Source organism: Pseudomonas sp. LAIL14HWK12:I10 (assembly GCF_900184205.1).
Lineage (GTDB): Bacteria > Pseudomonadota > Gammaproteobacteria > Pseudomonadales > Pseudomonadaceae > Aquipseudomonas > Aquipseudomonas kermanshahensis.
On record NZ_FXWU01000008.1, the window covers coordinates 165,559 to 277,779 of the forward strand.

Consider the following 112,221-nt stretch of genomic DNA (forward strand, 5'->3'; position numbering starts at 1 on the left):
GGCTCGCGACCGCGTGCAGTGGGAGCGGGCCAACGCCCTGAGCAAGGCTATGACGCTCAACTACACCGTGCAGGGTTGGCGGCAGAGCACCGGCGAGCTGTGGCGGCACAACATGATTGTGCGGGTGATCGACCCGCTGATTGGTCTGGAGCGCGACATGCTCATCAGCGAAATCAGTTACGAGCTGGGCGAGTCGGGAACCCTGACGAAAATGACCGTGGCCCCGCCTGATGGCTTCCTGCCTGAGCCGAACGATGCCTACGAGAGCCGCAAGCTCAAGAAGGGCAAGAAAACCGACAACTTTGAATACCTCATTCCAGCGGACTACAAGCCATGAGAAACCCCTTGGCGAGCGTGCTGGCTCGCGGCGTGGTCGTGCTGGCCAACTCGGCGCGCAAGCTGCAGGCCCTGCAGCTGCGCATCACGGCCGGCGAGGTGAAAGACGACGTCGAGCACTTGGAACCCTACGGCCTCACTTCCTGCCCCTTGCCTGGAGCCGAAGCCCTGGTGGGCTTCATCAGTGATCGCAGTCACGGCGTGGTGATCATGGTGTCAGACCGGCGCTTTCGCCTGCAGGGCCTGCAACCCGGCGAAGTGGCGTTGTACACCGACCAAGGTGACAGCCTGGTGTTCAGGCGCGGCCGCGTGATCGAGGTCGACACCATGACGCTCAAGGTTAAGGCCGGCGAGTCGATCGATTTTGACACGCCGGTCATCCGTACTACCGGCCGCATCGAGTCGGCCGGGGATCAGGTGGCCGGCGGCATCAGCCAGATTGAGCACGTCCATGACAACGTTCTCAACGGCCAGGGCCGCACCAACAAGCCGGTAGGGGGTGCGCCATGACGCGCGAAGACCTGCTGCGCCGCTCGGTGACCATCAGCCTATTCACCTGGCGTCGGGCCGCTGCAGACGACCCCGTGGATGACGCTGACCTGCAGGGCTGGTGGGGCGACTGCGCGCCGACGGTGGTGGGCGATCAGATCGGCTCCCGGCTGTGGCTGTTGCGCCGCCGCACCATTACCCCGGACACCCTCAAGGACGCCCGCGACTACGCCGAAGAAGCGCTGCGCTGGATGACCGACGATGGAATCGTGACGGCCGTTACGGTCACGGTCGAGCGGCAAGGCATCGAGCGGGTCAACCTGCAGGTGGTGCTGACCGAGGCCAACGGCGAAACCTTGAAGCTGGCTTTTGAGGACACTTGGAGCTTGATCAATGCCGTATGAAATCCCCACCTTGCCTGCGCTGATCGCCCGCACCGAAGCCGATTTTGAGCGTAACGCCCCGGATGCCCTGCGCCGGTCTGATGCCAAGGTGGCAGCCCGTGCGCTGAGTGGTACGGCCTTTGAGCTGTATGGGTACCTGCGCTGGATTGCCCTGCAGTCGAGCCCGGCCACCTGTGGCGATGAGATGCTGCGGCGCTGGGCGCAGTGGCGTCTGGAAGGCGGCCCCAACGATGCCACGGCCGCCAAAGGCAGCGCGGTGGTCACCGGCTCCAACGGCGCGCTGGTGGACGTCGGGGTGGTGTACCAGTCCAGCGATGGGCGCCGGTATGCGGTGACTGAAACCGCCGTGATTGTCGGCGGGTCCGCCACCCTCAAGCTGGCAGCAGAGGCTGTTGGGGCCTCGGGCAACATCGAGGCCGGTAGCCTTACGGCCACCCGGCCGGTGCTGGGGGTCAACTCGACGGCCGTTATCAGCAACGGCGGCATTGTCGGCGGTACCGATCAGGAAGAAACCGAGCCGCTGCGCGCGCGGGTCCAGGCGGCCTTCAAGAACCCCAGCAAGGTCGGCAACGGTGACGACTTTGTGGAATGGGCCTTGGAGATTCCAGGTGTTACCCGGGCCTGGGCGCTGCCCCGCTGGATGGGGCCGGGCACCTTTGGCCTGGCCTTCGTGCGTGACGGCGATCCCGACTTCATCCCCACGCAAGCCCAGGTGGACGAAATGCAGGCGCATCTAGAGAAGAAGCGCCCTGTCACGGCCGAGGTGTACGCACTGGCGCCGGCCCGTCGCCCGATCAACTTCAACATGCGTCTGGTGCCGGACAGCACCGCCCTGCGCGAATCGGTCAGCGCTGCGCTGGCTGACCTGATTCTGGAAGAGGGCGGCCCCGGGCAGGTGCTGCGGATTTCCCACATCCGCGCGGCCATCAGCAACACCCCCGCCGAAGAAGACTACGTGATGAGCCAGCCGGCCAGCGATGTGATGTTGGCGGCCAATGAAGTCGGGGTGCTGGGGACGATGAGTTGGCTTAACACCCTTCTGCTGGAAGACGGCAAACAACTTGCGACCGAAGACGGCTTCGCTCTGCTCACGGAGTAACCATGGAAAACTACAAGCCGATCTCCGCATTGGACCCTGCCAATGAAAGTTCGGAGGATGACCTGTATCCGACGGTACAGGGCGCAGGCACCAAGAAGCAGACCTTGCGAGGGATGCGCCAAGCGATCATTTCGGCCTGGAGCACACCTATCCGGTCGCTGCTCGGTGCTCAATCTGAAAGCCAGATCAAGGGCTCGCTGGGCCTTTCCAAGATCGACAACACCTCGGATGCGGAAAAACCGGTCAGCACCCCGCAGCGGCAAGCCCTGGATTCCAAGGCCAGCGCAGAGGACATGACCAAGGCCCAACAGGCGGTGGATGTGCTGGGCCGCACCCGCGACGCGGTGTTTCGCAAATCGGTGTTCTTGGCGTTGCCGCAGCTGTTCCCCGACTACGTGTCGGCGTTTCAGTCGGTCGGCAGCCCCAGCCAGGGCTATATCTACCCTCAAGGCCACTGCTACGACGAACAAGGCCGGATCTACATCAAGTATGCCAACGGCAGCCGAGCGGTCATTGCCTGGTACGAGGCCAACGGCGCGTACGGTGGTTGGTTCCTGATCGCCCCAGGCGGTGAAAGCCTGGTGATCATTGCCGAAAACGGCGTTCGCCGGCTGTACAACAAGGCCGGCACGGATGGGCTGCATGCCTACGACATCAGCGTGCTGCCCACCAACGGCGCCACCGTGGCGGGGGTCAGCACCGGCCTGACCGGGGTTGGCCTGCAGTACGCCTATGACCGTGGCCGCTGGATCATCGAGCAGCTGCAGGTCGACATGGGCACGGAAGGTTCCCGCACCCGCTGGCTGGTGTACGACAAGAACTTTGTTCGGTGCAGTGAATTCTACGTTGCCAAGAACATTGTCGGCTGGCAGCTGCCGACCAACGCCCATTACAACTACGTGCCGAAATCTCAGGGCGTGGTGCTGCAGGGCGGCCGGGTGATATTCGGCCTGGGTGGCTCCTACATCCCTGAAACAGACGGGCCGGTCTCCATGCCGGTGGCTGCCGTGGGGGTGGCCGCCTGTGGGCTGGATGGCTCACTGCTGGAGTACGGCACGGTACGCGCTGATCAGCTGGTCAACCGACTGGCGGCCGAGGGGCATTACTGTGTGCGCATGGAGTCGGAAGGCCTGAGCCTGCGGCCGGACGGCACTATCAGCCACCTCTTGCTGACGGCGCGCCCGAGCAGCCCCGGCGCGGACACTGGCGGCATTTTGCTGGTCACCGAGTACGACCCGCAGGGTGCCAGCTATGCCGACATTAGCGAACCCTACACGCCGTTCAGCATGGACCGGGCACTGACGGGCATCTTCCCGCGCGGCCCTGACGGGCGGATGTACGACCCGTTCACCGGGGCGGTGTTTTCCACCCTGCAGCAAATCCTGCGTTACATGGCCGACCTGCAGATGCCACGGTTCACCTGGTACTCGTCGGCGGTCAGCATCGCGCCGATGGGGGTGATTGAGTTTCCAACGTCAAGCCGGGTCGAGGTGTTCAACCAGAACAACGAAGCCTTTCTAGTGGTGGTGTGGACGTCCGCCAAAGAATTCGCGCCGTACTGGGTGAACCTTAAGGTCAACTCCACCGAGCTGCTGGGCACCCGCAGCGCGTACCTGCGCAATGGCTTTGTGGCGAATGGCGATGTGTTCGGCCGTATCCTGACGCCGCACCGCGACAGCAGCCAGGCCGATATCCTGGTGCTGCAGCAGACCAGCACACAGGACGCCAACCTGGTGATCGTCGGCGGTGGTAGCACGGCGTTCACCGCCGCGACCCGCATCTGGTTCTACGCCGCGCTCAATGCCACGTCCAAAGTGGGCTTGAAGGTGGCCGAGATTTTCACCAACGGGCTCAACCCGGGCGAAGACAACGGCTTTGACCTGGGCGCCTTGCTCAAGCGCTGGCGAGAGGCGTTCATCACCAAGCTGACGCTGTTCGGCCCCATGCGTTTGGGCCAGTACACGGTGGCCACACTGCCGGACCCCAGCCTGACCCCGAACTACATCCTTGATGCGGATGACGGGTATACCGGGATTCGCTCCTATCGTTCTACCGGCACGGCGTGGGAGCTGATCAACGCCCCCGACGCGCAGTTGCGCGACCGGGCCACGCACACCGGGTCGCAAGCGATCAGCACGGTAATTGGCCTGCAGGGGGCTTTAGACGGCAAGCTGGCCAGCACCCAGCGCGGCGCGGCTAATGGCGTCGCCGCGCTGGATGCCACGGGCAAGGTGCCGGTAGCGCAGATGCCGCTGGATAACCTCATGCTTGGGGGCAGCCTGGGTGTCGGCGCCGCGCCCGTGGACCGATTCCTGGTCAACGTGCGTGGCACGCCCACTGCGCTGCCCGCTGCGGGTAGCCAGTACGGCGTGTTCTCGGCGGGCACCTACGGCCTGGCGGCGTTTAGCAGCGCCTTTGGCGGGGTAGTAAACCTGCCGGCGCAGGCGTCCCCTACGGTCGTCGCGCTGACGGCCAACTACACGTCGATCACGCCGGGGCTGGGGGCCAACGTGACCGTAACGGAGCATGACGGCTTCCGCGTCGACTCGGTTACCAGCACGACCATCACCATGGCCTGCTCGCTACGGCTCAACCAAGGGCTGCAGAGCGGTTACGAGCGCTGGAACGTGTACGCCGCCGGCAACGCGCCGAACTACCTGAACGGTGATCTGCGGATCGGCACCATCACACAAAGCGGCTCGGACAAGCTGACCGTTTCGGGGCCTGTGCGCCTGAGCGGTGCTTTGCGCATCGGCCAGTACACCGTCGCAACGATGCCTGACCCCGCGCTGTATCCCGGCTATCTGATCGAAGTCACAGATGCCCCCGGCGGCACCAAGACCTGCAAGTCGCACACGACGGCTTGGAAAATCCTCAACACCGACACAGTAGTGAGCTAACTATGCCTGAATTCAGCGAACAAACTTCCCTGTACGAAATCGTCGTGCGCGTCCAAGAGGACGGCAGCTATGGCGCCCATTACATGACCATTACCCGCTTCCGCCGCGACGGTGAAGTCTTCGGCGCCAAGGAAGGGCTGCCAACGCCTTTGGTTGCCGGCAATGCTGAGGCGTTCGCGCTGCTGGGCCAATACGTCGAATCGGCCGCCCTTGATACGTTGGCGGTCAATCAGGTGCTGCAGGCCCGCGTGATCGAGCTGGAGCAACAACAACAGGCCACCAGCGCCGAGCTGCAGCAAGCGCTGGAAGCCAACCAGGCACTGCAGGCCCGCGTGGCTGAGTTGGAACAGGCGCCGGCGCCGGTCGAAACGCCGCAACCGGAGACTGACCCAGCGGAAGTGCCAGACGGCACGGTGTGACCACCATGACGGTCGCACGCGAAGCGGACTACCTGCAGACGCTGCAGCAACTGCTGCCCCCTGGCCCGGCGTTCGACCTGGAGCAGCAGCCGGACTGGGCGCAGCTGCTGGCCGCGCTGGCTCCCGAGCTGGCCCGGGTCGACGGCGATGCCGAAGGCCTGCTGCTGGAATTCAACCCGGCCACCGCTACCGTGCTGTTGCCGGACTGGGAGGCCTACTTGGGCCTTCCCGATGCTTGCACGGTGTCGGGGTCGCAGACCCTGGAAGAGCGCCGGCAAGCGGTCATCGACAAGCTGACCGCGAGCGGCGCGCCGCAGCTGAGCTATTACCGGCGCTTGGCCACCCGGCTCGGCCTGGCCATCGAAATCGAAGAGTTTCGCCCGGCCCGGGTCGGGGTGGTGGCCACGGGCGATTTCCTCTACGGCGACGGCTGGCCGTGGTCGTGGGTCGCGTCGGCGCCGCTCGAGGCCTATGGCACCGCTGAGGCGGCGTCCCTGGATTGCCGGCTGCAGCTGGAGGCGCCCGAGTATACCGACGTGGTGATCGGCTACGGGCACGCCCAGGTCAAGGCGATTACCGCCCAGGTCGATGAGCTTTTCGACGCCATTCATTACGCGTTACCGGCCGCCTTGGCCGGGTTTGAGGGGATGTAGCATGCACAGGATTTCGAGTTGGACCGATCTGGTGTCGGCGGCCGGCGGGTTCCGTTACGGCAGCTTATCCGCTGGGGCGGCACCCACGCCGCTCAAGGCGGAGTGGCTGAACATGGTGCAGGAGGAAATCGCCAGCGTGGTGATCGGCGCCGGCATCGCCCTGGACAAGACCAAAACCGACCAGCTCAAGCAGGCAATCCAGAAGATGGTAGGCGACTACCTGCCGCTGTCGGGCGGTACCCTGGCGGGGTTGCTCAAGGCCACCAAAGGCGTGCGCACGGCCAAGGGATTGCCTGGCGGTAATGCCAGCGAGGTCGGCTATGCCTTTGACGATGATGGCGATACCGGCCTGTTCGCCACGGGCGGCACCGCTGAGAACGGCTCAGATGTGGTGCTGCTGGTCGACCGCCGCGAGGTGGCCCGCTTCACCGGCAATGGCCGCATGACCTTTGACGGGGGCAAAGAGCCGTACCACGCCGGCAACAAGCCGACGATGTTGGACGTGGTGTATCCGGTGGGGTCGGTCTACATGAACGCGAGCGTGGCCACCAGTCCCGCCAAGCTGTTCGGCTTCGGTACCTGGTTGGCCTTGGCGCCCGGCCGCATGCTGATTGGTGCCGGCACCGGCACCGACGCCCGGGGCGATGTGCGGGCCTTCTCGGTTGGCGGCTCGGGCGGCGAGTACAGCCATGTACTGAGCAGCGCCGAAATGCCGGTCCACGCCCATGCCATGCCGCAAGGCTCGGACGTTCCGTCCGGCACCACCGGCCCGGTGTACGCCTCGGGTGACGACGGCACGCGGGCGACCAAGCCGAACGACATACCCAACACCGGCGATGCCGGCGGCGGCCTGGCGCACAACAACTTGCCGCCTTACCTGACCGTGTATATGTGGAAACGATCCGCGTAGAGCCGGTTCGGCAAACAACCCGCTGAGGCGGGTTTTTTATTGCCTGGAGAAAAAGTATGACCGATGTTTCAGCGCTGGAAGCCTATGCCGGCCAGATGGGCGAGGCCGCTTCCCGCTCTAGAGCGGCGTCGCTCAAGCAACACACCTACGTGCACGGCAACGACCAGACCGACGTGGCCACCGAAAGCGGCCCGGTACCGAGTCTGGCCAAACAGGCGCGGCTGTCGGCCGAGGGCACTGCCGCCTTGCGCGGAGACTTGAAGGCACCCACCGGCGCCGGTGAAGTCGGCAGCGAATCCGGCTTGGGTGTTCAGGGTGATATCAAGCTGCTGCAGACCCTCAACATGCATTCAATGCAGCAGAAGAACAGCCGGCCCATGGAGCTGGTCGCGCACCGTGGCTTCATGACTCAGGCCCCGCAGAATACCGCGTTGGCCTTCTCGTCAGCGCTGAGCAGTGGCGCCGACGCGCTGGAGTGCGACGTGGCGGTCAGCGCCGACGGTGAGTACTACCTGTTTCACGACACGACCGTGGACAACCTGACCACGGGTACCGGCACGTTCACCACGCTGACGTCGGCCTACCTGGACAGCCTGGAAATGAAGGACGGGCAAGGTACGCGCTTCGCGCCGGTGCGGTTGTCGCGGTTCTCCGAGTACCTGGAAATCGCCCGCACGGCCGGCACGTTCATCTACCCGGAGTTCAAGCGTTATCGTAACACCGCCGACCTGGTGGGCATGGTGGCCATGATCGTGGCCGCGCAGATGGACAGTGCCTGCTGCATGTCTTCGTTCAACATGAACATTCTGCGGCAGACCCGCGCACTTAACCCCAACATGGAGCTGGGCCTGCTCGGCGTGTCCACCATCGTCGACGAGGTGAAAGGCTACATCGACCAGATGGTTGACCTGGGCAAACTGGTGTTGATCTGGGACTACGACGCCACGCTGGCCATCCCCGAGGCCGTCGCTTACGCCTTTTCCAAGGGCGTGGACTGGGGCGTGTACACCGTCGACCGGCAGAGCCAGCTGCCCGCAATCCGCAAACTCGGCATCCGCCGCATCATTTCCAACGTCTCGCTCAAGGTCAGCCAATGAACATCCCAAGCGATCTGAATACCTTCATCCCGTCGATGGTCGGGGTGGGTGGCACCTACTCGATCACGGACGGTGTCGGCCGGATCTACTCGCCGGCGAGCGTGTCGACCAAGTACGAAAAGAGCGTGTTGGTCGGGCCGGGTGTGAAGGTCGAAATGAAGCTGTTTGCGCGGGCGATCAGCGGTGTCGGCGGCGCGGTGGCCATCGACTACCTGCCGCTGGGGCGCGGTGGTGGCAGCGTTGACATTACTTCGCCCGAGTGGCGTGAATACGTGGTGAGCTTCACCACGCCGCTAAGTTCGCCGGAAAACCTGCGCGTGACGTTTGCCATCGGCAACTTTGCCGCCATGGGCGCCGGCACCTTTGAGTTCCACACCCCGCGTATCCGTATTGGCGACACCGACCTGGGCGCGCCCCGCATCTTGGCGCGTGGCCTGATCCTGCTAGATTCCGGGGTGCCCTCGCTGAATACCAACTATCAAGCCGACGGCATCAAGGCGTTGAGCTATGACGCCGCCACGGCCTCGCTGACCGTGAAGATGCGCGGCAACGACGGCGCCGGCATGCGCTTGCACCCGCTGATGATCGCGCAACTGACGGACGACAACACCACGCTCATTGGGCGCCGCCTGCATGCCCTGTGCGGCCGCTACAACCGCGACGACGGTACCGCCAAGGTGACCTTCGTGGACGGCGGCACCGGACAGCTCCAAGACATCAGCGGGCTTGGAAATATATACATGACATTTAGGGCTGAGATTTAGCCACTGTTGCGTTCCAGTACTGAGACTTTGTGATGCTGTCAGAGTTTGGTTTGTAGTAGGGCTCATTAAGAGTTAGATGTGGTCTTTCCCAAGCGACATCCTTTCGTACAACTCTTGCAGGTGTTCCAACTATAACGCAGTTATTAGGGAAGTCGCCTTTTACGATGCTGCCGAATCCAACCACTGAGCCTTCACCAATTTCTGTTCCGCCTAGGATCGCCGCCCGAGCGCCTAACCAAACATGGTTTCCAATGATGATTGGTTCGGGAAGGTTTATCCGATCTCCAGTTTTAATGCAGAAGATAGGATGGGCGTCATCACAGCGCACCTGCACGGATGATGCGATCATGCAGTCATTTCCAATAATTACAGAAGAATGCTCTGCAGTAGAAATGTAGGTGTTGTCTGTGCAAGTTACACCTTGTCCAATTGAAATCGCGCAGCTTTCGCCGATTCTGATGAAGCCCCTGAAAGTGCTCTTTCCTAGGAAGCAAGTGGCGTTATTGCAGTCAAAAGTAATAGTGAGGCTAGCGGTTCTGAAGCCTTCTTCCACTACTAGTTTGTTGTTTTGGCCCCGAAACGTGATGCTTACATTGCTTTCGATTGTTCCGGGGAATTCGATTTTGTTTCCGTTGCTGTCTTCGTAATTGCTGAGCTTCTTAATGCTAACTGCCACTTAAACCGCTCCATGGATTTGATCGGAAATCCTAAATTGTAGCGATTTACCAAGAAAAATGAAATGCCTCGCTAGCTGCATCAGCTGATGCGGACATCTGAATATGGGTATAGGTATGAAATCAATGGCTAAAATCTCTGCTTCCGATGTAGGCGGCTCCAGCGTCCTGCGCTTTCTGGATCTCATAGCCTTTTCAGAAGGCACCTCGACCATCAAAGGGAGCGATGACGGCTATAACGTGCTGTATGGCGGAGCCCTGTTTAGTGGATACACCGACCATCCGCGGCGCAAGCTGACCTTCCCAATCAACGGCAAGCAGGTAACCAGCACAGCCGCCGGTCGGTATCAGTTGCTTGAGCGCTACTGGGACGCGTACCGAGTCAGCCTTCGCCTGGCTGGCGGGTTCACGCCAGAAAATCAGGATCGCATAGCGCTGCAGCAGATCCGGGAGCGCCGGGCGCTGGACGACATAAAGGCCGGACGCATCCAACAGGCGATCGCCAAGTGCTCGAACATCTGGGCCAGCTTCCCGGGCAATACCTACGGCCAGAACCCGCATCGCCTGGACAAGCTGATCAATCACTGGGTTGAACTAGGCGCGAAACTAGCGTGAGCTGGCTTGGCGCTGTGCCGGCCTGGTGCTGCTGGCTGATCGCCTTGATACTGGTCGCTGGCGGCCAGCAGTACCGGGTGGTGGTGGCCGATGGCGCGACTGCCGACGCCATGGTGGAGGTTGCCAAGTCGGCCCAGGCTTTGGCCGACTACCGCCTTCAAGTTGCCGACCGCGATCGGCGCGCCGCGGCCCAGGCTAGAACAGAAGAGCAGCGCCGCCAATCCCTGGCGGACGAGGAGGGTGAGAGTGCACGACAGAAACTGGAACTGGCCCAGGGCCGCGCCGTTGCTGCTGAGTCTGCTGCTGGTGGGTTGCGCGGGGAAATCGCTAGACTGCGCGCCGGACGATCAGCAACCTGCGACACCATCGCTGTCCAGCAGCGCAAGGCAGGAGCCTCTGCCGTCGTGGTGCTCGGGGGATTGCTTGAAGAGGCTGACCGAATGGCGGGCGACCTCGCGACAGCGCTTGAGCGAAGTCGAATAGCTGGTCAGGCCTGTGAAGCAGTTTTCGACGGGATGAAGCCGCCGTAACCAGTGCCTATACTGTGCTTTCACCGACATGGAGCGCAGCAGTGGATAAGAGAACCTTCATAGGGATGGTTGAAGCCGGCGAACCACTGATCCAACAGGCCATGGATGCCCTGCGTGAGTATCATCAAGCCCAGGACCGGGGGGCGCCGCCAGAAGAAGTGGAGCGCCTGCATCAGCTTGCTGAGTCACTTTTTCAGCTTGTATCCGACTACCAGTTGCGTGTGGTGGCCAAGGCGCGCGGCAAGGATCTTCCGCCGCTCCACTGAGCTCATTCAGCTTTCAATTCGCAGTGAGGGCAATCTGGACGGCAGTCCCCGTCCTCATGCGTTAAAGCTTGTACTGAATGGTGTAGGACGCGTCGGTTCTTGGCTCTATCGTAATAGGGATGCCGAATAGCTTCCCTCGACAATCACTGACAATACAGCGATACACCGCACCCTGTTGAAGCTGGGACCATAAGCCTTGGTCGTGTATCGCGATTCCCAGCACATAGTTGTTCGGATCATCTCTGACCTGAGCAACGTGGTGGTCCAGGTCGCATCCGAATTCAGCAGTGGTAAATTCTGGATCATAGCCGATCAGCACGCCGTGCCTTTTCAGGTCGTCCCTAATGCGCTCAATCACGTCATCTGCTTCTTGTTTTAGCATTATCGTTATCTCGCGGTGCCTGTACTCATCAAAACTTTAGCTGACCCTGATGATTTTCGTCGTTTATCGGCGTAATCAACGACTCACCCTCATTCCTGACATTGCCCACCGCCTTGCCGACTGGATACCACCGGAACTCATCAGCCGGCGTGCAACCTTGTTCAACTATCTCCGCAGCTCGCTCTTGAGATGTAGTTGGGGCGATCCATTCCCGGGCGAGCTCAGGGGGTAACACCAAGGGCTTCCTGTCGTGGATGTCGATCAGTCCCTGATCCGCTGCTGCGGTGATGATCACAAACCCATCGCTCCCGTCCTGCTGGATGTCCAGATTCACCTCTGCAAGAGCAGCGAAATACAGCGGGGCGCCGTCATCGCTTGTGATGTAGAACGGCCGCTTCCGCTTCGGATCCGATAGGTCGGGAACCCACTCAAACCACCCGTTCGCCGGCGCTAAGGCTCTGCCATGTGGCCACAGGCTTTTGAAGAATTTTCCTCTTGAAACCGTTTCTGCCCGAGCATTGATCGGATCAGGACGTTTCCCCTTCGCCCAAAATGGCGACCATCCCCACTTGACCCGATCCACGCGCAGTCCACCATCTAGCTGGCGTATGACCTCGACGCGGGTAGACGGCGCCACGTTGTAGCGACTGATTGGCTCGTGGTCGTAGCCATTTATCACGACCAGGTCCAGCGATAGCTGGCGCAGGTAGTGATCCATTGACTCGTAGATCGAGTACCGTCCGCACATATCTACCTCTCGCCCGTCAGAATTTTTGCCGCCTAGGATTGACCGGGCGACCGATGCCGGATTTACTGTATATGCATACAGTTTGCATTGGACCTTCCATCATGACCATCACATTTCTGGGTACGCCCACTGGCGGTACCGAACCGCTACCGCTGTATTCGTTTCACGTCCCGGCCGGTTTCCCTTCGCCTGCTGCGGACCATTTGGAAGGTCATATTTCCCTTGATGAGCTATTCGACCTCCGCGCTCCCCATGTGTATCTGGTAAAAGTTGAAGGCGACAGCATGCAAGGCGCTGGCATCTACTCTGGCGACCTCGTCATCGTAGACCGCGGCCGTGAGGCAGAGCACGACGACATTGTCATTGCTGCCGTTAACAGCGAGCCGGTGTGCAAGCGTTTGCACCGACGCGACGGCGTGGTGATCCTCAAGTCGGAGAATCCGGCGTATCCGCCGCGGTACATCATGGAAGGCGATGATCTCGTCGTATGGGGCGTTGTGCGTTACAGCGTTCGTGATCATGCGCAGTGACCAGGTGTTTGCGCTTATCGACTGCAACTCGTTCTACGCGAGTTGCGAGCGCGTGTTTCGACCAGACCTGGCCAAGACCCCGATCGTCGTACTGAGCAACAACGATGGCTGCGTGATTGCCAGGTCATACGATGCAAAGCCTTTCGTGAAGATGGGCGAACCGTTTTTCCAGGCGAAGGACAAGCTACGCCGGCACGGCATCATGGCTTTCAGCAGTAATTACGCGCTGTACGGTGACATGAGCGAGCGCGTCATGACGCTGATTGAGTCGATGGTGCCTGCCACCGAGATCTACAGCATCGACGAGTGCTTCGCAGACCTATCGGGTATTCAGGAAAACCTGACCCAGTTCGGGCGAAAGCTGCGGTCTAGGATTCTCCAGTGCACCGGAATCCCCGTGGGTGTTGGCATTGCCGGCACCAAGACACTTGCGAAGCTAGCCAATCACACCGCCAAACGGCTGCAGGCACAAACCGGCGGAGTGGTGGATATCACCGATCCGTTCAAGCGCGACTGGGTGCTACGGAATACCGAAGTGAAGGAGGTGTGGGGCGTAGGCCGGCGGATGACCGCCCACCTTGAGGCGATGGGCATCCACACGGCGATGGATTTAGCCAAGGCAGATGCCTGGACACTGCGACAGAAATTCAGTGTGGTGGTCGAGAAAACTGCCCGAGAGCTGGCGGGTACGCCGTGCTTGGAGCTGGACGAGGCCGAGCCCCCGAAACAGGAAATCTGCTGCAGCCGGATGTTCGGGAAGCGTCTTACTGAGCTGGCGCCCATCAAGCAGGCAGTGGCCACGTACGTTGCCCGAGCAGCGGAAAAACTCCGGGCCCAGGGTTCAGTGTGCAAGCGCATGCGCGTCAGCATCCGCACCGGCATGTTCAACCCGGACGAGGCGCACCACGCTCAGGGGGCCCTGGTTGAGCTTCCATATCCCACCTGCGACACACTGCTGATGACCCGGTTGGCCACAGAAGCGATCGACCGTATCTTTAGGCCCGGGTTTCGGTACAGCAAGGCCGAGATACTGCTGATGGACCTGCGGCAACCAGGTGAATTTTCAGAGGACTTGTTTGCGCTTAAGCAATCGGTGGCATGTGACCGACTGATGCAGGTGATGGATGACATCAACCAGCGCTGGGGGAGGGGGACAATGCGGGCCGCCAGCGTGCCGGCGACGCCGGACTGGGGGATGAGGAGGGAGATGATGAGTCAATCCTACACGACGCGGATCGACCAGCTGTGGACGGTCAAATGTTGAGCCTGCCATCGGGGTGGCTGGCCGAGCTGAGTGACCAGCCTGCCTTGTTGACCGATCCCGATGGCAGGGCCGCGGTGCTCGTTGAACTAGCGATTTCAGCCCACCGACGCAGCGACATTGACGCAGACCAGTTGGCTGACATGCTGGAGTTCACCGAGGCGGCCAGGCTGTGGGCGCTGATCGAGCACGAGGAGGTTGTTTGAGCGCCTTGTGAGAACAACGGCTATGTGGAGAAAGCACAGGGTAGCCGGTGACAACTATCGACCCAATATAGACAGTGGGTGGCCGCTGGTTGCTTCGAAGCTATTCAATGAGCATCATCTGGGCTCGACAAGGAGACGTCCCCATGCCCACACCAGTGCTTCATCTCATGTCTGGCAAGATTGCATCCGGCAAATCAACTTTGGCAAAAAGTTTGGCTACCGAACTGTCGGCGCTTCTGCTAAGCGAGGATCATTGGCTCTCAAAGCTTTACCCAGACCAAATCAAGTCAGTAACCGATTACGTACGCTTCTCGCGTCAGATTAGAGATGTTGTGGGCCCGCTCGTCACTGATGTGTTGGGTGCCGGGGTGACAGTCGTCCTGGATTTCCCTGCCAACACTCTCCAGGATCGGCAATGGTTGCGGGGCCTGGCTGACGCGGCCGGGGTTGCCCATTGCGTTCACTATATCGAGGTACACGACGATGTCTGTCGAAGCCGATTGCATATTCGTAACCGCCGTGCCGACCATGAATTTGCTGCGACCGACGCAGAGTTTGATCTGATCACCAGCTACTTTCAGCCGCTCGATAAGGATGAGGGGCTCCAGATCGAAATTCATCGCATTTGACGAAGATATCTCCAGAAAAATTGGGTCGCCTAGAGTGTCCGGTCCTAGCCGATAGCAGGCATCGGTGAACGGCCGCAATGGGGCGATAGCTGCCTGTCGTTTGAGCCGCTACCAGCCGTTAGCGGCAGTGCCCCCGTCGACGACAGCTTCAGATAAACTAGAGGGACCCTACCTTCCTCGAAGGTCACCATTAACTGGCAGAGTACGAGGCTTGGCCATGCTTACTGATGTCTTCTTTCGCAGGTACGCGAATCGCCTAATGTTCGAAAGCGTCGGACAAAAGGAATCTGCACTCTTTGTTCAAGCGTACAGAATCGTCAACGAACAGATTTGGAGCTACTACGGCGCCACCCAGAAGGTGAATGAGAGTGTTAAGAGAATTTGGACTGATATTCACGACCGCCTAGCTATGGAGATCGGGGTCAAGGAACTGTCACCGAAATATTACTCCTATCAGACCGAGTATATGGGCAAACCTTACACGAAGTCGGGTTTTTACGAGATGAACTTTGTGGTCGAGCAGTGGCTTAACCTAAGGTTTTCAGAAGATCTGAACCCCGACATATTTGTAAAGCGACGCTTAAGCTTTGTCGAGTTAGCCTTTCGCAAGCGAGAGGAGCAAGTAGCTCAAGCGAATTCCGAGTTTCCACGACAACTGGCTGAAGCCAAAATGCAAGATAGTAAACCCCGGGGACCCATTACAATTCCTGGTTCGCGGATCAACAGCGTTCGAGCTATAAATCAGAGTCTGAATAGCATATTTGCCGACAATGTGAATGAGCTGAACGAGCGCTTTAAACAAGCTGGTATGCCTCTGCACTATCATAATGGTTACTTGCAGATTACTCAGGACGCCCAACTTCAGGAACAAGTAGAGCAGCCATTTTGGCTCTTGGTGCAGGACGCCCCATGGGCGAACGTCAGCATTGACATGGCTGAGGCGATTGATCTCAGAGACACCGGTGGCCGAGATCCATCGTTTTATGCTGCTAAGGCACTAGAAAGCACGATAAAAATAATTTGTGAGCTCAAGAATTGGACTATCGGTAATGAGAGAGGTGTATCTGACTTCTTGAATCATCTTGAGAGCAAGGCGAACGGAGCATTCATCGAGGGTTGGGAGCGGCAATCAATACAGCGGTTTTACAGCGACGTGCGAAACGACTTGGGACATGGACCTGGCTCGAAAGACATGCCCAATTTTACAACACAGCAGATAGATCAAACCATCGAGTTCTGCATGTCTTGGGTCAAGAGCCTGATCAAGCGGCTGTAGCTAGACACTTACGTAGCAGGCATGAGCAACTGAAATGTGATCTATATGGTATTTCCGTGGTAGGTACTACGCTTGTCTACATAGCTGTCTTTCAAGAGTGTTCGGCCGAACGGCTGCAACGGGTCGAAAGCGAACAGTCAGGGACAGCTACCAGGTGATACCAATTTTGATACCACTGATGGGGGAAGGAGGGGGGGCGGAAGGGCGTTTCGCCCAATAAAATCAACCTTTTAGAACCGCCAAACACCCCCAAAAAACTGCATGGTGATGTTGGCGGTAGAAATCAAGTGCTTGTCCTGCGGGGGTTCCAGAGGTGTATTTAGGCCCTCGTGTCAGTTTTGGGCCAATTTTGGGCCAATTCGACGCGGGGCGGCAGCTTCTCCAGCTCCCTCCAGTCCGAGGAGGAGCTGATCCATTTCGCGTAGGTAGAGAGCAACATCTCAACGCTATGGCCGAGCTGATTCGCGATGAACGCAGGGTTCATCCCAGGCATCAGGCACAGGGTTGCGTAGGTGTGGCGGGTGTCGTACTGACGGCGATCACGGATGTCCAGCGCTTGAGCGCTGATTTGAATGGGGGGATTGTAACACTTGCATCGCAGCTCCACAGCCCACCTTTGCTTGAATGGACCACGAAGGGCCTCGGGCGGGCGATATCACCAAAGGACCATGTGCGTTGTGCAATGCCTCTTGACGCACGCCGAAGCACAGCTTCACCTCTAGGGTAAGTGGAACGTGCGTTGCCCTTAGTGCCCGAGGTGAAGCTGTTTGTACCGGATCATAAAAGCGGGCTTACCCTCGGATCACCTTAAGGCGCGCCCGCCCAGCGTCCGTGATGGCGTTTTCGCCTTCATCGCTGATGCGGTAGCGACCGGACACTGACTGTGTAATGGTGAACCTCACCAGTCCGCTCTTGGACAAAGCCTCACCCACTTCAAAGCTCATTGCATGCTCTAAGTCGAAGATTTTTGTTTCTCCGATTTTATAGCGGGCAAACGCAATCAGCGCCGAATCTATCGCCGCTTGGTCTATCACCTCAACACGCATTTGACCTCCTGGTCTGAATCGCCCAGGTCCGTGGGCTTGCGGTTAACGGACCTGGAAGTTCGTAGAATGCGCAACGCTACTACGGAGACGGGCGTGTTAGTTACTGGCTTTGCGTCCATGCTGGATGGGTGGCCAGTCATGATCGTTAGTTTTAGTCTGCGTGCGGCGCTGCAGTGTCCGTTAACGACATCTCTTTTGGAAACACGTTGATAAACGCACTAATAGCAGGCTTGTCGTCATCATCAATATTGATCTTCGGTGTTTGCGACGATCGACTGATGTCCGTTGCAAAATTAGCGGCCCTCAGCGCACGTTCGATTTGCTGGCTTCCCGGGCTGTCATACAGCACTGCCTGAACGCCCGTGGCCTCTTTGGTGAGCATCAACTGCTTTATTTGTACCCGCACGCCCGCTTTGGTCAGGGCAACGGCGATCTGCTTGGAGAACGCCAACGCTTCGTCGTCGTTTCTGACGATATTGAGCAGTACGGTTGGGGCTACTTTGTCTTTGGCGAGCGCTGCCGCCAATGCCTGGAACGCGGCCTGTGCCTGCGCAGTCAGCTTTCTGGGCCGCAGGCGATGTTCAATGGCCTGGCGCTCTTTTTTTGCGGCGTCCAGTTGTGCCGTCAACGCCGCGTTCTGTTGCAGGAGCTCTTCGATTTTCAACTGGGACTGGGCGGCGGACTGGTTGGCTGTGGCGATCAGTTGGCTGGCCTCGGCCATGGACCTGTCTGACTCGCTACTTTGCACCTCGGACGTCAGGTGCGCCAGGATGACCGCGCAGGCCGAGACTAAGGCGGCAATGATGGCGGTTGTTGTAGCAATGCTGTGAATAAGGCTGGCGTTATCTGCTGAAATTTCTGGCATTAGCGTGCTCTTGAAATTTAGTTTCCATGATTTTGCGTTTTTGATTTCGCGGCAGATTGCCATAAATTCACCGTGCAAGCGACCTCTGGCGTCGACTGTCGGTGCTTGATTTGGCAAGACGTGATGGCCTGCGTGGGCAAACGAATAACGCTTTGTTTACAGGTGATTGCCAGTTGTCCGATTCAGCTCACATTTCGACTGAGTACAGTTGCGCGCCGTTTGCCTTTGGCTATGGTGGCTTTAGGTATACAACTAAAGTCGTAGGAGGGGCGACATGCGGATTCGCGGCGACGTTTTCTGGGGCTGGGCTGACCCAACGCTTCACCATCGGACTCACGACGAAACGTTAAGTGACGGCAGCTACATCGATGTCCAGGTGCGACTGTCGCGCACAGGCAATACGCAGATGTTCATCGGGGTTTATGCCCCCAGTGGCATGGCCATTCACGAAGAAGCATTCGATTCGCGTCCAGGCGAGTCGATGACCCGTGCCTTGGCGTGGGGCGTGGGCAGGGCGCGGCGGATAGCAAGCGATGCGATTCCCGTGACCGAACAGTTCGCCTGCGCTAAGTAGCGAGCTCTGAAGGTTGCCGTGGGTTGGGCGTGGGTCAGGTCTCATCCTTGATCTTTGCTGCGACGGACCTCAACTCACTGGCAACCCCATCGATGGACTTGATATGAGCGCGTACATCGATCTCGCTGTCTGAGGTCGCCCGCGCTTCCATGAACTTGGCGTGCCCGGTCATGGCTTTGCTGAGTTCATTCAGGTGGTCGGCGGTTTTGACGAGATCGGCTTTGATGGTATGAAGCGGTTCCATGAGCGTGAGTGCGTTCCTTGAAGTGTGCGTCTACAACCCTGTCCGGCTGTTCAGCGAAGCGTGCGTGACATCAGCCACTGCAGGTTGCCCCACGCCTCGAACTGCTCAATGACCGTCCAGCCACGCTTGGCATAGTAAGCTTGTTTATCATGGGTGTGCAGGTACAAAGTTTCGAGGCCGGCAGTGCGCGCATGGGTACATAGGCGCTCAATCAGGTGCTCGGCGATACCGGCTCCTCTGGCTGCCGGGTCAACGAACACGCAGGCAAGCCAAGGGCCGAGGTCCGGGCGGGAGGGCAGGTCTTGCGCTGCCAGGGCGGCGCCGCCCAACAACTGGCCTTGCTCCAGGGCAATCAGGCATTGCCACTGGCCATTGCCCTGGCCTTCTGCGAACTCCTGCTGCCATCGCGGAAGGTCGATGCCGTCGAACTCATACGTGAATTGCTGATGAATCCACTGAGCAAAGGCGTTGCAATGGTTCATGTGGTTCGCGAGCCAATCAAACTGAGGCATGGGCATCCTGCACGGTAGTACCTGTTCAGCGCATCATGACACAACCAGCAAGTGGACACGCAAGTGAAGCTTTTCATGCTAAGGCTGGTCAGTGTCCGACTTGCCGCCTTCGTTACTTTGCACCTGCAAGACTGAGCCTTTATCGTCCGTTGCCAACAAGGCACTTTGTGCATTGTCAGTGTGCAGTTCTGCATGCGCGATGTTTGCTACACCCCGAAAGATACCGCGGCTTTCTTCACCTGTTTTCACTGTGCTCAGGTTATCACTCTGGTAGAAAAAAAGCGTGCGAGTGGGTGGCATGTGGAGCGCTCCTTGTGGTGCTTCAAGATAGTGTGTATCCGCACGGCCACTCTCTACCCGCTTCACGGCTTTGGCTACTAGCAGAATTAACAGGTGCCCGCTTTAGTGAAGCTTCAATAGAATCTTCACTCATAAGCAAAATGCACCACGACCTTGGTTTATTGGAACCAAGTTGCAACGCTGGGTAGAATGCCCCGTATCCCTAATGGTCAATTGCAAATGCCTACATTTCGTATCTTTGTTTGCACCTTGTTGACTGCCAGCCTTGCCGGTTGCGCAACACCGGGTAACCCCACAGCCAGTAAGCTGACCTCCAAAACCCCGGCACAATATGCCGCCTGTGTAATGCCCAAGTGGCAAGCACTGGCGCCCCTAGCCAACCAGAAATCGATCGCCCACGGTTATCGATTGACCGCGCCAAGCGCAGTGGCCTCCGACGATGTCCTCGAGGTGGTTGAGTCGCGCGACGGCAGCCGCGCCACGTTCTACAAAGGCAGCTTCCTTTCGGGCGACAAACTACGCCATGCAGCAAGAGAGTGCCTGGAATAAGCTCAGTAACCTGAGCCGCCCAGCGGCCCCCTTGGCCGTAACCGACTGGCATTAATCGGGGCAGGGTCAGAAGGTGAGGCCGCAAGCATTTCACGCGACATTTGAGCGCACAGGGCTGCTGCAAGGCAGCCGTATGCGGCGCGCACCTGCTTCGGCGACTTCCCCTCAGCGTGCTTCGAGTTTTGTGTTCATCCGCTGGCATTGCACTTCTGCATCGGTCCTGTTCGGGTAACTGGGTTTGAGCCGCTCCTTCGCCAGGTTGTCGTAAATGTCGAACCCGCCGCATACGGTGGCTGCGTAGTACCGGCTACCGACGCGGAAAGACTCCTTTTCGATGGGTACCGCCGGAACGATAACGAATCTTGGTTGCATGTTTCGTGCCTCCCCAGGCAGAGACCTAAGTATTAGTCGGGCAGTTGGTAACCATCAAGCAGGCTCATGGGCAAGCGACGAATAGCCCGGTGCGTGACACCGCTTCCAGTACGCCCGTTCGTCGGTGCAATGGGGGCAAAGCGCCTGCCAGACCTGCAGGCGGGTGAACAACGACCGGGACTACGGGTCTGTAGAAACACTGCGCTTATGTGGAGAAGGGCGCTGTCATTACTTCCACTTTTGGACAGATTTAGACCCAGCAGTCGCTTTGTGTAAGGTTTTTGTAAAAGCGTCCGTTGTGCATACAAGGACCGGTATCGTGTTTTGTACTGTCCAGTCCAAAGTAGCAAACGATGAACACACTTCCGTCGCAGCCCAGTGCTGAACGCGGGGCGTTCTCCAGTTTCGAGGCGTGTCGCAATACCCAGCAAGGCCCCGTGGTGATTCTGGCCTCGGGTGCTTCAGCCAGGCATTTCCCGCTGGCTGATTTTGCCCACCTGCCCATCATTGCCATGAACGGTTCAGTCGCCATGACAGCAGAGCATGGCGTGAAACCGTTTTTCTACGTGTGCACCGACAAAAGCTTCGGCCTGCAGCAACCTGATCTGTTTGCCACCGCCCTGCGTGACAGCCAACGGCTCGCGCTGTGGCCAGAGCAATTCGAGGGTGCCGACATACCAGCTGCCAGCGAATGCTATGCCTTGCACAAGGCGCACACACCCGGCCTGCTCGACGGTGTGCGCGGGCACGGTGACAGTTGCGTCTGCAGCCGCGCACTGTGGAGCAAACGGGCTCGGTCGATCGCCTTCAGCAAAGACTTGTCGCAGGGTTTTTTCGATGCCCGCACAGTCGCCTACGTGGCGCTGCAACTGGCTTATCACCTGGGGTTCGAAGAGGTGTTGCTGGTGGGGGTCGACCTTGACCAGACGGTGGGGCGCTTCTACGAGACCGAAGAAGGGCAACATTCACCGTGCGGCCTGGACCAGCATTGGGACAGCCGCATCCTGCCGTCACTGACATTGATGGCGCGGCAAGTGGTCAATGATCATTTTCACGTCTACAACCTGTCGGCGGCGTCGCGCATCCCGGCCGAACTGATCCCCAAGGTCAACCTGTCAGAAGCCAGGCGGATTGCCGGCTGTGGGATTGGTTGAGCAAGAAAGCGGGTGCGTGTGGCCTTGCGTCTGCGTAGAGTGCGCTGACCATCTCGCACCCTGCAGGAGCCCCCAATGTCCAGCGCCTTCACCTTCATGCAATCCCCCGTTGGCACGCTGACGCTGGTCGCCCGCGGCGATCGGCTGGCAGCCGTGCTCTGGGAAGAGGAGCGGGAAAACCGCGTGCGGCTCGGTGAGCTCCACCGAGATGACCGGTGCCCAGTCCTGCTGGACACCGCCCGCCAGCTGGGCGAGTACTTTGCCGGCACGCGGCGACGCTTCGACCTGGCGTTGGATTTTGCCGGCACGCCGTTTCAGCGCGAGGTGTGGGCTGCATTGCTGACCATTCCTTTCGGTGAAACCCGCAGTTACGGCGACATTGCCCGGCAGATCGGCAACCCCAGCGCAGTCCGTGCAGTAGGCGCGGCCAATGGCCGTAACCCGATCTCCATCATTGCGCCGTGCCACCGGGTAATTGGTGCTTCAGGCAACCTCACCGGCTTTGCCGGAGGGCTTCAGGCGAAGCAATACCTGCTGGCGCTGGAAGGCAGAGAAAGCCTGGCATTGGCGCTCTGAGTCAGGCAAACCTAAAGGATCCAGCTGGCGACCAGGCAGGCCACCAGCGCCAGCGCTGATCCGGCCATCAAGGTGTACTGCCGGTGGGCCCGCCGTGCATGGGGCCGGACCTCTCGCAAGTATTCGCCAGGGGTGGGCGCACCCGGTCGATGGCGCAGGCCTTCGGCGATTTCGGCCAATTGACCCTGGATCAACAGCCCGACCAGGTAATGCGTGGATGCGTAGCTCGCCAGCGTCAACAACAGATACTTCACGCAGTCAGCACCCTCAGTGGCACAGCGGTCGCGCTGGAGTGGGTGGTATCCAGCAGAATCAGCCCTTCGCAGGTGTCATCCAGGCTGGCCAGCAGCCGACCCTGGCTATCCCAGGCCGCAGACCCACCTGCGCCGATGAACGTATCGGCAGGCCCCACGCAGTTGGCCAACAAGACGGTAAGGCCCAGCGTGCGAGCGACCTCCGGGTAATGCTCGTAGCCCTCACCAATGCCCTTGGCCGTTTTCGCCACACTGGCCAGGTACACTTGCGCGCCCTGTGCCCGCGCCTCGGCAGCATGTTCGATGAACATCGACTCGTAGCAGATGGCAGGCGCTACCCGGTGCTTGGCCACCTCGAGTACCAAGGGTTGATCGCCGGCGGCGAAGTAGGGCAGTTCATCGCCGTGCAGGCGCCGTTTGGCATACGCCTGGCGGGGCATGCCTGGGCTCAGGATCGGCATGCCGATGCGAATGCCGTCAGGCGTTGGCAAGGGCAGGCCCACGGCGACTGTGAGAGCATGCTGGTCGCACAGTGCCTGCAGTGGCTCCAGCCGTGGGGAGGATAACGGCAGGGCGAGCTGGCGGGCCAAGGTCGGCTCATAGCCGGTCAGTGACAGTTCAGGAAACACCACCAGCTCAGCACCCAGCGCCGCAGCCTGCTCGATGCAGTACAGGTGACGCGCAAGGTTGCCCTGAATATCGCCTTTGAGCGACGCCAGTTGCACGGCGCAGATCTTCATCAACAGCTCCTTCCCTGGTACGAGTCAAGGGCCGAGCATACGCCTGGCCGCAACACCTGTACCAGTGAAGGGTTTTTCAGGAAGCCGCGTGCGGTGCGAAGCGCTGGCGGAACCAGTCGTTCAGCATGGCCTTTTCGGCATACAGGCGGTCGCTGCTGCTGGTCACCCGCCCCGGGCGGCTGAGGTACATCTTGTCGCTGACCCGTTCCTGCGCTTGCTGGGCAGGTTTGCCGGGCTGGCTGAGGGTGTAGCTGAGGTCGATGGTCGGCCAGGTGATTTCGCGCATGAAGCGCACATCGTAGGCATTGCTGTGCCAAGGCTCGAAGCGCCCGGCCAGGTCGATGTCACGGATGTCGATAACCAGCTGCTGGTCTGCTTGCAAGTAACGCTGGCCGAGCTTCTGCAGGTACTCGGTCAGGGCCTTCATGACATAGGCATCGGCACCCCGTTCGTAGCCGGCACTGTCGAGGCTGGCATCGCGAAATTTTTCGGGATGGTCGAATCGCACCTCGACCTGCGCAGCCGGAGCACCTTGTGCCATGCTGTTCAATGACAGCGCCACGAGCACGGCACACACGAGGGCGGTACGCATGATGCACCTCCAAGGTGAAAGACGTGTCCCTTTATTCTACGCCTGCCATGACAGCACCCGCAGAGGAAGATTGTAATGAGTCGGTTTCGGCGGGTAGCCGCCAACCCCCTGGGTCGAGACCTGGCGGTGGGTGATATCCACGGGCACTTCGGGCGCCTTGTTCGGTGCCTGCAAGCGGTTGGGTTCAACCCCGCAGTGGACCGCCTGTTCAGCGTGGGTGACCTGGTCGACCGTGGGCCGCTCAGCCACGCGGCGCTGGCATGGCTAGACCTGCCCTGGTTTCATGCCGTGCAGGGTAACCATGAGGCGCTGGCGGTTAGCTACCTGCGCGGTGGCCGGCTCGACCTGGAGATGTACCACGCCGCCGGTGGTGGCTGGTTTCTTGAGCTGCCCAAGGCCGAGCAGCGGCGCTTTGTCGAACGCTTCGAGCAATTGCCGATCGGTATGGAAGTTGAAAGTGCAGCGGGCCTGATCGGTCTGTTGCATGCCGACAGCCCCTTCGCCGATTGGCCCGTGTTACGGAGCTGGTTGGAACTGGATGACGACCCCGAGGTACGCGAAGTCTGCCAATGGTCGCGGCGCCGGCTGAAGGAGGGCGACACCCGGCCTGTGCACGGCATCCGTGCCTTGTTGGTCGGGCATACACCCGTGCTGCAGGTCAAACAGCTGGGCAATGTCTGGCACCTGGACACCGGCGGCTGGGCCAGCGGCCATTTCAGCCTGCTCGACCTGGCGACCCTTGAGCTGGTCAGCCCCGCGCAAGGTGCACAAGCAACGCCCCGGCCAACACCATCAGCATGACCCCCGAAGCCCGCTCCAGCCAGGGCAAGGCGCGGGAGAAGCGCTGCAACACGCGCTGGTTGCCGATGGCCACGGCGACCAGCAGGTCCCAGAGCAGCACGATGCAGAACATCCAGCCCGCATACACCACCTTCCAGCCGACACTGCTGCTGGCGACCATGCTGGCGAGGCTGGCGTAGAACAGCGCGTTCTTGGGGTTGAAAATGCCCGACAAAAAGCCCATCGCCAGGCTGCGCCAACCACCTGGTACAGCGCCATTGCCGGCCACTGCGGCCAGGTTGGAATGCCCGGCGTAGCGCAAGAATTGTGCGCCGATGTACAAAAGGTAAGCCGCACCGGCCAGTTGCAAAGCAATGAACAACGTGCTGCCTTCGCGCAAAATCGACAGGCCGGTAAAGGCCATGGCGATGAAGGCGCCATTGGCCAACGCGATACCCAGGCACGCGCCGCTGGCGGTGCGCCAACCGCCACTGATGGAGGTGCGGGCAACCAGGAAAAAGTCCGGGCCGGGTGACAGCAGGGCTAGGAAGTGGGCGAGGGCGACGATCAGGAACTGCTCCATGGGCGAGACGACTCTGGCAGGTAAAGCCGCAGTCTGGCGTCGAGCCTGGAGCACGTATTGAAGATTATTGCGCGGGGCCTCAATGGCCTCGGTATTGCCCGGGCGTTACGCCCACGTGCGCCTTGAACACCCGCTGAAAGTGGCTTTGGTCGGCAAACCCAAGCTGATAGGCGACCTCTGCCAGCGCCAGGCCCTGGTTCAACAGAAGCCGACTGCGATTGACCCTGGCGTTGAGCAGGTAGGCATGGGGCGTCAGGCCGGTCGCTGCGCGAAACGCCCGAATCAGTTGATAACGCCCCAATCCCGCTTCCTGGGCCAGCAACGTCAGGCTCAGTTGCGCAGGGTCCTCAGCCTCGATCCGTTCGACCAGGCCACTGAGCAGGGTGGCGCCCAGCGCCGGTGCCGCCTCCAGCGTCGGGTGCGCGCAGAAGTCCTGGTCCCCCATGAAGGCAATCAGCGCCGCCTCTTTCTCGCCGTAGCTCGCACTGGAGAACAACAAGGCATTCAGCGCGCAGAACTGGCCGTACAAGGCGGGCACATGGCTGATACGTGCTGGCTCACCCGCCTGCGCACCGCGCAGCCCAGACTCCAGGCGCAGTTGCGACAGCCAGTCGGCATCCACGTGCAGCATCTGGTAGCTCCAGGCCTGGCCAGGCGCCGGGTTGCACGCATGCACACGCTTTGCCGGGACCATCACCAAGGTGCCGGGGGTCAGGCGTTGCTGACCACCGCTTGCGCCGGTAAACAGGCTGAAGCCGGCATCCACTGCACCCATGGAAAAGGTCGGATGGCTATGCGCCTTGTAGCAGGCGCGGCTATGGCAGGCGCGGCGGCTTTCGACGAAGGGCAGGGCAGTATCGCGCCAGACGCGGGCTTGTGAGCGGGGCATGAAAAGGGTCCTCGACAGGAGCAAAAGCTTACCAGTAGCAGGGGACCCGTACAGTTTTTTCGGCTGGCTGTAACTTGACCCTGTGCGCGTCTGCGGTCGAAATAAGCGCTTGATGTCAGAGGACAATAATAATGGATCTTGCCAGTTTGCTGCTGTTCATCCCCGCGTGCTTCGCCCTCAACATGGCGCCCGGGCCCAACAACCTGCTGTCGTTGCACAATGCCAGCCGCTACGGCCTGCGCACGGCCTGCGTGGCCGGTGGCGGGCGCATTGTCGCTTTCAGCGGCATGATTGCGCTGGCGGCCATGGGCCTGGCGGTGGTGCTGCATACCAGTGAATACCTGTTCCTCGCTATCAAGGTGATTGGTGCCGCCTACCTGTTCTACATTGCCTGGCAGTTGTGGCGGGCCCCTGTTGGTGAAGCCGTGGTGGCGGGTGATCACCCACGCGGCACCTGGCGCTTGGCGCGGCAAGAGTTCTGGGTGGCGGCGGGCAACCCGAAGGCGATCCTGATCTTCACGGCCTTCCTGCCGCAGTTCGTTTCGGTCGGTGGTGCTACCCCGGTCAGTGAGCAGTTCTTGTGGCTGGGGGTGCTGTTCCTGCTGCTGGAGTGGGCCGCCATCGCCATCTATGCGGGCCTTGGCGCCTATATGCAGCGCTGGTTCAGCCAGCCTGGGCCGCGTCGGATGTTCAACCGGGTCAGCGCCTCCTTGCTGGGCTGCGCTGGCCTCGGTCTGCTGGCAGCGCGCCGCTAGAACTGCCAGCGCACACCCAGGTTCACGCCGCTGGCTTCCTGCTGGCGGCTGTCCAGGTTGACGCTGTACTGCACGCCGCCGTGCAGGCTAAGCGCTTCACTCACTTGCGCGACCACACCGCTTTCAAGTTGCACCGAGGTGTAGCGGTAGTCGGTCTTGATCGTGTCGAGGTCATCGAACGTCAGCGTGTCGCGGCCACCGTCGCCGTGCCACAGGTTGACCTGCGCATAGGGTTGCAGCAGGCGTCCACGGGTGCCCGTGAAGGTGCCTTCAAGGCGCGCACCCAAGCGCGCGGTCAGTTCAACCTCGGCGTCATGGCTGACGCGCGAGGCGCTGTCTCGGGCGGTGTCCAGCGAGACCTTCTGGGCGATCAACTGGGCTTGTGGCTCCACGGCCCAGCGTTGCGACAGGACGATGGGGTAGCCGGACTCCAGTGACGCTGTCCAGGCATGGCCACTGATGTTCAGCTTGTCACCACGGTGCGAGCGCGCCCGGCCATCCAGGTCGGTGTACTGCAGCACGGCATCGAGGTACCCGCGCTGCGGCCCGACCAGTGTCCAGTAAGCGCCGACGCTGTCGCCATCGAGCTTCAGGTCACCGACGCTGCGGTCTTGTACGGCCAGGGCAAACCCTTTGACGTCGGCGTCCAGGCGACTGTGGCTGACATACACGCCGACCTGTTGGCGATAGCCGCTGTCATTGACCTTGGCATACACGTCCTGGCCGACCTTGAAGCCATACAGGTCACCGTCCAGGCTGGGGCTGACCGTGCCTGTCCATTGCTGGCGCAGCGTGCCGCCGTAGGCCTGGCCCCAACTGGCGGGGAGCCCGCCTTGGCCGGTAAGCAACTGCTGATCGCCCTGGCGCTGGTGAAAAGTACCCAAGGCTTGGCGGGCGATGATCGCGGCGCCTCTGGGGGCAGCGGCGTACACCGGGACCTCGGGGCGGTACAGCGCCAAGGGCTTGCCCTGCACGGGCGCAGGCAGTTCAGCTTGCCCGGGCGCCGCCGCAACCACAGGCGGGGTCGCTGCCGGTTCGATCACGGGTGGCTCGCCGGGCTGCGGTGCCGGCGCCGGAGCGGGCGGGGCGACTAAGGTTGAGCGCAGGTACCAGCTGTTTTCGCTGCCGGCCGTGATACCACCCTTGAACAGGCGATAGTCGTAGGCACCGACCGAAAGCGTCTGGGTCTGTACGAAAGCGTCGTTCCGGCTGACAGCGCCTTCGCGGGCTTCGACCACTTGGATACCGTTTTGTGTGGTCAGCGCGCCTGCGCCACCCAGGTTATTGACCAGCAGGCCAGTGCTGCCAGCGATAACCCCGCGGCTGACGACCAGGCGGTCGGAGGCCGCGCCATCCCCGGCCAGCACGCTGTTCACGCGCAGGGTGCCGTTGTTGCCGGTGTAATCGCCTTGAATGCTCAGGCGCCCCTGGGCATCGTTGCCCCGTGACAGGTCTATCGTGCCGGCGTTTTCGACCGACACCTTGTTCCCGTTCTGGATACTCACGATGCTGCCTTGGCGTGCGATCAGCGCGCTGCTCGCATCGATTGTGAAGCTGCCTGTACCGGTCGCGGGGAGGGTGTCGGTGCCTAGGTCGCCCAAGGTGAGGGTATCGTCAAGGGTGAATCGGCTGGCGTTGGTCAACGCCACGGATTCCCAGTTGGTGTACAACGCCCCGCGCGTCACCTGGCTGCGGTTGAACACCAGGGTGTCATTGCCAGCGCCGCCGTCGATGTTGATGTCCAAGCCCTTGGCATCGAGGCTGTCGATTGTCGCGGAGTCATCGCCAATACCCATATCGACCCGGCCGCCGATGCTGCCGCCGGACCACGTGAAGGTGTCGTTGCCAGCGCTGGCGAGCACATTCCCCTTGAGCTCGCCGCCGCTGATGGTGATGCGGTCCTGGCCGCCACTGGTGCTGATATTGCCGCCAATCGAGCCCCCGCGCAGCAGGATCGTGTCGTTGCCAAAGCCGCTTACCAAGTTGCCGTCAATCTTGGTTGCAACGGCGGTGTCCTGGGACATTTCGAAGTAGTTGTCAGCGAGCTTCAAGTAGACTCGGCCTATCTGGCCGCCCGAAAAGATTGCATGATCGCCATCCTCGAACGCACCGATAATGCGCCCGCCCGACATTGTGAAATTATCGAACCCTTGGCCCTGGTTCAGCGACTGGACCGTGCCCCCGCTCATGGTGAAGGTATCGACCTGTTGGGTTTGCGAGATCGCCCCCAGGCTGTCGCCCGGTATGACGGTCAGTGAATCAGGGTAGCCAAGCGTCGGCAGTACGAGCAGTGGCAACGCGGCAGGGGCAAGCAGGCGGTGATAACGCATCGGCAGGTCTCCGGGGCCTCAGAGGGGGACCACTACCTGACGCGGCGCTTAGGCGCACCACCTCGGTCCTGCCTGAGTTGTAGGGAAAGGCCTGACGTTGAACAACTGGCAATAATGCTAGGTGGCCTGTTGCCACCCTGACGCTGTCAGTCGCGGTAGAAGGTTTGCACCAGGTGGTAGCCGAACTTGCTCTTGATCGGTCCATGCACCACACGTAGCGGCTTTTTGAAGATGACCTGGTCGATGGCGCCGACCATCTGGCCGGGCCGTACCTCACCCAGATCACCGCCGCGCTTGCCCGACGGGCAGGTGGAAAACTTTTTCGCCAGCACGTCGAAGGCCTCGCCATTGGCGATGCGCTGCTTGAGCTTTTCGGCTTCGTCAGCGGTCTTGACCAGGATGTGGCGGGCTTGAGCTTTCATGGGACACCTGTGCTTCGGGGTAAAAAAAAGGGCGCCATTATGCCTCATTGTGCAGCGCGTTGTGGTCGCGAAACTGCTCCAGCGCCTCCGGGTTGGCCAGGGCGTCGGTGTTTTTCACCGGCAGGCCATGAACCACATCACGTACCGCCAGCTCCACCAGCTTGCCGCTGATGGTGCGCGGTATGTCGTTGACCTGGGCAATCACCGCAGGCACGTGGCGCGGCGTGGTGTACTGGCGTATCACCTGGCGAATGCGTTGGCGCAAGGCGTCATCCAGCTGCAGGCCGTCGCGCAGGCGCACGAACAGCACCACCCGTACATCGCCTTGCCAGTCCTGGCCGATGGCGACGCTTTCCAGCACTTCTTCGACCTTCTCCACCTGGCGGTAGATCTCTGCCGTGCCAATGCGAACCCCGCCAGGGTTGAGCACGGCATCGGAGCGGCCGTGGATGATCAGGCCACCGCTGGCGCGCTGCTCGGCATAGTCGCCCTGCGCCCAGCCCCCCGGAAACTGGCTGAAGTAGGCCGCGTGGTAGCGGCTGCCATCGGGGTCGTGCCAAAAGCCCAGCGGCATGGACGGAAACGGCTGCAGGCACACCAGTTCACCTTTTTCGTCATACACGCTCTGGCCTTGCGCGTTCCAGACCTCCACCGCCATGCCCAGCCCCTTGCACTGGATTTCGCCGCGATGCACCGGCAGCGTCGGGTTGCCCAGCACGAAGCAGGCAACGATGTCGGTGCCACCGGACATGGAGGCCAGGCATACATCGGCCTTGATCTTGCGGTAAACGTAATCGTAACTGTGCGGCGACAGTGGCGAGCCGGTCGACAGCAGCAGGCGCAAGCTGGTCAGGCGGTGCGTGGCGGCAGGCTCAAGGCCTTCCTGTTCGAGTGCAGCCAGGTACTTGGCGCTGGTGCCGAAGGCATGGATGCCCTCGGCATCGATCAAGTCCAGCAGCCGCGCTGGCCCGGGGTGGAAGGGCGAGCCGTCATACAGCACCAGTGTGGCACCTACAGCCAGGCCGCTGGCCAGCCAGTTCCACATCATCCAGCCGCAGGTGGTGTAGTAGAACAGCACATCATCGGCCTTGAGGTCATTGTGCAGGCCGTGTTCCTTGAGGTGCTGCAGCAGCACCCCACCGGCGCGGTGGACGATGCACTTGGGTACGCCGGTGGTGCCGCTGGAGTAGAGGATGCACAGCGGATGATCGAACGGCAGCGGGGTGAATCGAGGCATGCCCCCGGGCTGGAAAAAGCCCTCCCACAGGTCGACACGGGACGCGTGGAATTCGTCGGCGCGGGTCCCGCTGCGGGTATGGGGTACCACGATCAGTTGCTCAAGGCCTGGTAATTGGGCGCAGACCTGGTTGACCTTGTCGACCTGTTCGATGACCTTGCCGGCATAGTGGTAACCGGCGCAGACGATCAGCAATTTGGGGCTGATCTGGCCGAATCGGTCGATGATGCCGTGCACGCCGAACTCGGGTGAAGCGCTGGACCAGATTGCGCCGAGGCTGGCGCAGGCCAGCATGGCTACCAGGGTTTCCCAGGTGTTGGGCATGATGGCAGCGATGCGGTCGCCCGGTTTCACACCGCAGGCCTCGAACGCCCGTTGCAGCCCCGCGACCTCGGCGGCCAACTGCGCATGGCTCAGCACTCGGCGCTGGCCGTCTTCGCGTACGGCGATCAATGCCGGGCGGTCGTCGCGCCGGCGCAGCAGGTGTTCGGCGTAGTTCAGGGTGGCGCCGCTGAACCACTGGGCATCGGGCATTTGCGGGCCTTCGCGCAGCACGTGGCTCGGTGGTTGGTGCCAGTTAACGTGAAAGTACTCGGCAAGGCTTTGCCAGAAGGCTGAGCGCTGCTCGATGCTCCAGCGGTGCAGTGCCTGGTAGTCGTTTAATTCGAGGTTGTAGCGCAGGTTGACCCAGCGGCGAAACGCAACCATCCGGCTGGCCTCGATCTGCGCTGTGGAGGGGCTCCAGAGTACGTCGTTCATGGCGAACCTCCAGTGGTTGCGGGAGGGGGTAGGAGCAGCCTTGCGCTGCGAAGAGGCCAGTGAAAACACAGTAAATCTTCGCTGCTATTACTGGCCTCTTCGCGGCGCAAGGCTGCTCCTACCTATCAGCGTGATGCGAGCTTCTTATTCCACTTTAGCCTTCTGCACGTCTTGCGAGGCCGACCACACGCGGTAGCGCACTTCGACGTCCTTGGGCACATACACCACCACTGGCAACTTGCTGTTGTAGCGCAGCATGAAGCCTTCGCCGACCACCGGCACGAACGCATCGGTCTTCTTGCCATCCGGGCAGGCCATCAGGGTGCTCGCAGGGCCGCCGACCTTGTCCAGGCGGTAGTAGCTGTAGCCCCAGCCTTCGAGCGTGCGTTCTTCGAGGCTGCCCGCCAGGCGTTGGCGGTTGCAGTCGACCTTGAGCGTCTTGCCCGCGAGAATTTCCAGTTTATAGGCCGACTCGTCGGCCTGGGCCGGCAGGTGGATGACCTGCCGGGTGAAGCCTTTTTCCGCCTCGGGATAGGGCGCGACATCCTTCAAGCTGGCAGCCATCGCCGGGGCGGCGGCAGCCAGGGTCAAGGTCAGGATCGCAGACAGTGGGAGTGGGCGCATGTAGGCCTCCTTGCAGTTGAAAAGGGTGCAAGACCATTGCCAGGTCGTGGCCGGCCCTCACTGGGCCAGCCAGCCACCGTCGACATTCCAGGCGGCACCACGGACCTGGCTTGCGGCCTCGCTGCACAGAAATAGTACCAGCTCGCCCAGGTGCTCGGGGGTGACGAAGGCCAACGAAGGCTGCTTCTCGGCCAACAGGTCGTGTTGTGCCTGCTGCGGGTCTACACCCTTGGCGGCGCGGTCGTCGATCTGCTTTTGCACCAGCGGGGTCAGCACCCAGCCAGGGCAGATCGCGTTGCAAGTGACATTGCTGGCGGCCGTTTCCAGGCCCACGACCTTGGTCAGGCCCACCACGCCATGCTTGGCTGCCACGTAGGCGGCCTTGCCGGTCGAGCCGACCAGCCCGTGCACCGAAGCGATGTTGATGATCCGCCCCCAGTTGCGTGCGCGCATGCCGGGCAGGGCCAGGCGGCTGCCATGGAACACCGCCGACAGGTTGAGGGCGATGATCTTGTCCCAGCTCTCCACGGGAAACTGTTCGACCGGCGCCACGTGCTGGATACCGGCGTTGTTGACCAGAATGTCGACACCGCCGAATTCATGCTCGGCCACAGCGAACAGGGCCTCTATTTGCGCTATATCCGACAGGTCGGCGGGGTGGTGGACGGCCTTCACGCCATGGCTGGTAATGCTGGCGATGGCCGGCGCCGGGTCGCCAAAACCGTTGAGCAGGATGTTGGCCCCAGCGCGGGCCAGCACCTGGGCGATGCCAAGGCCGATACCGCTGGTGGAACCGGTGACGAGTGCAGTCTTGCCTTTGAGGGTCATGCGAATGCTCCCAGTGCAGGTTGTGGGTCTTTTTGTAGGAGCAGCCTTGTGCTGCGAAGAGGCCGGTGAAAGCAGCTAATATTTACAGGGTTTTCACTGGCCTCTTCGCAGCGCAAGGCTGCTCCTACAGGGGTCGTGCATTAACCATGTGGATCGAACGCTTCGCGCAGCGCATCGCCGATGAACACCAGCAGCGACAGAATCACCGCCAACGCGAAAAACGCAGTAAAGCCAAGCCAGGGCGCTTCCAGGTGCTGCTTACCCTGGGTCACCAGCTCGCCCAGCGAGGCGCTGCCGGCCGGCATGCCGAAGCCCAGGAAGTCCAGCGCAGTCAGGGTGGTAATGGCCCCGGTCAACATGAACGGCACATAGGTCAGCGTGGCATTCATGGCGTTGGGCAGAATGTGCCGCAACATCACCTGGCTGTCTGGCAGGCCCAGCGCCCGCGCGGCTTTGACGTATTCCAGGTTGCGCCCGCGCAAAAACTCGGCGCGCACCACATCGACCAGGGTCAGCCACGAAAACAGCGCCATGATCCCCAGCAACCACCAGAAATCAGGCTCGACGAAGCCGCTAAGGATGATCAACAGGTACAGCACCGGCAACCCCGACCAGACCTCCAGCAAGCGCTGCCCCAGCAGGTCGACCCAGCCGCCGTGGTAGCCCTGCAAGGCTCCGGCCGTTACGCCGATCAGCACGCTGACCAGGGTCAAGGCAAAGGCGAACAGCAGCGACACTCGGGTGCCGTACAGCACCCGGGCCAGCACATCGCGCCCCTGGTCGTCGGTGCCCAGCCAATTGCTGGTACTGGGTGGGCTGGGGGTGGGCACTTGCAGGTCGTAGTTAGGGGTGTCGGCACTGAAGGGGATGGGGGCGAACAGCATCCAGCCGCCCTGGGCCTCGATCAATTGGCGCACGTAGGCACTGCGGTAATCTGGCTGGAACGGCAATTGGCCGCCGAACTGCTGTTCGGTGTAACGCTTGAGCGCCGGGGTGTACAGCTCGCCCTTGTAACCCAGCAGCAAGGGCTTGTCGTTGGCCACCAGCTCTGCGCCCAGGCTCAGCAGCAATAGCGCTGCGAACAGCCACAGCGATACCCAGCCGAGGCGGTTGCGGCGAAAGCGTTGCAGGCGGCGCGACACGGGCGAGAGCATCAGTTGGCCCTCGTGTCGAAGTCGATGCGCGGGTCGAGCAGGGTGTAGCACACATCGCCGATCAGACGGATCAACAAACCCGCCAGGGTAAAGATGAACAGCGTGCCGAAGACCACCGGGTAGTCACGCGACACGGCGGCTTCGTAACTCATCCGGCCAAGGCCATCGAGGGAGAAGATTACTTCGATGAGCAGCGAACCTGCAAAAAACACCGTGATCAGTGCCTGGGGCAGCCCGGCCACCACCAGCAGCATGGCATTGCGCAACACGTGGCCGTACAGCACGCGCCGCTCGCTCAGCCCCTTGGCCCGGGCGGTGACCACGTACTGGCGGGAGATCTCGTCAAGGAATGCATTCTTGGTCAGCAGGGTCAGGGTGGCGAAGCCGCCGATCACCAGTGCGCCGACCGGCAGCACCAGGTGCCAGAAATAGTCGGCGACCTTGCCCAGCAGGCTGAGCTGGTCGAAGTTTTCCGACACCAGGCCGCGCACCGGGAACCAGTTCAGCGACGTGCCGCCGGCGAACAGCACGATCAGCAACAGGGCGAACAGGAACGAGGGCAGGGCGTAGCCGATCACGATCAGTGCGCTGCTCCAGGCATCGAAGCGGCTGCCATGGCGCACCGCCTTGCGGATGCCCAAGGGGATAGAAACCAGATAGGTGATGAGCGTGGCCCAGAAGCCGAGCGACAGGGTGACCGGGAGCTTGTCGAGGATCAGGTCTGTGACCTTGGCCCCACGAAAGAAGCTCTGGCCGAAGTCGAGGCGGGCGTACTGGCTGAGCATCAGCCAGAGCCGTTCGGGGGCTGATTTATCGAAACCGTATTGGTGTTTGATCGCCTCGATCAGCTTGGGGTCCAGGCCGCGGGTGGCCCGTGACTCGCCATGCGCCACCTCGGCCCGGGCGCCTGGTGCGCCGCCGCCGATACCCTGCAGCCGCGCCACCGCTTGCTCCACCGGGCCACCAGGCGCCGCCTGGACGATCGCGAAATTGACCAGCAGGATCGCCAGCAGCGTCGGAATGATCAGCAACAGGCGCCGCAGAATATAGGCCGTCATGGTGAGGCCTTCAGGCGTTCGGCCATCTGCGCGTTGGTCAGCGGGGTAGGGCTGACTTCCCACCAGGTGTCGAGGCCTTCGTCATAGGTGGCCTGAACCTTGGGCAAGCCAAAGCGGTTCCACCAGGCCGTGGAGCTGCCGGGCGGGTAGTAGTTGGGGATCCAGTAGTAGTTCCACTGCAGCACGCGGTCCAGGGCATGGGCATGGCGCAGCATGTCGGCTTGCGTGCTGGCGCGTACCAGGCCGTCGATCAGGCTGTCCACTGCAGGGTCCTGCAGCACCATCAGGTTGTTCGAGCCGGGGTCGTGGGCCGCTGCCGAACCGAAGTAGTTGTACAGCTCCGCCCCTGGCGACAGCGTGACCGGGTAGCCGGTCACGATCATGTCGTAGTCACGCGCCATCAGGCGGTTGACGTATTGGGCCGAGTCGACATTGCGAATGTTCAGGGTGACGCCGATCTGCGCCAGGTTGCGCTTCCACGGCAGCAGCAGGCGCTCCAGGCCGGCCTGGCCGTTGAGGAAGGTGAATTCCAATGGCTCGCCTTGGGCGTTGACCAGGCGGTCGCCCTCGGGGTGCCAGCCGGCTTGCTGCAACAAAGCCAACGCTTGCAGCTGTTGCGTGCGGACGATGCCCGTGCCATCGGTGACCGGGGCCGTGAACACGCGGTCGAAGACCTCATCCGGCACCTGGCCGCGCAACGGCTCCAGCAGTTCGAGTTCGCTGGCGTCGGGCAATGCGCGGGCGGCCAGTGGGGTGTTGGAAAACACGCTCTGCTGGCGGATGTAGAGGTTGCGCATCATCTGCCGGTTGCTCCACTCGTAGTCCCAGAGCATGCCCAGCGCCTGGCGCACGCGGCGGTCGCGAAACGGCGGCTTGTCCAGGTTGAACACATAACCTTGGGCAACCTGCGGTTTGGCCGGGCCCAGGTGCGCGCGCTGCAGGCGGCCGTCGTCCAGCTGCGCGCCGTTGTAGCCGAGGGTGTAGGCCGTGGCAGAAAACTCGCGGTTGTAATCGTAGCCACCCCCTTTTAGCACCTGCCGCGCCACTTCGGTGTCGCCGAAGTATTCGATGCGCAGCGTGTCGAAATTGTAGCGGCCACGGCTGACAGGGAGGTCTTTGGCCCACCAGGTTGGGTCACGTTCAAAGCTGATGCTGCGGCCATTGTCGATCTGGCCGATGCGGTAAGGGCCGCTGCCGACCGGTTTGTCGAAGCCGGCGCCGTTGGTGAAATCGCGTTGTTGCCAGTCATGCTCGGGCAGCACCGGCAGGCTGGCCAAGTCCAAGGGCAGGGTGCGGCCATGGGGTTGCCTGAAGTCGAAGCGCACGCGATGCGGGCCCTCTACGGTAACCCCTGCGACCTCGGCGAACTGGGTGCGGTACTTGAGGCTGCCTTTGCTCATCAGCAGCTCGAAGGTAAAGCGCACGTCTTCGGCGCGCACCGGCTTGCCGTCGGCGAAGGTGGCGCGGGGGTCGATCTCGAAGCGCAGCCAGGCATCGTCCGGGCCACGTTCCATGCGCCGGGCAATCAGGCCGTAGACGGTGTAGGGCTCATCGAATGAGCGCACGGCCAATGGCGCGTACAGCCAACCATCGACTTCGTTGACGCCGGTGCCTTTGTCGATGTACGGCAGAATATGGTCGAACTGGCCAATCTCCATGGCCGAGCGGCGCAATATGCCGCCCTTGGGGGCGTTGGGGTTGGTGTAGTCGAAATGGTGGAAGCTTTGGTTGTAGCGGGGGGCTTCGCCGTAGACAGTCAACGCATGGGTGGGTGCAGCGTGGGTGTTGGCGCAAAAGCACAGAAACAAAACCAGCCAGCCCAGGCGAAACAAGCCCTTGTAGGAGCAGCCTTGTGCTGCGAAGGCGTCAGCACGGTCAACGAAATTGCCCGGCCGGGCCACTTCACAGCGCAAGGCTGTTCCTACAGAGGCTGAGTCGTTCCAGAGGAACAACCTGGTATCAGTCCTGACGGCTGGTCACTTCCAGCAGGTGATAACCGAACTGGGTTTTCACCGGGCCCTGGACAACGTTCAGCGGCGCGCTGAAGACCACGGTATCGAACTCACGCACCATCTGGCCCGGGCCGAACGAGCCCAGGTCGCCGCCTTGGCGGCTGGATGGGCAGGTGGAATTGGCCTTGGCGACTTCGGCGAAATCGGCACCAGCTTCGATCTGGGCTTTCAGTTCGTTGCATTTGTCTTCGCTGCTGACCAGGATGTGGCGGGCGGTGGCACGTGCCATGGGTACTGCTCCTTAGGGTAAAAACGCAAGCCTAGCGCACTTGTTCGGGAAATGTCTCGCAAGGCTTGCTAGCGGCTTCCTACAGTTTTTGTGCCGCCTCGCGCAACAGGGTTTCAGTTGACGCCCAACCCAGGCAGCCATCGGTGATCGACACGCCGTACTTCAGTGCGCCTTTGCCTAGGGACTGGCAGCCATCGAACAGGTGGCCTTCGATCATCACGCCGACAATCGAACGGTCACCGGCCACGCGCTGTGCCAGCACGTCCTCGAATACCGCGGGCTGCTGCGCTGGGTCCTTGCCGCTGTTGGCATGGCTGCAATCGACCATGATCCGCGCCTGCAACCCCACCTTGGCCAACCCCTGCCGGGCCTGGGCGATGCTCGTGGCATCGTAGTTCGGGCCTTTATGGCCGCCGCGCAACACCAGGTGGGTGTCGGGGTTGCCCAGGGTCTCGATGATGGCCGGGTAGCCCTGCGCATCCATGCCGAAATGGCGGTGTGGGTGCGCGGCGCTGCGCATGGCGTCGCAGGCGATGCCGATCCCGCCGTCGGTGCCATTCTTGAAGCCCACAGGCAGTTCCAGGCCACTGACCATTTCACGGTGCACTTGCGACTCGGTGGTGCGAGCGCCGATGGCGGCCCAGCCCAGCAGGTCGTCGAAGTAGCCCGCGGCCATCGGCTGCAGCAGCTCGGTGGCAATGGGCAGGCCGCGCTCGATCATGTTCAGCATCAGGCCGCGCGACAGGGCGATACCGGCGTGCATGTCATCGCTGCCATCGAGGTGCGGGTCGTAGGCCAGGCCTTTCCAGCCCACCGTGGTGCGGGGTTTTTCGACGTAGGCGCGCATCACCAGCAGCAGCTTGTCATCCACTTCGCGGCTCAGCGCGGCTAGGCGGTCGGCGTATTCCAGGGCCGAGCGAGGGTCGTGAATCGAGCAGGGGCCTACAACTACCAACAGGCGTTCGTCGCGGCCTTCGAGAATGGCGCGGATGGCCTGGCGGTGGGCATGGACTTGCTGGGTGAGCTCAGCGGACAGCGGCATTTGCTGCTTGAGCAGGTGGGGGCTTGGCAGGCGCTGGCTGACGGTCGTATTGGCAGCTTGCGGTTGGTTCAGGGGCAGGGCGAGGTTCGAGGCTTGCATGGCGTTTTTCCCTGGGCGGACGGCGGGTTCTGGCCCGCGTCGTCGGCCCTATCGAGGTGTTCGACAGATCGTTGTAGGTGTGTTGGCTGCAGCGTTGCCACCCTTGAAGGACCGAACGGAGGCGGCAGGCTGGCCCGAACGGGATTGGCTAAATCGCCAGGCATAGGTGTTTGCGCAGTAATAAGTGGCGTAGTTCATGAATCTGTCCTCAAGGTAAATCGGTAATGTTCAAAGGCCTGAAAAGCAAAACCCCCGGTCGGGGAGCCGACCGGGGGTTTGAGTATTCTCATGTTCGGCGGCCCCTCGAAAGTGGGCGCCGTGTGGGTATCAGCGGCGCCTAGTGGCTAAACCAATACCCAAAATAAAAGCTGGCAGGGGCCTTGCGACCGGCAACGGCCAGCACAGGGCGCAGGGTGCGACCGGTGTGGTTGGCGTGATTGCAGGTGCGTTTCGGCATGTTGCTCTCCAGTGAATGAGCCCGAGCTTACTTCAGATCAGGCGCGGCGTTCAATGGGTAAATGCTGTGACGTTGATCATTGTCGGTAATGGGTGGCAATGACTCATTCAATGGCCGTAACGCCCCACCAGGGTTTGTGCGCCCAAGGCATGGTCTTGGAGCAACTGCAGCAGCCCGTTGCGGTCCAGGTCTGCTGGCAGGATGCCGGGTTCGAGGTCGGTTGCAATCAACGTCAGCGCGTAGTGGTGCGGGTTGTCCCCGGCGGGCGGGCATGGGCCACGGTAGCTGGCGGTGCCGCGGGAGTTGCGCCCCACCGTCACGGCAGGGCTGGTCAGCCCGGCCATGCCTTCTTTCAAGCCATCCAGGCCCGGGTCGATGTTGTAGGCGACCCAGTGCACCACCCCGAGGCCTTTGCCGCCATCGGGGTCGAACATCACCAGCGCCAGCGAGCGCGTACCGGCGGGCAGGTTGTCCCAGCTCAGTTGTGGGGTGCGTTCTTCGCCTGCGCCGCAGGCCGGGTCTGGCCCGACCTGTTGCAGGGCGATCACGCCACCGTCGGTGAAGGAGGAAGAACTGATCGACAGTGCGCCAGAGCCCGGCCCGGCGGCCAGTACGCTGAAAGGCAGCAGGGCAGCGAGCAGCCAGGGTTTGGCGTTCATGGCAACTCCTTGGCAGGGCAATGGAGCGCAGTGTAGTCCAGCCGAGCCTCAACGGCTGTCCTGGTCCTCAGCGGTGCCGCCATCGTAGCCGGCACCGGAACCTGTGGCTTCGCCGGTGCTGTTGGAGCCGCCACTGGCGCCGTCAGCGGCATCGGTGCCGGTGTTGCTGCTGTCGTTGTCCTGGCCGCTGCCGGGGCTGTTGACGCTGCTTCCGTCACCTGCGGTCTTGCCGCCAGACTGGTCGGTTTGTGGGCGGCTGTCGGTATTGGTGGGTTCGGTGGCAGCGAAGCTGGTGCCGGTGATGGCGCCCAGGGCCAAGGCCAGGCACAGCGAAAGGGGGCGAATGCGGATCATGATGAATCTCCTGTGCGGATGATCTGTCATTCGTTTGGCTGGAGCAGGGCGGCGCGGTGCCCTCTGGGCGACGGGTGGTCACCAGAGGCCAGGAGCACGCCTTTTCTGTGTAGGAGCAGCCTTGTGCTGCGAAGAGGCCGGTGACCACACAACAGATCTTCTCTGCTATCACTGGCCTCTTCGCAGCACAAGGCTGCTCCTACCGGGGTGGGGTTATCGGGTTTCGGCTTGCGCTGGCCGGTACCTTGCTGCGGCTCGAACGGCGAATGCTCAGGGCGCCTACCTCGGGTGGTCATCAGAGTCAAGGAACACGCGTTTTCTGTGTAGGAGCAGCCTTGTGCTGCGAAGAGGCCGGTGACCACACAACAGATCTTCGCTGTTATCACTGGCCTCTTCGCAGCACAAGGCTGCTCCTACCGAGGTGGGGTTATCGGGTTTCGGCTTGCGCTGCCCCTGTGCCTTGCACCGGCTCCAGCGGCGGATGCTCCTGCGCGGCATGCATCAGGTCTTCAGTCACTCGCAACTCGGCACCGGTGGGCGAGAAGGTGGTGGATGCCGCGAACGGCGCCGGGTGCTCGGCCGCCGGGCGCTTGCCTCGGCGCCACAGGAAGAAGCTGACCATGGCCAGGTTGACCACTGCAAAGGCCCAGAACAGCCCGGCCTCGCCAAACGACGTCATCATCGGCGAAATCGCCAGCGGCGCCAGCGCCGAACCCAGCGAGTTGATCAGCAGCAAGCCCTGGATCATCGGCACCAGCGCGTCGGACGGTGCACGGTCGGCAGCGTGGCTGACCGCTACCGGGTACAGGGCGAACACGCCGCCACCCAGCAGGAACAGCATTGCGGGCAGCAATGACGATTCAGACGGCAAGAACACCGTAATCAACGACAGCACCACGCACAGGCCGGCCAGGGCAATCAGCACATCCTGGCGGTCCTTGCGGTCGGACCAGCGCCCAACCGGGTACTGCAGCAGCATCGCACCCAGGATCACCCAGGCCATCATGCTGCCGACTTCGCCCACGTCCAGGCCAATACGTTGCAGGTACAGCGGCAGCAGCGCATAAATGCCGGCAATCGCCACCCCCGAACCGAAGCAGCCGACCAAACCCGACGGCGCGACTCCCAGCAGTTGGCGGGGCTTCAGCGGTTCGACCTGGTCCAGCAGTGGCGACACCCGCGGCAGGATCACGATCGGCAGCACCGACAGCGCCGCGAGCATACCCGCGAGCATGAATGGCGCGGTGTCGCCCAGGCGGGTAATTTCGCCAAGGCCTGCCTGGGCAATAACGCCGGCGCCGTAGAAGGCAATCATGTACAGCGCCAGCAGGCGGCCACGGATTTTCGCGTCGCCGGCCAGCAGCAACCAGCTCTCGATCACCAGGAACACGCCCACCGCAGCCCAGCCGTTGATCAGGCGCAGGATCGACCACCACGTGGTGTCGTAGAACAGCCCTTGCAACAGGATGGTCGCGGCGATCAGCGAGGCGAAGCTGGTGTAGGCGCGGATATGGCCGATGCGCAGGATCAGCCGGTCATTGAATATCGCGCCAAGGGTCAAGCCAATGAAGTAACTGGACGACACGATACCGATGGTGGTGGCTGATTCACCGGCCGCGCCCAGGCGCAGGGTGGTCAGGGAAGACATGAAACCGTTGCCCAGGGCAATGATGAACAGCCCGAGCAGGGGCGCCAGCGCCATGGCCAGCAAACGCGGAGACATACGTACCTCAAGTTGGATGAGCGGAATGAGCGCCTCTTCGGACGCGCACGCCAGCTGGGCCCGAAAGGGGGCCAAGAGGCTGCACGGATGTGCCTGGGCTGGATGCGACCTGGGCAAGACTCAACCGCTGGGCCGTAAGGGAGCTGGGCCGGGCGGGGTCGGTTGAGCCTATTTCACATGGGCGGTCATGTGTTCAGGCGCGGACTCTGTCATTGCTGCCGGTTGCCACCGTTCAAGGCGACGGGCGAAAAGGAACCGCGATTCTACGTGCTTGCAACCTTTTGCCCAAGGGGCATTGGCCTGCGACGAGACGCCGCAGGGCGTCGCGACGTACAGGCTTAATTCGCCCGTTTAATAATAATTTGTATAGAAAAATAACTTTAGTCGTATTGATTCATTGTTTTGGCGGCGGGCAGTGAGTATTTATTGATCTGGATCAATACAGGTACGTAATTAAATACCGTATCAGCCTGTTGATCGACAGAACTTATCAAGCAATCAAGCCGCTCAATTGGTCCCTGCGGCATCCTGCCACTACAATGGCGGGCGCGGCCCGCAAGGGGCGCCTTGATAAACGTGTGATGCCGCTGTCCATTTAGTAGTTGCAAAAGAAGTTGCGTTTTTATAACGCGCTGTAGATTTCTATTGCCCCTGGCTTGTGCCCGTCACCGAATTAGAACGACCAGCCGATAACACCCGTTGATAAGTAACGCCTGTGTGCCCGGTATTTAACCGGGCCGAGATGAGGAGATCCCATGGCACTTGGCAGACGACAATTTTTCAAACTGTGCACGGCCGGTGCGGCGGCAGCGACCACCGTGTCGCTGGGCTTTGCCCCGGCAGTGGCCAATGCCAGCCAGTCACGCCAATACAAGCTGTTGCGCGCCAAAGAGACCCGCAACAACTGCACCTACTGCTCGGTAGGCTGCGGCATCCTCATGTACAGCCTGGGCGACGGCGCGAAAAACGCCAAGGCACGCATCTTCCACATCGAAGGCGACCCGGACCACCCGGTCAGCCGAGGTTCGCTGTGCCCGAAAGGGGCAGGGTTGGTGGACTACATCCACAGCGAACAGCGCCTGCTGTACCCGGAGTACCGCGCGCCAGGCTCGGACACGTGGCAGCGGATTACCTGGGACCATGCCATCGAGCGCATCGCCCGCTTGATGAAGGCTGACCGCGATGCCAACTTCATCGAGAAAAACGCCAAGGGCGTTACCGTCAACCGTTGGCTGTCCACCGGCATGCTGTGTTCTTCGGCGGCCAGCAGCGAAACCGGCTCGCTCGACCAGCGCTTTACCCGCGCCCTGGGCATCCTCGGCACCGACAGCCAGGCGCGGGTCTGCCACGCCCCGACCGTGTCGGCGCTGGCGCCCACCTTTGGCCGTGGCGCCATGACCAACAACTGGGTGGACATCAAGAATGCCAACGTCGTACTGATCATGGGCGGCAACCCCGCCGAAGCGCACCCGGTGGGCTTCAAATGGGTGATCGAGGCGAAGATCCGCAACGGTGCCAAGGTGATCGTCGTCGACCCGCGCTTCAACCGCAGTGCTGCAGTGGCCGACCTGTATTCGCCCATTCGCGCAGGCTCCGACATCACCTTCCTGATGGGGGTGGTCAACTACCTGATCAGCCATGACCGTATCCAGCACGAGTACGTGCGCGCCTACACCAATGCCAGCCTGATCGTGCGCAGCGACTACAGTTTCGACGACGGCCTGTTCAGCGGCTACGACGCCAACACCCGGCGCTACGATCGCAGCTCGTGGGCCTATGAACTCGACGAGCAGGGCTTTGCCAAGCGTGACGTGACGCTCAGCCACCCGCGCTGCGTGTACAACCTGCTCAAGCAGCATGTCAGCCGCTACACGCCGGAGCGGGTCAGCGAGCTGTGCGGTACGCCAAAGGACGACTTCCTGCAGATTTGCGAAATCCTTGCCAGCACCAGCGCACCGGACAAGACCGCCACCTTCCTTTATGCCCTGGGCTGGACCCACCACACCACGGGCGCCCAGATGATCCGTGGCTCGGGCATGATCCAGCTGCTGCTGGGCAACATCGGCATGGCCGGTGGCGGCGTCAACGCCCTGCGCGGGCACTCCAACATCCAGGGCTACACCGACCTGGGGCTGTTGTCGCAACGCCTGCCGGGTTACATGAACCTGCCGTCCGACAACCAGACCACGGTCGAGACCTACCTGAAAGAAACCACGCCCAGCGCCCAGCTGCCCGGGCAGGTCAACTACTATCAGCACACGCCCAAATTTTTCATCAGCCTGATGAAGAGCCTGTGGGGCGGCAAGGCCACCCCTGAGAACAACTGGGGCTTCGACTGGTTGCCCAAGTGGGACGACAGCTACGACGTACTCAACTATTCCAACCGCATGTATGAAGGCAAGGTCAACGGCTACATTGCCCAGGGCTTCAACCCGATCGCGGCCTTCCCGGACAAGAACAAGGCCGCCGAGGCCTTGGCCAAGCTCAAGTTCCTGGTGATCATCGACCCGCTGGCGACCGAGACGTCGAGCTTCTGGCAGAACCACGGAGAGTCCAACGACGTCGACCCCGCGGCGATCCAGACCGAGGTCTTCCGCCTGCCTTCCAGCTGCTTTGCCGAGGAGAACGGCTCGATCGTCAACTCCAGCCGTTGGCTGCAATGGCACTGGGCCGGGGCGGCCCCGCCCGGTGAGGCCTGGCACGATGGCAAGATCCTCGGCCACCTGTTCATGAAGCTGCGCGAGCTGTACCGCGACGAGGGCGGCGTATGCCCCGAGCCTGTGTTGAACATGGCCTGGGACTACAAGAACCCCTACGATCCAGAGCCCGAAGAAGTCGCCAAAGAGTCCAACGGCTACGCCCTGGCGGACCTGCATGATGACAAGGGCAACCTGGTGCTGCGCAAAGGCCAGTTGCTGGACAACTTCGCCCAATTGCGCGATGACGGCAGCACCGCCTGCTTCAACTGGGTGTTCGCCGGCTCCTGGACCGAGGCCGGCAACCAGATGGCCCGCCGCGACAACGCTGACAGCGGCCTGGGCTGCACCCCAGGTTGGGCGTGGGCCTGGCCGCAGAATCGGCGCATTCTTTACAACCGTGCCTCGGCCGATCCGCAGGGCAACGCCTGGGACCCCAAGCGCCAGATCATTGCCTGGGATGGCAGCCGCTGGAGCGGCAGCGATGTCCCGGACTACCCGGTAACCGCCGCGCCAGGCAGCAACGTCAACCCGTTCATCATGCTGCCCGAAGGGGTAGGCCGGTTGTTCTCGGTTGGCGCCATGAACGATGGGCCGTTCCCTGAGCATTACGAACCGATCGAAAGCCCACTGGCGTCCAACCCGCTGCACCCCAATGTCAGCAAGAGCCCGACCGCACGCCTGTATGAAAGCGACCGTGCGCGGATGGGCAGCCGTGAGGAGTTCCCTTACGTGGCCACCACCTACTCGATCACCGAGTTGTTCCGCCACTGGACCAAGCATTCGCGGCTCAACGCGATCATCCAGCCCGAGCAGTTCATCGAGATCGGCGAAGTGCTGGCCAAGGAAAAAGGCATCGTCCAGGGCGACCTGGTGCGGGTCAGCACCAAGCGCGGCTACATCAAGGCCAAGGCGGTAGTGACCAAGCGTGTCCAGCGGCTAGAGGTCGCCGGCCAGATGGTCGACACCATCGGCATCCCGTGCCACTGGGGCTTCGAGGGTGCCACCCGCAAAGGCTTCCTGGCCAACACGCTGACCCCGGGGGTGGGTGACTCCAACACCAACACCCCGGAATACAAGGCGTTCCTGGTGAACGTGGAAAAGGCCTGACGGAGCGACGCACATGTCCCTGCAATCCCAAGACATCATTCGCCGTTCGGCGACCAACGCCTTCACCCCCGCGCCGCGTGCCCGCGATCACCAGGCCGAGGTGGCCAAGCTGATCGACGTCAGCATCTGCATCGGCTGCAAGGCCTGCCAAGTGGCCTGCAACGAATGGAACGACCTGCGTGACGAGGTAGGCCACAACGTCGGCGTGTACGACAACCCGGCCGACCTCACGCCAGACACCTGGACGCTGATGCGGTTTGACGAGCACCAGGACGAAAGCGGCAAGCTGGAATGGCTGATCCGCAAGGATGGCTGCATGCATTGCGCCGACCCGGGCTGCCTCAAGGCGTGCCCGCAACCGGGGGCGATCATCCAGTACGCCAACGGTATCGTCGATTTTCAGTCCGAGCATTGCATCGGCTGCGGCTACTGCGTGGCCGGTTGCCCGTTCGATGTACCGCGCATCAGCAAGAAGGACAACAAGGCTTACAAGTGCACGCTGTGCGTTGATCGGGTGAGCGTCGGCCAGGAACCGGCCTGCGTGAAAACCTGCCCGACCGGCGCGATCAATTTCGGCAGCAAGGCTGACATGCTGGTGCAGGCCGAAGAACGCGTGAGCGAACTGCAAGGCCGCGGCTTCGCCGGTGCCGGCATTTACGACCCGCAGGCCGTCGGTGGCACCCATGTGTTCTACGTGCTGCAACACGCCGACAAGCCGCAGCTGTACCACAAGCTCAACCCAGACCCGCGCATCAGCAGCGCGATCGAGGGCTGGAAAGGCTGGCTCAAACCGGTGGCCGCCGCGGCATTCTTCGCCACCCTGGCGGGCACGGTGTTCCACTACATCGGCGTTGGCCCTAACGAAGTCGAGGAAGACGACAAGGAGACCCTGGTATGAACAAGGACCGATTGATTCTGCGCACGCGCTTCATCGACCGGGCCAGCCACTGGTTCATGGTCATCTGCTTCTTCCTGGTGGCGATGTCGGGGCTGTCGTGGTTTTTCCCGTCGTTGAACTGGCTGAATGGCGTGTTTGGCACACCGCAGCTGGCGCGCATCCTTCACCCGTTTTTCGGGGTGGTGGTGTTCGTGGTGCTGATGTTCCTGTTCGTGCGCTTCGTCAGGTACAACCTGCCCGAGCGTGAAGACGGCATCTGGTTTCGCAACGTCAAGCGCGTGTTGGCAGGCGACCACAGCCAGCCGCTGCGCATCGGCAAATACAACGCCGGCCAGAAGATCCTGTTCTGGGGGATCATGGGCCTGATCACCTTGCTGATGCTCAGTGGCGTGATCATCTGGCGGCCGTGGTTTGCCGACTACTTCAGCATCTCGCTGATTCGGATTGCCTTGTTTGCCCATGCACTGGCAGGCATCTCGCTGATCCTGCTGATCATTGGCCATGCGTACCTGGCGTTCTGGGTGAAAGGTTCGATTCGCGGCATGATCACCGGCTATGTCTCACGCAGTTGGGCCAAGTCGCACCACGATCGCTGGTATCAGCAGATCAACAGCAAGAGCGAGAAGAAATGAGCAGCATCAAACTGACGGCGGTCGAGCAGCCTACCGGTGGCGTGGGCACCATCAGCGCCTTGTTGCTGCCGCAACTGGACCAGCACTTCGCCAAGCGCGGGGCGCGTTTGCGTCACTTGGCACAGGGGCATGAGCAAGCCGACTATCTGGAGTTCGCCGCCACCATCGCGCAGGCCCAGCAGCGTTTGCTCGATCGTTTTCCCGTGCCGGCCAACGTGCTTGAGGCTCTGACTGAGCGGCTGGGCGCTGAGGCGCCATTATCGACGCAGTTGCACTCAGGTTACTGGCAGCAAGTGCTCGAGCATCTGCTCGAGGACCTGCGCACTGACGCCAGCGACCCGGTATGCGCGGCCCTGGACAGGCTCGCCGCGCTGAGCGCCGATCAGCGCGAAGCCTGCGCCCAAGACTTGCTGCAGGGCCAATATGGCAAGGTGAACAGCGGCGAGGCGGTATTTTTGTGGGCCGCCCTGGGGCTGTACTTCGTGCAACTGGCTGCGGCCTTGCCGGCGCATGCGCATGCGGCGGTGGGCGAGCATCGCCAGTTCTGCCCAGTGTGCGCCAGTGCGCCGGTGGCCAGCGTCATCCTCACTGGCAAGCGTGCTGGGCTGCGCTACCTGCATTGCGGGTTGTGCGAGAGTCGCTGGCACATGGTGCGGGTCAAGTGCAGCAACTGCGAGCACACCGGTAAGCTGGACTATTGGTCGCTGGAGCGTCAGGACAGTGCGGTCAAGGCGGAAAGCTGCGGTGACTGCGAAAGCTACCTGAAGGCCTTCTATTACGAGCACGACCCGGCACTGGAGCCTGTCGCCGATGACTTGGCCTCCTTGCAGCTGGATGCCGAGCTTGAAGGGCAAGGCTTTGCCCGTAGCAGTATCAACCCATTTATGTTTCCGGGTTGAAGCAGCGTAGGACTGCGGCATACTGACGCCTTTCGCACACCAGGAAGGTAAGGCTCATGCTGGCATCGTTGTTCGCCGTTCTGGCACCTGTGTTCATCGTTGCCGGCATTGGTTTTGCCTGGGCCCGCAAAGGCTTGGACTACCCCACTGAGTTCATCGCCAGGCTGGTGATGACGGTCGGCACACCGTCGCTGGTACTGTCGACCTTGAGCCGCACGGAACTGGACCCAACGGCATTTACCAGCATGGCGCTGGCCTGCCTGTTGTGCACGTTGGGCATGGCCCTGGCAGGCCTGCTGGTCAGCCGTGCCTCGGGGCTACACTGGCGTGTGCTGCTGCCGGCGTTCATGTTCCCCAACACCGGCAACATGGGCCTGCCGATCAGCCTGTATGCCTTCGGCGAGCGCGGCCTGGCCCTGGCGGTGGCGTTTTTCCTGACCCTGTCGATCGTACAGTTCACGGTCGGCATGGCCATCTCCGGCACGGCAGCTTCGCTCAAGGCGCTGGTCCGCAACCCCGTTGTGATCAGCCTGGCGGGCGCGATGCCGATCATCTTTCTGGATTTCGAATTGCCGCGTTGGCTGGCCAACACGGTGAACCTGCTCGGTGGTATGACCATCCCGCTGATGCTACTGACCCTGGGCGTTTCGCTGGCCAGCATTCGCCTGCGCCATGTGGGCAGCGGCATGCTGCTGGGTGGTTTGCGTATCGGCCTGGGCGCGGCGGTGGGGTGGGCGGTTGGCGTGGCCTTGGGCATGGATACCCTGGAGCGTGCGGTACTGATGGTGCAATCGGCGATGCCGGTGGCGGTGTTCAATTACCTCATGGCCGTGCGCGCCAACCGCTCGCCGGAGCAGGTGGCGAACCTGGTGATGTGTTCAACGGTGCTGTCATTCGCCTGGTTGCCGATTGTGCTGGCGGGGTGGATGTAGCGTGCTGCCTTGTCATACGGGCTTTGTGTAGGAGCAGCCTTGCGCTGCGAAGAGGCCAGTAAAAGTAGCGAAGATCTACTGTGTTTTCACCGGCCTCTTCGCAGCACAAGGCTGCTCCTACACGGTATCTACTGCGCATCCCGGGTGTCGATGCTGACCATCTGGTGATGTTCAACGGTGTTGTCATTCGCCTGGCTGCTGTAGCGCGCTGCCTTGTCATACGGGCTTTGTGTAGGAGCAGCCTTGCGCTGCGAAGAGGTCAGTAAAAGCAGCGAAGATCTACTGTGTTTTCACCGGCCTCTTCGCAGCACAAGGCTGCTCCTACAGCGAAATCTACTGCGTGCCCCGGGTGTCGATGCTGACCATCTGGTGATGTTCAACGGTGTTGTCATTCGCCTGGCTGCTGTAGCGCGCTGCCATGTCATACGCGCTTTGTGTAGGAGCAGCCTTGCGCTGCGAAGAGGCCGGTAAAAGCTGCGCAGATCTACTGTGTTTTCACCGGCCTCTTCGCAGCACAAGGCTGCTCCTACAGCGAAATCTACTGCGTGCCCCGGGTGTCGATGCTGACCATCTGGTGATGTTCAACGGTGTTGTCATTCGCCTGGCTGCTGTAGCGCGCTGCCATGTCATACGGGCTTTGTGTAGGAGCAGCCTTGCGCTGCGAAGAGGCCGCTAAAAGCAGCGAAGATCTACTGTGTTTTCACCGGCCTCTTCGCAGCACAAGGCTGCTCCTACACGGTATCTACTGCGCATCCCGGGTGTCGATGCTGACCACCACCGACATCCCTGGCCGCAACCGCTTCGCCTCTGGCTGGTCGGCATCCACAGTGATGCGCACCGGGATCCGCTGGGCAATCTTGACGAAGTTGCCGGTGGCGTTGTCGGCCTGCAGCAGGGCGAATTCGGAGCCGGTGGCCGGCGAAATCTGCTGCACATGGCCGTACAGCTTCTGGTGGTTCAGCGCATCCACGGTGAAACTCACCGGCTGGCCGATGCGCACCGCGGCCATCTGGGTTTCCTTCATGTTGGCGATTACCCACAGGGTATCAGGCACCAGCGCCATCAGTTGCGCACCGGAATTCACGTAGGCCCCCAGGCGGGTGCCGATCTGCCCCAGCTGGCCATCGCGCGGGGCGGTCACGCGGGTGTTGTCGAGGTCGATACGGGCGAGCTCGACGGCGGCCTTGGCATTTTCCACCGAGGCCTGCAACGCGGCCCGGTTGACCACCACGGTTTCCCGGTCCTGCCGGGCGATTTCCAGGGCAGCCTTGGCCTGGGCCAGGCTGGCGACAGCAGCCGCCTGGCTGGCACGGGCAAGGTCCAGCTCGCGGCGCGACACCGAACCGTCGCTGACCAGCGCCTGGTTACGGCTGAGGTCGGCCTTGGCCTTGGCCCCCTGGGCCGTTGCATCGCCGATGGCCGCCTGGCGCTGGGCAATGGTGGCTTCGGCGCTGTTGCGTTGCTGCAGGTTATTGGCCAGTGCCGCCTGCTGCTGTTGCAACTGGGCGATGGCCTGGGCCAGGCGTTGCTTATAGATGCGGTCGTCCAGTTGCACCAGCAGGTCGCCTGCCTTGACGAACTGGAAGTCATGCACCGGCACATCGACGATGTAGCCACTCAGTTGCGGGCCGATGATCGTCACCTGGCCGCGCACCAGTGCGTTTTCAGTGCTCTCGATGGCACTGCCGAACGGCGGCAGGCGCCAGGCGTAGAGCACCAGCAGGATGCCGGCCAGGGCCACACAGGCAAAACTGATCGACGACAGGATGCGCATCCGGCGCGAGCGTACCGGGCTGGTCGGTTCACTGGGCGGCGGCGTGCCCTCTGGGGTTTCAGCAAGGGCAGTGGTGGTGGTCGTGCGGGTTTCGTCGGTCATCAGGTAGGCGCGCCGCGGCTAGAGTCAGGGGAGGTGGCCTTGCGGGCCGTGTACCAGAGCCAGGTGCTGCGGATGCAGATCCAGATCATGGTCAGGATAGCGATGCTGCCGATCAGCATGAACACATCGTTGTAGGCCATCACGTTGGCCTCGCGGGTGGCCGCACTGGCCAGCACGCGCATGCCGGCCTCGCTGCGCAGCGCGGGGTCGGCAAGGAGGCCGGCATAGCCGCCACCGCCGCTTTGCACCCGGGCGTTGACCAGGGGTTCGAGGTAGCTGAGGCGGTCCATCAGGTGGCTGGAATGGAATTTCTCGCGCCAGGTCTGGAAGGTGCCCAGCAGCGCCGCGCCAATCAGGCCTCCGAGGTTGTTGCAGATGCCGAACAGCACCGAAAAGCTCACCAGGTTGCGCGGGTTGGCGCGCACATGGCTGATGCCCAGGGCCATCGACGGGCCCAGGAAGAACGTGCTGCCGAAGGCCAGCAAGAACTGGCTCAGGTACATCTGCGCCGGGCGCGTGAGGTTGCTTGAACTGCTGTCCATGAACGCCCCGGTGGCCATCGCCAGCAGCGACACCAGCAACGGGATCACCAAGTGCTTGGGGTCGATGGTCAGGGCGCTGGTCGCCAGGCCCGCCACCGCACCCAACAACATGATCGCGTACAGCGTGCGCATCTGCTCGCTGCCCATGTTTAACACTTGCAGAAAACCGACCGCGCCGGTGGACTGCTCCGAGGTGACCATGCGGATCAGAATCACGCACAGGGCCAGGCGGATGATCGTGCCGCTGCCCAGCCAGCGGGTCATCAGCAGCGGGTTCTGGCGATTGTGCTCGATGGCCAGCCCACTGAATATCAGGCCAATCGACGCGGCCAGTGCCACACCGATCCAGGGCGTTTCCAGCCACCAGTCAATGCGCCCCAGCGACAGCGCGGCGCAGAGCAGGGCGGTGCCGCTGGCCATCAGGGTGAAGGTGAGAAAATCCAGTGGCTCGAAGGTCTTGAAGCGGTCGCCCGGTGGCAACTTGAGCATCAGCACGCAGCCCAGTGCGGCCAACGCCAAGCCGAGTTCGAACAGGTATAGCCCGCGCCATTCGGCGATCTGCAGCAAGTCTTCAGAGAACAGTCGCGCCAGCGGCAAGGCCAATTGCGAGGCGCCCAGGCCCAGCACCATAGCCTTGAGCCGCCACTGCGCGGGGAACGCCTGGATCATGTAGTACAGGCCCAGCGAGCTCAGCGCGGCGCCAACCATGCCATGGGCGGCGCGCACGGCAATTGCCGAGTTGAGGTCATTGACGAACAGGTGGCCAAAGGTGACCAGCGCATACAGCACCAGGAACACTTCGGTGAAGGCACGCAGGCCGAACTGCTGGCGAAACTTGACCAGCAGCAGGTTGATGGACACGTTGGTCATCACATAGGCGGCCGGCAGCCAGGCCATTTCGGCGGTGGTCGCCCCCAGCGCACCCTGCAGGAACACCAGGTTGGCTGTTACCAGCGCGTTGCCCAACCCACCGGTGATCGCCACCAACAGGCCCACCAGGCCAAAGGCCAGGCGTTTGGCGGGCGAGTGCAAAGGCGTGGACGGCGATCCGGGCAGGCTGGGTTTTTCGTGGGGGAGCCACTGGCGGGGGGCGTATTTGTCCATGGGCAGACTTTACGTGAGGGGCTGGGGCATTAACACCGTCTGGGCTCAAGTTTGCCGTGCGGCGTGCGTCAGTTTTGCAGAGTTTCCGGGCTATTGAAGTTGCTCAAACGCGGATCATCCTTGGCACACACCAGCGCTTGCACAGCCCCTTTCAGCAGGGCCTTCTGCAAGCTTCGCTCATTGGCCGCCCACGCCTGCTCCAGCACCGGCAACACCTTGCGCGGCAGCACACTGAACATCGGCTGCCAGTAGCCTGCCTGGCGCACCATCGCCGCACTGTCGCCGGCCACCGCCAGCCGCAGCAGGTCCTCGATCAACGGCCGATCAATCAGCGGTGCATCGCAGGCCAGCACCACCACCCATGCGTGCCGCGCCGCCGCCAGGCCTGCGATCACCCCGGCCAACGGCCCAGGGAAATCGGGGGCTGCATCGCCCACCAACTGGTCAGCATAGGCTCGATAGGCGTCCTGGTTGCGGTTGCAGGAAATGATCAGGTCATCGCTCAGCGGGCGTACCACGCGTTGCACATGCGCCACCAATGGCTCGCCTTGCCAGGCCAGCAAGCCCTTGTCGCGGCCGCCCATGCGCTGGCCGCGGCCACCGGCGAGGATGAGAATGGAACAGGGGGGCAGGGCAGCAGGCATGAAAAAGGGTTCCGGGCAGTCAATGCCAGGAACCCTCCCATGTCATGCGGTGCTTGTCCAGTCAGCGTGCGTCAAGCGCTGGAGTCGCCTCGGCTTTAGCGCCGCGACCGCGCCCGGCCAGGCGCATCACCACGACGAAGAACACCGGCACGAACACCACCGCCAGGGTGGCGCTGAGCATGCCGCCGATCACACCCGTGCCAATCGCTTGCTGGCTGGCCGAGCTGGCGCCGGTGGCGATCGCCAGGGGCACCACGCCGAGGATGAACGCCAGCGAGGTCATCACAATCGGCCGCAGACGCAGGCGGGCGGCTTGTACCGCGGCATCGACGGCATCGACACCCTGGTCCACCAAACTCTTGGCGAACTCGATGATGAGGATCGCGTTCTTGGCCGACAGGCCGATCAGGGTGATCAGGCCGACCTTGAAGAACACGTCATTGGGCATGCCCCGCAGGGTGACTGCCAGCACCGCACCGAGTACCCCAAGCGGCACCACCAGCAGCACGGCGGTGGGGATCGACCAGCTCTCGTACAGCGCAGCCAGGCACAGGAACACCACCAGCAGCGACAGCGCCATCAGGATCGGCGCCTGGCTGCCGGACAGCCGCTCCTGCAGCGACAGGCCGGTCCATTCCAGGCCTGCGCCGGCCGGCAGTTGCGCGACCAGGCGCTCGACTTCGGCCATGGCTTCACCCGAGCTGTAGCCCGCCGCCGGTTCACCGGAAATAGACACCGCCGGGTAACCGTTGTAGCGGGTCAGCTGCACTGGGCCGCTGACCCACTTCGCCTGGACGAAGGCCGCCAGCGGCACCATCTTGCCACTGCTGTTGCGCACATGGATTTTCAGCAAGTCTTCGACCTGGCTACGCTGGTCGCCTTCGGCCTGCACCACCACCCGTTGCATACGGCCCTGGTTGGGGAAGTCGTTGACGTAGCTGGAGCCGACGGCGGTATCCAGTACCGCGCCGATGTCGGCGAACGACACCCCCAGGGCATTGGCCTGGCGACGGTCGATTTCCAGTTGCACCTGCGGGCTTTCGGCCAGCGACGCTTCGCGCACGTTGGTCAGCACCTTGCTTTTGCCTGCACCCGCCAGCAACGCATCGCGGGCGGCCATCAGCGCGGTGTGGCCCATGCCGCCACGGTCCTGCAGACGGAACTCAAAACCGGTCGACTCGCCCAGGCCATCGATGGGTGGTGGCAGCACGGCGTAGGCCACGGCGTCCTTGAGCTGAGTGAAGGCCATAGTGGCGCGGTCGGCAATCGACTGGGCGCTGTCATCGGCACCGCGCTCGGACCAATCCTTGAGCGTGGTGAACGCCAGTGCCGCGTTCTGCCCACTGCCAGAGAAGCTGAAGCCGAGGATCAGCGTAGTGTTGCCGACACCGGGTTCCTCCGCATTGTGCGCTTCGATCTGCGCCGCCACCTGTTCGGTACGCATGCGGCTGGCGCCTGGCGGTAGTTGGATGTCGGTGATGGTGTAGCCCTGGTCTTCGGTGGGCAAGAACGCCGTGGGCAGTTGGCTGAAGCCATAGCCCAGCACGGCCAGCAGCACGCCGTACACCAGCAGGTAGCGACCGCTGCGCTTGAGCGCTTGCACCACCCAGCGCTGATAGCCGTTGCTCATGCTGTCGAAGCGTCGGTTGAACCAGCCGAAGAAGCCCTTGCGCTCGTGGTGCTCGCCTTTGCCCAACGGTTTGAGCAAAGTCGCGCACAGTGCTGGGGTCAGGCTGAGGGCGAGAAACGCCGAGAACAGGATCGACACCGCCATCGACACCGAGAACTGCTGGTAGATCACGCCCACCGACCCTTTCATGAAGGCCATCGGCAGGAACACGGCCACCAGCACCAGGGTAATGCCGACAATCGCCCCGCTGATCTGGCCCATGGCCTTGCGCGTGGCTTCCTTGGGCGGCAGGCCTTCTTCGGCCATGATCCGCTCGACGTTTTCTACCACCACGATGGCGTCGTCGACCAGAATGCCGATGGCCAGGACCATACCGAACAGGGTCAGCACGTTGACCGAGAAGCCCATGGCCAGCATCACGGCGAAGGTGCCCATCAGCGCCACCGGCACTACCAAGGTCGGGATCAGCGTGTAGCGCAGGTTCTGCAGGAACAGGAACATCACCGCGAACACCAGCAGCATGGCTTCGAACAGCGTGTTGATCACCTGCTGGATCGACACCTTGACGAAGGGCGAGGTGTCATACGGGATGTCGTATTTGACGCCTTCCGGGAAGTAGCGCGACAACTCCTGCATCTTGGCCCGCACCAGGTCGGCGGTTTCCATGGCGTTGGCGCCGGGGGCCAGCTGTACGCTGAACGCGGTCGCGGGCTTGCCGTTAAGGCGCGTACCGTACTGGTACTCCTGGGCACCGATCTCAACCCGGGCGACATCGCCGACGGTCACTGTAGACCCGTCCGCGTTGGCGCGCAGGACAATGGCCGCGAACTCCTCTGGCGTGCTCAGCTGGCCCTTGACCAGCACGTTGGCGGTGATTTCCTGGGTGCCGCGGGCGGGTAGGCCACCAATACTGCCAGGGGCGACCTGGGCGTTTTGCGCGGCAATGGCATCAGCCACATCGTTAGGCGTGAGGTTGAAACCGATCAGCTTGCTCGGGTCGATCCAGATCCGCATGGCACGCTCAGAACCATACAGCTGGGCCTTGCCGACGCCCTTCAGGCGGCGGATCTCGTTCATCACGTTGCGCGCGAGAATATCCGACAGGGCGGTTTCGTCGAGCTTGCCGTCCTCCGAAGTCAGGGTGGCCAGCAGCAGGAAGCCGGTGGACACCTTCTCCACCTGCAGGCCTTGCTGGGTCACGGGGCGAGGCAGGCGCGACTCGACCACCTTGAGGCGGTTCTGCACATCGACCTGAGCCAGGTCCGGGTGCGTGCCAGGTTCGAAGGTGGCGGTGATGGTGGCGCTGCCCAGGCTGCTTTGCGACTCGAAATACAGCAGATTGTCGGCGCCGTTGAGTTCCTGCTCGATCAGGCTGACCACGCTCTCGTCCATGGTCGCCGCTGAGGCGCCTGGGTACACGGCGTAGATTTCCACTTGCGGCGGGGCCACGTTGGGGTACTGGGCCACCGGCAATTGCGGAATGGCCAAGGCGCCAGCGAGCAGGATGAACAGCGCGACCACCCAGGCGAACACGGGGCGGTCAATGAAAAAGTGCGGCATCAATCAGCCCCTCACTGGCGGTTGTGCTGTGCGATCGGCGGCGCGCCGGGCGCTGTGCCCTGGCTCGCTTCGACCTGCACCTGGTCGCCGGCCTTGACGTGTTGCAGGCCTTCGATAACCACTTGTTCACCGGGCGCCAGGCCTTCGCTGACCACCCAGCGGTCGCCTTGGGCGCTGCCCAGCACGACCTGGCGGTCGCTGACGCGGGCCTGCGGGTCGACCACCAGCACTTTCGGCACACCGGCGCTGTCGCGCAGGATGGCGCGCTGCGGCACGCTGAGGCCTTTGGGCTGCACCGCTTGTTCCAGGCGCACGCGCACATAGCTGCCCGGCAGCAGGTCGAGGTCCGGGTTGGGGAACTCGCTGCGCAGGGTGATCTGGTTGGTGCTCGGGTCGACGCTGATGTCAGAGAACAGCAGCTTGCCGGGCAGCGGGTAGGCGCTGCCGTCGTCCTGAATCAGCGTGGCGCGAGCCTGGCCGTCGCCGACCTGTTGCAGCTCGCCGGCTCGCAGAGCACGGCGCAGGGCGTTGAGCTCGCGGGTCGACTGGGTGACGTCGGCATGAATTGGGTCCAGTTGCTGGATGGTGGCCAGGGGTGTGGTCTCGTTCTGCCCGACCAGTGCACCTTCGGTTACCAGCGCGCGGCCGATGCGCCCGGAAATGGGCGCGGTCACCGTGGCATAACCCAGGTTCAGGCGGGCCCGCTCCAGGGCAGCCTTGGCCTCGGCAACTTCGGCGTCAGCCTGCAGGAAGCTGGCCCGGGCATTGTCGTATTCCTGGCGGCTCACGGCCTTGTCGTCGACCAGCTCGCGGTAGCGTTGCTCTTGCAGGCGCGCTTGATACAAGTTGGCCTGGGCCTTGGCCAGGGTGGCGCGGGCGCTGTCGTGGTCGGCCTTGAACGGCGCCGGGTCGATGAGGAACAGCACGTCGCCTTGCTTGACGTCGCTACCCTCGCGGTAGACCCGCTTGAGCACCACGCCAGCTACACGTGCGCGCACCTCCGCAGTCCGCGGTGCCAGGATACGGCCGCTGAGTTCGCTGCTGATGGCCAGCGGCTGCAGTTGCAGGGTTTCGACGCGCACCTGCGGGGTGGGCTCTTTTTCGTCCTGCTCGGCGCTGTCGCCACAGCCGGTCAGGGATATGCTCAGAAACGCCAGAAGCGCCACGGGGCGCAGGCGAGGGGGGAGGCTAGTAGGCATACGGATCTTCCGATGATGACGCGGTGTATGCTACGGCAGGCGTTCCCTTGGTGGCTGTTAATACCTGTAGGGCGAGTGTGAAAAAGTGTGAAGAAGCGTCCTGCCTCGGCGTAGGATTCTATATCCTGCCTGGACTTCCTCTTGTGTCAAAGCGCTTATGCCAAACCTTTTATTGGTCGAAGACGACAGTGCCTTGTCCGAACTGATCGCCAGCTACCTGCAACGCAATGATTTCCATGTCCAGGTGATCGCCCGCGGCGACCACGTGCTGGACGCGTTTCGCCGGCAAAAGCCCGACCTGGTGATCCTCGACCTGATGCTGCCCGGCATCGATGGCCTGCAACTGTGCCGCTTGCTGCGCCAGGAATCGCAGAGCTTGCCGATCCTTATGCTGACCGCCCGTGACGACAGCCACGATCAGGTGCTGGGCCTGGAGATGGGCGCGGACGATTACGTGACCAAGCCCTGCGAGCCCCGTGTGCTGCTGGCCCGTGTGCGCACGTTGTTGCGCCGCAGCAGCGTCAATGAGCCACGCCTGGACAGCGATTTGATCCAGATCGGTGGCCTGCGCATCGACCTGGCCGAGCGCACCGTGAGCTGGCGCGGCGAAGAGGTGGAACTGTCCAGCGGCGAGTACAACTTGCTGGTGGTGCTGGCGCGCAACGCGGGCGAAGTGCTGAACCGCGACCGCATTCTGCAGCAACTGCGCGGCATCGAGTTCAACGGCACCGACCGTTCGGTGGACGTCGCCATCTCCAAGCTGCGCCGCAAGTTCGACGACAGTGCTGGCGAGGCGCGCAAGATCAAGACCGTGTGGGGCAAAGGCTACCTGTTCAGCCGTGTCGAGTGGGAGTGCTGACCGAGCATGCTGAAGATCCTGGTGCGCCTGTACCTGTTGATCATCGTCGCCTACGCCGGTGCGCTGCTGTTCATCCCTGACTCCATCGTCGGCCTGTTCCATGAACGCTTCATGGCGTACAACCTGGACCAGACCAAAGGCGTGCAGTCGCTGATCGTCCGCCAGTTCCACCAGGCCCCGCAACAGCAGTGGCCAGCGGTGGAGCGAGACCTGGCCAATGCCTTCGCACCGCTTGAGGTCAAGCTGCTGCGCATGGACCAGGCCGACCTCAGCGCGGATGAACAGGCCCGGCTGGAACATGGCTTGTACGCCGTGCGCATCGCAGACTGGGGTTATTACGAGACGGTGCTGGCACCGCTCGACAAGGACTGGCTGGTGCGCCTGCATGCGCCGCCTGATCCACTGGACATCAACGTGCTGTCCTGGGGCGTGACGGTGTTGATCGGTGCAGCCATGCTCGGCTGCCTGTTGCTGTGGGTGTGGCCGCACTGGCGCGACCTGGAGCGGCTCAAGGAAACCGCTCGACGCCTGGGTCAGGGGCAGATGGCAGAACGTACGCACATCTCGCCGCACTCGAACATCGGTGAGCTGGCCGGGGTGTTCGACACCATGGCCAGCGACCTGGAACGCCACGTCAACCAGCAGCGCGAGCTGCTCAATGCCGTGTCCCACGAGCTGCGTACCCCGCTGACCCGCCTTGACTTCGGCCTGGTGCTGTTGTTCGACGAAGTGCCGGCTGCCAGCCGCAAGCGGTTGTTGGAGCTGGTTGGCCATGTGCGTGAACTGGATGAACTGGTGCTGGAGCTGTTGTCCTACAGCCGTTTGTACAACGCCGACCAGGCGCGCGAGCGGGTCGAGGTATCGCTGCTGGAGCTGGTAGACAGCGTGCTGGGCAGTTTTGCCGAAGAGCTCGACAGCCGTGGCATCCAATGGGAAGTGCGGGCCGAGCGTGAACTGCCACGCTTTGTACTCGACCCCCGGTTGACCGCGCGGGCCGTGCAGAACCTGGTTCGCAACGCCATGCGATATTGCGACGAAAGCCTGCTGCTGAGGTTGCGGCTCGAGGATGACGGTGCCTGCCTGCTGACGGTCGAGGATGACGGGATTGGTATCCCGGTCGAGGAGCGTGAGCGGATTTTCCAGCCGTTCTACCGGTTGGACCGTAGCCGTGATCGCAATACCGGTGGGTTTGGCTTGGGGTTGGCAATCAGTCGACGCGCCATCGAAGGGCAGGGGGGCACACTGACGGTGGCGCAATCGGCGCTGGGTGGGGCGCAGTTCAGGATTCGTTTGCCGGCGGGTGGGTAGGTTGGCTGTGCCGGCCCGTTCCCACAGGAACGCACACTTTTGAAGTGAGGCGGCGAGCCTATGGGAGCGGGCTTGCCCGCGAAAGGCCTAGCCTGCTAGCTGCTGCTTTCGGCGAAACGACTCGTCCACAGCACGAACCAAACCTTGCCGCTAGCCTCACGCCCATGCGCCGCAGTGCCGGTTTGCCCGCGCGCATCGCACTGGTACTCTTGTGGGCCAAATCGTGTCGTTTGGCAGATCGTATTTCAGGGAGTTGAACATGCAAGGCAAGGCCCGCAAGATCGTCCAGGCCATTCTTTACGAAGCCATCGCCGTTGCCTGCGTGGCACCCGCGCTGGAACTGGCGTTTGGCGCCGGGATGGCTCAGTCGGCGGTGTTGTCCGTCCTGATGTCGGGGATCGCCATGAGCTGGAACATGGCATTCAACTGGGGTTTCGAGCGTTGGGAGGCGCGTCAGCCGCAACGCGAACGCACCTTCATGCGCCGGGTCTTGCATGCCTTGGGCTTTGAAGGCGGGCTGGTGGTGATTCTGCTGCCGCTGGTGGCGTGGTGGCTCGATGTCAGCCTGTGGGCGGCCTTCTTGACCAACCTGGCGCTGTTCGTGTTCTTCTTCGTGTATGCGTTCGTTTTCCAGTGGGGGTTCGACAAGGTGTTCGATGTGCCGCTTTCGGCGCAGCAGGCAAAGTGTTGACTTGCTGCCCTGCGGCGGGATAAGTTCCTACCCCATGAATACCTTCCCGCATGTGAACGCCATTATTATTACCGCCATTATCAGTTTGGCGGGCTAGCGCGTACGTGCACCTAACCCGCCCTGGAGGCGGGTTTTTACTCTCTGACTCCTGGGCAACGTGAAAATAGCCAAGGAGTCATCGATGACCAGCTTCAGCGCCAACCTGCGTACCCCTGTCACGCCACAGCAACTGCTGTCGGAACAGGTACGGCGTATTCTCGCCGCACCGGTGTACGACCTGGCCATCGAAACGCCGCTGCAGGCAGCGCCAGCACTGTCCGCCAGCCTGGGTAACCAGGTGTTGCTCAAGCGTGAAGACCTGCAACCCACCTTCTCATTCAAGATCCGCGGTGCCTACACCCGCCTGTCACGGCTGACGCCCGCCCAGCGCGAGCGCGGGGTGATCACCGCGTCCGCCGGCAACCATGCCCAAGGCGTGGCGCTGGCGGCTTCGCACCTGGGGCTGAAAGCCACCATCGTCATGCCAACCACCACGCCCTCGTTGAAAGTGGAGGGCGTGCGCTCGCGTGGTGGCCATGTGGTGCTGCACGGTGAGAGCTTCCCCCATGCACTGGCCCACGCCCTGCAATTGGCCGACAGCGAAGGTGCCACCTTCGTACCGCCGTTCGATGACCCAGACGTGATCGCCGGTCAAGGCACCGTGGCCATGGAGATCCTGCGCCAGCGCCCAGGTGCACTGGATGCGATCTTCGTCCCGGTGGGCGGTGGTGGGTTGGTGGCGGGCATTGCGGCCTACGTGAAATACCTGCGGCCCGAGGTCAAGGTGATCGGCGTCGAGCCGGAGGACTCCAATTGCCTGCAGGCGGCCTTGGCCGCGGGCGAGCGGGTGATCCTGCCGCAAGTCGGCACCTTTGCCGATGGCGTGGCGGTGGCGCAGGTCGGTGCTCACTGTTTTGAGCTGTGCCGGCACTTCGTCGATGAAGTGATCACCGTCAACAGCGACGAACTGTGCGCAGCAATCAAGGACATCTACGACGACACCCGCTCGATCACTGAACCTTCCGGTGCCCTGGCCGTGGCCGGCATCAAGAAATACGTGGCCCGCGAAGGCGTGCAGGGCCAAACCCTGGTGGCGATCGACTCCGGGGCCAACGTCAATTTCGACCGCCTGCGCCATGTGGCGGAGCGGGCCGAGCTGGGTGAACAGCGCGAGGCGATCATCGCCGTGACCATCCCTGAGCAGCCAGGTAGTTTCCGCGCATTTTGCCAGGCACTGGGTAAACGCCAGATCACCGAGTTCAACTACCGCTATTACCCGGGCAAGGAAGCGCGTTTGTTTGTCGGGGTGCAGACGCACCCGCTGCACGACCCTCGGGAAAACCTGCTGACCAACCTTGCCGAGCAGGGTTACAGCGTACTCGATCTGACCGACAACGAACTGGCCAAGCTGCATGTGCGCCACACTGTGGGTGGGCATGCTGCGCCGGGGGCGGATGAGCGTGTGCTGCGCTTCGAGTTCCCGGAGCGGCCAGGGGCGCTGTTGGGGTTCCTGGAGCGGTTGGGCAAACGCTGGAACATCAGCCTGTTCCATTACCGTAACCATGGTGCAGCGGAGGCGCGGGTATTTGCTGCGCTGGAAGTGCCAGGGGATGAGCTGGCGACGTTGCCGCAGACGCTGGATGAGATGGGCTACCGTTATTGGGATGAGACCGAAAACCCAGCATACAAGCTATTTCTGGGGTGACCTGTAGGAGCAGCCTTGCGCTGCGAAGAGGCCGGCGACAGCACCCTTGATCTTGGTTATGTTCACTGGCCTCTTCGCAGCGCAAGGCTGCTCCTACAGGTTGCGCGTAGCGCTGGGGTGCTTAGCGCTCACGCATAAAGAAGCCCGCCACATACTTGCGGAAGGTTTCCAGGCTCTTGAAGTCGGCATAGCGCTTGAAGTTCTCGGCATCCGGCTCCGGGCCAATTGGCTGCTCCAGTAGCGACACCGAAAGCACCCGGTCCTGATCCGAGGTCAGCACCAGCTCATCCATCACCTGCCCGCCGATCACCGGTCGACGCATCTGGACCTTCACGCCTTTGCTGGCCATCCAGTCGATCAGCGACACCAACGCCTTGAGTGGCTCACGCTCTTCATCGCGGTACACCGGGAACAGGTGGGCGCGTGACAGCACGGGCACGCTGGCGACATGGATCAGCTCGTAAAAGTGGCTGCCAGCACTAGCAGGCGAATACAGCGCCAACGCCAAGAGCGGCCCGGCTGCACGGCTGCCTCCCCAATACAGGTGGTGGCCCTGGAAGTCGAACCCGTCCTCGCTGCGGCTATTGAACAGCTTGCGCCCTTTGATCTGGTCGACGCAGTCCAGCATCAGGCCATGTCGACGATGATTGCCGAACACCGTCGCCTCGCGCAGGCGGGCCTTGAGCATCATCATGTGCTTCATGTCCAGCCGGGTTTCCAGGTAGTTGCTGGCCGGTACCCGCTCTAGCAGCGGGTAGCGGCTGGCGACGCTGCGCAGCTCGGCAAACTGCCCGGTGAGGTCTTTTTTCAGGTGGGTGGCGTAGAGGTTCAAGCCGCTGATCTCGATCCAGGTCAGCAGCAGCGACAACAGCCGTTGTTGTTCGCGCCGGTCAGTGCCCTCACTGCCACTGTTGTCCTGGGCCGGGCGAAAGTCACCGATCAGGCGCAATGGCGTATCAGGTGGCAGCCAGGCCGCAGGTGGGGCGGGGTCGTCTTCGCGTTCTGCAGCTTCACGCTCGTCCTTGGTGAACGGGCAGCCAGGCGCATGCTCGGCAGTGCCTGGGTTGTTTTTCAGGAACAGCGTGCCGGTGTTGCCGTTGAGGGTCACGTTCAGCACCGGCAGCGCGTCCTTGCGGCAGTCGCAGGCCAGCCATTGGTTGGCGTTACGCACCTTCATCAGCAACTGGTTGGCCTGCAGCAGGCGAGGGCCAGCGAGCGTGCCTGTGTTGAAACCGACCAGCAGCTCTTCTTCAGCGGGGGTCAGGCTGCGGACCTGCGCGGCGGTCTTATCGATGATTCGCATTAAGGGGCAGCTCCAAGCTACGAGCCTCAAGCTTCAAGCAAAGTTGAGCCGCTTTCAACCAGTTGAGTCATGTTTGCTAGCCTGGCTGGCGTTGCGGTGGATCTTCCTTTGGCCGGAGTGCCTCGCAACAAGCCAGTAGCAGTTCAGTGCCGCTTAGCTTCAGATTTGGGTACTGTCAATTCTACGAGTTGAAGATGAGCGGGTGACGCTTCAGCATGCGGCCTAAGCAAAGAAACTAATCGGAGACGTTTGCGAAGTTCCGATTGGACGATAAACGAACGCTATGAGGGGCGTATGGCCAAATGAAAAAAACAGCAATGCTTGCTTACGGGGGGCTTTGGCCATCTGTAAATCTTTTACAGGCTTACAACGGTGAACGCTCGGACCGGGTGACGGAACGTTATCCACTGGGCAACGGCTACCGAAACTACAGCCCTCAGATTATGCGGTTTACAAGCCCCGACGGGCTTAGCCCTTTTGGCAAAGGGGGGAGGAATGCATGCATACCGCCAGAAAGACCCAATGAACAGCGTTGATCCGTCGGGACACTTCATCGTGGCCTGTTCGCCTGTATCCGGTGAGGGCAAAAGGCCCTCCACCGGATGTTTCCCGCAGGCGCATCACAAGACAGAGGCGCGACCAATCAGAGCGGGTACAAAACGCGCCGCTCAGTGACCACTGAACATCTGCGCGGCGCGGGCGCGAATCTCGTCAGGGCTGAGGTCCTCCTTGTGGGTCGAGACGAACCAGATATTGCCGAACGGGTCCTTGAGGGTGCCGCTGCGGTCGCCATAGAACTGGTCCGTCACTTTGCGCAGCTGGGTGGCGCCGCATGCCAGGGCCTGGGCATAGACCTTGTCGCAGTCTTCGACATACAGGTGCAGGCCTACCGCCGCGCCCGGGAGTTTCTGGCTGGCGGTAAGGCCACCTTCCATGTCGCAGGGGTCGCCGAGCATCAGCGACGAATCGCCGATTTTCAATTCAGCATGCCCCACGCGACCGCCCGGGGCGTCGAGGCGGAACATCTCGACCGCGCCAAAGGCTTTCTTGTAGAACTCGATGGCCTTGGCGGCGTCGTTGATGCCCAAGTAGGGGGTGATGCTGTGCTGGCCTTCGGGGATGGGTTTGGCTGCCATGTTCGCTCTCCTTTGAAACGGGCGCCGGTTGGCGCCTTTTTGCTTAGAGTCGTTTGCACAGATGGAAAATCGACAGTGGCGCTAGACCGATTTTCTATAACGGCGGCCGTCAGAAGATGTAATCGGTGGTCAGGAAACTCGATTGGCGATTGCGGATGATCTCGCTGATCAGCGTCTTGTTGGCCTCCTGGAACTTGGTCGCCACCAACGTACGGATCGAGAACACGCGCAGGGCGTCATGCACCGACAAGGTACCTTCGGCACTGTTCTTGCGGCCGTTGAACGGGTAAGTATCTGGCCCGCGCTGGCACTGCGCGTTGATATTGATGCGGCCGACCTGGTTGGCAAAGGTGTCCACCAGGCTGCCGATGGTCGCTGGGTCGTTGCCGAACAGGCTCAGTTGCTGGCCGTAGTCGGAGTCGAGCACGTAGTCAATGACGGTTTCCAGGTCGCGATAGGGCACCACTGGCACCACTGGGCCGAACTGCTCCTCGTGGTACACGCGCATGTCATGGCTCACCGGGTACAGCAGGGCGGGGTAGAAGAACGAACCGCGGCTTTGCCCACCGCCCTCGTTGATGACCCGAGCGCCCTTGGCCGTGGCATCGGCCACCAGGCCATCGAGGTAGTCGACCTTGCCCGGTTCCGGCAGTGGTGTCAGCGCCACACCGGGTTCCCATGGCATGCCAGGTTTGAGCGTGGCGAGTTTGCGCTGGAATTTTTCCAGGAAGGCGTCGACTACGTCTTCGTGGACGAACAGTACTTTCAGCGCCGTGCAGCGCTGGCCGTTGAATGACAGGGCGCCCGTCACGGCCTCTTCGACCGCGTTGTCCAGGTCGACTTGGGGCAACACGATGCCGGGGTTCTTGGCGTCCAGGCCCAGGGCCGCGCGCAGGCGGTGCGGGCGCGGGTGTAGTTTTTTCAGGTCGCTGGCGGCCTTGTGGGTGCCGATGAAGGCGAACACATCGACCAGGCCGCTGGCCATCAGCGCGCTGACGGTTTCGCGGCCGCGGCCATAAATGACGTTGATCACCCCCGGTGGGAAGCTGTCGCGGAAGGCTTCGAGCAACGGGCGGATCAGCAATACGCCAAACTTGGCCGGCTTGAACACCACGGTGTTGCCCATGATCAGCGCCGGGATCAACGTGGTGAACGTTTCGTTCAGGGGGTAGTTGTAGGGCCCCATGCACAATGCCACGCCCAGGGGGGCACGGCGGATCTGGCCGAGGGTGCCCTGTTCGAGCTCGAAGCGGCTGGAGCGGCGGTCGAGGTCTTTGAGCGCATTGATGGTGTCGACGATGTAGTCGCAGGTGCGGTCGAACTCTTTTTCCGAGTCCTTGAGGTTCTTGCCAATCTCCCACATCAGCAACTTGACCACGGCCTGGCGCTGCTCGCGCATGCGCGCCAGGAAGCTTTCGACGTGCTGTATGCGTTCGGCAACGCGCATCGTCGGCCAGGCGCCACGGCCCTTGTCGTAGGCCTGCACGGCAGCGTCGAGCGCGGTGAGGGCGGTGTCGGCGTCAAGCAGCGGGGCACTGCCGAGAATGACCTGGCGCTCGCCGTCGGCTTCCTTCAGCCAGACCGGGCTGCGCACCGTGGCCAGAGGGCCGTCCCAGCGCCTGAGCTGGCCGTTCACCAAATAGTCGCGTTGTTCCAGGGGAGCTTCCAGGCGCCAGGTGTCGGGGATGTTCTCGGCGGTCGGGAAAAGTGAATCGAGCAGACGGTCCATGGGTACTGCACCTCACATATCTGAGCGGAGTTCGTGCCAGGTGAAACGCTTCAGCTTCGAGCATGCACCGGTCACAGGAAAAACACCAGTCTGGCTCAACATTGCCTGCACTGCGCCGATACAGAGCTAACCCGGTGCGTCAGCAGGCCTATGATCACTTCCATTCCCCCAAGCGACGATACACAGACGACCGCACTGCTGGCTTCGCCCTTGTTCTGGTTGGCGTTGGCCGCCATCGGCCTGCTCGGCCTCTGTGTCGTGCGGCTCAACGGCAAGCAGCGCCAACTGCAGCAGCATAACCACGAACTGCGCCGGTCACAGGCACAGTTCGAACGCCTGGCGCACTACGACACCATTACCGGGTTGCCCAACCGGGTGCTGTTCCAGCGGCAACTGGCCGAGGCCATCGACAAGGGGCATGGCCTGGCCGTGCTGATGCTCGATATCGACGGGTTCAAACAGGTCAATGACAGCCTTGGCCACGCGATGGGCGACCTGCTGCTGCAACAAGCCACCGCGCGCTTCCTGCAGGAGCTGGACCTGCACGACCGCGTCTGCCGCCTGGGCGGTGACGAGTTCGTGTTCATGCTCCAGGGCACACAGGGCCAGGTAACCCACCAGTTGCGCCATGTGCTGCGGTGCCTGCAGCGGCCGTTCGACCTCAAAGGTAACGCTGCATTGGTCACCGGCAGCATTGGCCTGGCCTGGTGCCCGCAGCATGGCGAGGATGTCGACAACCTGCTGCGTCACGCCGATACCGCCATGTACGCCGCCAAGGAAAGCGGGCGCAATACCTGGCGGGCGTATCACCCGGACATGACTGCGCGCTTGCAGCAACGCCTGGAATTGGAGCGCAACCTGCGGCGTGCGCTCAACAATGATGAATTCGAACTTTGGTACCAGCCCAAGGTGGACCTGTTCAGCGGCAAGCTGGAAGGTGTCGAGGCGCTGCTGCGCTGGCGCGACCCCCAAGCAGGCCTGGTGTCACCGGCCGAGTTCATCCCCTTGGCAGAGCGTACCGGGTTGATCATTCCCTTGGGCGAGCGCGTGCTGGAGCTGGCCTGTGCGCAGCTGGCAACCTGGCGTCGGGATGACTGCCTGCCCGGGCCGTTGGCGATCAATGTCGCGGCATTGCAGATCGAGCGCAGCGACTATGTATCGAGCCTGGCGATGGCCCTGGAGCGTCATGGCCTGGCCGCCAATCTGCTGGAGGTGGAGATTACTGAAAGCCTGTTGATGGAAAGCCAGCAGCAGGCCTGCGCGGTACTCGCGCAACTGCAGGCCATGGGCGTGGCCACTGCGGTGGATGACTTCGGCACCGGTTATTCGTCGCTGGCCTACCTGCGTGCGCTGCCTATCGACCACCTGAAGATCGACCGCGCGTTCATCAAGGACCTGCCCGCAGACGATGATGCGGTGGCCATTGCCCGTGCCATCATCGACCTGGGGCATGCCTTGGGTTATCGCATTACTGCCGAAGGCATCGAAACTCAGGAACAGTACGATTTTCTGCGCAATGCCGGCTGCGATCAGGGGCAGGGCTACCTGATGGGGCGGCCGATGCCGGCCGCCGAGTTGCAAAGCTGGATAGCGCGTAACCCGCGTAGGCAGCGCCTGTCACTTGGGTAACAGGCGCTTTTCGCCGCTCGCTACAGGGGAAGGCGGAACAGATTGTGCGGCGGGTGCATCAACCACTCCTGGCGTAGCACGGGGTCAGCATCGATGGCTGCCAGACGCCGCCAGAACTCCGCGCGGGCTTGTTGCGGGCGAGCTATGAAAAAATCGTTTTCAAGCAACGGCCTGAGGTCGCGACGGTACTGAAGTGGCAAGCGTTGCCACAGCGCAGCCTGTTCCGGTCCCGTCCCCTCGAAGAACTCTGCATAGTCCCCCTCACACACCAGCAAATCGACTTCATGGGCGACATTGTAAGCATCGACCTGGGCCAGCATGCCTTCGCTCAGCCACTCACTTTCCAGGCACAGGGCTTCGGCGGACGGGCCGGGGATGTTGAAACCTACCGGCAGCCGCTGGAACTGGTTGCCAGACAGGTCCAGGACGAGCGGTTCGGTAATGACGTCCAAGCCAAGGGGCAGCTCGGTCAGCCCACACTCGGACAGGAACAGGGTTTTCAGGTGTTCAAGCCCGTGCAGGTCTGGCGCCTCCAGCAGCGGGTTGCCCGACAGGTCCAACACGATAAGCCCGGCGCACTGGTTCAGGGTTACCTGGTTGCGGTTGTCCCAGGTGATGCGGTTGTTGTCCAGATCAAGCCAGGTCAATCGATCGGGGTTGGCCACACGGGGCAGGGCGTCGAAACGGCAATTGGACAGCAACAAGCGTTTCAATTTGGGAAAGCGCTCCAGGAGCTCTGCAGGGAGCTGGCTGAGTGCAGGGTTGCTGTGCAGCGATACGTGCTCCACATGGGTGAAGTCGTCCGGCAGAGCCAGGCTGGCCAGGTCCTGGTTTTCCAGTTCGAGGCCGGAGAGGTCGAGGCTGGCAATCCGGCCCCCGCCTGCGAGTGGCACGCTCGACAGACGCCGCCAGGCGTTGATGATTGGGCGGATCGCCCGCTGGCGTTGGTGCGGGCGTTGAGGGTCGGGGCGGGCCCATTCCTGCAGGTTGCGGCGCAAGGTATCCAGGCGTTGTTGCAGGTCGCGCAGCCTTTGTGTCGGTGAGCGAAGGTCATTGTCTTCAGGGTCGCTTCCGAGTACATCTTCGATTTCCGAATCAGTGGCATCGGGGTACAGGCGGCGATAGGCGCCGGCCAGTGAACCTGTGTGGCGCGGGTGCGGGGCTTGCGGGTCGAGTGGGCGACCTCCACGCAGTTGAACTGAGCGGGCGCGACGCCTGGCGCGAGGCCCCCACAGGCGCTGTGCAAGGTCATCTCGGTTGTCGTTGACCCAAGCCAGGACGCGCTGGCGTAACGTACGCCCATCGGCCTGGACAATCGCCAGCGCGTCGCGCTGGATGTGCGGCAGTGCCTGCTCCACAGCGCGGCACAGGTCCATGTCCCGCGTGGCGGGGGCAGGGCGCTGCCCCAGGTCAGCCTCATAGCCTTCTGCGCTTTTGATCACTCGGCAGGTACGGCCTGCTGAGTTGCTGCCGATATGTTCAAGCAGAGGGCCTTCGGGGCTCCCCGCACGTAGCTCCAGGCGAACATCGCGCGGCCAGTCGGGCAAGCCATCAAGGGCACTGAACAGCAGGCGTTCGCTACCGGCATCGGCCCGAGCGGGAACGAGCACGCCTTCCACGGCACGTACCAGCGGCAGTTCGCTGTGCGTGTGTTCAACCTGCTGACGCAGCCAGGCCGGTAACACCGCGTCGTTTTCCCAGGCGAGGGATTGCGCGGCGCTCAGGGGCGCCAGCAGACGCCTGGCGAGTACGGCCGACAGGCGAGGGTAGGCTTCCAGCAATCTGCGTGTTGCCGGTTCGATGGGCGCATCGCCGTTATACAACCGTTCGAACAGGTTGCCCGGCGCGTCGTTGCCCAGCGCAACCACCTTCGCTTGCGCGGCCATACGTTGCAGGGTGTCGAGCAGCAAAGCCGGTGGCGGCTGCCCTTCGAGGTGCACGCGGCGCAGGTACGCGGCATCGGTCCCACACATGCGGCCAGCCAGCTCAAGTTGTTCGGGTGTGAACGCTGCGTAGTTTTCCCCCAAGCGGCGAGCCAGTATTGCGAAGGACCACTGTGATGGCTGTTCATGGCTTGCGCGCCAGGCACCCTGTTGATTGTGCTCCAGAGGCGGCTGCCAAGCGTCCTGCGCGTGTGGGTGCACAAGCCGCCACTGCTGTGTCTGCGTGTCCAGGCGCTGTTCGTAGAGGTGGCCATCCATGCGAATGAAATACCGGCCATCGTGCAGGTACTGGCCTTGAGCATTGGCGTGCACGCTCTGCGGCAAGTCAAGGGGGCTGCGATAGGGTGTGAGGTCTGCCTGCCAGAGCCGGTAGCGGCCATCGGGCTTGCGAACTTCCTGCAGGCTCTCCAGCAGCGGGCTTTTGAACAACTTCGGCACCACGTGGCCAGCGACCACCAACCCGCCGATCAGGGCCAGGTTCAGGCCGACCGCCTCCAGGTGACGCAATGCCAGGTGGCGGTCACCCTGATGCCAGGCCTCATAGCCTTCGTACACTTCGCCAAGCAGTTGGCACGCTGTCACCGCCAGCATCAGCGTGCCCACGGCGGGGATGAAGAAGCCGGCCAGGTTGAGCGCGTCCATGCCGAGGTCTTCCCACGCTTGCAGGCGGTTTGCCCGCGCCGTGGCGTCGGCTTCGGCGGTCGGCACCGCCAGCTGGCGAGCTTCGCGCTTGAGGCGGTCAAGGTGCAGCGCCTGATAAAAAGCAAAAGGTTCCTCGGTGATTGCCAGCCGTGTGGGGCGCAAATCCGCCTCAGGGGCCCGCTGCCATGCCTTGTCGTTGTCAGAAGCGCCTGAGGCGTCAAGGTTTTGGTGCAGCAAGTCAAGAAAGTGTTGCTGCTGACCCTGCTCCACGTACGCCATGAACGCCTGCCGGTCGGTGGGTTCCAGCAGCAGGGCCGCCAGTGCCTCGTGTACAGCCTCAAGGTCGGCGCATTGACGCAGGGCCTGGTCGTGGCCTGGCAAATAGAGCAGCAGCCCGCTGATGCCGGTGTCGATCAGCATCACCTCATGCAAGGTGATACCGAACAGCGCCAGTTGCCAGCAAGGCATCTCGTTGCCCTGCAGAAACAGGTCGACCTGGTCGCGCGCGGTGCCGGTGAGCACATGACGCATGTAAGCCAGGTCGGCGGCCAGGCGCAGCCTATCCTTGTACACGGCGATCGCCTGTTCGCGTACGTGTGGCTTAGCGAAATGTTGCTGCAGATGGGCCTGGTATTGCTGCCCCAAATCGAGCGAACGGCACAGTGCGGCGAAGCCAGCGGGTGTGAGCGGCAGCCGCTCCACCTGGTAGCGCTCCGACACCAGCGGGAAGTGCGCTGGGGGTGTTTGCGGGCCCAGTACTGTGGTGCCCCGTACCTGAACGGGTGTGACCTGGATCGTGTGGCTTGGTGCAATGGCGCTCTGGGCGCTGAAGCGTTCGTCATCGGCAAAGTTCTGCAGCGCGGCCTGCAGCAGCGTGTCACGACGATGACTGTTCAGGTAACGCATGCCTGCCCAATGCCAGGTGCTTTCTACCCGAAGCAGTTCGGTGCCACGAAGCGGGGCGCTGCACCCGTGTTCGGCAAGGCGTGCCGTCAGCCGGGGCTCAGCGAACGCAGTGATTTGCTCAAGCCCCTCAAGGGCCCGGGCCAAGGTGCTTTGCGAGCGCAGCAGGCGCGACTGGCTACGCTGCACGGCCTGGCGAAGATCGGGGGCGGCGTTGGCAAACCAAGCCTGCGTGTAATAGGCCGGTAGTTGGCTTTGCCTCAAACTGTGCCATTGAGACGGGGCTATTGAGTGTGCCCAGGTGGGCAATTGTGTTTCCAGTAGCGTTTGATGCGGTTCGAGCGTTGAAAGGGTTGGCATGTCGATGCTCCTTTATGAGGAGAGAGCATCAAACGGTATTGGTTAATAACCAGGTGGTAACCCGGTATTGCCTGCAACTCAACAGGCGTCATGTGTTAGCGTCACACGATCATCAAAATAAAAAGCGTTTTTTGACGTCATAAAATAGATTGGCATGCTGTCAAAGTGCCGCTTGCCAAACCGTTGCCTGGCATCTTAAATTGTTACTGAATGTGAGAGTGAAGTTTCGATAGTAATCTTTTGTATATCAGTGCGTTGGGTGTGTTTATTACAGCTAATTATGATCTTGTTCTGATCTGCCCATAGACAACATCAAAGGACGTCGAAGAAGAATGAAACAGCACTTGGCAGCGGTGGCACGAAAACTCATCTCTCCTTCGACGCGCTACGAGATCAGGCTGCTTGCCAGCCAAGTCCGCGAAGTGCTTGGCCGAGCCTGTGTCTGGCGGTGGGAGGTCACCAGGTTCAGGCTGCAGCAGGAAAGCCCCTACGAAATCCTCTACATCGGGCGCAAGCAGCAGCGCGAGATGGCAAAGCTGCTGATTGGTGGCAAGGCTCCGGGCAACGCTCCGGTTGCCGGCAGCAGTGCAGAGCCAGACGCGTCGAACCATGTGGTGGTGGTGAGTGAAATGCCCACCACAGGGGCGTTGTCCGTGCCGCACTACCTGAGTGCCGTGGTACCACTGGGGCGAACGCTGGATGACATTACCGCCCGCTACGACAGCGAGCTGCGCCGTAGCATTCGCAAGAACCGGCCGCTTTATCAGATGAGGCAGACGCTGTCGGATGAAGAAATCGCAATGGCTGACAGCCAGTTACTGCGCCCCTATGCCACGGCCAGGCAGGGTATTCATGCTGCGCAGTTTCCCACGGATGATGTGTTCCGCATTGCCAAGAGCGTCGGGCGCCTGGACCTCATCACCTTGGGCGACGAAGTGATCGGTTGCCACCTGGGTTGTGAAGTCACGCGCGGTGGCAAGCGCTACTGGAGCACCCTGCGTTTTGGTTATAGCGAAGCGGTGTTTTCAGATGCGAAAAAACTGCGTGAGGTGAACTCCATCACCACCTTCATGGCGCTGGAGTGGGCGTTGCAACATGGCTTCGATTATTACGACATTGGCCTGTGCCTGGCGCGGCCGGATGACGGTTTGCTGAAGTGGAAAAGAAGGCGCGGTGGCGACATTGATTCGTTGGGCAACCACGCCTACCTGTTCGTGCGGCTACCCAAGACCGGGACGGCGAAATTTCTATGGGAAACGCCAATGTTCGCGGTTGAAGGCGACAAATTGACACTGCACCTGGGCTTGCCGGACGGGCCGAGCGATGAAGAGGTCGCCAGCCGGTACCACGAGATGGTCTTTGGCGGCCTGCACAAGATCTACCTCTATGGTGACCAACGTTCGGGCGAGTCGTTTATCGAGACCTTGCGCACGCGTTACGCCAATTTACAGTCGCCGCCGACGATGGAAAGGATCACATCCAACTGAGTCGTTCAAAGGCTTGTGACCACGCCACCCCGGGGAGCACTTCATGGGCAGCGATATCTCCAAATTCAGCGCACCGTCTGCCGGTAAACGGCATAAGTGGACCCTTGCCGCGTACAAATACATGGCGCGCAAGCGGCTCGCACGTAATTCTGCCATCGACCTGAAAAGCATCGCGTCAAAAAGCTGGGATATCGCGCCTGGTGAAACAACAGTTTCCCCGCCCGCCTTCTATTTGCCCAATCAGCTGGAGCGGGTGACGGGGTGGGAGGCAAAGCGCTTTTACCCCTACGTGCATCCCGCCCGCACGATGGAGGGTGGGCTCAGCGTGGCGCAGGGCCCTACACGAGGGTACCTGATTAAGGACGTGTGGTTGGTCGATGGCGCGCTCTACAAAGGCAAGGCCAGCCACTGGTTATCCTTGAAACCGAGCACCTTCCCGCGGGTTGTGGTGGAGCACGAGATCGAGCGCGCGGCCATCTACTGCACGCAAAATGGTAACTCCTGGTTTGGCACCTGGTTGATGGAAGACTGCGTCACCTATGCCCTGGCCTGCAACGAGGGCGTACCGGTGACCACTGCGCCCTCTGCGCGCTACCCACTGTTTACCCAGGCGCCGGCTTATGAAGACTGGCTGGGCATGAAGCCCCTTCGTTTGCGCAGTGCGTTTTTCCGTGAGCTGGTGCTGTTCGACGACCAGAGCAACAATCAAAGCCGCCACTTGCGCTACCGGGCCATGGGCGAAAAGCTGCTGTCGCATGTGCCCCACGAACCACACCCCGGTGTGTTCATATTGCGTGGTGGCGACGGCGACTTGCGCTTCCTGCGCAATGAAATGGCCGTAGCAGAGCACTTGCGCACGCACTGGGGCTTTCGCATTGTCGACCCGCTGAAAACCGACGTGCCGAGCATTATCGCGGCGTGCGCGGGCGCCAGAGTGGTGGCCGGGGTCGAAGGTAGCCAGCTGGTTCATGGCGTGAACGTGCTGCAGGCCGGCGGCTCAGTGTTGACGTTGCAGCCACCGAACCGTTTTGTCAGTTATTACAAATACCTGACAGACCGCGACCAGCAGCACTTTGGCTTTGTGGTGGGCATGCCGGAAGGCGATGGGTTCAGGATCGACATCGATGAGGTGGAGCGCACCCTGGATTTGATGCCGGTGTAGCTACCGGCCAAGCCTCAGGTAAACGCGCCAGATTTCGGTTCGGAAGGCCAACCATTAGCATTTGGTTTCTCGGCGATGAAACGCAAGTGCTTGCTTCCTTCACGTCTTCGATTGATCAGCAATCACGATAGCGCCAGCCGCCGGGGTCTCCTGTGCGGCTTCTATGGCAGAAAAGTTCGCTATATCAGCGCCTTACACTTAATTGACCATTACCTGGCAGTACCGAGAAATGCTTGCAGTTTATGTGTGACGGCATTTTGACGAAGCCACCCCTTGCTCATTGAATTTTATTATGGTGTCGGATCATTGACGTAGTGTCATTGTGCCCATAAGCTCAAATCAACAGCGAGGAAGTCTCCCGCTAAACCCACCAATAAATATTTTTATTATCCTCTTTATAGGAGGGGGTTATGCGCTCGACACTGTTCATTAAATCAATATTCTTGTTGGTGCTTTTAAGTGGCGCGGCGCGCGCTGCTGATTCGTATGTCAATCAAAACAGTGTCATTCCTGTCGCAACGGCAGGGTGGTTCTTCGCCTTTGCAGTCATCGGTTTTGTTGCCGTTGCCAATAGAAGAAAGATTTAAACGTTCTCGCGTGGCAAAGGTAATAGGGGGCTTTAACAGTTGATCAATTACGGGGCTTTTTTGGGCTGTCGGTAAATTGACGTCTGAGGTTTGTTGTTGATGGCTTCGCAGCCGCTGACAGCTTGTCAATTTTCCAACTGTTGCTATATTCCAGTGGCGACTCATCGCCATTAGCCGTAGGGTGTCGCAGCGGACGGGTCAGGCAGGGTGTCGAGGTGTCAAGGTACAGGGCCTCCAGGAAGGTTGAGGCCATCGCAGCAGGCAGTGCGGTTGCGAAGTGGAGCGAGAGTTGGTGTGCCGTTCTCATTCAGTGCTCTTTGTCAGGCCAGTAGGCCGGAGGGACCCTCATGGTACGTTCATTGTGTTCCGCTTTTTGCGTGCTGATGCTGTGGTCTGGTACCGGCAACGCGGTCGAAAATAGCGCAGCTTATCGGCTCAGCCCTGGCGATGTGGTGATGGTGTCCGTCTGGCAAGAGGAGAGCCTGCGTCAAGAAGCCACCGTGCTACCCGATGGCAGTATCACCTTCCCCTTGGCAGGGCGGATCGATGTCGCCGGCCTTGATGTCACGGCCGTTGAAAAACAGGTCGCTGCCAAACTCGAAAAATTTCTCCCCGACCCGAACGTCAGCGTTGTCGTCAAAAGCATCGCCGGCAACCTTGTGTACGTGCAGGGCAAAGTGATCAAGCCTGGGCCCGTACAAATGGCGGGGCCCACGGCCGTATTGCAGGCTTTGAGCATGTCGGGTGGTTTGGACAAATTCGCTGACGAAAGCGACATCAAGGTGGTTCGCGGCCAGGGGGCTTCCCAACGGATTCTGCCCGTGAGATATAAGGACCTGGTTTCCGGGCGTGACATGTCCACCAACATTCAACTTCAGGCTGGCGATACGCTGGTCGTTCCTTGATCTTGCCTTAATAAGAACACTTAATGCCTCTTCTTAGAACAACTAGCATTGCAACGGCAATCATGGTCTTGCCGTTTACGGACGCGGTCCAGGCAGCAAATTGGCAGTCATCGGTGGTGGTACCGACCTCGGTCGAATACGACAGCAACCCGTTGTTGCTGTCGTCTGAAGAAAAGGGTGTGACGCGCACCATCATTGCGCCCGACTACACCCTTGTCGGTACCTTCGACCGCGACGAATTACGGTTGGGTCTTGGCATGCACGTGTTGCGTTCTTCAGACACGGACATCGTCGACGACCGCGAAGACCCCAATGTAAGCCTGGGCTGGCAACGCGACACCGAGAAAGGGCGTTTTGGCCTGGTGGCTCAGTACAACGAAAGCTCTACGTTGTCCGGCATTGTCCAGGACACCGGTGTGGTAACCACCGACGGCACGCAGAAGCTGTATACGCTGGCAGGCAATTGGAGCAGCGCCATCACCGCGCGCAGTACGTTGTCCAACGAAACCAAGTACAGCCGAGCGCGATACGACATCAACACGCTGACCGGCTACAACGAGCTGGGCAACGTGACGACCTGGACCTACGCCTGGAACGAGCGGGCCGATGTGTATACCCGGTTTGGGGTGAGGCGCTATGAGCCCGAACAGGACCTTACTGCGACCGCCTCTAACAGCTACACCCCTGCAGTTGGGGTGAAGTATCAGTTCTCCGAGCGCCTGAGTGCCGATGCGCACGTTGGCGTCAACCAGGTGTCCGGCTCTGAAGGCGGTCGGCGTGGGGAGGGCGGGGCCTCGCTGCTGTATACCGGGGTGCGTTCCGACCTCAGCTTGAGTGCCGAACGCAGCACGGTCGCCAGCGCGGAGGGTGGTTTTGCCGAGCTCGACATGGTACGCGGTATCTACAGTTACGCGGTCAACGAGCTGACCCGCGTCGGCGCCGATGCCACCTGGCAAGACAGCAAAGGGCAAACCCCCAACACACTGCAAATGTACAGTGTCTGGGCCAGCCGGGAATTTTCGCCTTTTTGGGATCTGCGCCTATCGTTGATGTACAAGGAGCGGCGGCAGGACGATGCACCCACTGCGGACGCAACAATTGTTGGTTTGACGTTGACGTATAGGTACCCCGACCTCTGAACTTCAGCCTGGTGGCCTTTATGAAGTCTGACTACGAGCTTTCCCTTAAAGATTACATCGCCATCATCAAGGATAGGGCCCTGTTATTAGGGATCAGTATCGTAGTCATTCTTGCCGCGACCGTGGTGGTCGCGGTCAGCGTGCCACCGATCTATCAGTCCACCGGGACCATTCTGGTGGAGTCGCAACAGATCTCCCCCGAGCTGGTATCGGCGAACAACAACAGCTTTGCCGATGAGCGCATCGAGGTCATTCGCCAGCGCGTCATGACCCGCGAGAACCTGCTGCGGATCATCGACAAGTACAGCCTGTTCGCTGACAAGCGGCTCAGCGAAAGCGACAAGATCGACCAGATGCGCAATGCCATCGTGGTCGCTACCCTCAGCACGTTCGTAAGAGGGCGGGGTGAGGCCACGGTCGCATTCAATGTGTCCTTCGAGCACAAGCAAGCGCAGGTGGCCAAGGATGTCGCCAACGAACTGGTGACGCTGTTCCTCAACGAAAACCTCAAGCAGCGCACCGAGCGCGCCAACGAAACCACCGAATTCCTGACCCAGGAAGCCAACAAGCTGGGTGCCGAGCTTGCCAGCCTGGAAAACCAGCTGGCGGACTTCAAGCAAGCCCACGCCAATGCCTTGCCTGAGCACCAGTCGCTGCGCATGAGCATGCTGTCGCGTTCGGAGCTGGAGTTCAGGGAGGTCGACCGCGATTACAAGACCGCGCAAGAGGAACTGCGTTACCTGGAGCTTGAATTGTCGGCGGCCAATGCCGGCTTGACCACCAAGGCTGACGGTACCCGGCCGTCCAGTGTCGACCAGCCACAAGACCTGCCCAGCCTCAAGGCCGAGTACGCCCGGCTGCTGACCAAATACAAGGACGCGCACCCGGACGTGGTTGCGGTCAAGCGCAAGATCGATGCCCTGCAAGCCAGCGGCGGCGGCAGCAAGGCTGCGTCGTCGGTCAGCCTGGATGTGGCGCGGGTGCGTGCGCGGATTGGCGCGGCCCAGGAGCGCATCACCTCACTGGCGGAGCAAAAGCGTGAGCTGGTGAAGAAAATGGAAGGCTACGAGGCGGAGATTCTTGAAGCCCCGCAAGTGGAGCGTGGCCTGGTCACCTTGATGCGCGACCACGACAACGCGCGCAAGAAGTACGAAGAAATCCGTGCCAAGGAAATGGGCGCGAAAATTACCGAAAGCCTGGAACAGGAAAACAAGGCAGAGCGTTTTGTGCTGCTGGAGCCACCGCTGCTGCCCGAAAAGCCGATCAAACCCAACCGCAAGAAAATCGCCGCCCTGGGCCTGGTGCTGGCACCGGCAGGCGGTGGCGCGTTGGTGATGCTGTTGGAAATGCTCAATCAACGGGTACGGGGTGTAGGGGCGCTAGAGAGCGTGTTGGGCAAGCGTGTGCTGGTGACGGTGCCCTTCATCACCACCCAGGCGGAACTGGCAAAGCGTAAACGCTGGCGCAACCTGCTGATCCTGGCGGTGCTTGTGCTGATTGCTATGATGGTAGTGCTGGTGCACGTGTTCTACATGCCGTTGGATGTGTTGCTGTTCAAGGCTATGGCGCGGTTTGAATAGGGAAAGCAGTGATGGACAGGATCAAGCCGGTAGTTGGCAATGGTATTCATCAAGTTTCTCCAGGTGCTGCCCAGGCACCGCAAACCGCCCACGGGGCGGAGCCTCCAGAAGTGCCAGGGCAATTCGATTACGTGAAGACCAAGGTGGTGCCGTTGCGTGCGGAGCACCTTGAGCGCAATCGGATTGTCGCGTTCAACAAGAACTCGAACATGAGTGGGCCGATCGACCTGTTGCGCACGCAGGTGCTGCAGGCGATGGAGGAAAACGGCTGGCGTACCTTGGCCATCACCTCGCCAACACCCGAGGCGGGCAAGACGGTGCTGGCGATCAACCTGGCCATGAGTATCGCGCACCATACGACCAAGACGGCGCTGCTGGTGGACTTCGACCTGCGTCGCCCCAAGGTCGGCAGCAGCCTGGGCTTGCCGATGGAAAAGGCCCTCAACGAGTTGTTGTCTGACCAGGCCGGGCTCGAAGAGGTGTTGGTCAACCCCACGTTGCCGCGTTTTGTCGTGCTGCCGACGCGGGTGCCTATTCCGATGTCTACCGAAATGCTGTCCTCCCCCCGGGTGAACAACCTGATCAGCGACTTGCGCAGCCGCTATGAGTCGCGCATCTGCATCTTCGATTTGCCGCCGTTGTTGAGCTCAGACGATGCAATCACCGTGATGCCCAAGTTCGACTGTGTGTTGTTGGTCGTCGGCAACGGCATGAACAGCAAGCAAGAGATCGAGGAATGCCTGCACCACCTGGCGACGGTCAACCTGATTGGCACGGTGTTGAACAAGGCGGATGAGAAGCCGCGCACCTATTACTGACTATTCTCTATCGAGTGTAGGAGCAGCCTTGTGCTGCGAAGAGGCCTGTGAAAACATAGCGAATCTTCGCTGCTGTCACCGGCCTCTTCGCAGCACAAGGCTGCTCCTACACCCGATAGTGAATAGCCGCATGATTACGGCCGATGCCACGGGTACTGCAACTCCCACCCCCAGGCATGCGCCACGATCTGCTCCAGCGATGCATACGCTGGCCGCCAACCCAACACACTCATCGCTTTGCCTGCATCCGCCACCAACCTGGGCGGGTCACCCGCGCGGCGGGGGGCATCGAGTGTGAGTATCTGCCGGCCCGTCACTGTGCGGGCGGTATCGATCACTTGCTGCACTGAAAAGCCCAGGCCATTGCCCAGGTTGAACGCCGTGCTGGGGCCGCCAGCGACCAGGTAGTCGACCGCCAACGCATGTGCCGAAGCCAGGTCGGCGACATGCACATAATCACGAATACAGGTGCCATCGGCGGTGTCGTAATCCCGGCCAAACACCGTGACCGCCTCACGCCTGCCAGCGGCCGCCTGGAGGATCAACGGTATCAGGTGGGTTTCCGGCTCATGGCGCTCGCCCAGCTCCCCGTCAGGGTCAGCCCCTGCGGCGTTGAAGTAGCGCAGGCACACCGACTTCAGCCCGTAAGCACGGTCGAAGTCCTCGAGTATCTGCTCGACCATCCACTTGCTGAGCCCATAGGGGTTGATCGGTGCCTTGCCATGCGCCTCGTCGATGGGCACATACAGCGGGTTGCCGTAAACGGCAGCGCTGGAGGAAAACACCAGCCGCTTGATGCCCGCATTCACCATCGCCTGCAGCAATGTCAGGGTGGCCGCTACGTTGTTCTGGTAATACTTGCCAGGGGCGCAAACCGACTCGCCCACCTGAATGAACGATGCGAAGTGAAAAACCGCATCGAAGCGGCACTCGGCGAACAGCACATCCAGCGCCGGCTCGTCGGCAATGTCGAGCTTGGCCCATTGCACCCCAGACCCTGGCGACACAAGGTCCGCCACCACCACATCATGGCCCGCGGCCAGCAAGTGCTTGACCATGTGCGAACCGATATAACCTGCGCCACCGACAACCAGAAACTTCATCCGTGCCTCCTGGACTCTGCTGTTGTACAGACGCCGCGGGTCGTCCCTGAATCGAACAGGTGGGAGTATCAGCTACAGGTCTCTTGAGACTGTAGATGGCCAAATGCCCTATTTCAAGAACAGCCAGTTGGACATGTACTGGCCATCGAACGTGATCACATAGCGCCCGTTCTGGTACGCCACTGGCAATTCCTTGAGTTGCGCTTGTGCATCGCGCGCGAACAGTTTCAGGCCGGCCGCTGCCTTGATGGCCAGCGTGCCTTCGAAGGGCTCGACATTGAACGGTGTCTTGTCGTCGGCCTTGGGCACGGCCCGTGTGCCCAGTGAGATCAGCAGGCTGCGAGCCTGGCCCAGCGGTTTGGTATCCAGGCTCTGCACGACGACACTGGCATAAGGCGTCTTTGCCTGCACCTCGACCTGCCCAAGGTTGAGGGTTCGACCGCCCAGCCAGCCGGTCGCCGCCTGGGTCAGGGGGGTATCGATGGTGTAGAGGCCTTGTTGCCAGTTGCGCTTGAGCTCCCCGGTATCGGTTACCGACTCGGTGGCGTCAGGGGGCAGCAACGATTGGGCAGGGTCACGCAGCACTTGGGCATCGGCCGGGATGCTGCTGGGTTTCAGCCAGGGCAACTCCGGCGTCTGCGGCATGGCGATCTGCAGCCTGCCTTTTTCCATGGCGGTGCGCAGCAGCAGCGAGTTGCGCGGCGTGATGTCCTGGTTGAACAAGGTGGCGGGTGTTGGCGCGAAGACGTAACGGGTGGTGGCTTGCTGCACGTCCGCACGGCGATAGAGCAGGGCAGCCGCGGGGAGCGTGGCCAGCATGGCTGGGTCGTTGTACGCGTGCCAGTTGTCTGCCGTGCGCCAACCGCTGTTGAAGGCCTGCTGGCTGTAGGCATACTGCATCATGGCGTCCCAGCCTTGGTGGCTGGCCGTGCCCGCCACATACAGGGGCAGCGAATGGCGGTCGGGCAGGGGGAAGGGTTCAGCGTTCCATTCGGTGACCGTCAGGGGCAGGCCGACGACCTGGGCCGCGGCAATCCAGTTGATCATCCCGTCGCTGGTCAGCGGGTTCTTCTCGAGCTGGCCGATGGCGCCGTAGCTGTGCGCATCGATCACATCGCCCGAGGTCAGCGCGGGCAGCGCGCTCAGGCCATTGCCGCCCCAGGTGCTGGTGGTGGCAATGGGTACCCTGACGCCCAGCTTGCGCAGGTGCGCGATCATGTCGACATCGAATTGTCGCTCCAGATCATTCAGGAACAGCTTCGACGGGCCATGCTCCCAGGCGCGCCAGGTGCGGTCTTCAGACAGGTTATTGCGCTGGGCGAAGGCATCTGCCTGCTCCCGGTACCGCTTGGTATGTGCGGGGACTTTTTTGTCCGGCATCAGGGCGTTGCCGTAGTGCTGGGTGATGTCGTTCTCGTTGGTGATCAAAACCGCAGCAATGGCCGGGTCGTCTTTGTAGGCTAGGCCGGTGTAGGGGTTCACATGGGTCATGTACTGCTCAATAAAGCGTTTCATGGCCTTTTGAATGCTCTGGTTCACATAGGCGTAGCCTTTAAGGTCGACCCTGGGCTCGCCCTTGGCCAGCTCATCGAAATCTTCGATGTTGTCATTGGCGGTAAGGGCTCGCTGTACGTGCATGTCGAGCCAGACGTAGATGCCCTCGTCCTTGAGGCTTTTGACCCACAGGTCGATCTTGCGCAGCGACTCGGCATTGAGCTGCTGGGTATCGCGAATCAAGGTGCCGTCGCCAAACACGTTCGGGCTGACCCACGGGGAGTCGTGGTGGTGCAGCCGGACGAGGTTGAAGCCTAGTGCCGACAGGCGTTTGGCCTGTTTGATGATTTCCTCGTCTGGCGTCTTGAACAGCGAGTACGCAGACAGGTTGGTGCCCCAGAACCGCACGGGGGTGTTGTCCTCGAACGCCAGTTGCTCGCCGGAGGCCTTTACAAAGCCGCGCTTGCCTGCCGGTTTCTCGGGTGCGTTGAGAAAAGACAGGTCGACCGGCGAGGTTTGCCAGTCAAGCTGGTCGTCGGGCCACTGCGCGGGGTCTTGCAGGCCAAAGCGCTCGGTGGGGGTTGGGCCCAGCTCGATATCGCCCGTCACGTTCAACGTCGCCTTGATCTGCTGCTGGCCGGCGCTGATGGGGTCTTTGTAGAAGAACGCGCGGATCTCGGCATTGCTACCCGGTTCGAAGTACACCTTTGCCAGTGCAGGTTCGAAGCGCATCTCGATGCGCCTGCCTTGCGCATCCTTGCCCCAGGACCAGCCACGGTTGTCGGGCAACAGCACGGGCGCGCCCATCTCCCCATTGAACAGGGCCGGGTCGAACTGGAAAACGATGCCGCCGCCCATCACGTTGGTCTGCCTGCTGTGTGCGGTCAGGTCGAACGCCCAGGTCAAGGTTTGTGTTTGCGGCTTGCGGATATCCGCCGTCAGGTCGAAGTCCAACTGCTTGTTCTTGCCCTGCAGGGTGTAGCTGTAGGGCGCATTGACCTTCATGGCAGTGTAGAAGCCAGTCCAGCTCCAGTTAGCCGCCCAGAAGTCGAACTTGGCTTTCATCACCTGCCCGCCACCGCGTGTCACGCTGGGCAGGCCGTTTTGCTCTTCGACGCTAACGACCCACCCGGAGGCCCAGCCAGCCTGGGACATGACGGCCAGGCCAACGAACAGGGATACCCGCATGAAGGGGCGCAAGGGGAAACGGCTCATGGGCATCACCTGATTTGAAGGCCGGCAGCGGGAAGGTCGCTGGCCTGGCTGGAACGGAGCCTGCGCACCCGCTGTATGTAGGCCACCCCAAGCCCTGCGACCGACCAGTACACGGTGGGGATGATAGTGATGCTGCTGACGGTGAAGATGATCACCAGGATCCCCACCAGCGTCGCCAACAGCGCCCGGCCCAGTTGCCGTTGCTCGTCATCCTTGTCGGGGAACGCGCGCATGGCCTTGCGGATGCCCAGCAACACGGTGACGAAAAACGCCACGAACAGCGCGAGCCCGACCAACCCGACCCGCAGGGCCAGGCTGACGTAGGTGTTGACGATGTCGATAATGCCTTCCCCCTGAATCATCGACTGCATTTCAGGGGTGTTACGGAAGTCGAACGAACCGAACAAGGGGTTACGCTGGATCACGATCCAGGAGTTGTCGATCAAGCGTTCCCGGTAGGTGATGTTCTCTTTTTCGATATTGCCGATGAAAGGCAACAGGTCCAGCACCTTGTCGCCCCCAGGTAGCACAGTCAGCAGCGGCAGAGCCAGTACGCCGGCAAGGGCAAGCACAGTCAGGCGCTTGATGGCGCCTTTGCCCATGGCAATGAACACCACGACGATAACAACGGCGCCAATCCAGGGGCCGCGGGACAACGGCGCGAAAAGCCCGGCAGCCAGCAGCAGGGCGCCGAGCACCCGCTGCAGCTGGCTGCGCACATACCCCTGGACGAACAGGTACAGGCCGATGGCCACACTCATCACGTAGCCCAGTGCAATCGCCTGCCCGGTGGTGGCGCTGGCGCGCAATGAGCCGCCACGGCTCAGGTAGCCGGACATGCTCCACTGCACGCCCATGGCATCGATCAGGGCGTTGTACAGCAGCCAGTGGCGGACGAACTCGGCAACGCCGATCAGTGCCAGGACGAAGGATGCCAGCACGAATGCCAGCATGGCGTCCTTGAAATCGCTGATTTCCTTGAGCCCTCGGCTGGCGACGTAGTAGGGCAAGAATACATCGACATACAGGTAGAGCGCCTGGCGCAAGGTGTCGGTCAGGGTGGTTTCACGCAGGTACAGCACACTCATCAGCACCAGGCTGGCCGCCAGCAGCTTGTCGGGCCAGGTGCGGCCGAAGCGCAGGGTATCGCTTTGCCTGCTCAGGGCCAGCGCTGCCGGCAGCAGCACGCACAGCGTCAGCAGGCGAACATGGTTGAGGTCGACCAGGTAGTTGACCACGCCAAACCCAGGTATTTGCACCGAGGCCGGCGGAATCAGGAACAGCAACATGAAAAACAGCGCCATGGCATTGCGTTCGCGCCGCCCGGCGATGTACATGATCAGCCCGGCAGCGGCCACGTACACCCAGAAGCTGTGGGAGGCGAAGGCCACCAGCGTCAGGACGAACCACAGGTTACGCCGGCGCTTGAAGTCGCTGTAGGGGATGAGGTCTGTCGCCGGGCGGCGCGCCATGACAAAAACGACGCCTGCCAGAAACAGAATGACGATCAACGCACGAAAATGTTCAGGCATTGGCTAAGGACACCTTTCCCTTGGTGGGCACGGCTAGCATCATGGCTAATTGAAACTATAGTGACTTTTAGCCAATCAGTCAGAGATTGAAGTCATGCCGTCGATTGATGTGTCAGCCTCCGCGAGCCTGCGCAAGCGCGCACTGAAGGCCGGGTCATGGAACCTGGTGTCGCTGGTGGCGTCACAGGTCATGCGCCTGGGCGGCAACCTGATCATGGCCCGTTTGTTGCTGCCGGAAATGTTCGGTGTGATGGTCATCGCCACCACGGTTTCGGTACTTTTGCACTTGCTGTCCGATGTTGGCCTGCGCCAGAACATCATCCAGAGCCACCGGGGCGACGACCCCGAGTTTCTCAATACCGCCTGGACCGTCCAGATCATCCGCGGCTTCGTCCTGTTTGCCCTGACCTTGCTGCTGGCCGCCGCCTCCTGGTTCGCGCAGTTGGCCAACCTGTGGCCGGCGGACTCCACTTACGCCGCCCCCGAGCTGCCAATGGTACTGGCGGTGACCGGCCTTTCGGCCATCATCTGGGGATTCCAATCGACCAAGATAGATGTCGCCGTACGAACTTTCCAACAGAAGCGCGTGGTATTGGTGGACCTCGCCTCGCAAGTGGTCGGTTTGATCGCGATGCTGGTGATTGGTTATTTCACCCGGTCGATCTGGTCGCTGGTGATCGCCGGCCTAGTCAGTGCCCTGGCGGGCACCTTGCTGGGGCACCTGGCGCTGGAAGGGCCGAACAACCGCCTGCAGTGGGACCGAAGCGCGCTGACCGAGCTGATCGTGTTTGGCCGCTGGATACTGCTGTCGTCGATGGTCGGCGTACTGGCCATGTACGGTGACCGAATCTGGTTTGGTGCGAGCATGACAGCGGGGCAGTTGGGGGTGTACTCGATTGCCGTGCTGATCCTCGGGTCCGTGCAGACCGGGTTGCTGAAACTGGTGGGCTCGGTAGCGCTGCCCGCATTCAGCGAAGCCGCTCGGGAAGGTGACAAGGCACGCCTGAAGGCGCTGTACTACCGTTTCAGGTTGCTGGTCGACCTTGTGATGCTGTTTGCCTGCGGGGTGTTCCTGACCGCCAGCCCGTTGTTGATCGGCTGGATGTACGACGCGCGCTACACCGAGGCGGGTACGATTCTTGCGATTCTTTCGCTGTCGTTCTTCACGCTGCGCTATACCTTGGCACATCAGATATGGATTGCCCTGGGCCTGACGAAATACCAGGCCATGGACAACATCATCCGGCTAGTCTCGTTATGGGGGTTGTTGCCACTGCTGCTGGCCATTGGCGGTGTCGACTACGCAATCTGGGGGGTGGCCCTGCATACCTTCCCGACGCTGCTGTTGGTGGTCTACGTTAACTGCAAGCTGGATATCTTCAGTGTCAAACGCGAGTTGGTGGTACTGCCGATGGTGGCCGTGGGGGCACTCTGTGGGCTGTTGGCGACCCGTTTCTTCGAATGGCTGTGATGAGGCCAGAGGCGGGCGATGGTGCAATGTGGGGGCGGTCGAGTGACTGATTGTTAACACTTCATCGAGATAGGTCTGGGGATCATGGGGAAGCTTACGTTGTGTACTCCGCAGTTGGGTCGTAGGGGTTTTCTCCAGAGCTGTGTCCTGCTGGGCGTTGGCGGCGCGGTGTTTGGGGTGGCCGCAGACGTTGCACGCAAACCCGTCGAAAAACCCGGGTTCGTGGTGATCAACGGCTGGGTGTTGCCTTCTCAGTACTTCCGGAACGAGCCAGCATGATCAAGGACTATCAGCAGCAGAAAACGCTGCGTGACGACTATGATTTTTGCATCATCGGGGCCGGCCCCGCTGGCATTACCCTGGGCCTGCGGCTGGCAGCTGCGGGTTGGAACGTGCTGTTGGCCGAGGGCGGTGGGCGTGAATATTCGCCGCACTCGCAAGGGCTGTATAAGTGTGCCTCGACGGGGCTCGAACTGTACGCCGAGGAAACACGCCTGCGTTACCTGGGCGGCACGTCCAACCACTGGGCAGGGCGCTGCCGGCCGTTCACCCCTTCAGACTTCGCCGTGGCGCCACCCGGCGACTTGCCCGGCTGGCCGATCCCCTACTCGGAGATCGAGGGCTACCTGGCTGCGGCCATGGACATCGTCGATTTGCCGCCAGGCTCGGAGTTTCACGCGATGAACACCGGGCTTGCGGGTGATGACTTCGAACCCGACCGCTTCCTGCTGAGCCCCCCAACGCGCTTTGCGCAGAAGTACGCGACTGCACTGAACGAAACCCACGGGCTGGACGTATTCATCAATTGCAACTGCGTCGACCTGGAGTTCGACAAAGCGTCGGGCCATGTGGTGGCTGCGGTGGTGTCCGATTACGAACGTCATCGTCAGCGCGTGGTGGCCAGAAACTTCATCCTGGCGACGGGCGCCATCGAGAATGCCCGGCAGTTATTGAACAGTGAATCCCTGTTGGCCGCGGGTATCGTCAACAAGGAAGGGCTGACCGGGTGTTGCTTCATGGAGCACCTGAACATCGACATGGGCACGTTCATCCTGAAGTCGGACCAGGACACCCAGATGCGTCAGTACTACACCACCGACGCCTTTGTTGAGGAATACCAGGCCGGTAAAGGCAATATCACCGCTGCACTGCTCTCGGACGTGCAGACGTATGGCCGCACGGCCGAGGTCAAACACTTTCTGGAAAACCTTGCCTGTGACATGGGCGTTGCCGACAAGATCGCCTTGGTCGCCAAGTTCAGTTGCCCGGGCGACGGTGTGATCGGCACCATGATCGAGCAGTTTCCCAACCGGCAAAGCCGCATTTCATTGCTGAATGAGAAAGACGAGCTGGGGGTGGCCAAGGTCAACGTGCATTGGGCACTGAGCGAAAGTGACAGGCACACCATCAAGTGCATCGGCACCGAACTGGCCAAGCAATTTGCCGACATGGACTTGGGCTTCATCAAGCTCAACGACTTCGTCTATGACACATCGGTGCCGTTGAAGATGGCGCCACATGCCCATCACATGGGCACCACGCGCATGGCTGCGTCACCTGAGTTCGGTGTGGTCGACGCCAATTGCAAAGTGTTCGGTACCCAGAATCTCTATGTGGCGGGAAGCAGTATCTTTGCCAAGGGCGGCGCGTCCAACCCGACCATGCCGTTGTTGCAGTTTGCCGTCAGGTTGGCGGACCACCTCAATGAAAAGTTGAAATCGGCTACGGGTGCCGCGGTGTAACGCACGTTGTAAACGGGTTGAGTGCGAGGCGGTCAGCACCAAGAAGAATGAGACCGAAGTCGCCTCAGGGACAGTTCAGAATCGCTTTGATTGTGAGGCTCGCAGAATGAATGGATGGATACGGAGTGCACTGACGCGTTATGTCAACTCGACCGGGCGGGGAAGCTCGACGTACAAGAAGTTGTGTAATCCAACGGGGCGAGAGTGGGGGAGCTATCTAACCCGTTGGGGTAAGTTTCATTCGGTAGGGGCTAACTTTCATATGAACCCAGGGTGCAACGTGACCGACCCTGCGCTGGTGCGCATCGGTAACAACGTCGGCCTGTCGGATTGCACACTGATCGGCCACGACGGCGTGGTGGCATTGATCGAGCTCTGCTACGGGAAACACCTCGACTCGGTCGGCTATATCGACATCAAGGACAACTGCTTTATCGGCCATGGCGCGATTGTGATGCCCCGCGTGACCATCGGGCCCGATGCGATCGTCGCTGCCGGTGCGGTCGTCACCAAGGACGTGCTGCCGGGCACCGTGGTGGGTGGCAACCCGGCCAAATTCATCTGCACCACTGAAGCACTGATCAAGAGGGTGGAGGAGCGCTGCGAAAGTTACCCGTGGATAGAACTGGTCAAACAGCGCAAAGGTGCCTTTGACCCGACCGTGGAGCCTGCCCTTGCCGCGCAACGACGGCAGTACTTCTTCGGGGACGGTAGCAATGGATAGAAAACCCGTCGATGTGATGGTGGTCAATTTCAATACTGCGTCCTTGCTGCAGCCCATGTTCGATGCGCTGCGCCAGGCCGACAGCGAAAAGCTTGCCAGTTACCTGGTCGTCGACAATGCCTCGGTCGATGATTCTGTGGAACGCATGGCCAAGGTGTGCCCCGAGGCGCTGTTGCTGAGCAACAAGAAGAACGTCGGTTTCGGGCGCGCCAACAACCAACTGCTGGCGCACTTGAAGGGCAAATACGCACTGCTGCTGAATACCGATGCCTTCGTGGCGGCCGATTCACTGGCCAAGACCATCGAGTACATGGACAACCACCCCGAGTGCGGCGTGCTGGGCGTGCGCCTGGAGGGCCGCGATGGCGACCTGCAACCCAGTTGCCGCTACTTCCCGACACCCCTGAACGTGTTTGTCGGCCGTACCGGGCTTGGCCGTTTCTTCCCAGGCTTGAAAATGGTCGATGAGATGACCTGGGACCATGGCTCGGTACGTGAATGCGATTGGCTGCCCGGTTGTTTCTACCTGGTACGTCGCGAAGTGTTGGACCAGGTGGGCCTGTTCGATCCGCGCTACTTTCTCTATTACGAGGAGGTTGACCATTGCAAGCGGGTCAAGGAAGCGGGCTGGAAGGTCGTCTTCTATCCCCATACCACGGTGGTGCATATCGGCGGCGAAAGCTCCAAATCGGTCAGCGAACTGGAAGCGGCCAGCCGGCAGATTTCCAGCTACCAGATCGAAAGCGAACTGCTGTACTTCCGCAAGCACCACGGCGTTGCCGGGCTGGCGTTGCACATGCTGCTGGTGTGTGTGGGTGATCTGATACTGGCACTCAAGGCACTGTTGAAGGGGCGAGGCCGCGCGGCGATCCGGGCGTGCTGGCGGCACTGCCAGACTACCTGGTCGCTGTTGTTCAAGACACGGTTCGCAAGCCAACCCACACGGTAGGTGACGTCATGTTCGAGAATATCCGCGCCGACTTGCGTGCACACGGGGGTGATTGGGGCGCCCAGGGGTTTTGGGTATTGCTGGTGTATCGCTTCGGGCGCTGGCGCTATAGCGTGCGCCCGGCACTGCTGCGCAAACTGTTCTCCATCCTCTACAAGATCCTGTTCAAGTTCGTGCAGATCATCACGGGTGTTGAATTGCCCTGCGAGGTCGTGATCGGCCGCAACTTCGTCATCGACCATTTCGGCGGCATCGTAATCAGCGGTTATGCCCGCTTTGGCGATGACTGCCGGATTCGCAACGGCGTGGTGGTGGGGCTGAAGAATGTCAGCGAGCCGATTGCGCCGGTGTTCGGCAATAACGTCGATATTGGCACAGGGGCCAAGGTGCTGGGCAACATCCACATCGGCAACAACGTGGTCATCGGCGCCAACGCCGTGGTGCTGGTGGACGTGCCAGACAACGCGTTGGCGGTCGGCGTGCCTGCGACCATCAAGCTGCGCAACCCCACCGAGGCGGCGCAGTGCACGGTCGAGTGAGGCCCATGGACACAGGTATCGGCGTTGTAGTGATTGGACGCAACGAGGGCCTGCGCCTGGAGCGCTGCCTGCGCTCGTTGGCGCACGGTGCGGACCGGGTGGTGTACGTGGACTCAGGCTCCACCGACGGTTCCGTGCAGATGGCACAGGCCCAAGGGGTCGAGGTGCTGGCGCTCGACATGAGCCGGCCGTTTACCGCAGCCCGGGCCCGAAACGAGGGCTTCACCCGCCTGCAACGCCTGTTGCCGTCGATGCGCTACGTGCAGTTTGTCGACGGCGATTGCGAGGTGGATGCGGCCTGGCTGGGCAATGCCCAGGCCTTTCTTGATGCACGCCCAGACGTAGCGGTGGTGTGCGGGCGGCGCCGTGAGCGGTTCCCGCAACGCTCGGTGTACAACCTGCTGTGTGACCTGGAGTGGGACACGCCCATCGGGGAAGCCAAGGCCTGTGGGGGGGATGCGTTGATGCGCGTCGATGCCTTCACGCAAGTGAGCGGCTTTCGCCCGGACCTGATCGCCGGCGAAGAGCCGGAACTGTGCGTTCGCTTGCGCGCGAAGGGGTGGAAAATCTGGCGCCTGGCCGCTGAGATGACCTTGCACGACGCTGCCATGACGCGTTTCAGCCAGTGGTGGCGGCGCAGCTTGCGCGCCGGCCATGCCTATGCCGAGGGTGCCTTTTTGCACGGGCGAGCGCCAGAGCGCCATTGGTTGCGAGAGTCCCGCCGCGCTTGGCTCTGGGGCTTGGGCATCCCCCTGGCGATCGTGTTTGCCAGTGGCCTGCTGGGTGTGTGGGCGCTGCTGCTGTTGCTGATCTACCCGCTGCAAGCGGTGCGCCTGGCGCGTCGCGCTGGCAAGCCGACACGCGAGCGCTGGCTGCAGGCGGTGTTTTTGGTGCTCGGCAAATTCCCTGAAATGCTTGGGCAGGTAAAGTTCCTGATGAACAGGTTCTCTGCCGGCAAAGCCGTGCTGATCGAGTACAAATGAGATTCCTATGATTGCCAGATCGATAGTGAAAAGTGTGCTCACCCTGCAGCCCGGCTACTCGCTGCGGGCCTTGAACAACAAGGTCAAGCTGACGCGGCAGATCACTCGAGAGTGGCCCGCGCTGAAGGCCTTCATGCAGCGCATGTCGACAGCGCTAGGTGATGACCGATTTGCAAGGCTTGGGGTCGATTGCATTGGCGTCGTGCAGTGGCCTTACATCAGCAAGGGCTGGGAGGCGCAGGAGCGGCTCGGTGTGGTGGCGTCGCATTTTGAGGTGGTTGCCCGGCAGTTTCCCACGTTGCTGCTGCTCGGTCGCGACGAGCGCCTGACCCTGTGCGACCTGTCGGCCTATTCGAAGGGCTGCGCCCTGGTGCTGGACCGGCCGATTTGGTTCAAGCGCGAAGGGGAGCTGGTGCTGAACCTGTTCCAAGGGGATTTGCGCGTGGCATCGCTGGCGTTCAGCCTGTGCCGCCAGCACGGTGAGCTGTGCGTGTTCATCGGCGCCGTGCAGGGCATTCACAAAGGCATCGACAGCGAAACTTCGCTGAACATCTACCGTGACCTGACCAAGGACTTCGAGGGCCTGCGCCCGCGCAGCTTCCTGCTGGAGGCCTTCAAGTGCATCGCCAGAACGCTGGGGGTGGTGCGCATCTACGCAGTTGGCGATGCGCACCGGCATCATCGCCATCCTTACTTTGGCGCTGACAAGGCACACGACCTGGCCGCCCATTACGATGCCATCTGGCTGGAAAACGGCGCAACGCCTTCGGAGCGCGACGACTTCTTCAGCCTGCCGCTGGCCGCTGCCAAACGCGCCGCAGACGACATCGCGCCCAAGAAACGTGCGATGTACCGCCGCCGTCATGCCTTGCTGGATGAGGTATTCGCGCGCGTTGAAGCGGCTTTATCAGGCAGCGAGCCCGTCCATGGGCTACAAGGGATGAAGGGGGATGTGCTTGAACGTGCATCGGCAGGGAGCCCGCCGCCGGCGATCGACAGCCTGAAGTAACGGGTTGCAGTTGGTAAGGCTCATTACGCAGGCATTGATCTGGATTTATATGCGCATTGCTTACTTCATCAATCAGTACCCGAAAGTCAGCCATAGCTTCATTCGACGCGAAATTCTGGCGTTGGAGCGCCAGGGCATGGAGATCCAGCGCATTGCCTTGCGGGGTTGGGATGCCGAACTGCAGGATGACGAGGACATCGCCGAGCGGGGCAAGACCCGCTACGTGTTGCAGCACGGCCTGAAGGGGTTGTTGGCGCCCACGCTGCAGGTGCTGCGTGCCGAGCCACGACGCTTTTTCGCCACCCTGTGGTTGGCCCTGCGCCTGGGCCAGCGGGCGGACCGCGCCTGGCCCTATCACCTGGTGTACCTGGCCGAGGCCTGTCAGGTACTGCTCTGGTTGCAGGCCTTTGGCGCGAAGCATGTTCATGCGCATTTTGGCACCAACTCCACCGAGGTGGTGATGCTGGCCCATGCCCTTGGCGGGCCTGCCTACAGCTTTACCGTGCACGGGCCGGAAGAATTCGACAAACCACAGTTTCTGCACGTGGGCGAAAAAGTCCGGCGCGCCGCGTTTGTGGCGGCGGTCAGCTCGTATGGGCGCAGCCAGTTGTTCCGTTGGGTGGCGCACGAATACTGGGAGAAGGTGAAGGTCGTGCATTGCGGCCTGGAGCGCGACTTCCACGCGGTTGCCGCCGTTGCCGCACCCTCGGCGCCACGCCTGGTGTGCGTCGGGCGCCTGTGCGAGCAGAAGGGCCAACTGTTGCTGATCGAGGCGGCCCACCTGCTGGCCACCCAAGCCATTGCATTCGAGCTGGTGTTGGCGGGTGATGGCGAGATGCGCGAGCAGATCGAGGCCTTGGTCACTCGGTATGGTCTGCAGGCGCAGGTACGCATCACCGGCTGGATCAGCAGCGCCCAGGTGCGGGAGGAAATCCTCGCTGCCCGTGCGTTGGTGCTGCCGAGTTTCGCCGAAGGCCTGCCGGTGGTGATCATGGAGGCCATGGCATTGCGCCGGCCGGTGTTGACCACCTACGTGGCCGGCATCCCGGAGTTGGTGCGCCAGGGCGAAAACGGCTGGTTGTTCCCTGCTGGCACGGTAGAGGAGTTGGCTGCGGCAATGGCCGACTGCCTGTCGCAACCGGCCGACGTGTTGCAGCGCATGGGTGAAGCCGCTTACCAGCGGGTGCTGCAACGCCACGATATCGACACCGAGGCCGCCAAGCTGGCCCGCTACTTCAAGGCATCCGCATGATCAGCATCGTGGCGTGGTTATTGAGCCTGGTGGCGTTTTGCATCTTCGTGCCCGCGCTGGTGCTGTTTGCGCAGGTACTGCTGGCGTGCCTGCCGGTGCGATCACGACCTGGGGCGGATGGCAGGCGCCCGCGCGTGGCGGTGCTGGTGCCCGCGCACAACGAGGCCTTGATCATTCGGTCGACCCTGGCCAGTGTCGGCCCGCAATTGCTGGCGCATGACCGCTTGCTGGTGGTGGCGGACAACTGCACCGACGACACCGCGCAGTTGGCACGCAGCGCGGGCGCTGAGGTGGTGGAGCGCGACAACGATCTGTTGCGCGGCAAGGGTTATGCGCTGGACTTTGGTGTACGGCATCTGGCGCAGCGTCCACCCGAGGTGGTCATTATCGTTGACGCCGATTGCCAGGTGGGCGAGGGCGCCATTGACCTGCTAGCACGCCGTTGCCTCGAAACTTCACGGCCGGTGCAGGCGCTGTACCTGATGCGCGCGCCCGCCGGCGCGGGCCTGAAGGTGCAAATCGCGGAATTTGCCTGGCGGGTCAAGAACCTCGTTCGCCCGCGTGGTTGGGCACGCCTGGGCTTGCCCTGCCAGCTGATGGGCGCGGGTATGGCCTTCAGTTGGCGCGACCTGGTTGCGGTCGACCTGGCCAATGGGCACCTCGTCGAAGACTTGAAGCTTGGCCTGGACTTTTGCCGAATCGGCAAACCGCCGCTGTTTTGCCCGGATGCGCAGGTCACCAGCCAGTTTCCGCTTAGTCAGGAAGGCTTGAGCAGCCAGCGCACCCGCTGGGAGCATGGCCACCTGGGGGTGATCCTGGCCGAGGTGCCCAAGCTGCTGGTGAGCGCGGTCACTCGGCGTAACGCGCCCTTGCTGGCCATGACCCTGGACCTGCTGGTGCCGCCATTGGCGTTGCTGGTCATGGCCCTGGTAGGGGTTGCATGTGTTGCCTGGCTGGCCGCGCTGCTGTTCGGTATCACTGCACCTGCATGGGTCGCCACGGGTGCCCTGGTCATGCTGGGTGTTGCAGTTCTGCTGGCGTGGGGCCGGTTTTCTCGTGAATTGATCCCCTTTTCGGTCTTGCTTTACGCCCCGTTCTACGCCGCGAGGAAGATACCCCTGTACCTGGGGTTCTTGATCAAGCGACAGGTGGAGTGGGTGCGCTCGAAACGGGATGACAGCTAATGGGCGAATGGCAAAGCAGCTGGAAAGCGATTATCGGCAAACTTCAGACCGTGAGTGACCCTGCACACGAGCAGCGCTTGCTCGAGGCCCTGTGCCAACCTGAGGCGCCCACGGTGCTGGGTTTCGTCAACGCCCACGCCATGAACCTTGTCGCGGGCAATGCCAATTACTGCCAATCGCTGGCCTCGGCCGATGTGCTGCTGCGCGATGGTGCCGGCATGTCAATCCTGTATCGCCGCCTGGGGCTGGCTCCTGGGCTGAACATGAATGGCACGGATTTCATCCCCAAGCTGCTGGCGGCCTTCAAGGGGCGGCGGGTGGCATTCTGGGGCACTCAGGAGCCCTTCTTGAGCCGGGCCGTAGCGTGCAGTGAGGCGCGGTTTGGCGTGTTGCCGGTGTCGGTTCACGACGGGTTTGCTGAAATGGCCACCTACCTGGAGCTTGCGCGGGCAACGCAGCCAGAGCTGATCGTGCTGGGCATGGGGATGCCCAAGCAAGAAGCCGTTGCCGCTCGCCTGGCTGCCAGTGGGGGACCGTGCCTGATCGTGTGTGGCGGGGCGATTCTGGATTTTCTCGGCGGCAAGGTCAGCCGGGCACCGCAATGGCTACGGCGATTGGGCGGGGAGTGGGTCTACCGCTTGCTGAGGGAGCCCAGGCGCTTGTTCATGCGCTACGTGGTGGGCAACCCGCTGTTCCTGTTGCGCACCCTGTTGTGCACCAAGGCAATGACGCTCGAGGCCCGAAACACCCCAAGGCGCATCTGATGATTCTGCCACCTGAATCGTCTGAAACGGCCAAAAGCCAGGGCAGCGGTGATTCTGCCCGCTGCGTGGGCGGGCGACTGCTACAGTAATAGCAAGCGCCCAGGGGGGCGGCGAAGACCATTCAGTGTACAGGATCATATTTTAAAGGCTGGTATTGATTGACTGAATAAGCTGCCGGGCATTTGCTACGCGCTAATTAATGAGGTCTGAAATGGTTCTCGAACCCAGAAGCAGTCGTTCCTTACTTCAACGAAGAAGCAGCGTAAGTAACGCCATTCAGGCCGGCCTTGATGGGATTGCAGTCACCGGCGTCGCCTGGTACTTGATCTACGATCAGTTTGGTCACATTACTTCGGATTATGTGATCATGCTGCTCTTGTTGATTGGGGCGCTGGCCGTTATTTATGATCATTATGCGATCTATCGGACCAACGTTGGCTTGTCCATCAAGGCGTTCAGGTTATTCAAGGCCTGGTCAGCAACGTTTTGTTTTTTGGTGGTCATGGCGTTTTTGACCAAGCAGAGCGAAACGTATTCGCGGTTGTTGGTGGTGCAGCTGTTTGTCATTGGTTATGTCGTGCAGTTGTTTTTGCATTTTGCAGTGCGTGAACTGCAAAAACGGTTTACTGCGCACGCTCGGCTGGACAACGCACTGATTATTGGCGCCGGCGACCTGGCCAACTTCCTGCACCAGAAGATCAGCAACAACCCGTGGTTCGGTGAGCGTGTGCTGGGGTGTGTGCTGATAGACGATGTGGCTGAACAGGGCGCGCCTGATGCAAAGCAACGCCTGCCTGTGCTGGGCCACGTCGCTGACCTTGACGAGATCGTTGCCAAACATGCCATTCGCACGGTGTACTTGGTGACGCCATTAGGCGGCTCGGCGGTCATTAACGAAGTGTATTTGAAGTTGCTCGACAAGTGCATTGCAGTGAACTGGGTGCCGGATATCTTCTCGCTGCGTTTGATCAACCACAGCGTCCGCGAAATTGCCGGTATCCCGGTATTGACGTTGTCAGAAACGCCGTTGACCGGCATGAGCCTGTTCCTTAAAAACCTCGAAGATCGCGTGCTGGCAGCACTGATATTGCTGTGTGCATCGCCGGTGCTGTTGGCAGTGGCCATTGCAATCAAACTAGACAGTCGCGGCCCGGTATTTTTCAGGCAAGAACGCATGGGCTGGACCGGTGAATCGTTCCGCATCTGGAAGTTCCGCAGCATGCATGTTCACCAACCGGAAAACGGTGTGGTCAAACAGGCCCAGAAGAACGACCCGCGGCTGACCCGAGTAGGGGCTTTTATTCGCAAGACCAGCCTGGATGAACTGCCGCAGTTGTTCAATGTATTGACCGGCGAAATGTCGTTAGTGGGGCCGCGCCCGCATGCACTTCAGCACGACACGCTGTATTCGCAGGATATTGTCGACTACTTCGCGCGACACAACATCAAGCCCGGCATGACCGGCCTGGCACAGGTCAGGGGGTTCCGGGGTGAAACCAAGGACATCGAGCAGATGATCCAACGGGTCGACTCGGACATCGAGTACATCAACAACTGGTCCTTGTGGCTCGATTTCGTCATTTTGGTGCGCACGCTGAATGCTTTTACCGGCAAGCAGGCCTATTAGCCGGGGCCGACCAGCGGCCCCGTGGCAGGCACTCAACCCAACGGGTGCAATTCCCTGAACCCACGGGCCTCTTCCACCAGCCAGTCATGCACCGCGCGGGCACCCGGCTGGGTCAGCCCGCCCGGCGGGTAATGCACCACGTAGCGTTTGTGGTTGGCGATCGCCACGCCGAACGGCACGATCAGCGCCCCCCGTTCCAGTTCATCGTTGAGCAAGGTCCGCCGCGCGATTGCTACGCCAACCCCGGCAATCGCCGCTTCGATGGTCAGGTGGTTGCGGTTGAAGGTGTGGCCCCTGCGCACGTCCAGGCCACCTGCGCCAATGCCTTCCAGGTAGAACTCCCATTCAGCGTACTCCGAGGCCCCCCGCCAGGCGGTGATGTCGTGCAGCAGCGGGTAATGCGCCAGGTCAGCAGGCCCGTGCAGCGGCGGGCGACCGCGCAGCAGGGCGGGGGAACAGACGGGAAAGATCTGCTCGTCCAGCAATGGCGTCGACAGCATGCCAGGGTAACTGCCATCGTTCAGGTCGATGGCCAGGTCGAAGTCGCCCGGATGCAAGGCTTGCGCACTGTCTTCGGCCACCAGCCGCAACTCGATGTCCGGATACCGCTGTTGAAAGCGCGGCAGGCGCGGCGTCAACCATTTGGCCAGGAAGGAGGGGATCGAGCGCAGGCGCAGGGTGCCGCGGATCTCGCCGGCGTCCAGGCGCAGCAGCTCGGCCTCGATGCTGCCATAGGCCTCTGAGACTGTTTGCGCCAGGCGTTGGCCTTCAGCGCTCAGCTCAACCCCACGGGCGCGGCGCAGGAACACGCGATAGCCCAGCCGTTCTTCCAGCTGGCGCATTTGCTGGCTGACGGCGCCAGGGGTGATGTGCAGCTCTTCGGCGCAGCGGGTAAATGACAAATGCCGGGCCGCACAGGAGAACACATGCAACCAGACGAACATTTGGCCATTGAGTTGTCGTCGCATCGTTTAGTACCACTAAAGGCTTGCTTAGGAAGTTTCGTTGGTCATCCACGCGGGAGCAGGTCAGTATCGCTCAAGTTCGCAGTAGTGTTCAATTTCCCCAGAGAACCGCGCATTGGCGATTCTGCCCAACGCGGTCAGGCATTAGTATGGCTATCAGTGTTTTCGACCTCTTCAAAATCGGCATCGGCCCTTCCAGCTCTCACACCGTAGGCCCGATGCGTGCAGCGGCAACCTTTGCCCAGGCCCTGCGTGAGCGTGGCTTGCTGGCCCGGGTCTGCCGCGTCGAAGTGCGTCTGTATGGCTCGCTTTCGGCCACGGGAGTTGGCCACGCCACCGACCGTGCCTGCCTGCTTGGCCTGATGGGGCAGTGGCCCGACCGGATCGACCCGGCCACGATCGAGCCACGCATCGGCCAGGTGATGCAGGAGCAATGCCTGATGCTCGATGGCAGCCATCCCCTGGCATTCAATTACACCCGCGACATGCTGCTGCTTGAGCAAAGCCTGCCGTACCACCCGAACGCCATGAGCCTGGAAGCACTGGACGGGCAGGGCAGCCTGTTCAGCCAAACCTACTATTCGGTGGGCGGTGGTTTCATCGTCGAGCAGCAAGAAATCGATGCCCCCCAAGGCGAGGCGAATGCGGTCGAACAGCCGTATCCGTTTGCCAGTGCGGCTGAGCTGTTGGCGCTGTGCAAGGCGCACGGAATGGGCGTGGCGCAGCTGATGATGGCCAACGAATGCGTCTGGCGCCCGGAAGCCGAGGTACGCGAAGGCTTGATGCGCATCTGGGCGGCGATGCGTGAATGCGTCGACAATGGCCTGCGCAATGAGGGCATCCTGCCGGGCGGGCTCAAGGTCAAGCGCCGGGCTGCACGTTTGCACCGCAGCCTGCAGGAGTTGGGCAAACCAAACGTGATCGGCTCGACTCTGAGCGCCATGGAATGGGTCAACCTGTTTGCCCTGGCGGTCAACGAAGAAAACGCCGCTGGCGGGCGCATGGTGACAGCGCCCACCAACGGTGCGGCGGGGATCATCCCGGCCGTGCTGCACTACTACATGAAGTTCAACCCGGATGCCTGCGACGACGATGTGGTGAGGTTCCTGCTGGCGGCGGCCGCAGTCGGCATCCTGTGCAAGACCAACGCGTCGATCTCCGGTGCTGAAGTGGGTTGCCAGGGTGAAGTGGGCTCGGCGTGCTCGATGGCAGCCGCTGGCCTGGCCGAAGTGCTCGGTGCTACGCCGCCGCAACTGGAAAATGCCGCGGAAATCGCCCTGGAGCACAACCTGGGGCTGACCTGCGACCCGGTGGGTGGCCTGGTGCAGGTGCCGTGCATCGAGCGTAATGCGATTGCCGCGGTCAAGGCGATCAACGCGGTGCAAATGGCCCTGCGCGGTGATGGCGAGCATTTCATATCGCTCGATCAGGTTATCCGCACCCTGCGCGACACCGGTGCGGACATGCATTCCAACTACAAAGAAACCTCGCGCGGCGGCCTGGCCGTCGCCTTTGTCGAGTGCTGATTCGCAGCCCAAGGTTTATTCAGGGGCATTGACACGCTACCCGGCAGGAGCAGCCTTGTGCTGCGAAGAGGCCAGTGAACACATCATCAATCTTCGCTGCTGTCACTGGCCTCTTCGCAGCACAAGGCTGCTCCTACACGGTCAACGGCTCTTCTGTTTCAGTGTCAGGAAGCTCGCGCGCATGTCTTTGGCCCAGCCGTCGAGCACCGGTTTGACGTCATTGAGGGTGAGTTTCTGGGTGTCGTTCTCCAGCTCCTTACCCGCGCCCTTGCGCACTACCTGAGCGAGCACTTTCTGACTGGCACCGTCCAGGAAGGCCGCCTCTACGCCAACATCTACTTCCTGGTCACGGCCGCCCATGGCGGTATTGACGCCCGCCGAGATCAGCGCAATCGGGATGACCTCATAAGGCTTTAGGCCTTCGTTGCTGGTAGACACCGCGGTGATCGCCGGGCGTACCACGATGGTGCCTGGGCCGGGGGCTTTGGCCAGGGTCAGCACGCTGCCCAATTCACGTCGCATGGCTTCGTTGAAGTAACGGGTAATCTCCTGCAGCGTCTGCGCCGAAATGACCGCTGTCGGTTGCGGCTTGGGGTAGAACTGGCTGGGCTCGATGAACACCTGGGTGTATTGATTGACGTTGACCTTGGGGTCGATCCAGCGCATTACCGGCGCGCCGGATGGGCTCTCAGCGGGCTGCAAGCGGCTGTAGTCCTTCAGGAAACCGGAGTAGTCACTGGGGTCCACGCGGTTGCTGGAGCAGGCGGATACGGCAAGCAAGGCTGCGCACAACAAGGTGATGCGGGGCAATGATTTCATGATCGTGATGCATCCATGAGAGGTCGGCCAGAACAACGCTAGCAGGTGCAGGGCAGTTGGCCAGTGGGCAGTGTATTTCTTGGCGGTGTAGGCGGTAGGCTGCGATGGGTACGGCGGTGGATTTTTAGCGCCTTTGAGATCGAGCGCCGCCCGTGCGGCGCTCGATCTCAAAGGCGCAACAACCCTCAAGTCGAGCGCTACCCCAGCACCTCGCGCAACCGGTACCACAACATCCCCAACGCCAGCAGCGGTGAGCGCAATGCCTTGCCGCCCGGGAAGGTCAGGTGGGGTACCGCACTGAACACGTCCAGTCCTTGGCTGTGGCCCACGGCAATGCCCTCGGCCAGCAGCTTGGCTGTCCAGTGGGTCACGTTCAGCCCGTGCCCTGAATAGCCTTGGGCGTAGTAAACGTTAGGGTGCTGGTGCAGCCGCCCGACCTGCGGGAAGCGGTTGGCCGTGATGCCGATCATGCCGCCCCATTGGTAGTCGATGCGTACTTCGGCCAACTGCGGGAACACCTTGAGCACTTTCGGCCGCATGTACGCGGCGATGTCCTTGGGATCGCGCCCGGAATAGTGGCAGGCACCGCCGAACAGCAAACGACGGTCGGCAGTGAGGCGGTAGTAGTCCAGGCCGACCTTCTGGTCGCAAAGCGCCATGTTTTGGGGGATCAGGCTATTGGCGAGCGCCTCGGGCAGTGGCCGGGTGGCCACCACGTAACTGCCGGCCGGCAGCACCTTGCCGCTCAGGCGCGGCTCCAGTTCATCGAGGTGCGCGTTGCAGCCAAGCACCAGGCTCTGTGCCCTGACCTTGCCGCGGGCGGTATGCAGGGTCACGGTCGGGCCGTGCTCGATGCGTAGCACCGGGCTCTGCTCGAAAATGCGCACGCCAAGGGCTGCGGCCGCACGTGCTTCGCCCTGTACCAGGTCCAGTGGGTGCAGATGGCCCGAGCCCATGTCGACCAGGCCGCCGGCGTACTGGTCGCTGGCGACGATCTGGTGCATGTGCTCGGGGCTGACCAGGCGGGTTTCGTGGCGATAACCCAGCGCGGCCAGGTCCTCCTGTTCTGCCTTGAAGGCGGCAAACTGGGCGGGGGTGTTGGCCAGTTCGCAGAAGCCCCACCGCAGGTCGCAGGCAATGCCGTATTGCTCGATGCGCCTGGCCACCAACGCGACCGAATCGATGCCGGCCTGTTGCAGGTAGCGCACGCCGTCCTGGCCGACATAGCGGGCAAAACCACTGACGTCATGGCCGATACCGCGGATCAGTTGGCCGCCATTGCGCCCACTGGCACCCCAGCCGATCCGCCTGGCTTCCAGCACGATCACCGAAAGGCCGCGCTCGGCAAGCTCCAGTGCGGTATTGACCCCGGTCAGGCCACCGCCGACCACGCACACATCGGCGCTCAGTTCGCCGTCCAGGCTGGGGTAGGGCGCCGCGTCGCGTGCCGTGGCGGCGTAGTACGAAGCAGTGTGCAGGGTATCGAAAGGCATGGTGCGTTCTCGGCTCAACGGTTGGACTTGATCTTGCTCCAGGAGCGGGTCATCACGCGCATGATCTTGGGGCTTGGCGTGCTGGAGATGTACAGCTTGTCCAGCACTTGCTGGGGGGGATAGACCTCGGGGTTGTTCACCAGGGACGCATCCATGTAGGCCTGGGCGTCGGGGTTGGCGTTGGCATAGCCGACCGTGGCACTGACTTTGGCGATAACTTGAGGTTCGAGCAGGTAGTTGATGAACGCCAGTGCCTGGTCCGGGTTGCTGGCGTCCTTGGGGATGGCCAGCAGGTCGAACCACAGGTTGCTGCCTTCCTTGGGAATGCTGTAGGCAACCTTGACGCCGTTCTTGGCTTCCACTGCGCGGTTGGCAGCCTGGAACACGTCGCCGGAGTAGCCGAAGGCCACGCAGACATCGCCGTTGGCCAGGTCCGAGACATATTTGGAAGAATGGAAGTAGGTGATGTAGGGCCGCAGTTCGAGCAGGCGGGCTTCAGCCTTGGCATAGTCTTCGGGCTTTTCGCTGCGTGGGTCCATGCCCAGGTAGTTGAGAATGGCCGGGAACAGCTCGTCGGGCGAATCCATGAAGGCCACGCCACACTGCTTGAGTTTTTTCAGGTTCTCGGGCTCGAACAGCACCGCCCAGGAGTCGATGTGGTCCACGCCCAGCGCGGCCTTGACCTTGTCGACGTTGTAGCCGATGCCATTGGTGCCCCACAGGTAGGGCACCGCGTACTGGTTGCCGGGGTCGTTCTGCTCAAGCTGTTTGAGCAGTTTAGGGTCCAGGTGCTTCCAGTTGGGTAGCTTGCTGCGGTCCAGCGGCAAAAACGCTCCGGCCTGGGCCTGGCGGGCGAGGAAGTGGTTCGAGGGCACGACCACATCGTAGCCAGTGCGGCCGGCCAGCAGCTTGCCCTCCAGGGTTTCGTTGGAATCGAACACGTCATAGACCACCTTGATCCCACTGCTGGCCTGGAAGTCGGCCAGTGTCGTGTCACCGATGTAGTCGGTCCAGTTGTACACGCTGACGGTCGGAGCGGCCTGGGCAGCTGCGCCGAACAGTAAGGTGAATGCAGCGGGAACCAGGGATTGCAGATGACGCATGTCGACACCTCGTTGGTCTTGTTCTTGGGTTCGGTGTATCGGGGGCTGCGTTGCAGCCCTTTCGCGACGCAAGGCCGCCCCACAGGAAAGCGTGGCCTTGCGTCATCGCACGGGCAGTGCCCTTGGGTTTAAACGCTGAGCATCAGGAATTCACGTTCCCAGGAACTGATCACCCGTTTGTAGTTCTCGTGCTCGGCACGCTTGACCGCTACATAGCCTTGGACGAACTGCTTGCCCAAGTACTGCTGCACGGTTTCGCAGTCTTCCATGTGCTGCAGGGCATCCTCGATGGTGATGGGCAGGCGCAGGTTGCGTCGCTCATAAGCCCGGCCCTGCACCGGCGCACTCGGGTTGATCTTCTCGACCATGCCCAGGTAGCCACACAGCAGGCTGGCAGCAATGGCCAGGTAAGGGTTGGCATCGGCGCCCGGCAGGCGGTTTTCCACGCGCATTGCATCGGGGCTGGAGGTTGGCACACGCAGGCCGGCGGTGCGGTTTTCTTCACCCCACTCGACGTTGACCGGTGCTGACGTATCCGGCAAGAAGCGGCGGAACGAGTTGACGTTAGGTGCGAACATCGGCAGCAGCTTAGGGATGTACTTCTGCAGCCCGCCGATGTGGTGCAGGAACAGCTCGCTCATGCTGTCGTCTTCATTGGCGAACACCGGCTTGCCGGTCGCGATGTCGACCACGCTCTGGTGCAGGTGCATGGCACTGCCAGGTTCGTCAGTGATCGGCTTGGCCATGAAGGTGGCCGCCACGTTGTGCTTGAGCGCGGCTTCGCGCATGGTGCGCTTGAACACGGTGATCTGGTCGGCCAGGTCCAGGGCGTCGCCGTGGCGGAAGTTGATCTCCATCTGCGCCGGGCCGTCTTCATGGATCAGGGTGTCCAGGTCAAGGCCCTGCAGTTCGCACCAGTCATAGACGTCTTCGAACAGCGGGTCGAATTCGTTGGCGGCATCGATCGAAAACGACTGGCGACCGCTTTCTGCGCGGCCCGAGCGCCCCAGGGGTACCTGCAGCGGCAGGTCTGGGTCTTCGCAACGCTTGGTCAGGTAGAACTCCATCTCCGGTGCGACAATCGGCTGCCAGCCTTTGTCGGCGTACAGCTTCAGCACCTTCTTCAACACGTTGCGCGGCGACAGCTCGATCGGGTTGCCTTGCTTGTCGAAGGTGTCGTGAATCACGATCGCGGTCGGCTCGATTGCCCAGGGGATCTGGTACACCGCAGTCGGGTCAGGGCGGCAGACCATGTCGATGTCGGCGGCATCGAGCAGGCTGTAGTAGATGTCGTCGTCAACGTAGTCGCCGGTGACCGTCTGCAACAGCACGCTCTCGGGCAGACGCATGCCACGCTCGTGCAGGAATTTGGCGGTCGGTGCGATCTTGCCGCGGGCGATGCCGGTCAGGTCGCTGATCACGCATTCGACTTCGGTGATCCGGTGTTCTTTCAGCCACGTGGACAGCTGATCGAAGGGGGCGTTCATACAGACCTCTTGGTTGGGTTTTTGTGTGCGCGGCGGGAGCGGGTGGCTTCCCAGGTGACGCGCTGGAGACTATCTTGGTCGCAGCCCCCTGGGGCGATCTATCCACTTTCTCCGATAATCAATGCACCAAAAGAGTGCATACAGGACAATGCGTGACAACGCTCAACGCCTTGCAGGTTCAGGCTTTCCACACCACCGACGTCACCGAGCAGGTGCGTGCCACCCCTGGCTGGCAACAGCAATACCGGCAAATGTCGCCCGGGCATTTCAGCGGCGAACTGCGTTGCCTGGGGCTCGATGGCGTGGAGGTTTATGAAGAGCGGCTCAATACCCGTGTCGAGCAGTTCTTTCGCCCCCCCAGTGGATCGCTGGCGTTCTGTTTCGACCGCAGCGAAAACAGCCTGTACCTGCTCAACGAGCAGAGCCGCAATATCTGGATCACCCCGGAGAACTACGAAGAGGTGGCCGTGGTGTTCGACCAGGCGTTTCTGGCCCGTCATGGCCTGGATACGCAGCGCCTGGAAGGCTTGTTCATGGTGCCATTGGGCAGTGGCCAGAACGCCTTGTTCGGCAGTTGGCTGAGCGCCACCCTGACCCGTCTGGGCAACGCCGATTGCCCGCTGCAGGGGCAGGCGCTGGCGGAGCAGTTGCTGGAAGACTGCCTGTTCATCCTCGACAGTGCCTGCCAGCGGCTGGACAGCGGTGCGCTGGGCAGGCGCAGTGAAGAGCGCTCGATCATGCGGCGGGTCAGTGAATGGGCGGCGGATTGCCCCGAAGAAACCCTCAACCTGGTGGCACTGGCTGACGTGGCCGGCGTTTCGCTGCGCCAGTTGCAGCAGGCGTTCAAGGCCTTTACCGGTATGCCGCCGGGGACCTGGCTGCGGTTACGCCGGCTAAACGGTGCGCGACGGGACTTGTTGCGCGGTGGCGAGGTAACGGTAGCGGAAGTCGCCATGCGCTGGTCGTTCTGGCACCTGGGGCGGTTTTCCGAGAGTTACCGGCAGCTGTTCAAGGAGTTGCCAAGCGAGACCCTGAAGCGGGGCAGGGGCTGAGGGCCGGCAGCCAGCACATTGAACCCAGCACCCCCCACGGAAAGTTGCTATCGTGCCGACCTGTTTCCACCCGAGGTCCCGATGTTCTACCTGCCATTGCCCAGCGACCAAGCCGACCGCCTTGCCAGCGAACCCACCGCCAGCGATTTTTTCCCGACTGCCAGTTTGCTGGAGGCCGCAGCGGTGCTGTTCGTGCAAAACCTGCCACGCCAGCCCGCCACTGCAACGGCCGACGCTCAGGAGCGGCGCTTTGCCGAAATCGTGCGCATCGCCAACGAGGTCGAAACGGCCGCGCCGGGGCGCTTTCAAGGCCAGGTGGCGCAGCACTTCGACCGCGAGGCATTCGCCATGGGCCTTGGCATGCTGGGTGAGAATGGCATCGGTTTGCTGTCCGTCGAGGTCAAATACGACGTCGAGGACCTGCACGATGACCAAGGCCAGTGGAGTTTCCAATTTGCCGATACCTACCGCCAACAGGTCACGCCGCTGCACCCGGTCTATTTGCCATCGCTGGCCAGCGACCTGCTGCTGAGCGATCAACAAAACCGCCTGCTGCGCGAGTTTCTGTCAGGTGTTGACGAGTCGGTGGCGGTGCAAGGCTTTGCCGGCACCGGCAAGACGTTCCTGATCCACCAGTTCGCCCGTTTGCTCGACCCTCAGCGCACGCTGCTGCTGGCCTTGACCGAGGGCCAGTTGCGCGCGTTGCAGGCACGCGTCAAGGACGCCCAAGCCTACACCGCACTGACCTTCGGCCAACTGGCAGACGAGCTTCTCAACCGAGACCTCACCAGCAACGGTTGGCGCTTGCGTGATCCGTACCGCACCAAATTGTCCTGGCGCCCGCAGGAGGCGCAGGTGGTGAAGTGGCTGAATATCCCCGATATCGGCCCGCTCGCGGCCCGCGACGTGGTTGCCTTGTGCATCAAGGCCGTGCGCAGTTTCTGCCGCAGCGGCGATGCAGAGGTCCAGCTGCAGCATTTGCCCTGGGCCGGGCCGGGCACCTCGCCACTGGACCAGGAAGTGCTGCTGGAAAAGGCCCGGCTGTACTGGCAGGAGCTGATTCGTCCCTCAGCGCGGGAGATTCAACTGCCGGTGCGTGATTACCACCGGGTCAAACTGCTGTCGCTGACCGCTGACATGATCGACAGTCGGTACACCCACGTCATCGTCGACGAGGCCCACGAGCTGTCGGCACCGATGCTCGCCGTGCTGGACCGCAGCCCGCAGTCGATCATCACCCTGGGCGACGAGCTGCAGAACCTCAATGGCCTGAGCCCGCACCACGGTGGCTTCATCCGCCAGCGTTACATCGACCATTCGCTGCGCGCCGGGCCTGCCATGGATAACGTCCTCAACCCGCTGATCCAGGCGCACCCGGCCAAGATCCAGGCGGCATTCAGCGGCAGTGCCGAGCACTACACCCGGGTCAGTTTCTTCGACACGGTCACGGTGCCAGAGCAGCCCACGGCACTGATCGTCGATGACGAGTGGGGCCTGTTTGGCTGGTTCCAGCGCCTCACGCACCAAGGGGTGCCGTTCGTGTTGTTGAAGAGTGCGCGCAAGGATTTCGAGCTGTTCGTCGAAGATTGCATCGAGCTGTACCGCCACGGCACCCGGCCGCGTCACCCCATGCTGTTCCGCTACGCCAGCTGGCAAGCGCTGGAGCAGGACAAGGGCGACGACAAAGCCTTCGTGGCGGTCGCCAACATGCTGCGCAAGGGCTATACGCCAGAGCATTTCGCCAAGGCCAAGAGCCGTTATCGCTGGGACAAGGCGCCCAAGCTGTTCCTGGGGCGGGTGCGGGACGTGAAGAACATGGAATTCGCCCGGGTGATGGTGTCACCGGAGCTGATGGTCGCGCCCGTGGCGGCGGGCAATCGCAACGAACGGGCGCGGATGCTGGCGGGCCTGTATACCGCCTGTTCGCGGGCACGGCATGAACTGATCGTGCCGGGGGGGATGCTGGACTGGGTGAAGGACCAGGTCAGGGACTGAGGACATCGGGGCCGCCAGGCGGCCCCGATTGTCCCGTCAGTTACGGTCCAGCCACACCGTTTGCGCGTTGGTGAATTCCCGCACACCAAAGTGCGACAATTCGCGGCCAAAACCACTCTTCTTCACACCGCCAAAGGCGACGCGGGGGTCGGATGCGCAGTAGCCGTTGATGAACACGCCACCGGTATCCAGTGCTGCGGTCATGCGTTCAGCCAGCGCATAGTCGGCGGTGTAAATGGTCGACGCCAGGCCGAATTCGCTGTCGTTGGCCAATGCCACGGCATGGTCGGCATCCCGCGCAGTGATGATCGCCGCCACTGGCCCGAACAGTTCCTGCTTGAACGCGGTCATTTCCGGGGTGACGTTGGCAAACACGGTCGGTGCGTAGAAGTTGCCCACGCCTTCGATCTTGTTGCCGCCCAGCAGCAAAGTAGCGCCTTCGGCGAGTGTCGCCTGAACCTGCCCATCGAGTTCATCGCGCAGGTCGTAGCGGGCCATCGGGCCGATGTAGGTGTCGTCTTTCAGCGGGTTGCCAACCTTCAGCTGGCGCGTTGCTTCGACAAACTTTTGAGTGAACGCTTCAACGATGCTTTCTTCGATGATCAGGCGTTTGGCCGCCGCGCAAACCTGGCCGGTGTTCTGGTAGCGACCGATGACGGCCGCCTTGACTGCGGCATCCAGGTCGGCATCGGCCAGTACGATGAACGGGTCCGAACCGCCCAGCTCCAGCACGCACTTCTTCAGCGCGGCGCCGGCTTGCGCACCGATCGCCATGCCAGCGCGCACGCTGCCGGTCAGGGTCACGGCGGCAATGCGAGGGTCGTTGATGGCGCGGGTGACACCGTCCGGCGTGACGTTCAGTACTTCAAAGACGCCTTCCGGCAGGCCGGCATCCTTGAACAGTTCGCCCAGCAAGTAGGCGCTGCCCATGACGTTCGGGGCGTGCTTGAGCACGTAGGTATTACCCGCCAGAATCGCCGGCACAGCACCGCGCAGCACTTGCCAGATCGGGAAGTTCCACGGCATCACGGCCAGGATCGGGCCCAGCGGGCGGTACTCGATGCGCGCTTTTTCGACCTGGGTCGGTTCCGCTGCCAGCATGGCAGGGCCGTGCTCGGCGTACCAACGGCACAACCCGACACACTTGCTCACTTCGCCCCGGGCCTGGGTGATCGGCTTGCCGATTTCACGGCTGATCATTTGCGCGAACGCTTCGGCCTTGGTTTCCAGCGTGTTGGCCAGGGCGAGCAACCACTCACTGCGCTGACCCAGCGACACCTGGCGCCATTGGCCATAGCCCACCTTGGCGCGTTGCAGCGCCGCTTCCAGTGCGGCGTCGGTATCGAACGGGTAGGCGCCAATCTGCTCGCCGCTGTGCGGGTCGAGGGAGATGGCGTGGGTCAGGCTGCTGATCGCGCTCATGGTGGAAACTCTCGCTGTTGTTGATCCGTGACGCCAGACTAGAGGTGTAGGGATTTAATGAAAACTGAATAATAATGAGCGAAACATTCACGTTTGGAGAATGACTGTGGACCTGGTGCAACTGGAAATCTTCAAGGCAGTGGCCGAGCAAGGCAGCATCAGTGCCGCCGCGCAGCATATCCATCGGGTGCCCTCGAACCTGACCACGCGTATCAAACAGCTGGAGGAAGACCTGGGCGTCGAGCTGTTCATCCGCGAGAAAAGCCGCCTGCGCCTGTCGCCAGCGGGCTGGAACTTTCTCGAATACACCCGGCGCATTCTCGACCTGGTGCACGAGGCGCGGCTAACGGTGGCCGGCGAAGACCCGCAGGGCACCTTTGCCTTGGGTTCGCTGGAAAGCACCGCAGCCGTGCGGATCCCGGCCTTGCTGGCGGCCTATAACCAGCGCTACCCCAAAGTCGACCTGGACCTCTCGACCGGGCCGTCGGGGACGATGCTTGAAGGGGTGCTGTCTGGGCGATTGGTCGCGGCGTTCGTGGATGGGCCGGTGTTGCACCCGACGCTGGAAGGCATGCCAGTGTTCGAGGAAGAGATGATGGTCATCTCACCCCTCAACCATGCGCCCGTAACCCGTGCCCAAGACGTCAACGGCGAGAATATCTACGCATTTCGGGCCAACTGCTCGTACCGCCATCACTTCGAGAACTGGTTTGTGCAGGACCAGGCCGTGCCGGGCAAGATCCACGAGATGGAGTCGTATCACGGCATGCTGGCATGCGTAAGTGCCGGTGCCGGGTTGGCCATGATGCCGCGCAGCATGCTCGACAACATGCCGGGGTGCAGCACGGTGAGCGCCTGGCCGATGTCGGAGGATTTCCGGTATTTGAAGACCTGGTTGGTGTGGCGGCGGGGGGCGGTTTCGCGCAGTTTGAGTATGTTTGTGAAGTTGTTGAAAGAGCGGCAGGGGAGTTTAGGTATGGCTGTAGATACCGTATAGATCAGCTTGTGAGAGCAGGGGCGTAGGTACCGGCGCTTGCTACGACCCGAAGGCTCATATACTCATGTTTGTTATTAATTTCGTCGGGAGGGATTTTGTGTGGAATCAATTGGCTCCATTATTTTTCATGGCTGCGGGTGGATATAATGTATTCGACGCATTCGGATATATCTGATTTGATTTTGGGTCCAAGCCCCTCAAGTATTAAGTGCATTAAATTAAATAGCCTTGACCTATATAATTTGTCATATGTTTGAAGGTTGCTCAGCTCGTCATCCGTCATTGAGGTAAGTGGGTAGTATAAGTAGTGGATGTGGTTTGTATTAATGGTTTTCATTTTGGTTTTGGAGTCGATTAGGTAGGCTTAGATGCTTGTGCTTTTAATTTTGCACGACCATTAAAATCTGTAAGGCCCTGGCATGTTGTGATCGATTTAGGGTGTGATGCTGTTTCAGCTTGCAGTTTAGGTAGCGCGATTTTAAAGCGCCCAAGCCTCGCTCTTTATTAGGTTTAATGGTTTGCGAGACTTGGTATTTTAGGGTTGTTGGAATTATTGCGTGTTGCTAAGATTTGCTTGTGTTTTTTAGTTTGGCTCTAGCTTTCTGGGATAATGATTAGGTCCGTAACAAGAATCCAAAGACTATTTGGTGCTTCATTGTGGCAGCTGAGTCCAAGTTCAGGAATGCTTGTTGAAAACTCGACTAAAACTCGAGTGCCCAGCTTATGTTTGGGAAGGCCGGCTTCGCCTTCTTGAGCGATCACAGTTCCAGTTTGCCCAATAAGCTTCCAGTAGTTTTCGGAGGGTCGTGTCGGTTTTTCCGAAGTGCTTGTGCCGGAGAAAGTGCATAGCTTTACTTTTTTCCCATTTTCTATCTTCATTTCTGTCCTTTTGTTTTTACTGGGTAAGTTGGCGTGTGTGTTCCGTCTGGGTGCTGCCGGTCCCAGTGCGGTGCATGCGTCCCATTATGATCTGTTGGTTCCCATATGTCCCCACCTTTATCCTTATATCCTTTGCAGTTACATTGAGGCCAATACTTATAGTGACCACTACCAGGTCCTGGAATGAATTTCCCAGCTGTGTTTTCTAGCGTGGGGCGGCCCGGTGCTGGAGGGGGAACTCGGGCCAATCCGAGAGGGTCCGACCACTGTATAGGATTAGGAGTATAAGTGTAGACATTGAGGTCTCCAGCGAATCCGATAGGGTCCATACTGATGAAGCGACCTGTGACTGGGTCGTAGTATCGATGACGGTTGTAGTGTAGACCAGTTTCATCATCAAAGTACTGACCTTGAAAGCGAAGTGGGTTACGAGTCTCTTGGTTTATCGCTTTTTCGCTCTCCTCCTCTTTCCTAGCTCCCCACGCTTTATAAAAGGCACGCCATGATATATCTCCATCGGTATCCGTAAGCTCCATTGGGGTGCCCAGCTGATCACTCTGATACCAAGCGAAATTATCAATAGGCCTTGGTGTCGGCTTGTGCTTCCACACCGGATCCCGGTCAATGCTGTAATGCTCGCCATAGATGGGCTGTGGCATAAGCTCCAGCGTTGAGCTAATTACAGCTTGCGTTACGGGAATGAACGTCCCCGGCTCGAACACGTAGTGAGTGGTACTCCCACCCCGCTCCTCTCGATCACGACACTCCGTGGCAAGCGTGTCGCCATCCCACGTGAACCACGTAAAGCCACACCCCAGCTCTTCGTCCCGCTGCCGACGCGCATTTTCGTTCCACACAGGCCCTGCCTGTGGGCGATCCCGGTACTTGGAGCGTGAGTGTTTGTACAGGCGCCGGCCTATTCGTAGGCAATGTCGTCGAGATAGTAGGTGGGCAGCGGCGAATCTGTGCCATGCAGCCCCAGGAAGCTGGCCTGAATCCGATAGCGATCGTCCTCCAGGCGGTCAGCGCGCAGTACGTCGGCAACCGGGAACGATAAACTTGGAGAAACCTCCAGCCGCAAGCGGCGCCGAGCCTCCCGGGACAGGGGGCGTTGTTCGAGATCGTCCCCGTGCAGCTGGTGCATCAGTTCCAGTAATTGGAAGTAGGTGTACTGGTGCGCGCTACGTAGAACAATATCGGCTCGTTCACGACGTGTTTCTTTATCGAGGTTGTCCATAGCGTATTGCATATCCCACTGTGTTTGATTATGCCTGTCGTGGCGCTATTT

General features: G+C 61.5%; 105 protein-coding genes and 1 pseudogene (1 of these 106 only partly in view). 57 read left to right on the plus strand and 49 right to left on the minus strand.

Going from position 1 to position 112,221, the window contains the following annotated elements:
* The 10 genes in view from QOS90_RS18930 to QOS90_RS18975 are tightly spaced (at most 56 nt apart) and all read left to right on the plus strand, a layout consistent with a single transcriptional unit that may run on beyond the window.
* On the plus strand, window positions 1-337 hold the end of the coding sequence (locus QOS90_RS18930) for a phage baseplate assembly protein (RefSeq protein ID WP_085273423.1). 773 nt of this gene lie to the left of the window's left edge; 337 of the gene's 1,110 nt are visible here — the last part of the coding sequence; the start codon falls outside the window, past its left edge; it ends in the stop codon at window positions 335-337.
* Window positions 334-846, plus strand: coding sequence for a phage baseplate assembly protein V (locus tag QOS90_RS18935; RefSeq protein WP_085273422.1), 513 nt, complete (start codon window positions 334-336; stop codon window positions 844-846). Before QOS90_RS18930 ends, QOS90_RS18935 begins: the two co-directional genes overlap by 4 nt.
* Window positions 843-1,229, plus strand: a complete 387-nt coding sequence (locus tag QOS90_RS18940; protein ID WP_085273421.1) for a phage GP46 family protein — start codon at window positions 843-845, stop codon at window positions 1,227-1,229. The genes QOS90_RS18935 and QOS90_RS18940 overlap by 4 nt, the downstream gene beginning before the upstream one ends.
* Window positions 1,219-2,328 (plus strand): baseplate J/gp47 family protein, encoded by a 1,110-nt coding sequence (locus QOS90_RS18945; protein ID WP_085273420.1) that lies wholly within the window; start codon window positions 1,219-1,221, stop codon window positions 2,326-2,328. Before QOS90_RS18940 ends, QOS90_RS18945 begins: the two co-directional genes overlap by 11 nt.
* Before the next feature lie 2 nt (window positions 2,329-2,330).
* Complete coding sequence (locus QOS90_RS18950) at window positions 2,331-5,228, plus strand: hypothetical protein (RefSeq protein WP_085273419.1); 2,898 nt, start codon at window positions 2,331-2,333, stop codon at window positions 5,226-5,228.
* A 2-nt stretch (window positions 5,229-5,230) separates the two neighbouring features.
* Window positions 5,231-5,647, plus strand: coding sequence for a hypothetical protein (locus tag QOS90_RS18955; protein WP_085273418.1), 417 nt, complete (start codon window positions 5,231-5,233; stop codon window positions 5,645-5,647).
* Window positions 5,648-5,652: 5 nt separating this feature from the next.
* Window positions 5,653-6,300, plus strand: a complete 648-nt coding sequence (locus QOS90_RS18960) for a putative phage tail protein (RefSeq protein ID WP_085273521.1) — start codon at window positions 5,653-5,655, stop codon at window positions 6,298-6,300.
* A gap of 1 nt (window position 6,301) precedes the next feature.
* The gene (locus QOS90_RS18965; RefSeq protein ID WP_085273417.1) at window positions 6,302-7,210 is read left to right on the plus strand and encodes a phage baseplate protein; all 909 of its coding nucleotides are present in this window, start codon (window positions 6,302-6,304) and stop codon (window positions 7,208-7,210) included.
* A gap of 56 nt (window positions 7,211-7,266) precedes the next feature.
* A complete protein-coding gene (locus QOS90_RS18970) occupies window positions 7,267-8,307 on the plus strand; it encodes a glycerophosphodiester phosphodiesterase (RefSeq protein WP_085273416.1) in 1,041 nt (346 codons plus the stop codon).
* Entirely contained in the window at window positions 8,304-9,071 is a 768-nt protein-coding gene (locus tag QOS90_RS18975) for a hypothetical protein (RefSeq protein ID WP_085273415.1), read from the plus strand. Before QOS90_RS18970 ends, QOS90_RS18975 begins: the two co-directional genes overlap by 4 nt.
* Here QOS90_RS18975 and QOS90_RS18980 read toward each other — a convergent pair.
* The gene (locus QOS90_RS18980) at window positions 9,055-9,747 is read right to left on the minus strand and encodes an acyltransferase (protein ID WP_085273414.1); all 693 of its coding nucleotides are present in this window, start codon (window positions 9,745-9,747) and stop codon (window positions 9,055-9,057) included. The two genes, QOS90_RS18975 and QOS90_RS18980, sit on opposite strands and share 17 nt — an antisense overlap.
* 124 nt (window positions 9,748-9,871) lie before the next feature.
* On the opposite strand from QOS90_RS18980, the gene QOS90_RS18985 reads away from it, so the two are divergent.
* From QOS90_RS18985 to QOS90_RS18995, 3 genes are read left to right on the plus strand one after another with little or no spacing between them, the layout of a single operon-like run.
* The gene (locus tag QOS90_RS18985; protein ID WP_085273413.1) at window positions 9,872-10,360 is read left to right on the plus strand and encodes a glycoside hydrolase family 24 protein; all 489 of its coding nucleotides are present in this window, start codon (window positions 9,872-9,874) and stop codon (window positions 10,358-10,360) included.
* Window positions 10,357-10,890: a DUF2514 family protein gene (locus tag QOS90_RS18990; protein ID WP_085273412.1), complete on the plus strand. Its 534-nt coding sequence runs from the start codon at window positions 10,357-10,359 to the stop codon at window positions 10,888-10,890. Before QOS90_RS18985 ends, QOS90_RS18990 begins: the two co-directional genes overlap by 4 nt.
* A 41-nt stretch (window positions 10,891-10,931) precedes the next feature.
* A complete protein-coding gene (locus tag QOS90_RS18995) occupies window positions 10,932-11,156 on the plus strand; it encodes a hypothetical protein (protein WP_085273411.1) in 225 nt (74 codons plus the stop codon).
* A 61-nt stretch (window positions 11,157-11,217) separates the two neighbouring features.
* On the opposite strand, the gene QOS90_RS19000 is transcribed toward QOS90_RS18995, so the two are convergent.
* Complete coding sequence (locus tag QOS90_RS19000) at window positions 11,218-11,538, minus strand: hypothetical protein (RefSeq protein ID WP_085273410.1); 321 nt, start codon at window positions 11,536-11,538, stop codon at window positions 11,218-11,220.
* A gap of 28 nt (window positions 11,539-11,566) precedes the next feature.
* Window positions 11,567-12,286: an SOS response-associated peptidase family protein gene (locus QOS90_RS19005; protein ID WP_085273409.1), complete on the minus strand. Its 720-nt coding sequence runs from the start codon at window positions 12,284-12,286 to the stop codon at window positions 11,567-11,569.
* Between the two features lie 101 nt (window positions 12,287-12,387).
* Between QOS90_RS19005 and QOS90_RS19010 the strand changes: the two genes are divergently transcribed.
* From QOS90_RS19010 to QOS90_RS19030, 5 genes are all read left to right on the plus strand, one after another.
* On the plus strand, window positions 12,388-12,816 hold the full coding sequence (locus QOS90_RS19010) for a LexA family protein (RefSeq protein WP_085273408.1): 429 nt from the start codon (window positions 12,388-12,390) through the stop codon (window positions 12,814-12,816).
* Complete coding sequence (locus QOS90_RS19015) at window positions 12,806-14,080, plus strand: Y-family DNA polymerase (protein WP_085273407.1); 1,275 nt, start codon at window positions 12,806-12,808, stop codon at window positions 14,078-14,080. Before QOS90_RS19010 ends, QOS90_RS19015 begins: the two co-directional genes overlap by 11 nt.
* Window positions 14,074-14,283, plus strand: a complete 210-nt coding sequence (locus QOS90_RS19020) for a hypothetical protein (protein WP_085273406.1) — start codon at window positions 14,074-14,076, stop codon at window positions 14,281-14,283. The genes QOS90_RS19015 and QOS90_RS19020 overlap by 7 nt, the downstream gene beginning before the upstream one ends.
* Before the next feature lie 143 nt (window positions 14,284-14,426).
* Window positions 14,427-14,912, plus strand: a complete 486-nt coding sequence (locus QOS90_RS19025; protein ID WP_085273405.1) for a P-loop nucleotide/nucleoside kinase family protein — start codon at window positions 14,427-14,429, stop codon at window positions 14,910-14,912.
* A gap of 217 nt (window positions 14,913-15,129) precedes the next feature.
* Complete coding sequence (locus QOS90_RS19030; protein ID WP_256577424.1) at window positions 15,130-16,188, plus strand: AbiJ-NTD4 domain-containing protein; 1,059 nt, start codon at window positions 15,130-15,132, stop codon at window positions 16,186-16,188.
* Window positions 16,189-16,507: 319 nt separating this feature from the next.
* On the opposite strand, the pseudogene QOS90_RS27515 reads toward QOS90_RS19030, so the two are convergent.
* The 3 genes and pseudogenes from QOS90_RS27515 to QOS90_RS19040 form a co-directional block, all read right to left on the minus strand.
* Window positions 16,508-16,872 (minus strand): annotated as a pseudogene (locus tag QOS90_RS27515) (site-specific integrase).
* A gap of 107 nt (window positions 16,873-16,979) precedes the next feature.
* A complete protein-coding gene (locus tag QOS90_RS19035) occupies window positions 16,980-17,234 on the minus strand; it encodes a hypothetical protein (protein WP_085273404.1) in 255 nt (84 codons plus the stop codon).
* A 151-nt stretch (window positions 17,235-17,385) separates the two neighbouring features.
* Window positions 17,386-18,162, minus strand: a complete 777-nt coding sequence (locus QOS90_RS19040) for a hypothetical protein (RefSeq protein ID WP_256577423.1) — start codon at window positions 18,160-18,162, stop codon at window positions 17,386-17,388.
* Window positions 18,163-18,373: 211 nt separating this feature from the next.
* Between QOS90_RS19040 and QOS90_RS19045 the strand changes: the two genes are divergently transcribed.
* The gene (locus tag QOS90_RS19045) at window positions 18,374-18,673 is read left to right on the plus strand and encodes a hypothetical protein (protein WP_027594846.1); all 300 of its coding nucleotides are present in this window, start codon (window positions 18,374-18,376) and stop codon (window positions 18,671-18,673) included.
* A gap of 34 nt (window positions 18,674-18,707) precedes the next feature.
* On the opposite strand, the gene QOS90_RS19050 is transcribed toward QOS90_RS19045, so the two are convergent.
* The 3 genes from QOS90_RS19050 to QOS90_RS19060 form a co-directional block, all read right to left on the minus strand.
* The gene (locus tag QOS90_RS19050; protein ID WP_027594847.1) at window positions 18,708-18,917 is read right to left on the minus strand and encodes a hypothetical protein; all 210 of its coding nucleotides are present in this window, start codon (window positions 18,915-18,917) and stop codon (window positions 18,708-18,710) included.
* A 50-nt stretch (window positions 18,918-18,967) separates the two neighbouring features.
* Window positions 18,968-19,429: a GNAT family N-acetyltransferase gene (locus QOS90_RS19055; RefSeq protein ID WP_085273403.1), complete on the minus strand. Its 462-nt coding sequence runs from the start codon at window positions 19,427-19,429 to the stop codon at window positions 18,968-18,970.
* Window positions 19,430-19,507: 78 nt separating this feature from the next.
* Entirely contained in the window at window positions 19,508-19,729 is a 222-nt protein-coding gene (locus tag QOS90_RS19060) for a hypothetical protein (protein WP_085273402.1), read from the minus strand.
* Window positions 19,730-19,918: 189 nt separating this feature from the next.
* Between QOS90_RS19060 and QOS90_RS19065 the strand changes: the two genes are divergently transcribed.
* A complete protein-coding gene (locus QOS90_RS19065; RefSeq protein ID WP_085273401.1) occupies window positions 19,919-20,278 on the plus strand; it encodes a hypothetical protein in 360 nt (119 codons plus the stop codon).
* A gap of 165 nt (window positions 20,279-20,443) precedes the next feature.
* On the opposite strand, the gene QOS90_RS19070 is transcribed toward QOS90_RS19065, so the two are convergent.
* Window positions 20,444-20,650 carry a hypothetical protein gene (locus QOS90_RS19070; RefSeq protein ID WP_027594850.1) on the minus strand — a complete coding sequence of 69 codons (207 nt, stop codon included), beginning with the start codon at window positions 20,648-20,650 and terminating at the stop codon, window positions 20,444-20,446.
* A 353-nt stretch (window positions 20,651-21,003) separates the two neighbouring features.
* On the opposite strand from QOS90_RS19070, the gene QOS90_RS19075 reads away from it, so the two are divergent.
* On the plus strand, window positions 21,004-21,804 hold the full coding sequence (locus QOS90_RS19075) for a WaaZ-like lipopolysaccharide core biosynthesis protein (RefSeq protein ID WP_027594851.1): 801 nt from the start codon (window positions 21,004-21,006) through the stop codon (window positions 21,802-21,804).
* 75 nt (window positions 21,805-21,879) lie between these two features.
* Window positions 21,880-22,380 (plus strand): methylated-DNA--[protein]-cysteine S-methyltransferase, encoded by a 501-nt coding sequence (locus tag QOS90_RS19080; RefSeq protein WP_027594852.1) that lies wholly within the window; start codon window positions 21,880-21,882, stop codon window positions 22,378-22,380.
* 11 nt (window positions 22,381-22,391) lie between these two features.
* Here QOS90_RS19080 and QOS90_RS19085 read toward each other — a convergent pair whose 3' ends face one another.
* From QOS90_RS19085 to QOS90_RS19095, 3 genes are all read right to left on the minus strand, one after another.
* Window positions 22,392-22,634 carry a hypothetical protein gene (locus QOS90_RS19085; protein ID WP_027594853.1) on the minus strand — a complete coding sequence of 81 codons (243 nt, stop codon included), beginning with the start codon at window positions 22,632-22,634 and terminating at the stop codon, window positions 22,392-22,394.
* A complete protein-coding gene (locus tag QOS90_RS19090) occupies window positions 22,631-23,374 on the minus strand; it encodes a carbon-nitrogen hydrolase family protein (protein WP_027594854.1) in 744 nt (247 codons plus the stop codon). Before QOS90_RS19090 ends, QOS90_RS19085 begins: the two co-directional genes overlap by 4 nt.
* Window positions 23,375-23,450: 76 nt before the next feature.
* Window positions 23,451-23,966 carry a DUF3016 domain-containing protein gene (locus tag QOS90_RS19095; RefSeq protein ID WP_085273400.1) on the minus strand — a complete coding sequence of 172 codons (516 nt, stop codon included), beginning with the start codon at window positions 23,964-23,966 and terminating at the stop codon, window positions 23,451-23,453.
* Between the two features lie 75 nt (window positions 23,967-24,041).
* Here QOS90_RS19095 and QOS90_RS19100 point away from each other — a divergent pair, with 75 nt between their 5' ends.
* Entirely contained in the window at window positions 24,042-24,767 is a 726-nt protein-coding gene (locus QOS90_RS19100) for a metallophosphoesterase (protein WP_085273399.1), read from the plus strand.
* On the opposite strand, the gene QOS90_RS19105 is transcribed toward QOS90_RS19100, so the two are convergent.
* A complete protein-coding gene (locus tag QOS90_RS19105; protein WP_085273398.1) occupies window positions 24,715-25,329 on the minus strand; it encodes a LysE family translocator in 615 nt (204 codons plus the stop codon). The genes QOS90_RS19100 and QOS90_RS19105 overlap by 53 nt on opposite strands.
* A gap of 79 nt (window positions 25,330-25,408) precedes the next feature.
* Entirely contained in the window at window positions 25,409-26,218 is an 810-nt protein-coding gene (locus QOS90_RS19110) for a helix-turn-helix transcriptional regulator (protein ID WP_027594858.1), read from the minus strand.
* Between the two features lie 131 nt (window positions 26,219-26,349).
* Between QOS90_RS19110 and QOS90_RS19115 the strand changes: the two genes are divergently transcribed.
* Window positions 26,350-26,973 (plus strand): LysE family translocator, encoded by a 624-nt coding sequence (locus tag QOS90_RS19115; RefSeq protein ID WP_027594859.1) that lies wholly within the window; start codon window positions 26,350-26,352, stop codon window positions 26,971-26,973.
* Here the strand turns inward: QOS90_RS19115 and QOS90_RS19120 are convergent.
* From QOS90_RS19120 to QOS90_RS19180, 13 genes are all read right to left on the minus strand, one after another.
* A complete protein-coding gene (locus QOS90_RS19120; protein ID WP_085273397.1) occupies window positions 26,970-29,303 on the minus strand; it encodes an autotransporter family protein in 2,334 nt (777 codons plus the stop codon). The genes QOS90_RS19115 and QOS90_RS19120 overlap by 4 nt on opposite strands.
* A gap of 146 nt (window positions 29,304-29,449) precedes the next feature.
* Window positions 29,450-29,725 (minus strand): peptidylprolyl isomerase, encoded by a 276-nt coding sequence (locus QOS90_RS19125; protein WP_009686637.1) that lies wholly within the window; start codon window positions 29,723-29,725, stop codon window positions 29,450-29,452.
* A gap of 37 nt (window positions 29,726-29,762) precedes the next feature.
* Window positions 29,763-31,721: an acetoacetate--CoA ligase gene (locus tag QOS90_RS19130; RefSeq protein WP_085273396.1), complete on the minus strand. Its 1,959-nt coding sequence runs from the start codon at window positions 31,719-31,721 to the stop codon at window positions 29,763-29,765.
* Between the two features lie 144 nt (window positions 31,722-31,865).
* A complete protein-coding gene (gene eco, locus QOS90_RS19135) occupies window positions 31,866-32,345 on the minus strand; it encodes a serine protease inhibitor ecotin (RefSeq protein ID WP_027594862.1) in 480 nt (159 codons plus the stop codon).
* Between the two features lie 57 nt (window positions 32,346-32,402).
* Complete coding sequence (gene hbdH, locus QOS90_RS19140; RefSeq protein ID WP_085273395.1) at window positions 32,403-33,173, minus strand: 3-hydroxybutyrate dehydrogenase; 771 nt, start codon at window positions 33,171-33,173, stop codon at window positions 32,403-32,405.
* A 140-nt stretch (window positions 33,174-33,313) separates the two neighbouring features.
* Window positions 33,314-34,327 (minus strand): ABC transporter permease, encoded by a 1,014-nt coding sequence (locus tag QOS90_RS19145; protein ID WP_027594864.1) that lies wholly within the window; start codon window positions 34,325-34,327, stop codon window positions 33,314-33,316.
* Window positions 34,327-35,385, minus strand: a complete 1,059-nt coding sequence (locus QOS90_RS19150) for a microcin C ABC transporter permease YejB (RefSeq protein ID WP_027594865.1) — start codon at window positions 35,383-35,385, stop codon at window positions 34,327-34,329. Before QOS90_RS19150 ends, QOS90_RS19145 begins: the two co-directional genes overlap by 1 nt.
* Window positions 35,382-37,217, minus strand: coding sequence for an extracellular solute-binding protein (locus QOS90_RS19155; RefSeq protein ID WP_256577440.1), 1,836 nt, complete (start codon window positions 37,215-37,217; stop codon window positions 35,382-35,384). Before QOS90_RS19155 ends, QOS90_RS19150 begins: the two co-directional genes overlap by 4 nt.
* A gap of 127 nt (window positions 37,218-37,344) precedes the next feature.
* Window positions 37,345-37,626, minus strand: a complete 282-nt coding sequence (locus QOS90_RS19160) for a peptidylprolyl isomerase (RefSeq protein WP_027594867.1) — start codon at window positions 37,624-37,626, stop codon at window positions 37,345-37,347.
* 79 nt (window positions 37,627-37,705) lie between these two features.
* Entirely contained in the window at window positions 37,706-38,767 is a 1,062-nt protein-coding gene (locus QOS90_RS19165) for a 3-deoxy-7-phosphoheptulonate synthase (protein ID WP_085273394.1), read from the minus strand.
* 564 nt (window positions 38,768-39,331) lie between these two features.
* Complete coding sequence (locus QOS90_RS19170) at window positions 39,332-39,883, minus strand: YbhB/YbcL family Raf kinase inhibitor-like protein (RefSeq protein WP_085273393.1); 552 nt, start codon at window positions 39,881-39,883, stop codon at window positions 39,332-39,334.
* A 48-nt stretch (window positions 39,884-39,931) separates the two neighbouring features.
* Window positions 39,932-40,237: a hypothetical protein gene (locus QOS90_RS19175; protein ID WP_027594870.1), complete on the minus strand. Its 306-nt coding sequence runs from the start codon at window positions 40,235-40,237 to the stop codon at window positions 39,932-39,934.
* 427 nt (window positions 40,238-40,664) lie between these two features.
* Window positions 40,665-41,960: an MFS transporter gene (locus QOS90_RS19180; RefSeq protein ID WP_027596740.1), complete on the minus strand. Its 1,296-nt coding sequence runs from the start codon at window positions 41,958-41,960 to the stop codon at window positions 40,665-40,667.
* A 755-nt stretch (window positions 41,961-42,715) separates the two neighbouring features.
* Here QOS90_RS19180 and fdnG point away from each other — a divergent pair.
* From fdnG to QOS90_RS19205, 5 genes are read left to right on the plus strand one after another with little or no spacing between them, the layout of a single operon-like run.
* Window positions 42,716-45,766 (plus strand): formate dehydrogenase-N subunit alpha, encoded by a 3,051-nt coding sequence (fdnG, locus tag QOS90_RS19185; RefSeq protein WP_085273392.1) that lies wholly within the window; start codon window positions 42,716-42,718, stop codon window positions 45,764-45,766.
* Window positions 45,767-45,779: 13 nt separating this feature from the next.
* Window positions 45,780-46,664 carry a formate dehydrogenase subunit beta gene (gene fdxH, locus QOS90_RS19190; RefSeq protein ID WP_027596742.1) on the plus strand — a complete coding sequence of 295 codons (885 nt, stop codon included), beginning with the start codon at window positions 45,780-45,782 and terminating at the stop codon, window positions 46,662-46,664.
* The gene (locus QOS90_RS19195; RefSeq protein WP_027596743.1) at window positions 46,661-47,296 is read left to right on the plus strand and encodes a formate dehydrogenase subunit gamma; all 636 of its coding nucleotides are present in this window, start codon (window positions 46,661-46,663) and stop codon (window positions 47,294-47,296) included. The genes fdxH and QOS90_RS19195 overlap by 4 nt, the downstream gene beginning before the upstream one ends.
* Window positions 47,293-48,195: a formate dehydrogenase accessory protein FdhE gene (fdhE, locus tag QOS90_RS19200; RefSeq protein ID WP_027596744.1), complete on the plus strand. Its 903-nt coding sequence runs from the start codon at window positions 47,293-47,295 to the stop codon at window positions 48,193-48,195. Before QOS90_RS19195 ends, fdhE begins: the two co-directional genes overlap by 4 nt.
* Window positions 48,196-48,251: 56 nt before the next feature.
* Window positions 48,252-49,127 (plus strand): AEC family transporter, encoded by an 876-nt coding sequence (locus QOS90_RS19205; protein ID WP_027596745.1) that lies wholly within the window; start codon window positions 48,252-48,254, stop codon window positions 49,125-49,127.
* 742 nt (window positions 49,128-49,869) lie between these two features.
* Here QOS90_RS19205 and QOS90_RS19210 read toward each other — a convergent pair.
* The 5 genes from QOS90_RS19210 to QOS90_RS19230 all read right to left on the minus strand — a co-directional run bounded on the left by QOS90_RS19210 (window position 49,870) and on the right by QOS90_RS19230 (window position 57,682).
* Window positions 49,870-51,003, minus strand: coding sequence for an HlyD family secretion protein (locus QOS90_RS19210; protein ID WP_027596746.1), 1,134 nt, complete (start codon window positions 51,001-51,003; stop codon window positions 49,870-49,872).
* Window positions 51,003-52,649, minus strand: a complete 1,647-nt coding sequence (locus QOS90_RS19215) for an MFS transporter (RefSeq protein WP_027596747.1) — start codon at window positions 52,647-52,649, stop codon at window positions 51,003-51,005. Before QOS90_RS19215 ends, QOS90_RS19210 begins: the two co-directional genes overlap by 1 nt.
* Window positions 52,650-52,717: 68 nt before the next feature.
* A complete protein-coding gene (gene mobA / locus QOS90_RS19220; protein ID WP_027596748.1) occupies window positions 52,718-53,293 on the minus strand; it encodes a molybdenum cofactor guanylyltransferase MobA in 576 nt (191 codons plus the stop codon).
* Between the two features lie 61 nt (window positions 53,294-53,354).
* Window positions 53,355-56,483 (minus strand): multidrug efflux RND transporter permease subunit, encoded by a 3,129-nt coding sequence (locus QOS90_RS19225; protein WP_085273391.1) that lies wholly within the window; start codon window positions 56,481-56,483, stop codon window positions 53,355-53,357.
* A gap of 11 nt (window positions 56,484-56,494) precedes the next feature.
* Window positions 56,495-57,682 (minus strand): efflux RND transporter periplasmic adaptor subunit, encoded by a 1,188-nt coding sequence (locus QOS90_RS19230; protein ID WP_085273390.1) that lies wholly within the window; start codon window positions 57,680-57,682, stop codon window positions 56,495-56,497.
* 157 nt (window positions 57,683-57,839) lie between these two features.
* Between QOS90_RS19230 and QOS90_RS19235 the strand changes: the two genes are divergently transcribed.
* The 4 genes from QOS90_RS19235 to ilvA all read left to right on the plus strand — a co-directional run bounded on the left by QOS90_RS19235 (window position 57,840) and on the right by ilvA (window position 62,284).
* The gene (locus QOS90_RS19235; protein WP_027596751.1) at window positions 57,840-58,541 is read left to right on the plus strand and encodes a response regulator; all 702 of its coding nucleotides are present in this window, start codon (window positions 57,840-57,842) and stop codon (window positions 58,539-58,541) included.
* A 6-nt stretch (window positions 58,542-58,547) separates the two neighbouring features.
* Window positions 58,548-59,849: an ATP-binding protein gene (locus tag QOS90_RS19240; RefSeq protein ID WP_027596752.1), complete on the plus strand. Its 1,302-nt coding sequence runs from the start codon at window positions 58,548-58,550 to the stop codon at window positions 59,847-59,849.
* A 259-nt stretch (window positions 59,850-60,108) separates the two neighbouring features.
* On the plus strand, window positions 60,109-60,540 hold the full coding sequence (locus QOS90_RS19245) for a PACE efflux transporter (protein ID WP_027596753.1): 432 nt from the start codon (window positions 60,109-60,111) through the stop codon (window positions 60,538-60,540).
* 181 nt (window positions 60,541-60,721) lie between these two features.
* The gene (gene ilvA, locus QOS90_RS19250; RefSeq protein ID WP_027596754.1) at window positions 60,722-62,284 is read left to right on the plus strand and encodes a threonine ammonia-lyase, biosynthetic; all 1,563 of its coding nucleotides are present in this window, start codon (window positions 60,722-60,724) and stop codon (window positions 62,282-62,284) included.
* 121 nt (window positions 62,285-62,405) lie between these two features.
* On the opposite strand, the gene QOS90_RS19255 is transcribed toward ilvA, so the two are convergent.
* Entirely contained in the window at window positions 62,406-63,587 is a 1,182-nt protein-coding gene (locus QOS90_RS19255) for a DUF8534 domain-containing protein (protein ID WP_027596755.1), read from the minus strand.
* A gap of 317 nt (window positions 63,588-63,904) precedes the next feature.
* On the opposite strand from QOS90_RS19255, the gene QOS90_RS19260 reads away from it, so the two are divergent.
* Window positions 63,905-64,123, plus strand: coding sequence for an RHS repeat-associated core domain-containing protein (locus QOS90_RS19260; RefSeq protein ID WP_256215394.1), 219 nt, complete (start codon window positions 63,905-63,907; stop codon window positions 64,121-64,123).
* Window positions 64,124-64,255: 132 nt separating this feature from the next.
* Here the strand turns inward: QOS90_RS19260 and QOS90_RS19265 are convergent, their stop codons facing one another.
* Both QOS90_RS19265 and QOS90_RS19270 read right to left on the minus strand, forming a co-directional pair.
* Window positions 64,256-64,723, minus strand: a complete 468-nt coding sequence (locus tag QOS90_RS19265) for a VOC family protein (RefSeq protein WP_027596756.1) — start codon at window positions 64,721-64,723, stop codon at window positions 64,256-64,258.
* 109 nt (window positions 64,724-64,832) lie between these two features.
* A complete protein-coding gene (locus tag QOS90_RS19270) occupies window positions 64,833-66,452 on the minus strand; it encodes an NADP-dependent glyceraldehyde-3-phosphate dehydrogenase (RefSeq protein ID WP_085273389.1) in 1,620 nt (539 codons plus the stop codon).
* A gap of 150 nt (window positions 66,453-66,602) precedes the next feature.
* On the opposite strand from QOS90_RS19270, the gene QOS90_RS19275 reads away from it, so the two are divergent.
* Complete coding sequence (locus QOS90_RS19275; RefSeq protein ID WP_085273388.1) at window positions 66,603-68,081, plus strand: putative bifunctional diguanylate cyclase/phosphodiesterase; 1,479 nt, start codon at window positions 66,603-66,605, stop codon at window positions 68,079-68,081.
* A gap of 20 nt (window positions 68,082-68,101) precedes the next feature.
* Here QOS90_RS19275 and QOS90_RS19280 read toward each other — a convergent pair whose 3' ends face one another.
* Window positions 68,102-71,833 (minus strand): leucine-rich repeat domain-containing protein, encoded by a 3,732-nt coding sequence (locus tag QOS90_RS19280; RefSeq protein ID WP_256577419.1) that lies wholly within the window; start codon window positions 71,831-71,833, stop codon window positions 68,102-68,104.
* Between the two features lie 428 nt (window positions 71,834-72,261).
* Between QOS90_RS19280 and QOS90_RS19285 the strand changes: the two genes are divergently transcribed.
* From QOS90_RS19285 to QOS90_RS19315, 7 genes are all read left to right on the plus strand, one after another.
* Window positions 72,262-73,416, plus strand: a complete 1,155-nt coding sequence (locus QOS90_RS19285) for a GNAT family N-acetyltransferase (protein WP_085273386.1) — start codon at window positions 72,262-72,264, stop codon at window positions 73,414-73,416.
* A 43-nt stretch (window positions 73,417-73,459) separates the two neighbouring features.
* Window positions 73,460-74,578 (plus strand): glycosyltransferase 61 family protein, encoded by a 1,119-nt coding sequence (locus QOS90_RS19290; protein WP_085273385.1) that lies wholly within the window; start codon window positions 73,460-73,462, stop codon window positions 74,576-74,578.
* Window positions 74,579-74,988: 410 nt separating this feature from the next.
* Complete coding sequence (eppA, locus tag QOS90_RS19295) at window positions 74,989-75,165, plus strand: EPS-associated small membrane protein EppA (RefSeq protein WP_077068395.1); 177 nt, start codon at window positions 74,989-74,991, stop codon at window positions 75,163-75,165.
* Window positions 75,166-75,512: 347 nt separating this feature from the next.
* Window positions 75,513-76,070, plus strand: coding sequence for a polysaccharide biosynthesis/export family protein (locus QOS90_RS19300; protein ID WP_085273384.1), 558 nt, complete (start codon window positions 75,513-75,515; stop codon window positions 76,068-76,070).
* Between the two features lie 23 nt (window positions 76,071-76,093).
* The gene (locus QOS90_RS19305; protein ID WP_085273383.1) at window positions 76,094-77,209 is read left to right on the plus strand and encodes a hypothetical protein; all 1,116 of its coding nucleotides are present in this window, start codon (window positions 76,094-76,096) and stop codon (window positions 77,207-77,209) included.
* A gap of 20 nt (window positions 77,210-77,229) precedes the next feature.
* Entirely contained in the window at window positions 77,230-78,789 is a 1,560-nt protein-coding gene (locus QOS90_RS19310) for a GumC family protein (protein ID WP_085273382.1), read from the plus strand.
* A gap of 11 nt (window positions 78,790-78,800) precedes the next feature.
* Window positions 78,801-79,607, plus strand: a complete 807-nt coding sequence (locus QOS90_RS19315) for a CpsD/CapB family tyrosine-protein kinase (protein WP_027596764.1) — start codon at window positions 78,801-78,803, stop codon at window positions 79,605-79,607.
* 134 nt (window positions 79,608-79,741) lie between these two features.
* On the opposite strand, the gene galE is transcribed toward QOS90_RS19315, so the two are convergent.
* From galE to QOS90_RS19330, 3 genes are all read right to left on the minus strand, one after another.
* Window positions 79,742-80,710 (minus strand): UDP-glucose 4-epimerase GalE, encoded by a 969-nt coding sequence (gene galE, locus QOS90_RS19320; RefSeq protein WP_085273381.1) that lies wholly within the window; start codon window positions 80,708-80,710, stop codon window positions 79,742-79,744.
* A gap of 108 nt (window positions 80,711-80,818) precedes the next feature.
* Window positions 80,819-83,425, minus strand: a complete 2,607-nt coding sequence (locus QOS90_RS19325; protein ID WP_371918147.1) for a cellulase family glycosylhydrolase — start codon at window positions 83,423-83,425, stop codon at window positions 80,819-80,821.
* Window positions 83,425-84,951 carry an O-antigen ligase family protein gene (locus QOS90_RS19330; RefSeq protein ID WP_085273379.1) on the minus strand — a complete coding sequence of 509 codons (1,527 nt, stop codon included), beginning with the start codon at window positions 84,949-84,951 and terminating at the stop codon, window positions 83,425-83,427. The genes QOS90_RS19325 and QOS90_RS19330 overlap by 1 nt, the downstream gene beginning before the upstream one ends.
* A 94-nt stretch (window positions 84,952-85,045) precedes the next feature.
* On the opposite strand from QOS90_RS19330, the gene QOS90_RS19335 reads away from it, so the two are divergent.
* The 11 genes from QOS90_RS19335 (at window position 85,046) to QOS90_RS19385 (ending at window position 97,195) form a co-directional block, all read left to right on the plus strand.
* The gene (locus QOS90_RS19335) at window positions 85,046-86,422 is read left to right on the plus strand and encodes an oligosaccharide flippase family protein (RefSeq protein ID WP_027596768.1); all 1,377 of its coding nucleotides are present in this window, start codon (window positions 85,046-85,048) and stop codon (window positions 86,420-86,422) included.
* Between the two features lie 275 nt (window positions 86,423-86,697).
* A complete protein-coding gene (locus QOS90_RS19340; protein ID WP_085273377.1) occupies window positions 86,698-88,164 on the plus strand; it encodes an FAD-dependent oxidoreductase in 1,467 nt (488 codons plus the stop codon).
* A gap of 106 nt (window positions 88,165-88,270) precedes the next feature.
* Window positions 88,271-88,888 carry an acyltransferase gene (locus QOS90_RS19345; protein WP_085273376.1) on the plus strand — a complete coding sequence of 206 codons (618 nt, stop codon included), beginning with the start codon at window positions 88,271-88,273 and terminating at the stop codon, window positions 88,886-88,888.
* Window positions 88,881-89,837 (plus strand): glycosyltransferase family 2 protein, encoded by a 957-nt coding sequence (locus tag QOS90_RS19350; RefSeq protein ID WP_085273375.1) that lies wholly within the window; start codon window positions 88,881-88,883, stop codon window positions 89,835-89,837. Before QOS90_RS19345 ends, QOS90_RS19350 begins: the two co-directional genes overlap by 8 nt.
* Window positions 89,838-89,845: 8 nt before the next feature.
* A complete protein-coding gene (locus QOS90_RS19355) occupies window positions 89,846-90,376 on the plus strand; it encodes a serine O-acetyltransferase (RefSeq protein WP_085273374.1) in 531 nt (176 codons plus the stop codon).
* Between the two features lie 5 nt (window positions 90,377-90,381).
* Window positions 90,382-91,359 carry a glycosyltransferase family 2 protein gene (locus tag QOS90_RS19360; RefSeq protein ID WP_085273373.1) on the plus strand — a complete coding sequence of 326 codons (978 nt, stop codon included), beginning with the start codon at window positions 90,382-90,384 and terminating at the stop codon, window positions 91,357-91,359.
* Window positions 91,360-91,366: 7 nt separating this feature from the next.
* Window positions 91,367-92,368 (plus strand): VirK/YbjX family protein, encoded by a 1,002-nt coding sequence (locus QOS90_RS19365; RefSeq protein ID WP_085273372.1) that lies wholly within the window; start codon window positions 91,367-91,369, stop codon window positions 92,366-92,368.
* Between the two features lie 49 nt (window positions 92,369-92,417).
* The gene (locus QOS90_RS19370) at window positions 92,418-93,620 is read left to right on the plus strand and encodes a glycosyltransferase (RefSeq protein ID WP_085273371.1); all 1,203 of its coding nucleotides are present in this window, start codon (window positions 92,418-92,420) and stop codon (window positions 93,618-93,620) included.
* Window positions 93,617-94,804: a glycosyltransferase family 2 protein gene (locus QOS90_RS19375; protein WP_027596776.1), complete on the plus strand. Its 1,188-nt coding sequence runs from the start codon at window positions 93,617-93,619 to the stop codon at window positions 94,802-94,804. Before QOS90_RS19370 ends, QOS90_RS19375 begins: the two co-directional genes overlap by 4 nt.
* Window positions 94,804-95,568, plus strand: coding sequence for a WecB/TagA/CpsF family glycosyltransferase (locus tag QOS90_RS19380; RefSeq protein WP_027596777.1), 765 nt, complete (start codon window positions 94,804-94,806; stop codon window positions 95,566-95,568). The genes QOS90_RS19375 and QOS90_RS19380 overlap by 1 nt, the downstream gene beginning before the upstream one ends.
* Window positions 95,569-95,779: 211 nt before the next feature.
* A complete protein-coding gene (locus QOS90_RS19385) occupies window positions 95,780-97,195 on the plus strand; it encodes an undecaprenyl-phosphate glucose phosphotransferase (protein ID WP_085273370.1) in 1,416 nt (471 codons plus the stop codon).
* Window positions 97,196-97,227: 32 nt separating this feature from the next.
* Here the strand turns inward: QOS90_RS19385 and QOS90_RS19390 are convergent, their stop codons facing one another.
* Window positions 97,228-98,163, minus strand: a complete 936-nt coding sequence (locus QOS90_RS19390; RefSeq protein ID WP_085273369.1) for a LysR substrate-binding domain-containing protein — start codon at window positions 98,161-98,163, stop codon at window positions 97,228-97,230.
* A 146-nt stretch (window positions 98,164-98,309) separates the two neighbouring features.
* Between QOS90_RS19390 and QOS90_RS19395 the strand changes: the two genes are divergently transcribed.
* The gene (locus tag QOS90_RS19395) at window positions 98,310-99,686 is read left to right on the plus strand and encodes an L-serine ammonia-lyase (protein WP_027596780.1); all 1,377 of its coding nucleotides are present in this window, start codon (window positions 98,310-98,312) and stop codon (window positions 99,684-99,686) included.
* Window positions 99,687-99,827: 141 nt separating this feature from the next.
* On the opposite strand, the gene QOS90_RS19400 is transcribed toward QOS90_RS19395, so the two are convergent.
* The 4 genes from QOS90_RS19400 to QOS90_RS19415 all read right to left on the minus strand — a co-directional run bounded on the left by QOS90_RS19400 (window position 99,828) and on the right by QOS90_RS19415 (window position 104,588).
* Window positions 99,828-100,505: a DUF3313 domain-containing protein gene (locus tag QOS90_RS19400; protein WP_027596781.1), complete on the minus strand. Its 678-nt coding sequence runs from the start codon at window positions 100,503-100,505 to the stop codon at window positions 99,828-99,830.
* Window positions 100,506-100,702: 197 nt separating this feature from the next.
* On the minus strand, window positions 100,703-101,998 hold the full coding sequence (locus QOS90_RS19405) for an NAD(P)/FAD-dependent oxidoreductase (protein ID WP_027596782.1): 1,296 nt from the start codon (window positions 101,996-101,998) through the stop codon (window positions 100,703-100,705).
* 14 nt (window positions 101,999-102,012) lie between these two features.
* Complete coding sequence (locus tag QOS90_RS19410; protein ID WP_027596783.1) at window positions 102,013-103,101, minus strand: polyamine ABC transporter substrate-binding protein; 1,089 nt, start codon at window positions 103,099-103,101, stop codon at window positions 102,013-102,015.
* A 128-nt stretch (window positions 103,102-103,229) separates the two neighbouring features.
* Window positions 103,230-104,588, minus strand: coding sequence for a glutamine synthetase family protein (locus tag QOS90_RS19415; protein WP_085273368.1), 1,359 nt, complete (start codon window positions 104,586-104,588; stop codon window positions 103,230-103,232).
* A gap of 152 nt (window positions 104,589-104,740) precedes the next feature.
* On the opposite strand from QOS90_RS19415, the gene QOS90_RS19420 reads away from it, so the two are divergent.
* Both QOS90_RS19420 and QOS90_RS19425 read left to right on the plus strand, forming a co-directional pair.
* The gene (locus tag QOS90_RS19420; RefSeq protein WP_027596785.1) at window positions 104,741-105,640 is read left to right on the plus strand and encodes a helix-turn-helix domain-containing protein; all 900 of its coding nucleotides are present in this window, start codon (window positions 104,741-104,743) and stop codon (window positions 105,638-105,640) included.
* 81 nt (window positions 105,641-105,721) lie between these two features.
* Entirely contained in the window at window positions 105,722-107,635 is a 1,914-nt protein-coding gene (locus QOS90_RS19425; RefSeq protein ID WP_085273367.1) for a DEAD/DEAH box helicase, read from the plus strand.
* Between the two features lie 36 nt (window positions 107,636-107,671).
* Here the strand turns inward: QOS90_RS19425 and QOS90_RS19430 are convergent, their stop codons facing one another.
* Window positions 107,672-109,057, minus strand: a complete 1,386-nt coding sequence (locus QOS90_RS19430) for an aldehyde dehydrogenase family protein (protein ID WP_085273366.1) — start codon at window positions 109,055-109,057, stop codon at window positions 107,672-107,674.
* A gap of 106 nt (window positions 109,058-109,163) precedes the next feature.
* On the opposite strand from QOS90_RS19430, the gene ptrR reads away from it, so the two are divergent.
* Window positions 109,164-110,054 carry a putrescine utilization regulator PtrR gene (gene ptrR / locus QOS90_RS19435; protein ID WP_027596788.1) on the plus strand — a complete coding sequence of 297 codons (891 nt, stop codon included), beginning with the start codon at window positions 109,164-109,166 and terminating at the stop codon, window positions 110,052-110,054.
* 594 nt (window positions 110,055-110,648) lie between these two features.
* Here ptrR and QOS90_RS19440 read toward each other — a convergent pair.
* From QOS90_RS19440 to QOS90_RS19450, 3 genes are all read right to left on the minus strand, one after another.
* Entirely contained in the window at window positions 110,649-110,933 is a 285-nt protein-coding gene (locus tag QOS90_RS19440) for a hypothetical protein (protein ID WP_143491072.1), read from the minus strand.
* On the minus strand, window positions 110,930-111,592 hold the full coding sequence (locus tag QOS90_RS19445; protein WP_256577417.1) for an RHS repeat-associated core domain-containing protein: 663 nt from the start codon (window positions 111,590-111,592) through the stop codon (window positions 110,930-110,932). Before QOS90_RS19445 ends, QOS90_RS19440 begins: the two co-directional genes overlap by 4 nt.
* A gap of 257 nt (window positions 111,593-111,849) precedes the next feature.
* Window positions 111,850-112,170 (minus strand): type VI secretion system baseplate subunit TssG, encoded by a 321-nt coding sequence (locus QOS90_RS19450; protein WP_256577416.1) that lies wholly within the window; start codon window positions 112,168-112,170, stop codon window positions 111,850-111,852.
* Window positions 112,171-112,221: the final 51 nt, after the last annotated feature.

Excerpts from the sequence above, each read along its gene's own strand:
- QOS90_RS19090 (WP_027594854.1), bottom strand. The coding sequence starts at position 23,374 with ATGAAGATCTGCGCCGTGCAACTGGCGTCGCTCAAAGGCGATATTCAG.
- QOS90_RS19095 (WP_085273400.1), bottom strand. The coding sequence starts at position 23,966 with ATGCGTACCGCCCTCGTGTGTGCCGTGCTCGTGGCGCTGTCATTGAAC.
- QOS90_RS19265 (WP_027596756.1), bottom strand. The coding sequence starts at position 64,723 with ATGGCAGCCAAACCCATCCCCGAAGGCCAGCACAGCATCACCCCCTAC.
- QOS90_RS18950 (WP_085273419.1), top strand. The coding sequence starts at position 2,331 with ATGGAAAACTACAAGCCGATCTCCGCATTGGACCCTGCCAATGAAAGT.
- QOS90_RS19180 (WP_027596740.1), bottom strand. The coding sequence starts at position 41,960 with ATGTCTCCGCGTTTGCTGGCCATGGCGCTGGCGCCCCTGCTCGGGCTG.
- QOS90_RS19305 (WP_085273383.1), top strand. The coding sequence starts at position 76,094 with ATGCCTCTTCTTAGAACAACTAGCATTGCAACGGCAATCATGGTCTTG.
- QOS90_RS19410 (WP_027596783.1), bottom strand. The coding sequence starts at position 103,101 with ATGCGTCATCTGCAATCCCTGGTTCCCGCTGCATTCACCTTACTGTTC.
- fdxH (WP_027596742.1), top strand. The coding sequence starts at position 45,780 with ATGTCCCTGCAATCCCAAGACATCATTCGCCGTTCGGCGACCAACGCC.
- QOS90_RS19380 (WP_027596777.1), top strand. The coding sequence starts at position 94,804 with ATGGGCGAATGGCAAAGCAGCTGGAAAGCGATTATCGGCAAACTTCAG.
- QOS90_RS19065 (WP_085273401.1), top strand. The coding sequence starts at position 19,919 with ATGCCCCGTATCCCTAATGGTCAATTGCAAATGCCTACATTTCGTATC.
- QOS90_RS19115 (WP_027594859.1), top strand. The coding sequence starts at position 26,350 with ATGGATCTTGCCAGTTTGCTGCTGTTCATCCCCGCGTGCTTCGCCCTC.
- QOS90_RS19440 (WP_143491072.1), bottom strand. The coding sequence starts at position 110,933 with ATGAAGATAGAAAATGGGAAAAAAGTAAAGCTATGCACTTTCTCCGGC.
- QOS90_RS19330 (WP_085273379.1), bottom strand. The coding sequence starts at position 84,951 with ATGCCTGAACATTTTCGTGCGTTGATCGTCATTCTGTTTCTGGCAGGC.
- QOS90_RS19025 (WP_085273405.1), top strand. The coding sequence starts at position 14,427 with ATGCCCACACCAGTGCTTCATCTCATGTCTGGCAAGATTGCATCCGGC.
- QOS90_RS19395 (WP_027596780.1), top strand. The coding sequence starts at position 98,310 with ATGGCTATCAGTGTTTTCGACCTCTTCAAAATCGGCATCGGCCCTTCC.
- QOS90_RS19310 (WP_085273382.1), top strand. The coding sequence starts at position 77,230 with ATGAAGTCTGACTACGAGCTTTCCCTTAAAGATTACATCGCCATCATC.
- QOS90_RS19195 (WP_027596743.1), top strand. The coding sequence starts at position 46,661 with ATGAACAAGGACCGATTGATTCTGCGCACGCGCTTCATCGACCGGGCC.
- QOS90_RS19160 (WP_027594867.1), bottom strand. The coding sequence starts at position 37,626 with ATGGCACGTGCCACCGCCCGCCACATCCTGGTCAGCAGCGAAGACAAA.
- QOS90_RS19315 (WP_027596764.1), top strand. The coding sequence starts at position 78,801 with ATGGACAGGATCAAGCCGGTAGTTGGCAATGGTATTCATCAAGTTTCT.
- eco (WP_027594862.1), bottom strand. The coding sequence starts at position 32,345 with ATGCGCCCACTCCCACTGTCTGCGATCCTGACCTTGACCCTGGCTGCC.
- QOS90_RS19365 (WP_085273372.1), top strand. The coding sequence starts at position 91,367 with ATGATTGCCAGATCGATAGTGAAAAGTGTGCTCACCCTGCAGCCCGGC.
- QOS90_RS19300 (WP_085273384.1), top strand. The coding sequence starts at position 75,513 with ATGGTACGTTCATTGTGTTCCGCTTTTTGCGTGCTGATGCTGTGGTCT.
- QOS90_RS19275 (WP_085273388.1), top strand. The coding sequence starts at position 66,603 with ATGATCACTTCCATTCCCCCAAGCGACGATACACAGACGACCGCACTG.
- QOS90_RS19325 (WP_371918147.1), bottom strand. The coding sequence starts at position 83,425 with ATGCCCATGAGCCGTTTCCCCTTGCGCCCCTTCATGCGGGTATCCCTG.
- galE (WP_085273381.1), bottom strand. The coding sequence starts at position 80,710 with ATGAAGTTTCTGGTTGTCGGTGGCGCAGGTTATATCGGTTCGCACATG.
- QOS90_RS19005 (WP_085273409.1), bottom strand. The coding sequence starts at position 12,286 with ATGTGCGGACGGTACTCGATCTACGAGTCAATGGATCACTACCTGCGC.
- QOS90_RS19055 (WP_085273403.1), bottom strand. The coding sequence starts at position 19,429 with ATGCCTCAGTTTGATTGGCTCGCGAACCACATGAACCATTGCAACGCC.
- QOS90_RS19035 (WP_085273404.1), bottom strand. The coding sequence starts at position 17,234 with ATGCGTGTTGAGGTGATAGACCAAGCGGCGATAGATTCGGCGCTGATT.
- QOS90_RS18940 (WP_085273421.1), top strand. The coding sequence starts at position 843 with ATGACGCGCGAAGACCTGCTGCGCCGCTCGGTGACCATCAGCCTATTC.
- QOS90_RS19165 (WP_085273394.1), bottom strand. The coding sequence starts at position 38,767 with ATGCAAGCCTCGAACCTCGCCCTGCCCCTGAACCAACCGCAAGCTGCC.
- QOS90_RS19375 (WP_027596776.1), top strand. The coding sequence starts at position 93,617 with ATGATCAGCATCGTGGCGTGGTTATTGAGCCTGGTGGCGTTTTGCATC.
- QOS90_RS19050 (WP_027594847.1), bottom strand. The coding sequence starts at position 18,917 with ATGGAACCGCTTCATACCATCAAAGCCGATCTCGTCAAAACCGCCGAC.
- QOS90_RS19370 (WP_085273371.1), top strand. The coding sequence starts at position 92,418 with ATGCGCATTGCTTACTTCATCAATCAGTACCCGAAAGTCAGCCATAGC.
- QOS90_RS19105 (WP_085273398.1), bottom strand. The coding sequence starts at position 25,329 with ATGGAGCAGTTCCTGATCGTCGCCCTCGCCCACTTCCTAGCCCTGCTG.
- ilvA (WP_027596754.1), top strand. The coding sequence starts at position 60,722 with ATGACCAGCTTCAGCGCCAACCTGCGTACCCCTGTCACGCCACAGCAA.
- QOS90_RS19070 (WP_027594850.1), bottom strand. The coding sequence starts at position 20,650 with ATGCAACCAAGATTCGTTATCGTTCCGGCGGTACCCATCGAAAAGGAG.
- QOS90_RS19390 (WP_085273369.1), bottom strand. The coding sequence starts at position 98,163 with ATGCGACGACAACTCAATGGCCAAATGTTCGTCTGGTTGCATGTGTTC.
- QOS90_RS19360 (WP_085273373.1), top strand. The coding sequence starts at position 90,382 with ATGGACACAGGTATCGGCGTTGTAGTGATTGGACGCAACGAGGGCCTG.
- QOS90_RS19400 (WP_027596781.1), bottom strand. The coding sequence starts at position 100,505 with ATGAAATCATTGCCCCGCATCACCTTGTTGTGCGCAGCCTTGCTTGCC.
- mobA (WP_027596748.1), bottom strand. The coding sequence starts at position 53,293 with ATGCCTGCTGCCCTGCCCCCCTGTTCCATTCTCATCCTCGCCGGTGGC.
- QOS90_RS19335 (WP_027596768.1), top strand. The coding sequence starts at position 85,046 with ATGCCGTCGATTGATGTGTCAGCCTCCGCGAGCCTGCGCAAGCGCGCA.
- QOS90_RS18960 (WP_085273521.1), top strand. The coding sequence starts at position 5,653 with ATGACGGTCGCACGCGAAGCGGACTACCTGCAGACGCTGCAGCAACTG.
- QOS90_RS19040 (WP_256577423.1), bottom strand. The coding sequence starts at position 18,162 with ATGGCAATCTGCCGCGAAATCAAAAACGCAAAATCATGGAAACTAAAT.
- QOS90_RS19045 (WP_027594846.1), top strand. The coding sequence starts at position 18,374 with ATGCGGATTCGCGGCGACGTTTTCTGGGGCTGGGCTGACCCAACGCTT.
- QOS90_RS19260 (WP_256215394.1), top strand. The coding sequence starts at position 63,905 with ATGCTTGCTTACGGGGGGCTTTGGCCATCTGTAAATCTTTTACAGGCT.
- QOS90_RS19230 (WP_085273390.1), bottom strand. The coding sequence starts at position 57,682 with ATGCCTACTAGCCTCCCCCCTCGCCTGCGCCCCGTGGCGCTTCTGGCG.
- QOS90_RS19245 (WP_027596753.1), top strand. The coding sequence starts at position 60,109 with ATGCAAGGCAAGGCCCGCAAGATCGTCCAGGCCATTCTTTACGAAGCC.
- QOS90_RS19075 (WP_027594851.1), top strand. The coding sequence starts at position 21,004 with ATGAACACACTTCCGTCGCAGCCCAGTGCTGAACGCGGGGCGTTCTCC.
- QOS90_RS19000 (WP_085273410.1), bottom strand. The coding sequence starts at position 11,538 with ATGCTAAAACAAGAAGCAGATGACGTGATTGAGCGCATTAGGGACGAC.
- QOS90_RS19340 (WP_085273377.1), top strand. The coding sequence starts at position 86,698 with ATGATCAAGGACTATCAGCAGCAGAAAACGCTGCGTGACGACTATGAT.
- QOS90_RS19150 (WP_027594865.1), bottom strand. The coding sequence starts at position 35,385 with ATGACGGCCTATATTCTGCGGCGCCTGTTGCTGATCATTCCGACGCTG.
- QOS90_RS19125 (WP_009686637.1), bottom strand. The coding sequence starts at position 29,725 with ATGAAAGCTCAAGCCCGCCACATCCTGGTCAAGACCGCTGACGAAGCC.
- QOS90_RS19015 (WP_085273407.1), top strand. The coding sequence starts at position 12,806 with ATGCGCAGTGACCAGGTGTTTGCGCTTATCGACTGCAACTCGTTCTAC.
- QOS90_RS19145 (WP_027594864.1), bottom strand. The coding sequence starts at position 34,327 with ATGCTCTCGCCCGTGTCGCGCCGCCTGCAACGCTTTCGCCGCAACCGC.
- QOS90_RS19130 (WP_085273396.1), bottom strand. The coding sequence starts at position 31,721 with ATGAACGACGTACTCTGGAGCCCCTCCACAGCGCAGATCGAGGCCAGC.
- QOS90_RS19235 (WP_027596751.1), top strand. The coding sequence starts at position 57,840 with ATGCCAAACCTTTTATTGGTCGAAGACGACAGTGCCTTGTCCGAACTG.
- QOS90_RS19450 (WP_256577416.1), bottom strand. The coding sequence starts at position 112,170 with ATGGACAACCTCGATAAAGAAACACGTCGTGAACGAGCCGATATTGTT.
- QOS90_RS19255 (WP_027596755.1), bottom strand. The coding sequence starts at position 63,587 with ATGCGAATCATCGATAAGACCGCCGCGCAGGTCCGCAGCCTGACCCCC.
- QOS90_RS19385 (WP_085273370.1), top strand. The coding sequence starts at position 95,780 with ATGGTTCTCGAACCCAGAAGCAGTCGTTCCTTACTTCAACGAAGAAGC.
- QOS90_RS19020 (WP_085273406.1), top strand. The coding sequence starts at position 14,074 with ATGTTGAGCCTGCCATCGGGGTGGCTGGCCGAGCTGAGTGACCAGCCT.
- QOS90_RS19110 (WP_027594858.1), bottom strand. The coding sequence starts at position 26,218 with ATGCCCCGCTCACAAGCCCGCGTCTGGCGCGATACTGCCCTGCCCTTC.
- QOS90_RS18985 (WP_085273413.1), top strand. The coding sequence starts at position 9,872 with ATGGCTAAAATCTCTGCTTCCGATGTAGGCGGCTCCAGCGTCCTGCGC.
- QOS90_RS19240 (WP_027596752.1), top strand. The coding sequence starts at position 58,548 with ATGCTGAAGATCCTGGTGCGCCTGTACCTGTTGATCATCGTCGCCTAC.
- eppA (WP_077068395.1), top strand. The coding sequence starts at position 74,989 with ATGCGCTCGACACTGTTCATTAAATCAATATTCTTGTTGGTGCTTTTA.
- QOS90_RS18955 (WP_085273418.1), top strand. The coding sequence starts at position 5,231 with ATGCCTGAATTCAGCGAACAAACTTCCCTGTACGAAATCGTCGTGCGC.
- QOS90_RS19405 (WP_027596782.1), bottom strand. The coding sequence starts at position 101,998 with ATGCCTTTCGATACCCTGCACACTGCTTCGTACTACGCCGCCACGGCA.
- QOS90_RS19210 (WP_027596746.1), bottom strand. The coding sequence starts at position 51,003 with ATGACCGACGAAACCCGCACGACCACCACCACTGCCCTTGCTGAAACC.
- QOS90_RS19285 (WP_085273386.1), top strand. The coding sequence starts at position 72,262 with ATGAAACAGCACTTGGCAGCGGTGGCACGAAAACTCATCTCTCCTTCG.
- QOS90_RS19215 (WP_027596747.1), bottom strand. The coding sequence starts at position 52,649 with ATGGACAAATACGCCCCCCGCCAGTGGCTCCCCCACGAAAAACCCAGC.
- fdhE (WP_027596744.1), top strand. The coding sequence starts at position 47,293 with ATGAGCAGCATCAAACTGACGGCGGTCGAGCAGCCTACCGGTGGCGTG.
- fdnG (WP_085273392.1), top strand. The coding sequence starts at position 42,716 with ATGGCACTTGGCAGACGACAATTTTTCAAACTGTGCACGGCCGGTGCG.
- QOS90_RS19290 (WP_085273385.1), top strand. The coding sequence starts at position 73,460 with ATGGGCAGCGATATCTCCAAATTCAGCGCACCGTCTGCCGGTAAACGG.
- QOS90_RS19430 (WP_085273366.1), bottom strand. The coding sequence starts at position 109,057 with ATGAGCGCGATCAGCAGCCTGACCCACGCCATCTCCCTCGACCCGCAC.
- QOS90_RS18945 (WP_085273420.1), top strand. The coding sequence starts at position 1,219 with ATGCCGTATGAAATCCCCACCTTGCCTGCGCTGATCGCCCGCACCGAA.
- QOS90_RS19175 (WP_027594870.1), bottom strand. The coding sequence starts at position 40,237 with ATGATCCGCATTCGCCCCCTTTCGCTGTGCCTGGCCTTGGCCCTGGGC.
- QOS90_RS18965 (WP_085273417.1), top strand. The coding sequence starts at position 6,302 with ATGCACAGGATTTCGAGTTGGACCGATCTGGTGTCGGCGGCCGGCGGG.
- QOS90_RS19080 (WP_027594852.1), top strand. The coding sequence starts at position 21,880 with ATGTCCAGCGCCTTCACCTTCATGCAATCCCCCGTTGGCACGCTGACG.
- QOS90_RS19225 (WP_085273391.1), bottom strand. The coding sequence starts at position 56,483 with ATGCCGCACTTTTTCATTGACCGCCCCGTGTTCGCCTGGGTGGTCGCG.
- QOS90_RS18970 (WP_085273416.1), top strand. The coding sequence starts at position 7,267 with ATGACCGATGTTTCAGCGCTGGAAGCCTATGCCGGCCAGATGGGCGAG.
- QOS90_RS19355 (WP_085273374.1), top strand. The coding sequence starts at position 89,846 with ATGTTCGAGAATATCCGCGCCGACTTGCGTGCACACGGGGGTGATTGG.
- QOS90_RS19415 (WP_085273368.1), bottom strand. The coding sequence starts at position 104,588 with ATGAACGCCCCCTTCGATCAGCTGTCCACGTGGCTGAAAGAACACCGG.
- hbdH (WP_085273395.1), bottom strand. The coding sequence starts at position 33,173 with ATGACCCTCAAAGGCAAGACTGCACTCGTCACCGGTTCCACCAGCGGT.
- QOS90_RS19170 (WP_085273393.1), bottom strand. The coding sequence starts at position 39,883 with ATGAACGCCAAACCCTGGCTGCTCGCTGCCCTGCTGCCTTTCAGCGTA.
- QOS90_RS19060 (WP_085273402.1), bottom strand. The coding sequence starts at position 19,729 with ATGCCACCCACTCGCACGCTTTTTTTCTACCAGAGTGATAACCTGAGC.
- QOS90_RS19425 (WP_085273367.1), top strand. The coding sequence starts at position 105,722 with ATGTTCTACCTGCCATTGCCCAGCGACCAAGCCGACCGCCTTGCCAGC.
- QOS90_RS19030 (WP_256577424.1), top strand. The coding sequence starts at position 15,130 with ATGCTTACTGATGTCTTCTTTCGCAGGTACGCGAATCGCCTAATGTTC.
- QOS90_RS19445 (WP_256577417.1), bottom strand. The coding sequence starts at position 111,592 with ATGCCACAGCCCATCTATGGCGAGCATTACAGCATTGACCGGGATCCG.
- QOS90_RS19350 (WP_085273375.1), top strand. The coding sequence starts at position 88,881 with ATGGATAGAAAACCCGTCGATGTGATGGTGGTCAATTTCAATACTGCG.
- QOS90_RS19270 (WP_085273389.1), bottom strand. The coding sequence starts at position 66,452 with ATGGACCGTCTGCTCGATTCACTTTTCCCGACCGCCGAGAACATCCCC.
- QOS90_RS19010 (WP_085273408.1), top strand. The coding sequence starts at position 12,388 with ATGACCATCACATTTCTGGGTACGCCCACTGGCGGTACCGAACCGCTA.
- QOS90_RS19205 (WP_027596745.1), top strand. The coding sequence starts at position 48,252 with ATGCTGGCATCGTTGTTCGCCGTTCTGGCACCTGTGTTCATCGTTGCC.
- QOS90_RS18935 (WP_085273422.1), top strand. The coding sequence starts at position 334 with ATGAGAAACCCCTTGGCGAGCGTGCTGGCTCGCGGCGTGGTCGTGCTG.
- QOS90_RS18975 (WP_085273415.1), top strand. The coding sequence starts at position 8,304 with ATGAACATCCCAAGCGATCTGAATACCTTCATCCCGTCGATGGTCGGG.
- QOS90_RS19345 (WP_085273376.1), top strand. The coding sequence starts at position 88,271 with ATGAATGGATGGATACGGAGTGCACTGACGCGTTATGTCAACTCGACC.
- QOS90_RS19120 (WP_085273397.1), bottom strand. The coding sequence starts at position 29,303 with ATGCGTTATCACCGCCTGCTTGCCCCTGCCGCGTTGCCACTGCTCGTA.
- QOS90_RS19100 (WP_085273399.1), top strand. The coding sequence starts at position 24,042 with ATGAGTCGGTTTCGGCGGGTAGCCGCCAACCCCCTGGGTCGAGACCTG.